This is a genomic window from Ruminococcus sp. AF17-12 (genome assembly GCF_003479245.1).
Classification (GTDB): domain Bacteria; phylum Bacillota; class Clostridia; order Lachnospirales; family Lachnospiraceae; genus Blautia_A; species Blautia_A fusiformis.
This window is the reverse complement of record NZ_QUGY01000011.1, coordinates 1-115,343: the sequence shown is the minus strand read 5'-3', so window position 1 is coordinate 115,343 and position 115,343 is coordinate 1. Positions and strand designations below refer to the sequence as shown.

Annotated in this window: 110 protein-coding genes and 1 pseudogene (1 of these 111 running past the window's edge); 10 read left to right on the top strand and 101 right to left on the bottom strand. The window is 46.7% G+C overall.

Translation table 11 applies throughout. From position 1 onward, the window contains the following. The 7 genes from DWW77_RS12785 to DWW77_RS12755 all read right to left on the bottom strand — a co-directional run. A protein-coding gene (locus DWW77_RS12785; protein WP_118608834.1) for a SpaA isopeptide-forming pilin-related protein crosses the window boundary here: on the bottom strand, window positions 1-870 show its 5' end (the start). The gene continues 2,415 nt to the left of window position 1, outside the view; 870 of the gene's 3,285 nt are visible here — the first part of the coding sequence; its start codon is at window positions 868-870; the stop codon falls past the left edge of the window. Continuing rightward, entirely contained in the window at window positions 867-2,090 is a 1,224-nt protein-coding gene (locus DWW77_RS12780) for a hypothetical protein (protein WP_118608833.1), read from the bottom strand. Before DWW77_RS12780 ends, DWW77_RS12785 begins: the two co-directional genes overlap by 4 nt. Then, on the bottom strand, window positions 2,087-2,671 hold the full coding sequence (locus DWW77_RS12775; protein ID WP_021650527.1) for a hypothetical protein: 585 nt from the start codon (window positions 2,669-2,671) through the stop codon (window positions 2,087-2,089). The genes DWW77_RS12780 and DWW77_RS12775 overlap by 4 nt, the downstream gene beginning before the upstream one ends. After that, the gene (locus tag DWW77_RS12770) at window positions 2,668-3,315 is read right to left on the bottom strand and encodes a TasA family protein (protein WP_015524856.1); all 648 of its coding nucleotides are present in this window, start codon (window positions 3,313-3,315) and stop codon (window positions 2,668-2,670) included. Before DWW77_RS12770 ends, DWW77_RS12775 begins: the two co-directional genes overlap by 4 nt. 2 nt (window positions 3,316-3,317) lie before the next feature. Continuing rightward, a complete protein-coding gene (locus tag DWW77_RS12765; RefSeq protein WP_021650528.1) occupies window positions 3,318-3,797 on the bottom strand; it encodes a signal peptidase I in 480 nt (159 codons plus the stop codon). A 482-nt stretch (window positions 3,798-4,279) separates the two neighbouring features. Next, complete coding sequence (locus tag DWW77_RS12760) at window positions 4,280-5,173, bottom strand: M14 family zinc carboxypeptidase (RefSeq protein ID WP_015524854.1); 894 nt, start codon at window positions 5,171-5,173, stop codon at window positions 4,280-4,282. Between the two features lie 77 nt (window positions 5,174-5,250). Beyond that, window positions 5,251-5,784 (bottom strand): iron transport-associated domain protein, encoded by a 534-nt coding sequence (locus DWW77_RS12755; protein ID WP_021650529.1) that lies wholly within the window; start codon window positions 5,782-5,784, stop codon window positions 5,251-5,253. Between the two features lie 149 nt (window positions 5,785-5,933). On the opposite strand from DWW77_RS12755, the gene DWW77_RS12750 reads away from it, so the two are divergent. Continuing rightward, the gene (locus DWW77_RS12750; RefSeq protein ID WP_021650530.1) at window positions 5,934-6,776 is read left to right on the top strand and encodes an ABC transporter ATP-binding protein; all 843 of its coding nucleotides are present in this window, start codon (window positions 5,934-5,936) and stop codon (window positions 6,774-6,776) included. 54 nt (window positions 6,777-6,830) lie between these two features. Next, on the top strand, window positions 6,831-7,562 hold the full coding sequence (locus DWW77_RS12745; RefSeq protein WP_021650531.1) for an ABC transporter permease: 732 nt from the start codon (window positions 6,831-6,833) through the stop codon (window positions 7,560-7,562). 91 nt (window positions 7,563-7,653) lie between these two features. On the opposite strand, the gene DWW77_RS18115 is transcribed toward DWW77_RS12745, so the two are convergent. The 33 genes from DWW77_RS18115 to DWW77_RS12585 form a co-directional block, all read right to left on the bottom strand. After that, window positions 7,654-10,716, bottom strand: coding sequence for a hypothetical protein (locus DWW77_RS18115; protein ID WP_182431223.1), 3,063 nt, complete (start codon window positions 10,714-10,716; stop codon window positions 7,654-7,656). 112 nt (window positions 10,717-10,828) lie between these two features. Beyond that, the gene (locus tag DWW77_RS12735; protein ID WP_118608832.1) at window positions 10,829-12,079 is read right to left on the bottom strand and encodes a glutamate-5-semialdehyde dehydrogenase; all 1,251 of its coding nucleotides are present in this window, start codon (window positions 12,077-12,079) and stop codon (window positions 10,829-10,831) included. 43 nt (window positions 12,080-12,122) lie between these two features. Continuing rightward, window positions 12,123-12,683, bottom strand: a complete 561-nt coding sequence (locus DWW77_RS12730) for a 5-formyltetrahydrofolate cyclo-ligase (RefSeq protein WP_114002427.1) — start codon at window positions 12,681-12,683, stop codon at window positions 12,123-12,125. Next, on the bottom strand, window positions 12,661-12,885 hold the full coding sequence (locus DWW77_RS12725) for a DUF896 domain-containing protein (RefSeq protein ID WP_502696233.1): 225 nt from the start codon (window positions 12,883-12,885) through the stop codon (window positions 12,661-12,663). The genes DWW77_RS12730 and DWW77_RS12725 overlap by 23 nt, the downstream gene beginning before the upstream one ends. Window positions 12,886-12,898: 13 nt before the next feature. After that, window positions 12,899-13,762 carry a glutamate 5-kinase gene (gene proB / locus DWW77_RS12720; RefSeq protein WP_044960851.1) on the bottom strand — a complete coding sequence of 288 codons (864 nt, stop codon included), beginning with the start codon at window positions 13,760-13,762 and terminating at the stop codon, window positions 12,899-12,901. Between the two features lie 34 nt (window positions 13,763-13,796). Then, on the bottom strand, window positions 13,797-14,846 hold the full coding sequence (locus tag DWW77_RS12715; RefSeq protein WP_278654469.1) for a DUF3048 domain-containing protein: 1,050 nt from the start codon (window positions 14,844-14,846) through the stop codon (window positions 13,797-13,799). 76 nt (window positions 14,847-14,922) lie between these two features. After that, window positions 14,923-15,417, bottom strand: a complete 495-nt coding sequence (gene ybeY, locus DWW77_RS12710; protein WP_118608831.1) for an rRNA maturation RNase YbeY — start codon at window positions 15,415-15,417, stop codon at window positions 14,923-14,925. Then, a complete protein-coding gene (locus DWW77_RS12705) occupies window positions 15,414-16,439 on the bottom strand; it encodes a PhoH family protein (RefSeq protein WP_022426778.1) in 1,026 nt (341 codons plus the stop codon). Before DWW77_RS12705 ends, ybeY begins: the two co-directional genes overlap by 4 nt. Then, window positions 16,432-17,637 (bottom strand): sporulation protein YqfD, encoded by a 1,206-nt coding sequence (locus tag DWW77_RS12700; protein ID WP_118608830.1) that lies wholly within the window; start codon window positions 17,635-17,637, stop codon window positions 16,432-16,434. The genes DWW77_RS12705 and DWW77_RS12700 overlap by 8 nt, the downstream gene beginning before the upstream one ends. Next, window positions 17,637-17,900 carry a YabP/YqfC family sporulation protein gene (locus DWW77_RS12695; protein WP_118608829.1) on the bottom strand — a complete coding sequence of 88 codons (264 nt, stop codon included), beginning with the start codon at window positions 17,898-17,900 and terminating at the stop codon, window positions 17,637-17,639. The genes DWW77_RS12700 and DWW77_RS12695 overlap by 1 nt, the downstream gene beginning before the upstream one ends. Window positions 17,901-17,984: 84 nt before the next feature. Beyond that, complete coding sequence (locus tag DWW77_RS12690; RefSeq protein WP_015524841.1) at window positions 17,985-18,530, bottom strand: DUF2284 domain-containing protein; 546 nt, start codon at window positions 18,528-18,530, stop codon at window positions 17,985-17,987. Continuing rightward, on the bottom strand, window positions 18,527-19,489 hold the full coding sequence (locus DWW77_RS12685; RefSeq protein ID WP_118608828.1) for a tRNA dihydrouridine synthase: 963 nt from the start codon (window positions 19,487-19,489) through the stop codon (window positions 18,527-18,529). The genes DWW77_RS12690 and DWW77_RS12685 overlap by 4 nt, the downstream gene beginning before the upstream one ends. After that, window positions 19,486-20,277, bottom strand: coding sequence for an NYN domain-containing protein (locus DWW77_RS12680; RefSeq protein WP_118368851.1), 792 nt, complete (start codon window positions 20,275-20,277; stop codon window positions 19,486-19,488). Before DWW77_RS12680 ends, DWW77_RS12685 begins: the two co-directional genes overlap by 4 nt. 44 nt (window positions 20,278-20,321) lie before the next feature. Continuing rightward, the gene (locus tag DWW77_RS12675; RefSeq protein WP_330607455.1) at window positions 20,322-21,590 is read right to left on the bottom strand and encodes an L-cysteine desulfidase family protein; all 1,269 of its coding nucleotides are present in this window, start codon (window positions 21,588-21,590) and stop codon (window positions 20,322-20,324) included. 29 nt (window positions 21,591-21,619) lie between these two features. Beyond that, entirely contained in the window at window positions 21,620-22,597 is a 978-nt protein-coding gene (locus DWW77_RS12670; RefSeq protein WP_118608827.1) for an ABC transporter ATP-binding protein, read from the bottom strand. Further along, the gene (locus tag DWW77_RS12665) at window positions 22,594-23,553 is read right to left on the bottom strand and encodes an ABC transporter ATP-binding protein (protein WP_118608826.1); all 960 of its coding nucleotides are present in this window, start codon (window positions 23,551-23,553) and stop codon (window positions 22,594-22,596) included. The genes DWW77_RS12670 and DWW77_RS12665 overlap by 4 nt, the downstream gene beginning before the upstream one ends. Window positions 23,554-23,568: 15 nt before the next feature. Further along, complete coding sequence (locus DWW77_RS12660) at window positions 23,569-24,402, bottom strand: ABC transporter permease (RefSeq protein ID WP_015524834.1); 834 nt, start codon at window positions 24,400-24,402, stop codon at window positions 23,569-23,571. Between the two features lie 13 nt (window positions 24,403-24,415). Beyond that, entirely contained in the window at window positions 24,416-25,366 is a 951-nt protein-coding gene (locus tag DWW77_RS12655) for an ABC transporter permease (RefSeq protein ID WP_180214802.1), read from the bottom strand. 98 nt (window positions 25,367-25,464) lie between these two features. Further along, window positions 25,465-27,036 (bottom strand): ABC transporter substrate-binding protein, encoded by a 1,572-nt coding sequence (locus DWW77_RS12650; protein WP_118608825.1) that lies wholly within the window; start codon window positions 27,034-27,036, stop codon window positions 25,465-25,467. A 222-nt stretch (window positions 27,037-27,258) separates the two neighbouring features. Then, window positions 27,259-27,504: a hypothetical protein gene (locus tag DWW77_RS18555; RefSeq protein WP_330547772.1), complete on the bottom strand. Its 246-nt coding sequence runs from the start codon at window positions 27,502-27,504 to the stop codon at window positions 27,259-27,261. A gap of 17 nt (window positions 27,505-27,521) precedes the next feature. Further along, a complete protein-coding gene (locus DWW77_RS12645) occupies window positions 27,522-28,016 on the bottom strand; it encodes an MATE family efflux transporter (RefSeq protein ID WP_330603397.1) in 495 nt (164 codons plus the stop codon). After that, a complete protein-coding gene (groES, locus tag DWW77_RS12640) occupies window positions 28,016-28,303 on the bottom strand; it encodes a co-chaperone GroES (RefSeq protein ID WP_044960825.1) in 288 nt (95 codons plus the stop codon). Before groES ends, DWW77_RS12645 begins: the two co-directional genes overlap by 1 nt. A gap of 115 nt (window positions 28,304-28,418) precedes the next feature. Further along, window positions 28,419-28,898 (bottom strand): 23S rRNA (pseudouridine(1915)-N(3))-methyltransferase RlmH, encoded by a 480-nt coding sequence (gene rlmH, locus DWW77_RS12635; RefSeq protein WP_021650552.1) that lies wholly within the window; start codon window positions 28,896-28,898, stop codon window positions 28,419-28,421. After that, entirely contained in the window at window positions 28,895-31,642 is a 2,748-nt protein-coding gene (locus DWW77_RS12630) for an FtsK/SpoIIIE family DNA translocase (protein ID WP_118608824.1), read from the bottom strand. The genes rlmH and DWW77_RS12630 overlap by 4 nt, the downstream gene beginning before the upstream one ends. A gap of 23 nt (window positions 31,643-31,665) precedes the next feature. Beyond that, on the bottom strand, window positions 31,666-32,541 hold the full coding sequence (locus DWW77_RS12625; RefSeq protein ID WP_015524826.1) for an undecaprenyl-diphosphate phosphatase: 876 nt from the start codon (window positions 32,539-32,541) through the stop codon (window positions 31,666-31,668). Between the two features lie 180 nt (window positions 32,542-32,721). After that, the gene (gltA, locus tag DWW77_RS12620) at window positions 32,722-34,116 is read right to left on the bottom strand and encodes an NADPH-dependent glutamate synthase (protein WP_021650554.1); all 1,395 of its coding nucleotides are present in this window, start codon (window positions 34,114-34,116) and stop codon (window positions 32,722-32,724) included. After that, window positions 34,116-35,003 (bottom strand): sulfide/dihydroorotate dehydrogenase-like FAD/NAD-binding protein, encoded by an 888-nt coding sequence (locus tag DWW77_RS12615; protein WP_015524825.1) that lies wholly within the window; start codon window positions 35,001-35,003, stop codon window positions 34,116-34,118. The genes gltA and DWW77_RS12615 overlap by 1 nt, the downstream gene beginning before the upstream one ends. 165 nt (window positions 35,004-35,168) lie before the next feature. Next, complete coding sequence (locus tag DWW77_RS12610) at window positions 35,169-35,882, bottom strand: ClpP family protease (protein ID WP_015524824.1); 714 nt, start codon at window positions 35,880-35,882, stop codon at window positions 35,169-35,171. A 68-nt stretch (window positions 35,883-35,950) separates the two neighbouring features. Continuing rightward, the gene (locus DWW77_RS12605) at window positions 35,951-36,694 is read right to left on the bottom strand and encodes a YebC/PmpR family DNA-binding transcriptional regulator (RefSeq protein ID WP_015524823.1); all 744 of its coding nucleotides are present in this window, start codon (window positions 36,692-36,694) and stop codon (window positions 35,951-35,953) included. Between the two features lie 153 nt (window positions 36,695-36,847). Further along, window positions 36,848-37,195 (bottom strand): type II toxin-antitoxin system PemK/MazF family toxin, encoded by a 348-nt coding sequence (locus DWW77_RS12600; protein ID WP_021650556.1) that lies wholly within the window; start codon window positions 37,193-37,195, stop codon window positions 36,848-36,850. Window positions 37,196-37,351: 156 nt separating this feature from the next. Beyond that, on the bottom strand, window positions 37,352-38,521 hold the full coding sequence (gene alr, locus DWW77_RS12595) for an alanine racemase (RefSeq protein WP_110102265.1): 1,170 nt from the start codon (window positions 38,519-38,521) through the stop codon (window positions 37,352-37,354). Beyond that, window positions 38,518-40,035, bottom strand: a complete 1,518-nt coding sequence (locus tag DWW77_RS12590; protein ID WP_114002417.1) for an NAD(P)H-hydrate dehydratase — start codon at window positions 40,033-40,035, stop codon at window positions 38,518-38,520. The genes alr and DWW77_RS12590 overlap by 4 nt, the downstream gene beginning before the upstream one ends. 61 nt (window positions 40,036-40,096) lie before the next feature. Continuing rightward, window positions 40,097-40,747, bottom strand: coding sequence for a redox-sensing transcriptional repressor Rex (locus DWW77_RS12585; protein WP_502685119.1), 651 nt, complete (start codon window positions 40,745-40,747; stop codon window positions 40,097-40,099). Window positions 40,748-40,958: 211 nt separating this feature from the next. On the opposite strand from DWW77_RS12585, the gene abc-f reads away from it, so the two are divergent. After that, the gene (gene abc-f, locus DWW77_RS12580; protein ID WP_022426792.1) at window positions 40,959-42,875 is read left to right on the top strand and encodes a ribosomal protection-like ABC-F family protein; all 1,917 of its coding nucleotides are present in this window, start codon (window positions 40,959-40,961) and stop codon (window positions 42,873-42,875) included. A gap of 30 nt (window positions 42,876-42,905) precedes the next feature. Here abc-f and DWW77_RS12575 read toward each other — a convergent pair whose 3' ends face one another. Next, complete coding sequence (locus DWW77_RS12575; RefSeq protein ID WP_021650560.1) at window positions 42,906-43,772, bottom strand: pyridoxamine kinase; 867 nt, start codon at window positions 43,770-43,772, stop codon at window positions 42,906-42,908. A 92-nt stretch (window positions 43,773-43,864) separates the two neighbouring features. Between DWW77_RS12575 and pdxR the strand changes: the two genes are divergently transcribed. Then, window positions 43,865-45,181, top strand: a complete 1,317-nt coding sequence (gene pdxR, locus DWW77_RS12570) for a MocR-like pyridoxine biosynthesis transcription factor PdxR (protein ID WP_114002416.1) — start codon at window positions 43,865-43,867, stop codon at window positions 45,179-45,181. Here pdxR and DWW77_RS12565 read toward each other — a convergent pair. The 28 genes from DWW77_RS12565 to DWW77_RS12430 all read right to left on the bottom strand — a co-directional run bounded on the left by DWW77_RS12565 (window position 45,178) and on the right by DWW77_RS12430 (window position 75,232). Continuing rightward, complete coding sequence (locus DWW77_RS12565) at window positions 45,178-45,819, bottom strand: precorrin-8X methylmutase (RefSeq protein WP_015524817.1); 642 nt, start codon at window positions 45,817-45,819, stop codon at window positions 45,178-45,180. The two genes, pdxR and DWW77_RS12565, sit on opposite strands and share 4 nt — an antisense overlap. 2 nt (window positions 45,820-45,821) lie before the next feature. After that, the gene (locus DWW77_RS12560) at window positions 45,822-47,342 is read right to left on the bottom strand and encodes a cobyric acid synthase (RefSeq protein ID WP_118608823.1); all 1,521 of its coding nucleotides are present in this window, start codon (window positions 47,340-47,342) and stop codon (window positions 45,822-45,824) included. Further along, window positions 47,327-48,379, bottom strand: coding sequence for a threonine-phosphate decarboxylase CobD (gene cobD, locus DWW77_RS12555; protein WP_118608822.1), 1,053 nt, complete (start codon window positions 48,377-48,379; stop codon window positions 47,327-47,329). The genes DWW77_RS12560 and cobD overlap by 16 nt, the downstream gene beginning before the upstream one ends. 27 nt (window positions 48,380-48,406) lie before the next feature. Further along, window positions 48,407-49,384, bottom strand: coding sequence for an adenosylcobinamide-phosphate synthase CbiB (gene cbiB / locus DWW77_RS12550; RefSeq protein ID WP_118368863.1), 978 nt, complete (start codon window positions 49,382-49,384; stop codon window positions 48,407-48,409). Further along, window positions 49,371-50,774 carry a cobyrinic acid a,c-diamide synthase CobB gene (locus tag DWW77_RS12545; RefSeq protein ID WP_118608821.1) on the bottom strand — a complete coding sequence of 468 codons (1,404 nt, stop codon included), beginning with the start codon at window positions 50,772-50,774 and terminating at the stop codon, window positions 49,371-49,373. The genes cbiB and DWW77_RS12545 overlap by 14 nt, the downstream gene beginning before the upstream one ends. Beyond that, complete coding sequence (gene cobK / locus DWW77_RS12540; protein WP_118608820.1) at window positions 50,775-52,748, bottom strand: precorrin-6A reductase; 1,974 nt, start codon at window positions 52,746-52,748, stop codon at window positions 50,775-50,777. After that, window positions 52,741-53,472, bottom strand: coding sequence for a precorrin-3B C(17)-methyltransferase (gene cobJ / locus DWW77_RS12535; protein WP_021650567.1), 732 nt, complete (start codon window positions 53,470-53,472; stop codon window positions 52,741-52,743). Before cobJ ends, cobK begins: the two co-directional genes overlap by 8 nt. Then, window positions 53,465-54,553 (bottom strand): cobalt-precorrin 5A hydrolase, encoded by a 1,089-nt coding sequence (locus tag DWW77_RS12530; RefSeq protein ID WP_044960833.1) that lies wholly within the window; start codon window positions 54,551-54,553, stop codon window positions 53,465-53,467. The genes cobJ and DWW77_RS12530 overlap by 8 nt, the downstream gene beginning before the upstream one ends. 3 nt (window positions 54,554-54,556) lie before the next feature. After that, a complete protein-coding gene (gene cobM, locus DWW77_RS12525; RefSeq protein ID WP_015524810.1) occupies window positions 54,557-55,315 on the bottom strand; it encodes a precorrin-4 C(11)-methyltransferase in 759 nt (252 codons plus the stop codon). 3 nt (window positions 55,316-55,318) lie between these two features. Then, entirely contained in the window at window positions 55,319-56,020 is a 702-nt protein-coding gene (gene cobI / locus DWW77_RS12520) for a precorrin-2 C(20)-methyltransferase (protein ID WP_021650569.1), read from the bottom strand. A 106-nt stretch (window positions 56,021-56,126) separates the two neighbouring features. Continuing rightward, window positions 56,127-57,344 (bottom strand): cobalt-precorrin-5B (C(1))-methyltransferase CbiD, encoded by a 1,218-nt coding sequence (cbiD, locus tag DWW77_RS12515; protein ID WP_118608819.1) that lies wholly within the window; start codon window positions 57,342-57,344, stop codon window positions 56,127-56,129. Between the two features lie 19 nt (window positions 57,345-57,363). Continuing rightward, window positions 57,364-58,704 carry an MATE family efflux transporter gene (locus DWW77_RS12510; RefSeq protein WP_021651731.1) on the bottom strand — a complete coding sequence of 447 codons (1,341 nt, stop codon included), beginning with the start codon at window positions 58,702-58,704 and terminating at the stop codon, window positions 57,364-57,366. Window positions 58,705-58,893: 189 nt separating this feature from the next. Continuing rightward, complete coding sequence (locus tag DWW77_RS12505; RefSeq protein WP_118608818.1) at window positions 58,894-59,352, bottom strand: hypothetical protein; 459 nt, start codon at window positions 59,350-59,352, stop codon at window positions 58,894-58,896. Between the two features lie 3 nt (window positions 59,353-59,355). Then, window positions 59,356-59,574, bottom strand: a complete 219-nt coding sequence (locus DWW77_RS12500) for a hypothetical protein (RefSeq protein ID WP_118608817.1) — start codon at window positions 59,572-59,574, stop codon at window positions 59,356-59,358. A 15-nt stretch (window positions 59,575-59,589) separates the two neighbouring features. Next, the gene (gloA2, locus tag DWW77_RS12495) at window positions 59,590-59,973 is read right to left on the bottom strand and encodes an SMU1112c/YaeR family gloxylase I-like metalloprotein (RefSeq protein ID WP_118608816.1); all 384 of its coding nucleotides are present in this window, start codon (window positions 59,971-59,973) and stop codon (window positions 59,590-59,592) included. A gap of 190 nt (window positions 59,974-60,163) precedes the next feature. Next, window positions 60,164-62,032: a glutamine--fructose-6-phosphate transaminase (isomerizing) gene (gene glmS / locus DWW77_RS12490; protein ID WP_118608815.1), complete on the bottom strand. Its 1,869-nt coding sequence runs from the start codon at window positions 62,030-62,032 to the stop codon at window positions 60,164-60,166. A gap of 94 nt (window positions 62,033-62,126) precedes the next feature. Beyond that, window positions 62,127-63,512, bottom strand: coding sequence for a phosphoglucosamine mutase (glmM, locus tag DWW77_RS12485; RefSeq protein ID WP_118608814.1), 1,386 nt, complete (start codon window positions 63,510-63,512; stop codon window positions 62,127-62,129). Between the two features lie 27 nt (window positions 63,513-63,539). Next, a complete protein-coding gene (gene wecB / locus DWW77_RS12480) occupies window positions 63,540-64,637 on the bottom strand; it encodes a non-hydrolyzing UDP-N-acetylglucosamine 2-epimerase (RefSeq protein WP_118608813.1) in 1,098 nt (365 codons plus the stop codon). 631 nt (window positions 64,638-65,268) lie between these two features. Continuing rightward, the gene (locus DWW77_RS12475) at window positions 65,269-66,555 is read right to left on the bottom strand and encodes a flippase (protein ID WP_118608812.1); all 1,287 of its coding nucleotides are present in this window, start codon (window positions 66,553-66,555) and stop codon (window positions 65,269-65,271) included. Next, the gene (locus tag DWW77_RS12470) at window positions 66,552-67,790 is read right to left on the bottom strand and encodes a hypothetical protein (protein ID WP_118608811.1); all 1,239 of its coding nucleotides are present in this window, start codon (window positions 67,788-67,790) and stop codon (window positions 66,552-66,554) included. The genes DWW77_RS12475 and DWW77_RS12470 overlap by 4 nt, the downstream gene beginning before the upstream one ends. Further along, window positions 67,787-68,887 carry a glycosyltransferase family protein gene (locus DWW77_RS12465; RefSeq protein WP_118608810.1) on the bottom strand — a complete coding sequence of 367 codons (1,101 nt, stop codon included), beginning with the start codon at window positions 68,885-68,887 and terminating at the stop codon, window positions 67,787-67,789. The genes DWW77_RS12470 and DWW77_RS12465 overlap by 4 nt, the downstream gene beginning before the upstream one ends. A gap of 34 nt (window positions 68,888-68,921) precedes the next feature. Next, a complete protein-coding gene (locus DWW77_RS12460) occupies window positions 68,922-69,809 on the bottom strand; it encodes a glycosyltransferase (protein WP_118608809.1) in 888 nt (295 codons plus the stop codon). A gap of 25 nt (window positions 69,810-69,834) precedes the next feature. After that, window positions 69,835-70,503: a DUF1919 domain-containing protein gene (locus tag DWW77_RS12455; RefSeq protein WP_118608808.1), complete on the bottom strand. Its 669-nt coding sequence runs from the start codon at window positions 70,501-70,503 to the stop codon at window positions 69,835-69,837. A gap of 44 nt (window positions 70,504-70,547) precedes the next feature. Beyond that, complete coding sequence (locus DWW77_RS12450; RefSeq protein ID WP_118608807.1) at window positions 70,548-71,660, bottom strand: glycosyltransferase; 1,113 nt, start codon at window positions 71,658-71,660, stop codon at window positions 70,548-70,550. A 13-nt stretch (window positions 71,661-71,673) separates the two neighbouring features. Continuing rightward, entirely contained in the window at window positions 71,674-72,795 is a 1,122-nt protein-coding gene (locus DWW77_RS12445) for a glycosyltransferase (protein ID WP_118608806.1), read from the bottom strand. Beyond that, window positions 72,795-73,301 (bottom strand): glycosyltransferase, encoded by a 507-nt coding sequence (locus DWW77_RS12440; RefSeq protein ID WP_118608805.1) that lies wholly within the window; start codon window positions 73,299-73,301, stop codon window positions 72,795-72,797. The genes DWW77_RS12445 and DWW77_RS12440 overlap by 1 nt, the downstream gene beginning before the upstream one ends. A gap of 15 nt (window positions 73,302-73,316) precedes the next feature. Continuing rightward, entirely contained in the window at window positions 73,317-73,766 is a 450-nt protein-coding gene (gene pssD / locus DWW77_RS12435) for a PssD/Cps14F family polysaccharide biosynthesis glycosyltransferase (protein WP_118608804.1), read from the bottom strand. A gap of 284 nt (window positions 73,767-74,050) precedes the next feature. Continuing rightward, entirely contained in the window at window positions 74,051-75,232 is a 1,182-nt protein-coding gene (locus tag DWW77_RS12430) for a zinc ribbon domain-containing protein (RefSeq protein ID WP_118608846.1), read from the bottom strand. Window positions 75,233-75,793: 561 nt separating this feature from the next. Here DWW77_RS12430 and DWW77_RS12425 point away from each other — a divergent pair. Further along, a complete protein-coding gene (locus DWW77_RS12425; protein ID WP_118608803.1) occupies window positions 75,794-76,690 on the top strand; it encodes an RluA family pseudouridine synthase in 897 nt (298 codons plus the stop codon). 54 nt (window positions 76,691-76,744) lie between these two features. On the opposite strand, the gene DWW77_RS12420 is transcribed toward DWW77_RS12425, so the two are convergent. The 4 genes from DWW77_RS12420 to DWW77_RS12405 all read right to left on the bottom strand — a co-directional run bounded on the left by DWW77_RS12420 (window position 76,745) and on the right by DWW77_RS12405 (window position 80,441). After that, entirely contained in the window at window positions 76,745-77,509 is a 765-nt protein-coding gene (locus tag DWW77_RS12420; RefSeq protein WP_092069061.1) for a type III pantothenate kinase, read from the bottom strand. 19 nt (window positions 77,510-77,528) lie between these two features. After that, window positions 77,529-78,167 carry an ECF transporter S component gene (locus tag DWW77_RS12415; protein WP_118608802.1) on the bottom strand — a complete coding sequence of 213 codons (639 nt, stop codon included), beginning with the start codon at window positions 78,165-78,167 and terminating at the stop codon, window positions 77,529-77,531. 154 nt (window positions 78,168-78,321) lie between these two features. Then, window positions 78,322-79,527 carry a bifunctional phosphopantothenoylcysteine decarboxylase/phosphopantothenate--cysteine ligase CoaBC gene (gene coaBC / locus DWW77_RS12410; RefSeq protein ID WP_118608801.1) on the bottom strand — a complete coding sequence of 402 codons (1,206 nt, stop codon included), beginning with the start codon at window positions 79,525-79,527 and terminating at the stop codon, window positions 78,322-78,324. Window positions 79,528-79,541: 14 nt separating this feature from the next. Further along, a complete protein-coding gene (locus DWW77_RS12405) occupies window positions 79,542-80,441 on the bottom strand; it encodes a peptidylprolyl isomerase (RefSeq protein ID WP_118608800.1) in 900 nt (299 codons plus the stop codon). A 239-nt stretch (window positions 80,442-80,680) separates the two neighbouring features. On the opposite strand from DWW77_RS12405, the gene DWW77_RS12400 reads away from it, so the two are divergent. Beyond that, complete coding sequence (locus DWW77_RS12400) at window positions 80,681-81,160, top strand: S-ribosylhomocysteine lyase (protein WP_110102220.1); 480 nt, start codon at window positions 80,681-80,683, stop codon at window positions 81,158-81,160. A gap of 191 nt (window positions 81,161-81,351) precedes the next feature. Here the strand turns inward: DWW77_RS12400 and DWW77_RS12395 are convergent, their stop codons facing one another. From DWW77_RS12395 to DWW77_RS12385, 3 genes are all read right to left on the bottom strand, one after another. Next, on the bottom strand, window positions 81,352-81,891 hold the full coding sequence (locus tag DWW77_RS12395; RefSeq protein WP_110102218.1) for an SH3 domain-containing protein: 540 nt from the start codon (window positions 81,889-81,891) through the stop codon (window positions 81,352-81,354). Window positions 81,892-81,982: 91 nt separating this feature from the next. Then, window positions 81,983-82,987 carry an XdhC family protein gene (locus DWW77_RS12390; protein WP_110102216.1) on the bottom strand — a complete coding sequence of 335 codons (1,005 nt, stop codon included), beginning with the start codon at window positions 82,985-82,987 and terminating at the stop codon, window positions 81,983-81,985. A gap of 32 nt (window positions 82,988-83,019) precedes the next feature. Continuing rightward, the gene (locus tag DWW77_RS12385) at window positions 83,020-84,165 is read right to left on the bottom strand and encodes an aminotransferase class V-fold PLP-dependent enzyme (protein WP_110102214.1); all 1,146 of its coding nucleotides are present in this window, start codon (window positions 84,163-84,165) and stop codon (window positions 83,020-83,022) included. An 80-nt stretch (window positions 84,166-84,245) separates the two neighbouring features. On the opposite strand from DWW77_RS12385, the gene DWW77_RS12380 reads away from it, so the two are divergent. Then, entirely contained in the window at window positions 84,246-85,466 is a 1,221-nt protein-coding gene (locus tag DWW77_RS12380) for a dicarboxylate/amino acid:cation symporter (protein ID WP_118608799.1), read from the top strand. A 212-nt stretch (window positions 85,467-85,678) separates the two neighbouring features. Here DWW77_RS12380 and yedF read toward each other — a convergent pair whose 3' ends face one another. The 5 genes from yedF to DWW77_RS12355 form a co-directional block, all read right to left on the bottom strand. Next, window positions 85,679-86,290: a sulfurtransferase-like selenium metabolism protein YedF gene (gene yedF, locus DWW77_RS12375; RefSeq protein WP_015524772.1), complete on the bottom strand. Its 612-nt coding sequence runs from the start codon at window positions 86,288-86,290 to the stop codon at window positions 85,679-85,681. Window positions 86,291-86,406: 116 nt separating this feature from the next. Beyond that, window positions 86,407-86,598 carry a hypothetical protein gene (locus DWW77_RS12370; protein WP_015524771.1) on the bottom strand — a complete coding sequence of 64 codons (192 nt, stop codon included), beginning with the start codon at window positions 86,596-86,598 and terminating at the stop codon, window positions 86,407-86,409. Window positions 86,599-86,600: 2 nt separating this feature from the next. After that, a complete protein-coding gene (locus tag DWW77_RS12365) occupies window positions 86,601-87,245 on the bottom strand; it encodes a GTP pyrophosphokinase (protein WP_015524770.1) in 645 nt (214 codons plus the stop codon). Window positions 87,246-87,369: 124 nt separating this feature from the next. After that, a complete protein-coding gene (locus DWW77_RS12360) occupies window positions 87,370-88,617 on the bottom strand; it encodes a DUF1015 domain-containing protein (RefSeq protein WP_118608798.1) in 1,248 nt (415 codons plus the stop codon). Window positions 88,618-88,747: 130 nt separating this feature from the next. Beyond that, entirely contained in the window at window positions 88,748-90,109 is a 1,362-nt protein-coding gene (locus DWW77_RS12355; protein ID WP_118608797.1) for an MATE family efflux transporter, read from the bottom strand. A gap of 386 nt (window positions 90,110-90,495) precedes the next feature. On the opposite strand from DWW77_RS12355, the gene DWW77_RS12350 reads away from it, so the two are divergent. Both DWW77_RS12350 and DWW77_RS12345 read left to right on the top strand, forming a co-directional pair. Further along, entirely contained in the window at window positions 90,496-90,795 is a 300-nt protein-coding gene (locus tag DWW77_RS12350; RefSeq protein WP_015524766.1) for a BMC domain-containing protein, read from the top strand. Window positions 90,796-90,811: 16 nt separating this feature from the next. Then, window positions 90,812-91,102 (top strand): BMC domain-containing protein, encoded by a 291-nt coding sequence (locus tag DWW77_RS12345; RefSeq protein WP_118608796.1) that lies wholly within the window; start codon window positions 90,812-90,814, stop codon window positions 91,100-91,102. A 582-nt stretch (window positions 91,103-91,684) separates the two neighbouring features. Here DWW77_RS12345 and DWW77_RS12335 read toward each other — a convergent pair. The 14 genes from DWW77_RS12335 to DWW77_RS12270 all read right to left on the bottom strand — a co-directional run bounded on the left by DWW77_RS12335 (window position 91,685) and on the right by DWW77_RS12270 (window position 106,655). Next, window positions 91,685-92,377, bottom strand: a complete 693-nt coding sequence (locus tag DWW77_RS12335; RefSeq protein WP_195273493.1) for a nucleotidyltransferase family protein — start codon at window positions 92,375-92,377, stop codon at window positions 91,685-91,687. Between the two features lie 78 nt (window positions 92,378-92,455). Further along, window positions 92,456-93,148 (bottom strand): selenium cofactor biosynthesis protein YqeC, encoded by a 693-nt coding sequence (gene yqeC, locus DWW77_RS12330; RefSeq protein WP_022426462.1) that lies wholly within the window; start codon window positions 93,146-93,148, stop codon window positions 92,456-92,458. A gap of 54 nt (window positions 93,149-93,202) precedes the next feature. Next, entirely contained in the window at window positions 93,203-94,060 is an 858-nt protein-coding gene (yqeB, locus tag DWW77_RS12325) for a selenium-dependent molybdenum cofactor biosynthesis protein YqeB (RefSeq protein ID WP_118608793.1), read from the bottom strand. Further along, on the bottom strand, window positions 94,038-94,853 hold the full coding sequence (locus DWW77_RS12320; RefSeq protein ID WP_118608792.1) for a DUF975 family protein: 816 nt from the start codon (window positions 94,851-94,853) through the stop codon (window positions 94,038-94,040). The genes yqeB and DWW77_RS12320 overlap by 23 nt, the downstream gene beginning before the upstream one ends. A gap of 3 nt (window positions 94,854-94,856) precedes the next feature. Beyond that, window positions 94,857-95,456 (bottom strand): histidine phosphatase family protein, encoded by a 600-nt coding sequence (locus DWW77_RS12315; protein WP_118608791.1) that lies wholly within the window; start codon window positions 95,454-95,456, stop codon window positions 94,857-94,859. Next, window positions 95,449-95,829 carry a bifunctional adenosylcobinamide kinase/adenosylcobinamide-phosphate guanylyltransferase gene (locus tag DWW77_RS12310; RefSeq protein ID WP_022426466.1) on the bottom strand — a complete coding sequence of 127 codons (381 nt, stop codon included), beginning with the start codon at window positions 95,827-95,829 and terminating at the stop codon, window positions 95,449-95,451. Before DWW77_RS12310 ends, DWW77_RS12315 begins: the two co-directional genes overlap by 8 nt. Before the next feature lie 27 nt (window positions 95,830-95,856). After that, a complete protein-coding gene (locus DWW77_RS12305) occupies window positions 95,857-96,633 on the bottom strand; it encodes an adenosylcobinamide-GDP ribazoletransferase (RefSeq protein WP_118608790.1) in 777 nt (258 codons plus the stop codon). Continuing rightward, complete coding sequence (locus DWW77_RS12300; RefSeq protein ID WP_118608789.1) at window positions 96,630-97,157, bottom strand: bifunctional adenosylcobinamide kinase/adenosylcobinamide-phosphate guanylyltransferase; 528 nt, start codon at window positions 97,155-97,157, stop codon at window positions 96,630-96,632. The genes DWW77_RS12305 and DWW77_RS12300 overlap by 4 nt, the downstream gene beginning before the upstream one ends. Before the next feature lies 1 nt (window position 97,158). Further along, a complete protein-coding gene (cobT, locus tag DWW77_RS12295) occupies window positions 97,159-98,214 on the bottom strand; it encodes a nicotinate-nucleotide--dimethylbenzimidazole phosphoribosyltransferase (RefSeq protein ID WP_443639319.1) in 1,056 nt (351 codons plus the stop codon). Then, window positions 98,211-98,639, bottom strand: coding sequence for a GtrA family protein (locus DWW77_RS12290; protein WP_118608788.1), 429 nt, complete (start codon window positions 98,637-98,639; stop codon window positions 98,211-98,213). The genes cobT and DWW77_RS12290 overlap by 4 nt, the downstream gene beginning before the upstream one ends. After that, complete coding sequence (locus tag DWW77_RS12285) at window positions 98,620-99,567, bottom strand: glycosyltransferase family 2 protein (RefSeq protein ID WP_118608787.1); 948 nt, start codon at window positions 99,565-99,567, stop codon at window positions 98,620-98,622. The genes DWW77_RS12290 and DWW77_RS12285 overlap by 20 nt, the downstream gene beginning before the upstream one ends. Then, window positions 99,564-102,338: a YfhO family protein gene (locus DWW77_RS12280; RefSeq protein WP_118608786.1), complete on the bottom strand. Its 2,775-nt coding sequence runs from the start codon at window positions 102,336-102,338 to the stop codon at window positions 99,564-99,566. Before DWW77_RS12280 ends, DWW77_RS12285 begins: the two co-directional genes overlap by 4 nt. A 113-nt stretch (window positions 102,339-102,451) precedes the next feature. Beyond that, window positions 102,452-105,997 (bottom strand): pyruvate:ferredoxin (flavodoxin) oxidoreductase, encoded by a 3,546-nt coding sequence (gene nifJ / locus DWW77_RS12275; RefSeq protein ID WP_110102189.1) that lies wholly within the window; start codon window positions 105,995-105,997, stop codon window positions 102,452-102,454. Between the two features lie 244 nt (window positions 105,998-106,241). Continuing rightward, window positions 106,242-106,655: an RrF2 family transcriptional regulator gene (locus tag DWW77_RS12270; protein ID WP_015524747.1), complete on the bottom strand. Its 414-nt coding sequence runs from the start codon at window positions 106,653-106,655 to the stop codon at window positions 106,242-106,244. A gap of 341 nt (window positions 106,656-106,996) precedes the next feature. Here DWW77_RS12270 and DWW77_RS12265 point away from each other — a divergent pair, with 341 nt between their 5' ends. Continuing rightward, window positions 106,997-108,637, top strand: a complete 1,641-nt coding sequence (locus DWW77_RS12265) for an ABC-F family ATP-binding cassette domain-containing protein (protein ID WP_118608785.1) — start codon at window positions 106,997-106,999, stop codon at window positions 108,635-108,637. 85 nt (window positions 108,638-108,722) lie between these two features. Here the strand turns inward: DWW77_RS12265 and ybaK are convergent, their stop codons facing one another. From ybaK to DWW77_RS12235, 6 genes and pseudogenes are all read right to left on the bottom strand, one after another. Then, on the bottom strand, window positions 108,723-109,202 hold the full coding sequence (gene ybaK, locus DWW77_RS12260) for a Cys-tRNA(Pro) deacylase (protein WP_022426473.1): 480 nt from the start codon (window positions 109,200-109,202) through the stop codon (window positions 108,723-108,725). Between the two features lie 23 nt (window positions 109,203-109,225). Then, window positions 109,226-110,485, bottom strand: a complete 1,260-nt coding sequence (locus tag DWW77_RS12255) for a DUF4203 domain-containing protein (protein ID WP_059085598.1) — start codon at window positions 110,483-110,485, stop codon at window positions 109,226-109,228. Window positions 110,486-110,534: 49 nt separating this feature from the next. After that, window positions 110,535-111,743 carry a transglutaminase domain-containing protein gene (locus DWW77_RS12250; protein WP_021650408.1) on the bottom strand — a complete coding sequence of 403 codons (1,209 nt, stop codon included), beginning with the start codon at window positions 111,741-111,743 and terminating at the stop codon, window positions 110,535-110,537. Between the two features lie 85 nt (window positions 111,744-111,828). Continuing rightward, window positions 111,829-113,841, bottom strand: coding sequence for a C40 family peptidase (locus DWW77_RS12245; protein WP_118608784.1), 2,013 nt, complete (start codon window positions 113,839-113,841; stop codon window positions 111,829-111,831). A 263-nt stretch (window positions 113,842-114,104) separates the two neighbouring features. Further along, window positions 114,105-114,701 (bottom strand): zinc dependent phospholipase C family protein, encoded by a 597-nt coding sequence (locus DWW77_RS12240; RefSeq protein ID WP_022426477.1) that lies wholly within the window; start codon window positions 114,699-114,701, stop codon window positions 114,105-114,107. 194 nt (window positions 114,702-114,895) lie between these two features. Further along, window positions 114,896-115,343 (bottom strand): annotated as a pseudogene (locus DWW77_RS12235) (IS110 family transposase); the annotation flags it as partial.

The following is a 115,343-nucleotide window of genomic DNA, read 5'->3' as shown; positions in this document are numbered from 1 at the left end:
GGGGTCGTATCCGGTTCCCAGATCCCCCGGTCCTCCGTAACCAAAGTACAAAAGCTTCTGGATCACAGAATTAGTCAGTGCTTTTACTGCCTCATTCTTCAGCGTCATACTGTCCAGTCCATCCTGAGTTGCTTTCAGGCAATACAGAGGTGAAACCTTTTCCTCTCCTGTATCATCAATATAATGTACAGAACGATACGTACATCCCATACGGGTTTTATTTCCGGAACCAAGAAAATCATTGGCAGCTGTCCAGATCTCATCGCAGTAAACCCTGGTCCAGCTGTCCAGATAATACTGGGACGGGGAAAGTGCTGTAGCTGCGATAGCATCCTCTCCTTCTGAGATTACTTCCGCACTGCCAGCTTCCCGGAACTCCCCGGGAAGTGCTGCAGAAAGAGCAATGATCTCTCCGTTTTCGATATCCTGGATCAGTTCCTGATCCTCTTCACTTTCTCCTGTAAGGATTTCCGCGTTTTCTTCCGTGAATACAGTAAATCCCGGATCCTCTGTCTGCTCCGGTATCTCTGTCAGAGCTATATTTTCTCCTTCTTTTGAAACAGCTTCCGGTTCTTCTTCCGGTTCGATCAGCTCATCACTGTCCGCATTTTCAGTAGTATCTTTACCTTCTTCAAAAGCTTCCTCCACCGTTTCCGGTTCAGGCAAGGCTGTCGGAACCGGCATCTCAGCCTCCCCAGGCTGATCTGTTACCGGAATATCCGGGGCCTCCTCTTCTTCCTCCGGTTCTGTCTGTTCCTGCTGCGGATCTGCTGATACCGAACTCATATCTGCTGCAGGACTGGCCGAAACCACAAGAGAAGAAGCTGTGATCATCAATGCCATCCATGCACCGATCATTCTTCTTTTCAATTTTTTCGTCCTCCTTTCCATAGCGTCAGACTGCAGGTAAGCAGCGCCATACCAGCCATCAGTGTAAACAGGATCACAGGAGATTCATCTCCGGTCTTCACTGGTGTTGTCCTTACCGAAGAACTGTTATTTCCGGAAGCTCTTTCTGTGGCTTCTTTCCTGCCATTCCGGCGTGGAACAGGGCTGGTATCTGCCGTCTCCTGATCCTCCTCCACAGAAAAGATCCATTTCACATCTGCAGCTCGAAGAGCATATAAATTATCCAACTCTGCCGGAACCGTAACCTCAAATCTCATGTTTCCTTTTTCTCCGCTGGAAAATTCCCCCAGGGACACGGCCTTATTGAGAGATGCAGCCAGAAGATCCCCGGAATACAGCTTTTTATCATTCATGGTGATCACCAGCTTCAGCTTTTTCAGAAATTCCTGATCCTTTACCGATTTACATTCCGGTGATGTGCGGAAGAAGATCTCTGCTACATGCTCCGTTGTATTACGGATCTCTACAGAATCATGAAAAACATCTCCCGGCATTGCCGTGGAAAATCCGGAAAAAAAGTCTTCCGGAGCCGCGATCAGTTTGTGCGCATTTCCTTCAAACTCCACCTTCAGATCCACCGGACTTTTTTTCTGAACCACAAGACCATCGGTATCGTGGATACATCTTAAGATCTTCTGATTTCCCCAGGGTGACATGGCACGGAAATCCGGTGCAAAATTTGCCGCCTGGACAGCATCCGCCACGATGGTGATCCCCAGCTTCTTATCCTGGTAGGATTCATCCCATTGGGATGGTACAGTCACACCGGTAAAAATATCCACGCTGTCTCCCTGTTCCAGCTTCCTGGTATAATAAAAATACTCTCCCTTCCGGATCCATCTCGGTGACATTCCTGTAAGATTCCTGTCATCCAGACCATCCAACCCTTCCAGATCATCTGTATAAGAGATCTTCACCCTTACCCAGCATGGCTCTGAGTGATTGGTGATCCTGGGGATCTTGGATATCTCATCTCCCGGAAGAACGATCCGGCGATCCTGATATTTCATTTCTCGGCCGTCCTTTTTTTCCAGTTCCCGAAGAGAAATATTGATATCTCCCACTGATATGTGATTGGTCACTGTCACGGAATCTGAAAATCTGGCATAAGCAGCCGTGCACGCCAGGATACTGCCTGCCACAGCAGCACCTGCCAGCAGGGCTTTAAGGTGTTTTTTCAAGCATTCCCCCTCCTTTCTGCCTGAGCAGAAACCGGATCTGAAAAATACCTCCACGCACTTTCATAATCTGAAAATCCTTCTGCCTGTACAGCTTCCTCATAAACATTGATCTCAAAATCCTTAATGCTGTCCCTGTAAGTATCATCGATCTTTTGGGGATCGATCTGAAATCCGGTACACAGAGGAGTTGTTTTTTCACCCTCGGATATTTTTTTCCGGTAGTAATAATAGCCGTCCTGACTGTTATACACCCAGTTTGCCGTATCCAGACCTGTTAATTTCACGCCTCTGCCGATATCGTCATTGGAGTAGGAAAGGGACATCCTCACATAGCAGTCTGCCTGGAACCCTTTCACACTGCCGGAAAAATTTCCGATCCGGATCTCTTTTCTGTAGGATGGACCATTCTCCATAGGCGTAGGTGTAGGATCCGGAAAATCTTCCTCGATCTCCGTTGTCACATACCCTACTGCAGCAGAATTTATCTTTTTTTCAAAATCTGAAAAATACGCCGCAGTCCCTGTTGCGCACAGGAGCCCTGTTGTCAGGAGAAGGAAAACGGGTCTTTTTAATTTATTCATTTCGTGACACCACCGGCCTGTCCTTTATTCTGATTTACATATTTCTGGTAAGCAGCAGTTGCCTGCTCCAGAACCGTAGTCTTGTCATCCCCGGTATTGGTAGCCTGGATCGCATAAGCCCGTACCGGCATATCAATCTGCTGTGTATCCAGCTGACCTTCGATGATATTGGCAAAGGTTACTGTATCAAAAAGAGTTGTTGTCTTTGTTCCCGGCTTCAGGATGTGGTTATATGCATAGGTGTAGACCATATTCTGCCCCACTTCGGTCCGCTCCAGCTGTGTCCAGTCCTTGTTTTTGGTGAAGCTGAACAGCTCTGTTTTTGCAAGCGCATTCCTGGTACCATCCTTGGCTACCGTGATCACATTTCGGACCGGAACAGAAACTTCCAGATAGACAAATGCTTCATTTACTCCTTTATTTGCTACATAGGGGTCCTTCCGGATCACCTGAGTAGGAACCAGATCTGTATTGTCCTCCGGTTTCCAGTTAGGCTCATCCAGGTCGATATCCACTTTTCCTACGGTAAAGCTGTTGGTTGCCGTTTCAAAATCCGTGAGATATGCAGCTGTTCCTCCGGCTGCCAGTGCAGTGATCACAGCAGCAAGTGCGATTCCTTTTACCAGTTTTCTGTTTTTCATCATGATTAAATTCCTCCCTGTATTTTTTTCTTTTTTGGGGTATATGCCAGATCAAAGAGTACTGACAGACATGCCGCTATGCAAACTGCGGCAAAAGGGATCCGGGCTTTCAGAAAATGGATCACGTAGCCCAGATAAGGCAGGTGAAAGACTACCCGCCCGATGATCTGTGACGCCTCTGCGGGAACAGGATCTTCTGTCTTGTTGGCGTCACCTTTTGTGATAAAGATATCCTTTTCTTTTTTAACCACTCTATGGGTGACAACGGTATCTCCGTTATGAAAAGTAATGATATCTCCCTTTTTCGGAGAAAACTCTCCTTCCTTTGTAAAAACCACAGCTCCGGTTGGGATCTCAGGTTCCATGGATCCGGAATAGACCACATAGGGCCGGATCCCGAAAAGTCCAGGAATAAGAAGCACCAATGCCATCACCAGCATCAGTCCCAGAACTGTGTTGCCGATACATCGAAAAAATATTTTCATTCCTGTATTCTGTTCTACATACGATATTTGATGATCACTTCCCTCTGCAGGGAAAGAAACAGTGTTCGGATATCAGGAAAATTCCGGCGGAGACCTGCCCCACATAAATTGAGCCATAAAAAAGTCCTCCCTGTATAGCAGTTAATATGGCAATTCGCAACATGCTCCCATCACTTAAACTCACAGATTTTGAAGTGAGGACAAGCATGATCAAAATAATAATACAGCAAAAATACTGAATGGAAATTATTCGAGCAGATATGCTCAGATGTGCAGTTCCTCTCATTACTTACAGAGGTGAAGGATTCCTGCGACATTTGTTAAAAAAGATTTGTTTCAGATGATGTTATTATAGGGTCCGCAGATCCGGAAGTCAATCAAATTCGTCCGACAGGATTCGACACTGGTTTCTCAGCGGGTATGTCTGTCACCCTATTTTTCATAAGCTGACAGACCCTGCATCCGTGCAACGCCAGATTTTTTTACAGCTGTACCAGAGAGTAAATATATTCCAATGGAAGCAGCATCAGATCACGGATTTCCCGTTCTTCCTCTTCTTTATTTCCGGAATTTACCGGCAATTCGATCCGGAAAGCCGGCTGGCGGATCATTTCTCCGTAATACTGTTCCGGCCTGCCTGTGCTCCTTCGCCCGTTCTGCGCTTCTCGTTCTATTGCAAGCTGCTCCAGCTTTCCCCTGGTACATTTTTTCAGGTGGCGTGCAAGACGGTAGCATCTCTGACCAGTGGAAAAATTCTGATCCCGCCGATAATAAACCACCTTTTTTCCATATCCGCAGAAAACCAGCAGGCCACGTCCTCCGTATTCCTGAAAGATCCGGATCAGTGCACGTGTCTCATTTTCACTGGCAGGCTGCTGATGAATCTTTTTTCTGCTGCAAAAGGTGGTGGGAAAATTCCTTGCAGTATCCATTCCTCTTGCATTCCCCTCGAATTCATCGCAGGGAACATCCTGCATTTTCAGCATCTGACGGAAAATGGGATTTCGCACAGTATTGTAGCCCTTCCGGCAGATCTCATATCCATCCGGATTGACCACCGGTATGATACAAAGCCTGGTCTGATCCAGGAGCTTTTTTACCTCATAAAGCTCGTCCACGGTCCAGTTGCATTCATATATTCTGCAAAGCTCCAGTGCCATCCTGGTAAGCCTGTCCGTCATCTGTCCATCCGTTCCGGAAAAACCGGCCACACAGAAAATACAGGCATCTCCCTGTCCGATCTCCAGCATAGGGATCATCCGGTCATCGTGGCTTTTTCCGATCACCCGAAACTGCGTAAAGCTGCTGTAACGCCTGGCTGCCTCCCACAGTGAATAATAAATTGCTTCGTAGGTTTTATCCTGTACTGTATCCATGATGTTCCCTTCCTTCCGTCTTTATACATGTTCATTATTATGTATATTATGCGAAAGGGCATAAAAAAAGAACCGGTTTAACACCGATTCCTTTTGTTTACAAAATAATTTAGGATACCGCCGCCGATGATGATCACCAGCGCAACTGCAACCACTCTTTTCGCTGCCTCCTGAGGAAGCTGGCCCTTGGAGCCAATGGAAGCCTCATAAAAGGTCAGCGTATAATCGATCTCATGCGGGGCGCCCATGGCCAGTGTATCTGCGATCACTTCCATCTTATCATCCAGGGCAGTTACCGGGACAGTAAAAACAGAATTTCTGCCTTCCTCGCTCTCGTTGAGATATTTTTCCCCATCTACGATCATATAATCATAGTTGGAGCTGCTCCACTGGAGCCGTGCATACATCTTCCCATCCTTTACCAGCATCAATGTGGGGGAAGAAACACTGGCCTTTCCGCTTCCGCCTTCCAGCTCCACCTGTATGGAATATTCTCCGTCCTCCAGATCTGTCTTCACTGCGTTCTCTCCACCTGCAGCCAGAACCTGTATCGGGCATAGCAGCAGCATAGTCAGAAGAAGCAGCATTATTGTTCTCATCCTGTGTTTCATGGTTTTCTCTCCGTTTTTTGTTTTTTCTTCGTATCACTATAGCACAATGCCCCTTTTCTGTAAAGAACATCTCAGAATTGTTGAAATGTCTCTTCTTTTCCAGTATAATAGAGTGAAATTTGCATACAAACGAAAGGAAATGAACAGAGATGATCGAAACAAAAAATCTCACAAAAAAATTCGACAGTTTTACTGCTGTGGATTCTCTGGATCTTCGCATAGAAACCGGCGAATTTTTCGGTCTGCTGGGACCCAACGGTGCCGGAAAGACCACCACGATCAGTCTGCTTTCCACTCTGCTTCTGCCCACAGAGGGCGAAATCCTCATTGATGGGCAGACACTTGGACGCAACCGACCGGATCTGAAGCGCAAGATCAGCGTGATCACGCAGGAATATTCCATGCGCCAGGATATGAACATGGACGAGATCATGGAATATCAGGGCCGTCTTTATTTCATGCCACGAAAAGAGATCAAACGGAAAACTGAAGAGCTTCTGGATTTCTGTGGACTTCTTCCCTTCCGCAAGCGGACTGTAAGGAAGCTTTCCGGTGGTATGAAACGAAAGCTTATGGTATGCCGGGCACTTCTCACAAGTCCGGAGATCCTTCTTCTGGACGAGCCCACTGCAGGCATGGACGCGCTATCCAGACGACAGATGTGGAATCTTCTCCGTCAGCTGAACGGAAAAAATCTGACCATTCTTCTGACAACCCACTATATGGAAGAGGCACAGTCTCTCTGCAACCGGGTAGCACTTATGGATCACGGAAAGCTGGAGGAGATCAATACTCCATCGGGCCTGATCGACGGCCTGGGCAAATACACCGTAGATCAGGAAACACCGGAAGGGGCAAAAAGCCACTACTTCCACAGTCGGGAAGAGGCCATCTCTTTTCTGTCCTCTCTGGATGGACAGTGCACCCTTCGTGAGACAACTCTGGAGGATGTTTTTGTGGAGCGCGCAGGCAGGCATCTGATGCAGCGATAAGCCGGCGTCAGCCACAGTTATCTTATAATTTAACAGAATGGACGATGAATTATCATGGGAATACTTACTATTTTATGGGAAAAATGGGTGGAGTTCCGAAGGGATTTCTATAAGATCACGCTGGCGGCCATGATCGCGCCGCTGATGTATCTGATCGTTTTTGGAATGGGGATCCAGACCTCCTCACACGGAGAGCCTTATCTGAATTTCCTGATCCCGGGTGTGGTTTCACTGACTACAATGAACGGAAGCTTTAATGCTATTGCACAGAATCTGAATGTGCAGCGTCTTTATGAGAAAGCCTTTGACCAGGTTATGATATCTCCGACACCACTGTGGCAGTTTATTGCCGGACAGATCATCGGAGGCAGTCTCCGCGGGCTTTATGCAGGAGGGATCATCCTTCTTCTAACTATGCCGATCGGAACCGGTCTTGTGTTCAACGGATGGTCATTGCTGGTGATGTTCCTCAACGGTGCTGTATTTTCAGCCATCGGTGTTGTGGTTTCTTTCCTTGCCAAAAACCATGCGGATGTACCTCGTTTTTCCAATTATATCATTATGCCAATGGCTTTTTTGTGCAACACCTTCTTCTCTACAGAGAAGATCCCGGGCTTTCTTGGGAATTTTGTAGCTGCTCTTCCACTGTCACAGACCAGTCATCTGATCCGTACCATTGCTTCCGGCGGTGGAGTCAATTACCTCAGTGTCCTGATCCTGACAGTCTATCTAATTGCATTCAGCATTGCAGCTTCCTGGTTTATCTATAAGAAAAAAAATCTGTAAATTTATCCTTACAAAAAAATCACCGGCTTTCCTGTTCTTTCGGAAAACCGGTGATTTTTTTATTTGTTATGCTATTTTGGCTATTGTGCGTTTAGATGTCCTTTTTTCTTCTTCTCACGATCACATATCCACCTGCAAGAAGGGATGCCACTGCCAGTGCAGACATGGTTCCGATCGGTGAGTTATCGGCTGTTGATACTGCATTCTTAGATCTGGTTCCGTTGCCTCCATTGGAGGATGTTGCGGATGCCTCTCCTGTTATGGTTGCGTTCGGATCAGAGCCTGTCTGACCGCCGCCATATGAACCATCTGCTCCCGGAGTTCCGGTAGGTGTCAGTTTTGCAGATCTGAACTGCCATACTGCAGATTCAATGGTGTCTGTTTCAAACCACTGACCACCGGTGTAGATGTACTTTTTAAAGAAAATATATATGTTATATGTGGCTTCTTTATCAATTCCGTTTTTTGAAACGATTTTCCATGAATCATACTGATTCTTCTTACTAGGGTTTGACGACGTACTCCAATAAAGAGGAACCCATTTCACATCACCTTCATTCGGACTTTCATTGGTTGTTCCAGCTCCAATTACCTGGAATTCATGGGCCACATTTGGATAAAATTGAATTGGCTCTTCCAAACCGAATACCTCGCTGTCTTTTGGTTCCGGGATGTATGCATTCGGTGTGTTAGTCGGAGTTGGATCTGCAACTTTCGGTCTGGAATCTTCTTTAAATGCTATTTTCAATGGATTCGTCAAAACACCATTCTTATCTTTGATCTGGATATAAAGATCAATTGGATTGTCAGAGTCTAAATCCTCAAGACCGATATTAAATTTCTTATCAGCAGTAAACGTTGTCTGTTTTCCGGTAGATGTAAGATCTTTCGGAGTGGCGGACGTACCATTACTGTTACGAGAAACCCATTTATAATAACAGGTACCGCTCTTATTCGAAATAAGAATAACATTCGCAGATGTATGGTTAATCCATGAAAAGCCAACCCATCTGACATTTGCCGGACGCTTAGCTTCATCCAATGCAATCTTCTTTGGTGTACTTACAGTTCCATCAGTTCCTTTAATGCTCACATAAACATCAATTGCATTGTTTGCATCCAAATCTTTCAAACTGATCGTGAAATCCTTATTTTCAGAAACATTTTTCCCCTTGCTCATTTTATCAACTGTCGGAGCTTTAGAACCACGTTTTACACATTCATAATAGTACACACCTGCTTTATCAGAACGCATAGTTACAGTAGCAGATGTATGACCTTTCCATTTATAACTTACGTTGGAAATCTTCGCAGGTGTTTTAGCTGTTTCTTTTTTCAAAGTAACAGTTGCAATCTTGGTCACTGCTGTCTTTGATCCATCTTTCGCTACTACCTGCACATAGAGATCAATCGCATCACCTTTCAGGTTTTTCAGATCAATCTTGCATTTTTCATTTGCGGTGATAGCAACCTTGCTGCTCTTGGTGCTAATGGAAGGTTTATCCGCTCCCTTTGCCACCCATTTATAATAGCATGTACCACTCTTATCGGACTGGAGAACTACTTCTGCAGTTGTTGCAGTTTTACTTTCTGCACTGATTTTTTCAACCTTTGGCGCTGCCGGTTTCTGATCGCCTGCCTGTTTTACATTAACAGTCTGTTTCTCAGCTGCACCTACAAATCCGTCTTTTGTCTCTACCCAGACATAGAGATCAATGGACTTATCTGTAATGCCTGAAATATCAAAAGAAGTTTCCTGGTTTGCTTCAATTTCAACGCCAGGTGTAACAGCGGATTTATCAAATTTAGGAGCATCTGCATCTTTCTTAACATATTTATAGAAATATGTACCGGCCTTATCAGATTCGATCTTTACAGAAACTGTATTCTCTTTCTCGCTCTCCTGAGCTGTAACCCTAACAACCGGTATCTTGGAAACAAGCTTGCCTGAGGTGGTATCTACTGCATAACTCTGGTCGCCTTCATAGCTCATCGCATTAACTGCTTTTGCAAATGCAGTTGCATCTAAAGATTCAGGTTTCTGGAAAACTGTATAGTCAACTGCCGGATTCTCTACGGAATATCCAAGGTTCGAATTCTCAAATGCACCGGCAATGATGATGCTTCCAGCATTCTGATCCTGATGTCCTAATACGATATTGGATTTTACGCTCTTCTCTGCATTTGTATTTGTATAGTTCTCGATGATTTTCGGTTCGTCTGCTGCAGCATTCGTTCCCTGTTCCAGGGAAATCGTACCTGTGCTGTAAACAGCTCCGCCTGTAGATACATTATCTTTGATCTCGCCACCTGTAATGATAAGCTTACCACTGTTCTTTATTGCTGCACCGGCTGATGTGGATGAATTATTAGCAAGAGTAACACCTGTAGTCATTACAAATTTTGCATTTGCATCTACAGAAATAATAGAACCTTCTGCCTGTGTTCCATCCGCTTTGGCTCCATCGATAAGCAGTTTACCAATTGTTGTAGTGCCATCTCCATCATTCTTAGTCATGGACAAAATACTACCAGGACTTACTTTAAACATATCACCAGTTACTGTTCCACGGCTGATTGTGGTTTCACTTCCCTGCACACTAAAAATTGCAATATTCTTATTCTCAGGAACCGTAATCGGCTCTGTAAGAGCAAAAGATTCACTGAGCAGGATCTTATAGGAAGAATCATAAAGATTCTCTTTCGTATCATCAATAGAACCTGTAAAATCCGGAGCCCCATTAATCGCATTCTTAAGATCTTCTGCTGTTTTTACAACGACATTTGCTGACTCTGCAGATGTTTCCGTCTGCTCCTGCTGCGCCTCTTCTGCCTGAGCCTGAGCTGCTGCCTGAGCCTCTGCTTCCGCCTGGGCCTGAGCTGCTGCCTGAGCTTCTGCTTCCGCCTGGGCCTGAGCTGCTGCCTGAGCTTCTGCTTCCGCCTGGGCCTGAGCTGCTGCCTGGGCGTCGGCTTCACTCTGTGACTGGTCATCCACAGCCGCTCCGTCATCTGGGGTTTCTGTATTCTCGTCTGCAGTCGATGCTTCTGCCTCTGTTACCGCTCCGGTATCTTCAGCGGCAAACGCTGCGGCAGGTGCCATTCCAACAGTCATGGAACCTGCAAGCAGGACTGCAAAAAGCTGCTTTTTTTTCATTTATAAGTCCTCCTGTTATGAGTTAGTCTGTTTAAATCCAATTACAAAAAAGTATAGCACAACGCTTCAAAAAAGTAAAGCGGACCAAAGAATCCGCTTTACTGTATCTGTCTTACGGACGTACCTGTCCATTACCATAAATGATATACTTGGTGGTGGTCAGTGCAATGAGTCCCATTGGGCCTCTTGCATGGAGCTTCTGGGTGCTGATCCCGATCTCCGCACCGAATCCAAACTCATTTCCATCGGTGAATCTGGTAGAAGCGTTCACATAAACTGCCGCTGCATCTACCTCATCCAGGAATTTCTGGGCATGGGTGTAATCATTGGTAATGATAGCCTCCGAATGCTTTGTATTATATTTATTGATATGTGCAATGGCTTCCTCCACGGAATCCACTACCTTTACAGAAAGGATATAGTCAAGATATTCCGTTCCCCAGTCCTCTTCTGTTGCAGGAACTGCTCCCGGCATCAGAGCCTTTGCTGCTTCATCTGCACGGACCTCCACATGCTTCTCCTTAAGGCGTCCGGCCAGCACCGGCAGAAAATCGTCCTTCACCTTACGGTTTACAAGAAGGGATTCGCATGCATTGCATACGCCCACACGCTGGGTCTTTGCATTGATCACAATATCCGCTGCCATCTGAAGATCTGCAGTCTCGTCCACATAGATATGACAGTTTCCGGTTCCGGTCTCGATGACAGGGATCGTACTCTGGTTTACCACTGCTTTGATCAGTCCTCTTCCGCCACGTGGGATCAGTACATCCACATACCGGTTCAGCTTCATAAATTCCGCAGCCGTTTCTCTGGAGGTATCCTGGATCAGCTGGATAGCATCCTCGATAATGCCGCAGGCCTTCAATGCCTCACGGATACAGTTGACAATGGCAGTATTGGAATGAATTGCGTCGCTTCCACCCTTCAGGATCACGACATTTCCGGTTTTGAAGCAGAGACCGAATGCATCTGAGGTAACATTGGGACGCGCTTCGTAAATGATGCCGATCACACCTAAGGGAACACGTTTCTGTCCGATCAGAAGTCCGTTGGGACGTTTTTTCATACCGGTAACTTCCCCGATGGGATCTTCAAGACCGGTAAGCTGACGAAGTCCGTCTGCCATTCCTTCGATCCTCTCCGGTGTCAGCATCAGACGGTCGATCAGTCCTTCCGGCATCTGATTCATTTTACCGTTTTCCACATCCAGGGCATTGGCCTTCAGGATCTCATCGGTATGAGTGACAAGAGCCTTTGCCACAGCTTCCAGGGTTTTATTTTTGTCATTTGTGGAAAGATTTCGAAGGACTGTCTCCGCATCTTTCGCATTCTGTCCCAGTTTTTCAAGCATTTCATTCATTTCCAAATATTCCTGCCTTTCTTTCTGTCTTTACAGCAATATCTTATTGTGTATCGCGGTATATATTCTCTTCCGTCACAATGACCTGCGGACGGATATCCGTAGGCTCTGTGGGAACCTCCGGAAGGATCTGGAAGGAAAATCCTACTGCAACGCGGCAGACCTCCGGATGTTTTTCCAGAAAACGGTCATAAAAACCGCCGCCATAGCCTACCCGGTTGCAATTTATGTCAAAAGCCACCCCGGGCATGACCATCATGGCTTCTTCCCAGGAAACCGTTTCTCCGTCTTCCTTTGGCTCAGGGATCCCGAAGTAGCCGGATTCCAGCTGACTGAAATCGGTCAGTCTGTAAAATACCATATCCTTTCCGAAAACCTTTGGCACTGCCACTTCCTTGCCGTCTTTCCAGGCTTGCTCGATGATATAGCGTGTGATCACTTCATGGTTATAATCTGCATATGCCATGATCCGTTCTGCATTCCGGTATTCCGGAAGCTGTGTCAGGGCCTCTGTGATCCGGAGACTGTTTTCCCGGATCCAGGCATCGGTATGTTCTTTTCTAGCTTTGAAGATCTTTTTTCTAATTTCCTTTTTTTCTTCCATATTTTTCTCCAAGATTGGTGATGCTGCCATCCTTTTCTTTGATATCGATATTATTCAGACGCGCACGGAGATTTCCTTTCACTGCATCCAGATATTCTCTCCGAAGCTTCGCCTGTTCCACCTTTTCTTCCTCGGTAAGACCTACACTTTTCTGTTTATGTGCCAGTGCGTTGATCCTGTCGATCTTGATATTGTCCATCATAATGTCATTCTCCTTAAAGCAGTTTTTCGATATAATCAATGAGGAAGAATTCTTCCTTCTTGTTTCCTACAAATAATGTTCCGCAGCTCCTGCCTTCCACGATCCTGTGGATGTTGTGGAAGTCGTTTCCGTTAGCAATGACCATATCCGCTCCTGCCGCAGTTGCGATGATCGCAGCGGTAAGCTTGGTTGCCATTCCACCGGTGCCTACATTGCTTCCTGTGGAGGATTTGCCAAGCTTACGCATATTGTCATCCATGTTTTCTACAATGTCGATAAACTGTGCATCCGGATTGGAATTGGGATCGTCTGTAAAAAGACCGTCAATATCGGACATGAGGATCAGAAGATCCGCATCGATCAGTGCAGCAACCACAGAGGAAAGGGTATCGTTGTCTCCGAATTTTACCAGGTTCTGGAATTCATAGGAGGATACCGAGTCGTTCTCATTTACAATGGGGATCACCTTTTCTGCCAGAAGCTGCTGGAAGGTATTCTGGGCATTCCTGCGATTGGTATTGTTGACCATGGTATTCTTGGTCATCAGGATCTGTGCCACCATCTGATTGTATTCCCCGAAAAGCTTCTGATAAATGGTCATCAGCCTGGCCTGTCCCACAGCTGCACAGGCCTGCTTTTTCTCAAGCTCTGCCGGCTTTCCCTTCATACCCAGTGCAGCTGCACCTACCGCAATGGCTCCGGAGGATACCAGCACTACGTCTTTCCCCTGATTGTGAAGGTCGCTGAGCTCTCTGGCCAGGATCTCCAGCTTACGGAAATCCAGTCTTCCTGTTTCTGCGTGGATCAGTGATGATGATCCGATCTTGATAACGATGCGTTTCTTGTCTTTCAGTCGTTCCCTGTAATTTGCGTTCATGTTTTTTGTTTCTCCTGATACCTGTATATTAGTCTTACTGATAAGTAACGGAATCAATCCTGTCATTTTGTACGATCTCCACCCAGGTAGTACCCGGATTCAGGCGGATCTCCTGTTCATTTCCGTCGTAATAATGCGTGATCCCCCATGGAGAATCCTTCTCCCAGCGGATATCAATAGCTTTGCCTCTGGTAATAAACTTGCCCTCTCCGCCGGAAATGGCATCAATATTCAGATAGCCGTTTCCATCGTAGGCCGGGCAGGATGAATACTGAAGGATGATATTGTCGCAGGTAAGCGGTTCATTATCCAACTGATCCACATGTTCCTTGCCAAACTGGAATCTCTTATATTCCTTTGTCTCTTCATCGTATTCATACCACGGATGATTGTCAGTAAAATTATCCAGCTTCACAAGGCTGGCTATGATCCCATCCGGTACAGTCTCTGTACCATCTTCTGCAAAAAGATAATGTCCGGTATATTCTTCTTTATATTCCTGGCTGTATCCCATGGCATCTATGCCTGCCTGAAGGTGACTGGCATCTGTGTAGGCATTGTGAGGTGCCTTCCTGTCTGTTGTGCGGAAAAAAGCCAGCTTGCCGATCTGGATCCCGTTGAGGTTATCGATCACATGCTGCTCCAGATAAGGCAGTGCATAGGCAGCCTGTCCGTAGTGGGCATAGATCGCATTAAATTCGTTGGCATAAAAGAGATAATAGTCACGGCAGCTGCGAACGGAACCGATCCGTTCCAGCTCATCGTAATCTTCGAGAATGCCCATAAGACGGGTAATATTACCTTCCACCGGCGCTTCGTAGACAACACCGGCATGTCCGATACCACTCTGGGGAGCTCCGACACTGTTGTTGCCCATCATCACGGCAACCGGTCTTCTCCGTCCAATGCTCTCCGGAACATTTTCGCCGGTAAGATAGCTCTTTACCTGAGTTTCTTCCTGCTTTTCCTCATTGGGGACAAAGCCTACCAGATCCTGCCCTGCTCCAAAAGCGGGAACAGTCTGGGCAATGCAGATGCATGCAGCTGTGATACCTGCCAGGATACCTGTCTTTTTCATTCTCATATATTACCTCCTTTTCTTAAAGCGGAAGAGTTTTCCGCTTAGCTTTTCCGTGGGACAGCCCGCAGTCATTCCGGAGCTAGCGGTTGATCCCCAGCGCCTTCAGTGCCGCTGCCTGCTTGGCTTCCATGACCTTTGCCTCATCCTCTGTCATATGATCATAGCCCAGAAGATGCAGCATACTGTGTGCCACCAGGAAACAGAATTCCCTTGTCACACTATGTCCGTATTCCTCTGCCTGGGCAAAAACCTTAGGCACGGAGATCATGATATCTCCAAGAAGGAGTTCATCACTGTCCAGATCAAAATAGGACTCATCCTCTTCCACAACGGAATAATCCGCCGGTGTCTCAAAGGGGATCATAGGAAATGACAGCACATCCGTAGGAGCCTGGATATTCCGGAATTCCGTATTTACCCTCTTGATCTCCTCGTTGTCTGTCAGGACAAGATTGACCTGTCCGTCATAGGGACATTTTTCCATTTCAAGAACCTTGTCCGCAACCTGGGATGCAAGGGCAGCATAGTCAATGCCCAGCTCCTGATCTGTCTCATATTCGATATTTATGGTCATCTTCTGTACTCCTTATTTTTTACAGCATACCTGTCATCCTTCCTGGATTTGGCAGGCTTCTGTTTTTTTTCATAATCGTCATAGGCCTGTACGATCTGCTGTACAAGTGGATGACGTACAACATCCTTGCTGGTCAGCTGACAGAATCCGATGTCATCGATCTTCTTCAGCACCTTCATCGCTACATCCAGACCAGACGTGGCATCCCTGGGAAGGTCCTTCTGGGATGCATCTCCTGTGATGATCACCTTGGAACCGAAGCCGATCCTGGTCAGGAACATCTTCATCTGGGCAGGTGTGGTATTCTGCGCCTCATCCAGGATGATGAAGGCATTATCCAGTGTACGTCCTCTCATATAGGCAAGAGGGGCAACCTCGATGAGCCCCTTCTCCATGTTTTTGGCAAAGCTGTCTGCGCCCATGATCTGATACAATGCATCATAAAGAGGACGCAGATAGGGATCGACCTTGCTCTGGAGATCGCCAGGAAGGAATCCCAGCTTCTCGCCTGCCTCAATGGCCGGTCTGGTAAGAATGATCCTGGAAACCTCCTCATTGCGAAAAGCAGTTACTGCCATAGCCATGGCAAGATAGGTTTTGCCGGTTCCGGCAGGTCCCACGCCGAACACGATCATCTTCTTACGGATCTGTTCCACATAGTCCTTCTGTCCGAGAGTCTTGGGCTTGATGGGTCTGCCCTGTATGGTATTACAGATAAAATCCTTGTCGATCTCCTCCATCACGGAGCCGATCTTCTCCATGGCAAGGGAAAGTGCGTAATTCACATTCTGCTGTGTGATGGTATTGCCTCTGCCCGCAAGTGTATTCAGTTCCTCCACGATCGCCCTGGCCTGTGTGGCTCCCTCCTGGCTTCCCAGGATCTTAAGAGAACCGTCACGGAAGATCATTGTTACGTTCAGAGTACGTTCGATCAGCTTCAGATGCTCGTCAAACTGTCCGAAAATATTCGCCTGGCGGTCTGCCGGCACATCCACATATAATTCGATAATGCTGCTAGCCATCCTCTGGTGTCCTTTCTTTTGGCTGCGTCTTTTTTTCTGTGGGGGCTTCTCTTCCGGTCCGTTCAATGACGGTAAGAGTGCCTCTGCTGACGCAGTCCTGGTGATTTATTTCTATTTTAACATTATTTTCAGATATTTGAACCCCTTTTTCTATTAATTTTTCTTCATAGGCATAAAGCCTTTGTATGGCCTGTTTTTTTGCGACATCCTCTGTCAGCTGCTCTTTCTGTACTTCGTACTTTCCAATCGCAGCGATCCACAGGGTAACAGGAGAACGAAAAATCCCGATACTGAAAAGAGGTTCCCGGCTGACGAGGCGTTCCTCATTTTGTTTCAGAGGAGAGGAAAAGTCCAGAAACCAGTTTCCCAGCTGAAAAAAAAGCCTTGTTTTCTTTTTATCGGACCATACCTTTTTCTCTATGTCCAACGGAAAGGTATCGTAATAGGCAATGGTATGTCGGATGTAAATATCCGCATCTGCCTGAACATATGCATAGCGGATGACCTCCTGGCTGTCATCGGTGATGTCCACGATCCCGGAAACCAGTTCCTGGCCTTTTTTTATTTCATCCCCGGCCCTGACAAGAGGAGTTCCCTGCCGTGTGACCATGGAATCGATCACACCGTCCAGAGTTGAAAAAAGACTGCAGGATTTTTCTTCCGGCTCTGCTTTTTCTCCGGCAGTTCCCTCCCGGATCTCAAAACGCAGGCCCGTTCCCGAAAATCCGGCAGACACCCAGGTGATCTCCGGAAATTCTCTTCGCAGGGAAGCTGCAAGTGCACTGCAGCTGATCTTTTTTCTGGATACTCCGAAACAGACCCCCTGCTCTTTCAGAAAGCTCATCAGCTGGGGTGTGGGATTTAAAATATTTCCCCGAATTTCAACGTTCCACACTCTGCCTGACAGAAAAAAAAGGAGGCAGCAAACTGCCAGAAACCCTGCGGGGATCATTTTTCTTCTTTTACAGAAAAGCAGAAAAAACAAAGGTCCTCTTTTTTTCAGGATGTGGATATGTACCCCTGTTTTTCTCCGCAGTGGCGAGAGCTGCAGAAAATCCGCTACCTTCATGGTGAGCTGAAGCTCCGTCTCACCGGTGCGGATGATCCTTTTCAGATCCATTTCCCTGCCTCTGCAAAGGTTCACGAACCGCTGACACTGCTGTCCCTTAACAGAAACCCGCACAAAACCTGGGACCATTACTTATTTCCCTCCTCCAGCGTAATGCTTTCGATCTGCCCGCGGATACATAGTTCAAGGGTTGTGTAGCAGGGGATCACAAGGTTTTTCCCACGGATCACAAGTCTGCCGGAAGGTGTCAGTATCAGGATCTCCTCCCTTGTATAGCTCTGGATATTCCGGTAATTTTCGATCACTGCCCGGCGTTTTCCCGTAAGTATCACCTGCACCTCCCGAAATGCCGGTTCCCCGGGAAACTCCAGAAAAGCTGACATTTTTCTCATTAAAAAAATCCTCCGGCTTTTATCATTAATTTATGCCGGAGGATTTCTTCTTATGTATCTTTCGCTGTATCTGCTTTTTGTCTTTTATCTGCGGATCAGCACCATGGAAAACCAGAGGATGGTATTTCCACCCAGATTATATTCCATAGCTTCCTTTTCTACGATCTCACTGACTACCACGCCATAGCTTTCCAGACATGGATGCATATGCTCCGGAAAACGGCATGGTTTTCCGTCCAGATAGGCACAGCGTTCACAGAAGTCACAGGATTCCGTGGAAAGCGTAAAGGTCTCATAGCCCTCTCCCTCCAGAAAATCACGTACCTTCTCTGTAAGCGCTTCGTGTTCCATTCTTGTGGAAAGCATCTCCTTCATGTTCATGATATCCGATACCTCCGCAACGCTGGAAAAGAAAACTGCTTTCGGATAGCTCCGGATCTTCTTTTCGCATTCTGACAGCTCTCCCACTGCCGGAGGACAGGCCCATGTGCTCCCATAACGTTCACATTCCTGTTTACAGATCGTACGCACACGTGACTGTACTTTAATATCCCCGGTATCCAGCACACGATACTCAAAAATGGGATACTGGGAAATAAACTCATCAAATTTTTCTTTTATACTGTTCATACCTTTAAGATCTCCTGTTCTCCAAAAAGGCTCATAACTGCTGCCTCATAGTCACCAAAATGCTGGGATTTTTTGATCTTTTTCAGATATCTGGCATAATTGGTAAAGCCCGGTGCCATATAACTCCACAATTCCTTCATGCGGAAAAGTACATTTCGTTCTCCCGAAAGATATCCCTGATAATCCCGGTAAAGGCGGTCATGGAACTGCCGCAGCTTTTTCCGGTATTCTTCCCGGTGATCCTCGCCGTCTTCTTTTTGCATAATGGCATCCAGAAGATAGGGCCTTGCGATCAGACCTCTTCCGTACATGACGCTGTCTGCATCCGGAAATTTCTCCCGGATTTCCTGATAAGCCTCCACTGAAAAAATATCCCCATTATATCCCAGGGGAACCTTCAGCTTTTCCCTTGCCTCCTCATACAGTCCATATCTGGGAACTCCCTTATAATGATCCTTCAGAAGGCGTGGATGGATGATCAGCTCCTTCAGCGGATATCTGCCGTAGACCTCAAGAAGCCGTTCCCAGTCTTCCTCATAATCCGTTCCCACTCTCGTTTTTATGGAGATCTCCATCCCGGTCTTTTCGAAGATCTCATCCAGAAAACGTTCCAGCTTATCCGGCTCGCCCAGGAAACCGGCACCCTTTCCCTTGGCTGTGACAGTTCCCGAGGGGCATCCCAGATTGAGATTTACTTCCCTGTGTCCGTATTCATCCCGGAAGATATGCGCTGTTTTCACAAAATCCTCCGCATTGTTGGTCAGGATCTGGGGGATCACCGGAAGATCTCCGTTGGTTTCCGGTGATACCTCTTTGATCTCCTTGCTGCTGAGACGTTTATTAGGCTTGGCAGTGATGAAGGGAGTAAAGTATTTATCCATGGGATAAAAACAGTCATGATATGCATTCCGGTAAACCCAGTTGGTTACGCCCTCCATAGGTGCCAGATAATTCTTCATTGTTTATCCTCCTTCATCCGGAAATAGATCTGCTTTCTCCCTCCGCTTCCTGTGGGGATCCTGCCTGTCTCATAATTTCCCAGAGATTTGATAAAGGGGGTCAGCTTGGAATATCCGTAATTACGCACATCAAAATCCGGAAGTCGTTTCCCAAGCTGGTCGCCCAGCTGTCCGGAGGAAAGCCATCCCTCTTCGTCAGAAAATTTCTCGATGATGGCATTAATGGCCTTGCGTACCCGCTTGAGATCTTTGTTCTTCCTGGAGCCGGAGCTGCTCTGTTTGCTGCTGTTTCCGGATTTTTTAGCTTCTGCTGCAGTAGCCAGATCTTCCTTCTTCTCTTCCTCCTGTTGGTTGCGGTAGAGAAGATCCAGATATTTAAACTGGTTGCATGCGGAAATAAACGGCTTCGGCGTCTTCTCCTCACCCATACCCAGGACCAGCATTCCGGATTCCCGGAGCCTTGCTGCCAGACGGGTGAAATCACTGTCCGAAGAAACAATACAATATCCATCCACATTTCCGGAATACAGAATATCCATGGCATCAATGATCATCGCCGAATCGGTGGCGTTTTTTCCGGTGGTATAGCTGTACTGCTGGATAGGGATGATGGAATCCTCCAGGAGGACATTTTTCCAGGAGGAAAGCCGTGCACTGGTCCAGTCTCCATAGATCCGTTTGTAGGTGGCTATGCCGATGTTTGCCACCTCGTCCACGATGATCTTGATGTATTTGTCTGATACATTATCTGCATCGATCAGTATTGCAATTCTTAATTCGTTGTCCATAAATCCAACCTTTTCTGTTTAATCTGTGCCGTCTCCGATGCGGATCAATGCTCCAGCATGATCTTGAGGATCTCTCTGTCTGTTTCCTTCATACCGTCTTTTCCGATCTGTCCCACACAGCTGATAGTCTCTGCGGTTTCTTCCTGGAGAATTCCTGTATAAGGTGCATAAGACTGCCCGTTCATGGCAAGATGATGCGCCAGGAAGGCTGCATCAAGACTGGCTGCGATCTTGGCTGCACAGGAGATCTTGGCCCCATCACAGATGATTCCCGGAATATTGGCAAGAGTATTCTCAATCGTTTTTTTGATCAAGGAAATATCTCCGCCTACCATATAGGTAATGGCAGCTCCGGCTGCACAGGAGGCCGATACCGCACCGCAGAAGGCAGACAGCTTCCCTATATATTGCTTCTGATAAACTGTGAGGAGATTGGAAAACACCAGAGCCCTGTAGAGGCTGTAATCCGGCAACTCCATCTCTCTTGCATAGACGATCAGCGGAACAGAGCATGCAATTCCCTGATTTCCGCTTCCGGAGTTGATGACAACCGGCATATCACAGCCACCCATACGTGCCTCAGAAGCCGCTGCAGTAAGACTTCTCATTCTGGTGAGCATATCGTGAGAATAATTTTCACGGATCACGCGCCCGATACCCAGGCCGTATTTTCCGGTCATTCCCTCATGAGCAATGGCCATGTTGCTTCTGATCTGCGCATCCAGAAGCTCCTTTACATCGGAAAGCTCTACGGTATCTGCAAATTCCCGAATATCCTCCAGATTTAACAGGCCGCGGTCCGTCTCTTCCTTTTCTTCCACTGCTTTATCTGCATCAAGGAGGATCTCTCCGTTTTTGCTGATCCTGGTCACGTTGATATGGTCGTATTTGATCTCCAGGCTGACGGCATCTTCACCGGCATACATTTCGATGATAATGTGAAGGACTACCGGCGTGTCCAGAAGCTCCACCTTACAGATATCTGCCTCCAGAAGTTCCCGGCAGCGTGCCCTGCCCTTTTCATCGACTTTGGAAAGAACTTCCATATTCAGTGAGGCATCTCCTGCCACCGCCCCAAGGATCACACCTGCAGGAATCCCCTTTAAGCCTCCTGAATTGGGAATGATCACACAACGCACATTTTTGATGATATTTCCGGAACATTTTGCTACGATACGCTCCGGCTCTTTCCCAAGGATCTCTCTTGCTCTTGCCGCACCATAGGCCAGAGCGATCGGTTCTGTGCATCCCATAGCCGGGATCATCTCCTCACGGAGGATCGCCAGATAGTTTTTATATATATTTTTGTCCACTTTTTTATTTACCTTCCCGTATTTTATGATTATTTCTTTTCCTGATATTTATGACATGCTACCATATGTCCCTGCTCCACCTGACGAAGTGCCGGGGTTTCCTGTCTGCAGCGTTCCTCACACCACGGACAGCGGTTATGGAAGCGACAGCCCCCGATAGATCTGGACTGTACCCCAGTATCCGTAACGATCTGATCCAGAGTTTTGACTCTCGGGTCCGGAACCGGAATCGAGGAGATCAGCATTTTTGTATAAGGATGCAGCGGATTGGAATAGAGCTTATCTGCATCTGCGATCTCCATGAGATTTCCAAGATAAAGCACCCCGATCTCATCACAGATCTTCTGGACCACCTGCAGCTGATGGCTGATGAACAGATAGGTCAGCCCGTATTTTTCCTGAAGATCCTGAAGCATCTGAACGATCTGGGCCTGCAGAGAAACATCCAGCGCAGAAATGGGCTCATCGCAGACTACAAATTCCGGCTGTACGGAAAGTGCTCTTGCAATGGAAATCCTCTGACGCTGTCCGCCGGAGAACTCATGAGGATACTTCAGAAGATCCTGCTCTTTGAGACCAACCACGCGGATCAGTTCTTTTGCACGCTCTTTACGTTCTTTCTGCGTGTACATTTTATGGATCGCCATAGGCTCACAGATGATATCCTGCACTGTATGGCTTGGGTCCAGAGAGGAATAGGGATCCTGAAAAACGGACTGCATTTTTTTGCGGTATGGAAGCAGTTCTTTTTCCCCCATGGCTCCGATCTCTGTTCCTTCATAAAAAATCTCACCGCCTGTGGGTTTATGATAACGTAGGATTGCCTTTCCGATGGTAGATTTTCCACTTCCGGATTCTCCTACCAGACCGAAGGTTTTCCCCTTTTCAATCGAAAAGCTTACCTGATCCACAGCCTTCAGTATGCCCGGCTTAAAGGACAGAAGCTTCGGAGATTTCTGTTTAAAATATACTTTCAGATCTTTTACTTCAATTAAGGGCTTGCTCATCTCTTCTCCTCCCTTCTGTGACAGAATATCCTGTGTCCCTCTGAAGCCTCATAATATTTCGGAAGACAGGCTTCACAGGTTTTGTCCGCATATTTACAGCGATTCAGGAAGGGACACAGATCACCGTTTCCGTCCGAAAGATCTCTCTCCAGAAACTGTTCAAAGGTACCTCCCACCCGCGGCATGCTTGCGATCAGTGCCTGTGTATAGGGATGTCCCGGATGAAGAAAGATCTCTTCTACAGTTCCCTCTTCCACCACGTAGCCACCACACATGACAGCTACCCGTTTACAGGTCTGCGCTACAACGCCCAGATCATGGGTGATCAGGATGATGCTCATATTGTTTTTTTTCTGAAGTTCCAGAAGCAGATGAAGGATCTGCGCCTGGATCGTAACATCCAGGGCTGTGGTGGGCTCATCTGCGATCAGAACCTTCGGATCACTGCTCATGGCCATGGCGATCATCACACGCTGGCGCATACCGCCGGAAAGCTCGTGAGGATAGCTGTTCATAGCCTTTTCCGGGTCTGTGATGCCAACGGCTGTGAGAAGCTCCAGCACCCGGGCCTTTGCTTCTTTTTTGTTCATATTGGTATGGCGCCGGATCAGCTCTACCATCTTATTGCCAACAGTGTAAACCGGATTCAGTGCGGAAAGAGAATCCTGAAAGATCATGGCGATCTCACCACCGCGGATCTCACGGAGCTCTGATTCATTTTTCTTCAGGATATCTTCTCCCCGGAACAGGATCTCACCACCCATGATCTTACAGTTGGATGGTCCGAGCCGGAGAATGGATTTGGTGGTCACGCTTTTTCCGCTTCCGGACTCTCCTACGATCCCGAAAAAATCCCCCTCACCGATGGCAAAGCCTGCACCTTTTACTGCCTGTGTCTCTCCAAGGTCTGTAAAGAAAGACACCTTCAGATCTTTTACTTCCAGTAATTTTTCCATATGTAAATGTCCTCCTTACTTGGGCTCGAATACTTTTCTTAATACTTCTCCCAGATAATTGAAGCTGACGACCGTGATCAGGATCAGGATTCCGGGGAAAATAGCCAGATACGGTGCCTGCTGGATATAGCGCTGTGCATTGCTCAGCATACTTCCCCAGGAAGCCGTAGGCGGCTGGATACCCAGGCCGAAAAAGCTCAGTGCAGATTCCATCAGGATGGCATTGGCAATGTTCATGGTTGCAGCCACGATAATGGTAGGCATGATGTTAGGCAGGATATGATGTACAATGGTGGAGAATTTCTTCTGTCCGGAGATCTTTGCATAGATGACATACTCTCTCTCGTTCAGGGAAATGGTCTCGCCACGGACGATCCTGGCAATGTTCATCCAGGTCAGAAAGCCGATGATCAGGACAATGTTCTGAAGTCCCGGTTTCAGGAAGGCATTCATAACGATCATGATCAGGAATGTCGGAAGGCTCATCAGTGCATCCACCAGACGCATCAGCACTGCATCCACCGTTCCTCCCACAAAACCGCTGATGGAACCGATGATCACACCAAGGGCTGTAGAAAGCACCATGGAAAGGAAGCCCACCAGAAGGGATGCTCTTCCTCCGTAAATACAGCGAGCCAGATAATCCCGTCCCATATCATCCGTACCGAAAAGATGCGCCATGGAAGGAGCATTCAGTCTCTCTGTGGCGCTGATGGCATTGGGATCTACCGGATACAAAAAGGCAAAAATGGAGATCAGTGCCAGCAGGATGATCGCTGCTGCACCTGCCACTGCAAGTTTATTTGTCTTAAAACCAAGTTTGATATTTTTCCAGATATTTTCTCTCATGTCCCTTTACCTCCTAACATCCTGCTTTGCGGATCCTCGGATCAAAGACAGCATACAGGATATCTGCCAGAAGATTTCCGAGCACCACGAGAAGCGCGGTAAACATGGTGATTCCCATGATCAGGGGATAATCATACTGCATAACAGCGGTCACTGCCAGCTGACCGATTCCCGGCCATGCAAAAACCTGCTCGGTGATAATGGCACCGGAAACCAGAGACTGCAGGCTCATTCCGAGAACTGTGATCATAGGAAGCATGGCATTTTTCAGTACATGCCGGAAAAGGATTCCAGACTCTTTCATTCCGTAAGCCTTCTGCACCATAACATAATCGGAGGACATTTCCGTAATGGTACTGCTTCTTAAATACCGGATGTACTGTGACGCATTTGCAAAGGTCAGAACTGCGCAGGGCATGACCATATGCAGGATCAGATCTCCTAAGGAACGGTTGCCGTCTGAATGCATACCGATACTTGGCAGGATATGGAGATGCACACTGAAGAGATAGATCAGCATGATACCGAACCAGAACGTAGGAATGGAGATACCTACATAACAGAACATGCTGGTGATCTTATCCAGAACACCATTTTTATTCTTTCCTGAATACAGGCCCAGTACAATGGCAATGAGAAAACCAAGCAGCATGCTGGTCCCCATTAGGATCACGGTTGCGGGAAGCCTCTCCAGCATCTGTGTCAGGACCGGTCGGTTATTCATCAGGGAATTTCCGAAATTCCCGTGAAAGATCCTTCCCAGCCACAGAAAGTACTGCTCATAGACAGGCTTTGTAAGTCCCAGGCTTTCTCTCAGGTTCTGGATATATTCTTCACTCATATTTGGTTCCACATAAGTCAGGACAGGATCTCCGGGCGCTGCTTTTGTCAGTGCAAAGCAGAGAACAGAGACAATAAACAGTGTCAGAATACACTGTATCAGACGGTTTACGATCTTCTTCAAAATGTACCTCCTTTATTTTCCCCGAAAACAGGAAATCGGCTGGCGCAAAAACGCGTCAGCCTCTTTCTGTTTCCGGTATTCATCCGCTATAAAATTATTTATTTCTCCAATGTGTAGATCTTGGAATAATCATAATAAATAGTTTTTAACAGACATTCATCAAAGCCTCCGAAATCTTTACTTACCGCATAGAAACCATTGGAATAAGCGATCGGATAGATATACATGTTATCATTGATCGTATTCTGGATCTCCTTATAAATCTCGCCACGTTTTGTCTCATCTGCAGTGCTGTTGCCCTCTTCCCACAATGCATCCAGATCTGTATCCTTGATCCTGGAATAGTTGGAACGGCTGACGGAAGAACTCATGTCTGCATAAAGGCTCGGCTCTTCTCCCAGAGTGTAGAAGCTCAGTACCAGATCATAATCTGTGCACTCAGGATCCTTTGTCTTATTCTTGAAGGTAGACTCATCTGTAGGAAGAAGATTGATGGTGATTCCTACATTGGCAAGGGCAGACTGTACATACAGAGCCTCACTCTCCATTGTCTTATCTGTGGAGATATACATCAGGTTCAGAGAAAGACTTGTCTTTCCTGCTTCGGAAAGGAGCTCCTGTGCTTTAGCCGGATCATTGTCGTAGGTATTGTCCGGTTTTGTATAGTAGAGTGTATCCGGTGTAAAAATAGAATCTGCAGGCTCTGCATAATCCTCGGAAAGGAAAGCAAACTGACAGAACTCCTCTTTATTCAGTGCGTATGCGATCGCCTGACGTACCTTTACATCCTGAAGATCTTCGTTCAGCTCATTCATGAACATGGCGTTGACACGTCCGGAATTATAGGTATTGATGTTTACGTTATCGTAAGCACTGACGGTATCGTAATCATCTGCGCTGATCAGACGTGCATCCAGATCTCCGCTTGCAAGTGCCGCATTGGCGGAGCTGGAATCCTTTACGATCTTGAAGGTGATGGAATCCAGATTTACATCATCAAAATAGTCATCGAATTTTGTTACTTTATAATACTCTCCGGATTTGTATTCCTCGAACTTAAAAGGACCACTTCCCACCGGTTCATTGTTGAGATCACTTTCTCCGATATTCTCCACGCCGTCATAAATATGCTTCGGAATACAGTAAACCTGGCTCAGTCCACCAAGAAATCCTGCGGAAGATGATCCAAGGGAAATCTTGACTGTAAGGTCATCAACCTTCTCTGCCTCTACTGCCTTGTCATTAACGTATCCGTAAGAAGAATACGGAACATTCTGCTTCTCATCTACCAGCACCTGCATGGTGAATACCACATCATCGGCTGTGATCGGCTGACCGTCATGCCATTTCAGTCCGTCTTTGAGCTTCAGTGTGAATTCGCTGGCATCATCATTGGCTGTTACACTTTCGCAAAGTCCGTTTCCGTAATACATCTCTCCGTTCACGATCTCAAAAAACGGGCTGTACAGTGCCTGCATCATATCGAAGCTTGTCTGATCCACAACATAAAGCGGATTGATGTTCTGCGGATCTGCTGTTTCTGCAATGGTAATATTTCCGCCTTCCGCCTTGGTTCCTTCTGTTTCTGCTGCAAAAGCAGTCATTCCTGACATAACAGTTGTTCCTGCCACTGCAGCTACCAGAAGCGCTGCCAGTACTTTTTTTCTCATTTCCTGTTCCTCCTGTGTTTCAGTGAGTATACCTCTTTTCCCACCAGTTTAATATGATATAAGCAAGATAATACTATACCATATTACCTTTGTCAAGCTGTCCCTGGCTCTTCAGAGATTTTTTTACTGCATTTCGTTAAAGCTTGTATTTATTCTACATACAGATCACACAGGCGTCAAGATAAATTTTCTGTATCTTGCCTCTGATCTATATATATTTCCTTAATTCGTCATATTTTTGATCCAGTGTCCGTAATTGCACTTCAAAAATGCAGGCACGCATTTAAAGATCTGATCTGCATTCAGGCAGCATACCACCACTGCCGGAGATGCCTTGACCACAAATGCCATAAACATGGACAGAGGGATCACGATCCCCCAGGTACTGATCAGGTCCACCTTCATGGAATAAGCGATGCTTCCGCTTCCCCGGATGATACCACCGTTTGTCGGCATCTGATAGGACATTCCTACCATTACTACACTTAAGTCATTACCGAAAGCCCGAAGGCAACCCCTGCAATTTCCACACAGCGCAGTGTAGCAAGCAGGATCTGCGTCACCGCAAAGAAAAAGTAAGTAAACCGGATGATCGCCAGATAGGAAAGACCGGCTTCGATAATCGCCTGATCTGTTGTAAAAAGCCCCAGCAGCTGTGTTGGAAAAAGACTGGCCAGGATAAACAGCACAAGGGCAATAAAAAAGCCTGTGCTCATGGCCCAGGCACCGATCTTCCTTACCGGCTCTGTCTCTTTCTTTCCCCAGTACTGACTTCCGAATATGACAAGTCCGTCTCCCAGCGCCATAAGCAGCTGCTGAAAGACGAACTGTACCTGGTTTACGGTGGTCACACCGGATAATGCAGTTTCGCTAAAGGCTCCAAGCATAATGTTGTCCGCAAGATTGACACTTAAGGTCACTACATTCTGCAGCACCAGCATGGAGCATAATTTCAGAAAATTACGATAAAAACTCTTCATCAGTCTTTTACGATGGCAATGATATCATCTGCGTTGATCACCAGATATTTCTCACCCTCATATTTGATCTCGGTTCCTGTGTATTTTCCGTAGATCACACGGTCGCCCGGCTTTACCTGTACCGGTACTTCTTTACCGTCTACGACCTTACCGCCACCTACTGCGATAACCTCTGCCTGCTGGGTTTTCTCCTTGGAGCTGTCCGGAAGTACGATGCCGGATGCGGTTTTGTCTTCTGTCTCAAAATATTTTACGATAACTCTGTCTGCAACTGGTTTTAATGCCATATTCATTTCCTTCTTTCTGTGATTATTAGCACTCTTGAGCTTCGAGTGCTACTCTTTTTTTATCATACTACATATCCGAAAATTGTCAAGATATTTGCAGATATGTAGTATGATATTATTTATGATAGGGCTCTCCGCTGATGATACGATAGCTGCGGTAGATCTGTTCCAGAAGGATCACACGCATCAGCTGATGAGGAAATGTCATCTTCGAAAAGCTTAAAGCATAGTCTGATCTCTTCAGTACTTCTTTTCCAAGACCGATAGAGCCGCCGATCACAAACTGGATATGGCTGGTCCCACGTATTCCCAGCTCGTTGATCTTCCGTGCGAAGTTCTCAGAGGTCAGCTGTTCGCCTCCGATCTCCAGAGTGATCACAAACGCATCATCCCGGATATATTTAAGAAGACGCTCCCCTTCCTTGTTCCGAATGGCATCTTCTACTGTTTCGCTGGCATTATCCGGTGTTTTTTCGTCGGACACTTCTATGATCTCCAGCTTGCAGTAACGCCCAAGGCGCTTGGAATACTCCGCAATGGCATCCCGCAGATATTTTTCCTTGATCTTCCCTACTGTCAGGATACTTATTTTCATCCGCCGTTCTCCTCCAGATAATTCTCAAATTCTTCTGCTGACATCAAAACCTTCCTTGGCTTGGTTCCTTCCTCCGGACCTACCACTCCTGCGTCACAAAGCTGATCCATGATCCTTGCCGCACGGTTAAATCCGATTTTGAACATACGCTGGAGCATACCGATGGAGGCCTTTTCCTTCTCAATGATAAATTTACCGGCTTCTGTAAAATAGACATCTCTGTCACCGCCGCCGGCTCCTCCCGGGACACCGGCTGTATTGACCTGCTTCTCGATGGAGGTATCATAAACAGCACCCTGGTTTTTGTCAGAAACATATTCTACGACTGCACTGACCTCCTCATCTGAAACAAAAGCACCCTGCAGTCTGGCCGGCTTCTGATACCCCTGAGGATAAAACAGCATATCGCCCTTGCCAAGAAGCTTCTCGGCACCGTTCATATCCAGAATCGTCCTGGAATCCACGCCGGAGGATACGGAAAATGCGATCCTGGACGGCATATTGGCCTTGATCAGACCTGTGATGACATTGACCGATGGCCTCTGGGTAGCAATGATCAGATGGATACCAGCTGCACGTGCCAGCTGGGCCAGACGGCAGATCGCATCCTCAACTTCTCCCGGCGCAACCATCATAAGATCCGCAAGCTCGTCCACGATGATCACGATCTGCGGCATCTTCTCAGGTGCCTTTTCTCCCTCCGGGACCCGCATATTGGCAACCTTTTTGTTATATTCTCCAAGATTACGTACCCCATATTCCGCAAAGGCATTGTAACGGCTGGTCATCTCGGAAACAGCCCAGTTCAGCGCACCGGCCGCTTTCTTCGGATCTGTGACCACCGGAATGAACAGGTGCGGGATCCCGTTATATACACTGAGCTCCACCACCTTCGGATCGATCATGATCAGACGCACCTCATCCGGTGTAGCCTTATAAAGGATGCTGACGATCAGCGTATTGATGCAGACGGATTTTCCGGAGCCGGTTGCTCCGGCGATAAGAAGATGCGGCATCTTGGCAATATCTGCCACTACCGGTTTTCCGGCAATATCCTTACCTGCTGCAAAGGACAACTTGGATTTTGCATTTTTAAACTCCTCTGACTGAAGAAGATCCCTCAGCATGACCGGGCTGTTCTCCTTGTTCGGAACCTCGATCCCCACGGCTGCCTTTCCCGGTATCGGTGCTTCGATGCGGATATCCGGTGTAGCAAGATTCAGCTTGATATCATCGGAAAGACCAACGATCTTGCTGACCTTCACACCCATTTCCGGCTGCAGCTCATAGCGGGTAACGGTAGGTCCGCAGCTCACATTGGTAACGGTTACATTGACGCCGAAATTATGCAGGGTTTCCTGAAGCTTCTGTGCTGTTTTGCGCAGATGTGCATCGGAATCTCCCTGAGATCTGCCATCTCCGCGCTTCAGAAGCTTCAGCGGCGGATACTGATATGGTTTCTTCTCCGGAGCTTCTCCCTGGCTGATCTCATGCTGGATATTTCTGATCCCATGCTCGATCTCTGTCTGAGATGACTTCGGGTTTCTGGAGGGCTGATGGGATGCCTTCTGTTCAGCTTCCGGCTGAGGATCCTCCTTTATCTCAGCGGGAACGGCTGCCTTTCCTGTTTCCCGGGAAGCTTTTGCTGCTGTCTCAGTTTTTGACGGCAGGATCTGCTGCATCTCGGGAATATCTACATCCTCATAGCCGGCATAAGCATCCTCCTCTTCGGCTTCCTGCATTTCTCTTTCGAAATCCGGCTCCTCCGACTCTTCCCGGGCCGGCTGGGACTGTGAACGGTGGATCTGGAATTCCAGCGGCTGAGCATGCTCCTCCGGTTTCTCATCAAGCCCTGGATCCTCTTCTGTCAGATCTGTATCTGCCGGAAGTACAGCCTTTTGTTCATCAAGGAAAGAAGGAAGATTAAATTCTCCTTCCCGGTTCGCCTTCACCGCAGCCTGTCTTTCTTTCTGCGATCTTCTTGTTTTTTTCTTTTGTTTTTTTGAGATATTTTCCGGATCTTTCTCTGTAAGGGCAAGTTCTTCTTCCTCCAGCTCTTCTTCCAGCCGGCGGATCTTCTCCGCTCTTTTTTCCGCACGGATCTTTCTGCGAAGCTCCTTCTGCTTTTCTCTGTCCGGCTGTCCCTCAAGATAAGCTTCTCTGCCCTCTCTTGCTGCATCTGTAAAAAAGTCCAGGATCTTATTCATAAATCCGAAGAAGGATCTCTGTGTTATGATGATGAGAGACACAAGAAGCACCAGAACGATGATCACAGTTCCGCCCACAACGCCAAAAGCGGATGCTGTGGAAATACATACTGCACCACCGAATACTCCACCACCGGTACGGTATTCCGAACTCAGTGAATAATAATCCGAAAACGTGGTACTTGGCGTATAGCCCTCTGTGATCAGCTGAAGAAAGCCGCAGAGGAACACAAAAAATACCACGCCCGCCAGTACCTTTTTGTAGGCAAGACGGTTGGTATTGTTCACGATCAGGAACGTAACTCCGGCAAAAAGCAGGATCGGGAAAATATATGCACAAAGTCCCATGATGCCAAAGCATACGGCACTGATGGCATTTCCTACGATCCCTCCCATACCAAATGCACTGATCATCAGGATCAGGCAGGCCGCAAACATCACAAGGATCAGGATCTCTGTCTGAAAGCGATTACCGACAGGCTGCTGCTTCGCCGCAGGTTTTCTTTTTCTTTTTTTTGTCGTTTTTGAAGCTGCCATTGTCAGACTCCTCCCAGTTGATATCAAATATAATTCGCTGCCAGAATAAGGATTCCGGCTGCAAAAGAATAAAATGCAAAATAACGCAGTCTGACCTGATTCGAAAGCTTAAGCATAAAACGGATCACCAGATAGCCTGTGATCCCGGCCACGATCATTCCAAGAACATAAGTAAATCCCTGGCCAACAGTCATATGAACAGAAGTGAACTCTCCCATCTCCACAAAAAAAGCTCCCACCACAGCCGGAATGCTCATCAGCAGCGAATATTTCACTGCAAACTTCCGTCCGAGGCCGCAGAAAAGTCCTGCGCTCATGGTAAGGCCAAGCCTGGAAAGGCCCGGAAACACAGAAAGGCCCTGGCAGATACCCATCCACATAGCATCTCCGAAGCTGGTTTCTTTTGTTCCCTTGCTGCCATTGACATTACTGTAGTCCACAACAAGGAGGATCACACCTGTAAGAAGGATTCCGATCCCGGAAAACATGTGTGAGGATGCGCTTCGCACAACAAGTCGTTTGCACTGATATCCGATCAGGACTGTAGGAATAGTGGATACCATGATCAGGGCAGTAAGCTTCCGGTAAGTTCCGCTTATGATCTTTGCGTAGGTAAGCTCTTTCCCAGTCCTACGGTTATAGAGAAAAATATTGGCATTTCCGATCAGATCCAGTATCATTCCGATCAGCTCGATCCCAATCTTCTTGATATCCTTCAGAAAAACAAGGATCAGAGCTATCATAGTTCCCAGATGGAGCATCACTTCAAAAAGCACACCGGAGCCTCTGGTACCGCCCAAAAGATCCTGCACTCCACAGAGATGTCCGAAGCTGCTCACCGGCAGAAATTCGGTGATTCCCTGAATGATTCCCAATATAATCGCATGTATCACTGACATAATGATATTTCCTTTTCTTAAATTTTTTCCAACACATTATAGCATAACTGAGTAAAACTTACAATCTTCACTTGGCAAAAGTTTCAAACAAATGTTCTTTTTTTGATCTGCAAGAAAAAAAATCCTCCGGCTGCATCAGAAAACACAGTCGGAGGATCTGTTTATAAACAGACTTTCTGCTTATTTATTTTTCAGATATTCGTCGATACCTTTTGCACCAGCTTTACCTGCACCCATGGCAAGGATTACGGTAGCTGCACCTGTAACGGCATCACCACCGGCATATACGCCGTCCTTGGATGTCTTACCGGTTTCTTCCTCGGCAACGATACATCTTCTCTTGTTGATGTCAAGGCCCTTGGTTGTGGAAGAGATCAGCGGGTTCGGTGAAGTACCAAGAGACATGATGACAGTATCTACATCCATATCATACTCGGAACCAGGAATCTCTACCGGACGTCTTCTTCCGGATGCATCCGGCTCACCAAGCTCCATCTTGACAACCTTCATACCGTTTACGTGGCCGTTCTCATCAACGAGGATCTCCTTCGGATTTGTAAGAAGATCAAAGATGATGCCCTCTTCCTTAGCGTGATGAACTTCCTCTGCTCGTGCAGGAAGCTCTGCCTCACTTCTTCTGTATACGATATGTACCTCAGCGCCAAGTCTCAGCGCTGTTCTTGCAGCATCCATGGCAACGTTACCACCGCCGACAACTGCAACCTTTTTGCCTGCTGCGATCGGTGTATCATAGGAATCATCGAATGCTTTCATGAGGTTGCTTCTTGTCAGGTACTCGTTTGCAGAGAATACACCGCTTGCATTCTCACCCGGGATCCCCATGAACATCGGAAGTCCTGCACCGGAACCGATGAATACAGCCTCAAATCCCTCATCCTCGATCAGCTGATCGATGGTAGTGGATTTACCGATGACAACGTTTGTCTCGAATTTAACGCCAAGCTCTTTGACCTTCTCGATCTCTTTCTTAACAACCTTCTGCTTCGGAAGACGGAACTCTGGAATACCGTAAACAAGAACACCGCCAAGCTCATGAAGAGCCTCGAATACAGTTACATCGTATCCTGCCTTTGCAAGGTCACCTGCACAGGTAAGTCCGGATGGACCGGAACCGATCACTGCAACCTTATGTCCGTTCTTAACCTCTGCTCCTGCAGGTTTGATATCATGCTCCAGAGCATAGTCTGCAACGAATCTCTCCAGCTTACCGATAGAAACAGCCTCGCCCTTCTTACCGCGGATACACTGTCCCTCACACTGGGATTCCTGCGGACATACACGACCACAGATAGCTGGAAGTGCGGAAGATAAACCGATCACCTTGTAAGCCTCTTCCATGTTGCCTTCTTTGATGTGCTCGATAAATCCCGGAATATTGATGGATACCGGACATCCCTCTACACATTTCGGTTTCTTACAGCCAAGGCATCTCTGTGCCTCTTCCATTGCTTCTTCCTGATTATATCCAAGACATACTTCCTCGAAGTTTGTCGCACGTACCTTCGGATCCTGCTCTCTTACAGGAACTTTTTTTAACATTTTTGCATCTGCCATTAGTTGTCACCTCCGCAATGTCCGCATCCACCGTGGTGGGTATCGCCTTCCTGAAGCTTCAGTAATGCACGGCCCTCCTGGGTCTTATACATCTGGCTTCTCTTCATAGCCTGATCGAAATCAACGAGATGTCCGTCGAACTCCGGTCCGTCTACGCAGGCAAATTTGATCTCATCACCGACCTGGAGACGACAAGCGCCGCACATACCGGTTCCGTCAACCATGATCGGGTTCATGCTGACAATTGTGTGGATACCAAGCTTCTTGGTAAGAAGACAGACAAATTTCATCATGATCATCGGTCCGATCGCTACACAGACGTCATAATGCTTGCCCTCGTTTGTCACAAGATCCTCAAGAGTCTTTGTTACCATACCGGAACGGCCATAGGAACCGTCATCTGTTGTAACATAAAGATTGGAAACAGCGCCAAGCTCTTTCTCAAGGATAACCATATCCTTAGTCTTGGAACCAAGGATAACATCCGCTGTGATGCCGTGCTCATGGAGCCATTTAACCTGCGGATAAACAGGTGCGGTACCGACACCACCGGCTACGAATACCATTTTTTTCTTCTTAAGTTCTTCGATATCCTCATGGACGAACTCAGACGGACATCCCAGAGGTCCTACGAAATCACGGAATGAATCTCCCGCCTTCAGTGCGGACATCTTAATGGTAGATGCTCCGATCTCCTGGAATACGATGGTAACTGTACCGGCCTCGCGATCGTAATCGCAGATGGTAAGCGGGATCCTCTCTCCCTTTTCGTCAAGTTTCACAATGATAAATTGTCCTGGCAGACAGTGGCTTGCCACACGTGGTGCATGCACAACCATAAGATGGATCTTAGCTGCCAGCGTTTCAGCTTTTAAAACCTTATACATGGTCTTCCTCCTCGCGCAAATTATAAACCTTTATTAATAATACGCTAAAAATCAGCATATGACAAGAGTAGATTTACAATTTCTGTCAAATTTCTTTACCACAGCACAGCGCAACCATGTTAGTCTTATACAACTAACATCATCAAAAGCCACATACAAAACTGGTTATTTCTGTGTTTTTTTCCTTTCAATAAGGGTATACAATCGGTCCAGTGCCTCCCGGATCCCTCCTACTTCATCGATGAGTCCTTCCTTTACCGCTTCCTCACCCTCCAGCATAGTCCCCACATCTTTTACAAGCTGGGAGGTATCCAGCATCAGCTCCTCCATCCGTTCTGCCGTGATATGTGAATGTCCGGATACAAAGGCAATGATCCGGTCCTGGATCTTTTCCATATTGCGGTAGGACTGCGCCACGCCGATGAACATTCCGTTCTGGCGTACCGGATGGACCACCATGGTAGCACTTGGCACGATAAAGGAATAATCTGCTGATACCGCCATGGGTACACCTATGGAATGTCCCCCGCCCAGCACCAGGGAAACCGTAGGGATACTTAGAGACGCGATCATCTCCGCAATGGCAAGCCCTGCCTCCACATCTCCTCCTACCGTATTTAAAAGGATCAGAAGCCCCTCGATCTCCTCATCGTCCTCAATGAGAGCCAGCTTTGGCAGTACATGCTCATACTTGGTTGTTTTGCTGTGAGACGGCGCGGATTCATGACCTTCGATTTCCCCGATCACCGTCAGAAGCTCCACTTTATGCTTCCGGGAATTTCCATCGAGCACTGCCTGCCCTGTTTCCCGGATCTGTTCGTTCTGGCTCGCTTCCCGGTCCAGTTCCTTCTGTTTTCTCTCTTCGCTCTGTTTTTCCATAAAAAAATACCTCCGGAATCTGAAATTCTGGAGGTATTATATGCAAAATATTACTTTCTATTCAGAGATCATTCGTCCCAGTTTGTCCATACGTCAGTAACGTCGTCGTCATCATCAAGAAGATCCAGTGTTCTGTGAAGATCTTTGATAGCCTGATCATCCGTCAGCTCCACATAGGTCTGCGGGATCATGGCGATCTGTGCTTCTACAAGCGGGATCCCGGCTTTCTCAAGAGCCTCACGTACAGCACTGAAATCGTCCGGTGCTGTGATGATCTCAAAGCTGTCCTCTTCCTCGTTGAAGTCCTCAGCACCTGCATCCAGAGCTGTCATCATCAGCTCGTCCGCATCCATCTCGCCGCACTCATCCTCAAGCTCTTCCTTGTCGATGATGATCTGGCCCTTCTGGTCGAACATAAAGGATACGCATCCCTGTGTTCCGATGCTTCCATTACCCTTGGTAAACGCGTTACGTACATTACCTGCAGTACGGTTCTTGTTATCTGTAAGAGTCTCTACGATAATAGCAACACCGTTCGGACCATATCCCTCATATACAGCCTTCTCGTAGCTGTCTGCAGAATCCGCACCTGCTGCCTTCTTGATTCCACGATCGATCGTATCATTCGGCATGTTGTTCGCTTTTGCTTTTGCGATGACATCACGAAGCTTGCTGTTGTTTGCAGGATCCGGGCCGCCGGCCTTTACTGCCATAACGATCTCACGGCCGATGACTGTGAAGATCTTACCCTTCTTGGCATCATTTTTCTCTTTCTTATGTTTGATGTTGGCAAATTTTGAATGTCCTGACATGGTATCTTCCTCTCCTTGTTACCGTATATTTTCTTTCGTGCCCTGCTCATTTTGGGTACCGTTTTACATAATTGCAACTCGGTTTAATATAGCACTTATGAAAGATTTCGTCAAGAATCAGAAAACAAACCGGTCAAAATTCCTCATGTTCCCCTAAAAAGTCAGTTCCAGACTGATCTCAAGCGCATGATTCACCTTATCAAGCATAGCACTGTCCAGATGACACACCTTATCCTTCAGACGCCGCTTGTCGATGGTGCGGAGCTGTTCCAGAAGGATCACGGAATCCTTTTCGATCCCGTAGGCGGATGCATCGATCTCAATATGTGTCGGCAGCTTTGCCTTATTCATTTTTGATGTAATTGCCGCACAGATCACTGTGGGACTGTGACGGTTGCCCACATCGTTCTGGATGATCAGCACCGGACGGATGCCGCCCTGTTCACTGCCCACTACAGGTCTTAAGTCCGCGTAAAAAATATCCCCTCTTTTTATAACCACACAATTCACACTCCGATTCTGGTCCGGCTTATTTGCAAGCCGTATTCCTTTTTACAGATAAGTATTTCCACAATTTCTTTGTGTATACCATGCGTGGTACTTTTTTACCGGCCTTATGTCTGACCCGGCGTTTTCCGGATCCGGGTATTTACGGATCTACTGGAAAAAGCTCTCCTCTTCTCCGCATTCCTTACCGTCTTTGATATAAACCCGCGGAACACGTTTACTGATCCCGCAGACAAATTCATAGGAAAATCTTCCGGAAAGATCTCCCAGTGTCTCCACACTGATAAATTCCTCTCCATCTCTTCCCATCAGGGTGACCTCGTCCCCGGCCTTCACCTCCGGGATATCTGTGACATCAACCATAAACTGATCCATGCAGACACGTCCGAGGATCGGAGCTTTTTTGCCCCGGATCAGGACCCAGCCCTTATTGGAAAGCTGTCTCGGATAGCCATCTGCATAACCTACGGGGATCGTTGCCATTCTGGTAAAGCGTTCTGTAACAAACGTTCCTCCATAGCTTACCGCTGTTCCACGTTCCACATTTTTCACATAGGATACATGACTTTTCAGCTCCATTGCAGGTGTCAGCTTCACAATATCACGTTCTACCTCCTCTGACGGATAAATACCGTAAATGGTGATACCGGCACGAACGACATTGAGATTTGCTTCCGGAACACGGATGATACCTGCACTGTTGGAGCAGTGACGTACCGGAATATGAACACCTCTTTTTTCCAGAAGCTCTGCAAAACGGAGATAACGGTCCAGCTGCACCAGTGCAGGAGAACGGTCGGTCTCATCCGCCCTGGCAAAATGGGTAAACATTCCCTCGATCACCAGATTCGGGATTTTTGAGATTTTTTCGATCTTTATCGCATTTTCCGGAATATCCGCATATCCGATCCTTGTCATTCCCGTATCCAGAGCCAGATGAATATGTACATTTTTTCCAATGCGTGCACCTGCTTTTGCATATTCTGCTGCTGTATTAAGATCCGATATGGTGATCCGGATATCATTGGCTGCAAGCTCTTCATAATATTCCTCAAATACAAGGCCAAGGATCAGGACAGGCTTGGTGATCCCTGCATGCCGAAGCTCCAGTGCCTCCTCTGCAGTAGCTGTTGCAAATCCCCAGATATAGTCATAGTCCTGGATCAGACGGGCAATAGCTCTGGCACCATGACCATAACCGTCTGCCTTGATCACAGCGATGATCTTTGTCCCTTCTTTGACATTTTTATGCATTTCCTCAAAATTGTGGGCAATGGCATCCAGTGATACCAGTGCTTTTACTCTCTCGTATTTTTTCATAATCCCGACTCCTCTTCACCTATAGCTAATGCCTTGGGCAGATATTCTATGATATCTCCTGCCAGCATACTGCGCTTTCCTTTTTCAGCGGCTGCAAGATCACCGCAAAGTCCGTGAAGATAAACACCTAACGCGGCCTTTAAAACCATGGGAGGCTGTTCCTCCGTTTTCAGATACATACATAACACTGCTGCCAGGATCCCGGAAAGCACATCTCCGCTTCCTGCAGTTGCCATTCCGGAATTACCGGAAAGATTCAGATACATCTGGCCTTTTTCATCTGCGATCACCGTACATGCATCCTTCAATACGCACACAGAGCCTGTTTCCGCAGCACATTTCAGTGCAGTATCTGCGATCTCATGCTGGATCTCCTGGATCGTTCTGCCACTGAGCCGGCTCATTTCTCCGATATGCGGTGTCAGGACTACATGCTCTCCCAGATACTGATACCACTGTGGATGTGCAGCCAGAAGGTTCAGGCCGTCCGCATCCAGGATCAGCGGCTTTTTCTCCCGGGCAGCCGCCGTGAGAAACCACTGTTCTCTCTCACGGCTGGCCACTGATGTTCCAAGTCCCGGTCCGATCACGATCACATCACACCAGGATAGAAGCTGTTCATTGGATTCCTGATCAAAGCGGCTGCAGACCATAGCCTCCGGAAGGAGTATCTGCAGTGGGATCCTGTTGGCTTCCACAGTCTGGATCTTTACCATTCCCGCACCGGCACGAAGTGCTGCACTGGCGCTTAAATAAGCGGCTCCGCACATTCCCTCACTTCCGGTCACAAAGAGCACTTTTCCGAAGGTACCCTTGTTTCCGCCGGGATCACGTTCCGGAAACAGCTTCAGATCTTTATTTTCCAGACAGGCGGCAGATGCAGTCACAGCTTCCTGCTCATAGATCCCGATATCGGCGGTAACGATCCTTCCTGCATACAGTCTTCCCGGATAAAAGCAAAGACCTCTTTTCCGGTAAGCAAATGTGACAGTCAGATCGGCGCTGAAGGCAATTCCCATTTCCAGGCCAGTATCTCCGTTCACTCCTGACGGGATGTCAACTGCGATCTTTTTGGCCCTCGCACTGTTCATCTCATGGATGATATCAGCATAATGCCCCTCGATCGGACGCGTCAGGCCCACCCCAAACACGGCATCTACTATAGTAGTATATTCACTCCACTGCGGGTTATTCACCTCCGGGACACGATAACCGGAAGCGATCTTATACTGAAGAGCTGTCTCTCTGGTCATTTTATCTTTGTTTCCGACCATATAAAACTCTACCCGGATCCCTTTCAGATGGAACAATCTGGCAACAGCGATACCGTCACCGCCATTATTTCCGCTTCCGCAGACTACCAGGATCCTTTCGTCCTTCTGGAGATACTTTTCTGTTTCCTCTACCACCTTCAGTGCCGCCCGCTCCATCAGAACCTCGGAGGGAACTCCGATCTCACGGATCGTTGTGGAGTCCAGATCCTTCATTTCTTTGCAGGTAACAAGCTTCTTCATTCTGTCTTCTGCCTCCCCTCTGTCATAGAGAAAGCTGCCGTTTCCGGCAGCTTAACAATTCTTACTTATCCACATGTTCCTGCCTGTATTTGCTGAGATTATAAGACAGTGTCATCAGACTCTCGGAAAGATGAACGTTCTCTACGATCACATCATCCGGTGTCTCAAGATCGAGATGTGCAAAATTCCAGATTGCCTTGATCCCGTTCTCCACCAGGATATCTGCCATTTCCTTGGCTTTATTCTTGGGAAGTGTCAGAATCGCGATCTCCACATTATTCTCTCTCAGGAAAAACGGAAGCTCACTGAGCATCTGGATCTCAAGTCCACGGACTGCGATGCCCTCAAGCACAGGATTTACGTCAAAGATACCAACCAGCCTGAACCCGCGCTTCTCAAAATCCACATAATTGGCAAGTGCCTGTCCCAGATTACCGGCACCCAGGATGATCATCGGATGAACGGTATCCAGTCCCAGGATCTTACCGATCTCTGTATAAAGATAGTGTACATTATAGCCATACCCCTGCTGCCCAAAACCGCCAAAATTATTAAGATCCTGACGGATCTGAGAAGCTGTGGTATGCATCTTTTTACTTAATTCATTGGAAGAAATACGTTCTACATTATCTTCCATCAGCTCTCCTAAGTAGCGGTAATAGCGTGGCAGACGCTTAATCACCGCTTTCGAGATTTGTTTTGTCTCCACGATAGTTTTCCTCCTTACCTTACACTAGGTTAATTATAACGAATTGACATTTTCCTGTCAATTAAAGTTGTCTATTCTGTACAAATTTCTTTATATTTTTTCTAATAATTGATTTTTTCTTTGAAATCCCGGCAGTTTCCGTTATAATAGGTGGAGGATTTTTCCCTGTTCAGACATAAACAGGGGTGATTCTTTATACAGGAGGACAGTTTTTATGATTTTATCATGTCAGAATATATGCAAGGCCTTTGGCGAAAAAGTAATTTTAAACGATGCATCCTTTCACATTGAAGACCGTGAAAAGGCTGCTCTGATCGGATGCAACGGTGCAGGAAAGACCACACTGCTGCGTATCATCATGCAGGAGCTTTCTGCTGATTCCGGTACCGTGGTGCTTGCCCGGGATAAAAATATCGGCTATCTTGCCCAGTACCAGGATATCCACGGACATCATACCATCTACGAGGAGCTTCTTACCACCAAGCAGCACATCATCGATATGGAACGCCGTATCCGCAATATGGAACAGGAAATGAACACGGTGACCGGTGATGAGCTGAACCGTCTGATGGAAACCTATACCCGCCTGACCCATCAGTTTGAGCTGGAGAACGGATACGCTTACAAAAGTGAGCTGACCGGTGTCTTAAAGGGTCTCGGCTTCACGGAGGAAGATTATGACAAGCAGATCGAAACTCTTTCCGGCGGTCAGAAAACCCGCGTGGCGCTGGGCAAGATGCTTCTTTCCAAGCCGGATATCCTGCTTCTGGATGAGCCAACCAATCACCTGGATATGGAAAGCATCTCCTGGCTGGAAACTTATCTTCTGAATTATCCGGGAGCTGTTTTTATCGTCTCCCATGACCGTTATTTTCTGGATAAGGTGGTCACCAAGGTCATTGAGATCGAAGCCGGACAGACCCGCGTATACAGCGGCAACTACTCTGCCTATGCTCTCAAGAAGGCTCAGCTTCGTGACGCACAGTACAAGGCATACTTAAATCAGCAGCGGGATATCAAGCATCAGGAAGCCGTTATCGCCAAGCTGAAATCCTTTAACCGTGAAAAATCCATCAAGCGTGCGGAAAGCCGTGAAAAAATGCTGGACCGTGTACAGAGGATCGAAAAGCCTCTTGAGCTCCAGGACCGGATGCGTATCTCGCTGGAACCACGGGTGTTAAGCGGAAACGATGTGCTCCACGTGGAAGCGCTTTCCAAGGCCTTTCCGGGACAGACCCTGTTCTCCGATATCTCCTTTGATATCAAACGCGGCGAGCGTGTGGCACTGATCGGAAACAACGGAACCGGAAAGACCACCATGCTGAAGATCATCAACGGTCTTATTGAGGCAGATGCCGGCAAATTTTCCCTTGGTTCCAAGGTGCAGATCGGTTATTACGATCAGGAACATCATGTTCTGCATATGGACAAGACAATTTTCCAGGAGATCTCCGATACTTATCCGACTCTCACAGAGACCGAGATCCGAAATATGCTTGCTGCATTTCTCTTTACCGGAGATGATGTTTTCAAGGAGATCTCCGCACTTTCCGGTGGAGAAAGAGGCCGTGTTTCCCTTGCAAAGCTGATGCTTTCCGAAGCCAACTTCCTAATCCTTGACGAGCCTACCAACCATCTGGATATTGCCTCCAAGGAGATCCTGGAGGAAGCACTGGTCAGCTACACCGGTACAGTCCTTTATGTATCCCATGACCGTTACTTTATCAATCAGACTGCGACCAGGATCATGGAGCTGACAAACCAGGCAGTGGTAAATTACATCGGTGATTATGATTACTATCTGGAAAAGAAGGAGGAGCTGACCAGTACCTATGCACCGGGAAGCACTTCTCCGGAGGCACCTGCCGAAGAAAAATCGGTTTCCGAGAACAAGCTTTCCTGGCAGCAGATGAAGGAAGAACAGGCAAAGAAACGAAAACGGGAAGCCGAGCTGAAAAAAGTCGAAGCCCGTATCGAAGAGCTGGAAACAAGAGACAGCGAGATCGACGAAACCATGGTCCTTCCGGATGTCTGCACCAATGTAGCGGAATGTACAAAGCTGAGCCGCGAAAAAGCAGCCATCGCTGAAGAACTGGAAGAGCTTTATGAAAAATGGGAAGAGCTGGCCTGACGGTCAGCTCTTTTTTATCCCCTTATGTTTTTATGGAAGCAGCATGCCGAGATGCTGTTCAAAGCATACACCATCGTTACGGTCTGTTCCTTCCTCCACCGCATCCCGGATCGATGCCGAGATAAAATCCACGGCCAGCTCTGCACAGGTTTTCATGGAATATCTTTTTACCAGCCCTGCACTGAGCACGGATGCAAAAAGATCTCCTGTCCCGGAATAGCTTCCGCCGGATTTCTCTGCAAATACCCAGGAGCTGTTTCCGTTTTCCAGGACAAGATTCCCCATTTTCAGAGGCTGCCCCTCCTCCCTGTGATCCACTCCAGTGATCACAACGGCAGGAAGTGAAAATTTCCGGGCAAGTCCGCACCCGATCTCCCGGATTTCTTCCATCCGCCGGGCCTCTGATACCTTTTGCAGTTTATTCCAGATCTCCTCCATTTTTTCTTTTCCGTAGAGAAGAAGGAGGGCTTCCGTAAGGTTCGGTGTGATCACATAGGAACGACGTGTCAGTTCGCAGAACCGGCTGCGGAGTTCTTCTGTATAGATCGGATAAACCGCGCCGTCATCCCCCATCACCGGATCTGTAAGGATCAAAGTATCCTTTCCTGCAAACGCATCCATAAATTTCAGGATCCTGTCTGCCTGCTTATCATCAGAAAGAAATCCTGTATAGATCCCATCCGGGAAAAATCCTCTTTTTTTCCACTGCTCCATATATGGTTCCATATGCTCTGTGAAATCCTCACAGAAATAACTTTCATAACCGGTCTGGTTGCTTAAAACAGCGGTGGGAAGTGGACACGCCTGGACTCCCATCACCGAGATCACCGGGATCGCTGCTGTCAGTGAACATTTCCCCAGCCCGGAAAGATCATTGATCACTGCTATTTTTTTCATGGTAATTCTCCAGTCTTGAGTTTTTTTCTGTAATATTATAGAATGAACTGTCAGGTTTACGCAATCATTTTTGGAAGGAAATCATCATACTTATGTTAAATATATCCGCTGAACACAAAAAAGAACACCTTTATCTGGAGGTTTATCACTATTACCGGAAGCTGATTCTGGAAGGCCGTCTCCTTCCCGGAAGCAAAATGCCCTCCCTCCGCAAATGCGCCCAGGAGCTGAAGCTGAGCCGTACCACCATCGAAAATGCCTATCTTCTGCTTGCAGCAGACGGATATATCATCGCCAGGGCACAAAGCGGCTATTATGTCACCGGCATTGCTTCCAAGCAGCATCTGCTTACCCCCGAAAAACAGGATAAGGATATCACGCCCTGCCTTTATGATTTTGCCTCTTCCGGTGTTGACCGGGAAAGCTTCCGTTTTGATCTGTGGCAGCGTTACATCAAAAGCGCCCTCCGCCAGGGCGACCGTATGCTTTCTTATGGCGAACCCCAGGGCGAAAGCGATTTCCGGGAGGTTCTCGCAGACTATATCCGGGAACGCAGAAATGTGATCTGCTCCCCGGATGACATTGTAGTAGGGGCCGGTCTCCAGCCCCTTCTCCAGATCCTCTGTCCTCTGATCCATGAACGGAAAACCGTTTCGTTCCCCACACCGTCCTTCACCACATGCAGCACCATCTTTCAGGATTACGGCTTTGATGTCCATTACCGGGACAAAAGCTGCGATGTGATCTATGTTTCTCCTGCTCACATGACGAAATGGGGCGAGATCATGCCGGTAAAACGACGCCTGGAGCTGATCCGTCATGCGGAGATCAATGACCATCTGATCATTGAGGATGATTTCGAAAACGAATTTGTTTATTTCCAGAAGCCGACGCCTTCACTTTTCGGTCTTGCAGGTGGTGAAAACGTTGTCTATATCGGTTCCTTTTCCAGGCTGCTGCTGCCCTCCATCCGTGTCAGCTTCATGGTACTGCCACGCTCTCTCCGGGAAAAATATACAAAAAAAGCAGCCTTTTATAATCAGACTGCTTCCAAGGCAGAACAGATCGCGCTCTGCCAGTTTATCCGCGACGGGCATCTGGCTTCTCAGACTAGAAAGCTCCGCCGCCTTTATTCCCAGAAGCTGAAGGCTCTTTCCCAGGCTGTCCGGGAAACCTTCGGCCAGGACTGCCAGATCCAAACAGGAGCCGCAGGAACCAGCCTTGCCCTTACTCTTCCCTGTTCTCTCACAGGCAGTGAACTGACAGACAGAGCCCGGAACCGTGGTCTGGGACTGGAGGTTCTCAGAGAAAACGGAGCCGAGGTCACCCTGGTCCTCTCCTGCTCCTCCATTCCATCCAAGGATTTTCTGCCTGCCTGTCAGCTTCTGAAGGAGGTTACCGGCTCCTAATCTCTCCGGTTATCGATCATGTAGAGCAGGGCATTTACAATGCACGCAGCGATGTTGCTTCCACCCTTGCGTCCTTTTGCCACAATATAAGGCACATCTGCGTGCATGATCAGCTCCTTGGACTGCACAACATTCACAAAGCCTACCGGCACACCGATGATCAGCTCAGGAGAAAGCTTTCCGTTCTCAATAAGCTCATAAAGACGTACCAGTGCGGTAGGTGCGTTCCCAATGGCAAAGATCAGCTTTTTATCCATCTCTGCGGCCTTGTCCATGCTGGCTGTGGCTCTGGTAGTCCCGTTCTTTTTTGCAAGGGCAGCCACATCCTCATCGGACATGAAGCAGTAAGCCTCACCGCCGTAGCGGGCAAGTGCACGCTTGTTGATCCCGGCCTTTGCCATCTGGGTATCTGTGACGATACAGGCACCGTTGCGGATGGCGTCCATGGCCATCTCCACTGCCCCCTCCGAGAAGCAGAGATTTTTTGCATAATCAAAATCTGCGCTTGTGTGGATGCAGCGTTTTACGATCAGCTCTGTTCCCGGAATCAGGGGAGTATCCCCCAGCTCTTCTGTGATGATCTCAAAGCTTCTTTTTTCGATCTCCATGGGTTTTACATTTTCAAGCTCAACTTTCATTTCTATTCTTCCTCCGTAATCCCGTTTTCCAGTATCTCATAGATTTTTTTCATATCCAGATGCTTCCGCAGCTCTGCAGCCAGGATATCATACTGCTGTTCCTTAAATGCCGCAAAATCCACGCCTGTCATATTTTCCACATCAATACCTTTTTTCTCGCCGATCACGCGGATGATCGCCTCTGCAGATGTTTCCTTATCGAAAACGCCATGGATATAGGTTCCGCACACATTTCCCGCAAAAGCACCCTCTTCTTTTTTCTTACCGCTGACGCTGTCTGTGATCTTCGTGGCTGTTCCTGCATTGTCCTTCAGGATGCTTTCGCCCATATGGATCTCATAGCCCTCGATCTCCGCACCGGAAAGAGGAGCAAACACACCGGACAGCTGACCGAAATGCCCCTGCACCCTGGTCCTGGTTTTCTTTTCGGCAAATACCGTTTCCATGGGAAGAAGTCCCATTCCTTTCATGGAACCGCCATTTTCAACTCCATGAGGGTCGCTTAAGGTTTCACCCAGCATCTGATAGCCACCGCAGACACCAAAGATCAGCTTGCCTCTGGAGGCTTCCTTGAGAACTGCTGCTTCCATTCCGCTTTCCCGCATCCAGATCAGATCGCCCATGGTGTTCTTGGTTCCAGGAAGGATGATCATGTCCGGAGAGTGAAGATCTCTCGGGTGTTTTACATAGCGGAGAGAAACTCCGGGAATGCTCTCAAAAGGATTAAAATCCGTAAAGTTAGAGATCCTTGGTGTACGGACCACTGCGATATCAATGACACCGGCTTCCTGCTTCCGGTCAAAACGTTCCGTCAGGCTGTCCTCATCCTCCACCTGGATATCCAGATAAGGCGCCACACCCACCACCGGGATCCCGCTTCTTTCCTCAAGCATGACAACACCAGGGTCCAGAATAGTCTTATCTCCGCGGAATTTGTTGATGATCAGCCCCTTTACCATAGCCTTCTCATCGTCCTCCAGAAGCTCTACCGTACCGATCAGCTGGGCAAAAACACCTCCACGGTCAATATCTCCCACAAGAAGGACCGGTGCCTTGGCCATCTTTGCCATACCCATATTTACAATATCCTCATCCTTGAGATTGATCTCGGCAGGACTTCCCGCACCTTCGATGACAATGATATCGTTTTCCGCTGCAAGAGCGTTGTACGCCTTCATCACATCCGGAACCAGGGTCTTCTTATATTTGAAATAATCCCTGGCACTCATGGTTCCAAGAACCTCTCCGTTTACGATCACCTGGGAGCCTACATCATTGGTAGGCTTCAGAAGAATGGGATTCATCAGGACAGACGGCCGGATCCCGGCTGCCTCTGCCTGCATGACCTGAGCCCGTCCCATCTCAAGACCATCCTCTGTGATAAAGGAATTCAGTGCCATATTTTGTGATTTAAAAGGAGCCACACGATATCCATCCTGCTTAAAGATCCTGCAAAGTCCCGCAGCCAGCAGGCTTTTTCCGGCATTGGACATGGTTCCCTGTACCATTATTGCTTTTGCCATAATATACCTCCCTCAAGTACTTCGATCAGTTTTACATTTTCTTCATGGCGCTTTACCGCGATCCGGTAATACCCCCTTGTAAGACCCGGATAATTGCTGCAGTCACGGATCAGGATCCGCTTGCGCAGACAGAAGTCAAAGAGCTCCTCCGGTCCTTTAAAGAAAATATAATTTGCTTCCGACGGAAATACTTTATACCCAATGCGGACCAGCTCATCCTTCAGCCACTGTGCCTCCCGAAAAACAAGCTGTCTTCCCTCCTCTACATATTCCGTCTCTGTAAGTGCCTGGATCCCGGCTGCCTGGGCCATGGTGGAAACATTCCATGGCTGAACGCAGAGCTCCATCCTTTCCATCAGCTTTCTGTCAGAACAGAGGCCATAGCCCAGCCGCACACCGGCCATGGCATATCTTTTTGTAAATGCTTTCAGGATAAAAAGATTATTGAACCCGGAAAGAGAATGCTTCAGAGAATACTCTTCCGGTTCCTTTACAAAATCAAGGAAACACTCATCTACCACCAGCAGGATATCCAGCTTTCTGCATTTTTCCAGGATCCTTTTCAGAAGCCTGTGGGGGATCAGCATGCCGGTAGGATTGTTGGGGTTACATAAGAAAGCCATATCCAGTCCCTTATGGAGGATATCCAGATATGCTTCACTGAGCACAAAACCGTCATTTTCCGTCAGCATGTAATATTCCAGCTCACAGCCAGTGCTGGCCAGAGCCTGTCCGTATTCCGCAAAAGTAGGCGCCGGGATCAGAGCCCGCTTTGGCTTTACTGCATGACAAAGCGTAAAGATCACTTCTGCTGCTCCGTTACCGCATATTACCTCTTCCGCTTTTACCCCTTCCGATTCTGCGATCCTTTCCCTGAGAACGCCGCATCCCACCTGGGGATATTGTGCAATATGATCCAGACTGTGGATAATGGCCTGCTTCACACTTTCCGGTGTTCCCAAAGGATTCAGATTTGCCGAAAAATCCAGGCAGTCTTTATGTTTATATACGTCTCCTCCATGTATGTGTTTTGTCATTGGTCATTCTCCTGTCTGTATTTATTGTTACCTTAATAACCCGAACCGGATCCCCGCACTGAGCAGTCCAAATACAACCACTCCCAGTATGGATGCCGCGTACATCAGCCGGTTAGCTCTTTTGATATCCTCCGGCTCCACCGGACGGATCGGATCCCCGATCGTGGGTTTTTCATATAATTTCCCGAAATAATATGCATTTCCCGCAAGCTGTACATCCAGCGCTCCGGCCATGGCAGCCTCTGTCTGAGCAGAGTTGGGGCTTGCATGATTTCTCCGGTCACGTTTGTAGATCTTTGCCGCATTTTTTGTATCCATTCCTGTAAAAACAGTTCCTGCCACCATCAGCCATCCGGAGATCCTGGCAGGGATATAATTGGCCACATCATCCAGCTTTGCCGCAATACGGCCGAAATAAAGATATTTGTCATTTTTATATCCAAGCATGGAATCCATGGTATTGATACCCTTATACAAAAACATCAGCGGCACCCCGCCGATAGCCATATAAAGCATGGGAGCAATCACGCCGTCGGATGCATTTTCCGCAACGGTTTCCACAGCAGCCTTTGTCACGCCGGTTTCCGTAAGCTCTCTGGTATCACGGCCTACGATCATGGACACCGCATAGCGTGCCTCGTCCAGAGTTCCGTTTTTCAGCCGGTCATAAACCTTCATACTCTCATCCTTCAGGGAACGGGTGGCAAGAAGCTGATAGCACCAAAAAACCTCCAGCACAAATCCGGCCACCGGCAGATACCGGTAAAGATAATAAAGCACCAGAAGCGGCACCCCGCCGCTGAACAGACAGACAAGCACTACGATCAGAAAGCCTCCCGTCAGCTCACCACCGTGATTTTTCGGAAAAATCTTCCGGATCGCCTTTTCCAGCACTGCGATCAGATTGCCGATGACACAGATCGGATGATAAAGCCATCTGGGATCTCCGATCAGAAGATCCAGCACAAATCCTATGACCAGTGCAGGAAGACTATATTTCAGCATCTTTTTTCAGCCTCCGTTCTTTCTTATATTCCAGTGCGTTCTTCAGAAAGCGTGCCGGAACCCTGGGATTTCCGTAATAATAAAGATGCGGAAATCCTGCCATCAGCCTGCCTCGGTCATGGATACAATCCCATCCTCTTTTAGATGCCGGCTTTGCCGCATGAAAATCCTCTCCGCAATCTGTGGAATCAAAATAATGGAATTCATGAGCCGGGATCTCACCAAGTCCGGAATCCTGTTTTTCCGTAAGGGTGATATAGCCGAACCGATTCAGCTTCGGTGTGCGGTAAGCCTTTCCAGGGATCACCCCGCAGACTCTGCGCTGCTTTCCTTCCATATCCTCCATCTCCTGATGAAGATACATGAATCCGCCGCACTCTGCCAGACAGGGCATTCCGTCACGGATGGCTTCCCGGATCCGGGTGCACATTTCCTGATTCTCTTCCAGCGCTTCTCCGTTTAATTCTGGATAACCGCCGCTTAAAAGAAGCCCGTCCAGATCCTCCGGAAGCTCTCTGTCATGAATGGGTGAAAAACGTACCAGCTCCGCTCCCATCTGCTCCAGAAGATTTAAATTATCCGCATAGAAAAAGCAGAAGGCTTCATCATCCGCCACACCGATCCGCACCTTTTCCTCTGTACGGTATCCGAAGGCAGTATCCTTCTGTATCAGCATTTCCGTCTCCGGTGCCGCAAGCTCCGGTGCTTCCCCTGCAAGCTCCAGGATCCCATCGATATCCAGGGTTTTCTCCAGTACCTCGGAAAGCTTCTGTAGACGGCTTTTCAGCTCCGGGATCTCCTCCGGAAGCACCAGCCCCAGATGACGGCTTTCGATCACACAGTCCTCCACCTTCGGAACATATCCCAGCACCTTTACGGAAAGCTCCTCTTCCAGAAGCTTCTTCATCCTGGGATACAGCATGGGAGACATCTGGTTAAAGATCACGCCGCAGATATGACTGTCCTTTTTGTATTCCAGAAAGCCCTTTACATAGGCAGCCAGGGAAACACTCATGCCACGGCTGTTTACGATCAGGATCGCCGGTGTATCTGTGGTGGAGGCCAGATCATAGGCGCTGGCTCTGGAGGTGATCCCTCCTACACCGTCATAATACCCCATGACTCCCTCCATCACTGCGATCTCACAGTCCGATGCGTTCTTTGCCAGAAGATACCGGGTTCTGTCTCCATCTGTAAAAAACGTATCCAGGTTTCGGGATCTTGTACCGATCACACGGCTGTGGAACATAGGATCTATGTAATCCGGGCCGCATTTAAAAGAAGCCACCTTAAGGCCACGGTTCACCAGCGCCTGAAGCAGCCCGCAGGTGATCAGGGTTTTTCCGCTTCCGCTGGCACCTGCCGCAAGAAGTATTCTCGGGATCTTCACCTAAATCTCCTCCCCTCTTCCGCTGCAGGAAATGATATAGATCGGATTCTCACCCATCATCATATGATACCTTCCGATAGATTTTGATCTTGCCGCAGACAGCTGTACGATATCCACATCCGTTAGGCTGAAATCTCGTATGGCATTCATGGCTTCCGTCACCGTCTCCAGGGTGATGCAGTTGATCACGATCCGTACTTTTGGATTTTTGTCCAGAAGAAGCCGGATGATCTCGTTCATGTTTCCGGAGGACCCGCCGATAAAGGCATGTGTCGGAACAGGCAGTTCCACCATTGCTTCCGGCGCAGTACCAGACACGATCTCCAGATTGTCTGTGGCAAATTTCCGCCTGTTCTCCTTCAGAAGAGCAAGGGCATCTTCCTTTTTCTCGATGGCATAGACCTGCCCCTTCCAGGCACGAAGCGCCATCTCAACAGAAACCGAGCCTGTGCCCGCTCCCACATCATAGCAGACAGAATCCTCCTGAAGACGAAGCTTGGACAGAGAAACCGTACGCACCTCTTCCTTTGTCATAGGCGCCTTCCCACGAAGAAATTCCTCATCACAGATCCCGTGAACTGCGGGCAAAGGTAGTGCCTTTTCATTGCACGCAGTTACCACGCTTAACGCATCTCCCCGGTATTCTGTAAGCTCTGCCGCACTGGCATGAAAGATCTTTTCATTTTCGTAGGAAAGATTTTCTCCCACATAGAGGGTCACATCACCCATTCCATACGCAACCAGACGAGAAGCCAGACGAGCTACCCCATCCTCTGTTCCCAGAATGGAAAAAACCTTGGGGTTATGCCGGATCAGGGCGATCAGATTGCAGTCTCTTCCATGAGCGCTGACGATTCTGGCATCATCCCAGGAAAGACCGATCTTCGCCATAAAATAGACAACGGAAGAAATCCCGCAGATCACCTGGACATCACCATCCAGAAGGTCCATCAGCTTCCTTGCGCCGCTGTAGAAGCCCACATCGCCGGAAAGGGCAATGGCTACGGTACGGTACTGTGGATGTGTCTTGATATACTCCACGATCTTATCACTGCGGTACTCATGGAGAACCATCTGCCCCGGCCTCTGTACGGCATCTGTCATACGCTTTGCACCGATCAGAAGCTCCGCCTCATCAAAGGCCTTCTTTCCTTCCAGGGTCAGTGTTTTTTCCGCACCCATGCCGATGCCTACAAGAGAAACCCTCTGTGACAGGGTAAGGCCGAACAGCTTTGCCAGAAATACCCTTGCTTCCGGCAGGGACAGCCCCTCCTCCTGCAATGGTCTTCCGATGATCACAGGTGTGACGCCGCAACGCTGACAAGCCTCCATCTTTTCCGGGAATCCACCTGCCAGACCGGTATCCTTGGTGACCAGATAGCTGCACTGAAACTGTCGAAGCATGGCTTCGTTGATCTCTGTAGAAAATGGCCCCTGCATACCGATGAGATGCTTTCCCTCGATCCCCAGCTCCGCGCAGGAGCTGATCACGGAAGGGATGGACAGCACCCGGGCAAAAAGCCTCTCCTGGTAATCCGGGATCACTGTAAATTTAGACAGCTCCTTGCTTCCTGTGGTAAGAAAAATGTTCCCCTCTGTACCGGAAAGAAGCTCTGCCGCCTTCTCCGTGCTTTCCACATAGATGGCTTCCCTGTTCTTCTCCCCCTCCGGACGAAGGACACGCTGATAGCGGATGCTTCCGTTCTCACAGGCAGTCCGGATATTTTTTGTCACCTCTGCTGCATAGGGATGAGTGGCGTCCAGAACGATCTCCGGCGCTTCCCTTTGGAAAAGCTCCTCCATATCTTCGGTTTTCAGCCTTCCAGCGCTGACATGGAGAAATTCATTTTCCTTCAGAAGGGAGCCGCCATATTCCGTGGCTGCACAGGCATAGACCGGAACATGATTTTCCGCAAGGAACTCACAGAGCGCATAGCCCTCGGTGGTCCCTGCAAAAACAATGGCTTTATACATTCTTATATCCCCTTGGTGTTACCATCTTGCCGTTTACATTCTTAGTCTGTGAATTTCCCACAAATACGGTAGTAAACATATCCACTTCTGTATCACGGAGCTCCTTCAGTGTCATGACCTGTGCAGTCTCGCCGTCACGTGCGATCTGGGCAACCGTGCCGCAGACAGTATCCGGAGACTTGTATTTCATCATCAGATCACAGGCCTTCTGAAGATAATCCTTACGTTTTCTGCTGGACGGATTGTAAAGGCATACCACAAAATCCGCCTGTGCTGCTGCCAGAAGCCTTGCCTCGATCTTCTCCCACGGAGTCAGAAGATCACTTAAGCTGATCAGGCAGAAGTCATGGATCAGCGGTGCACCCAGCACTGCGGCGCCGCCTGTGGCTGCTGTCACACCCGGGATAATGGTCAGCTCCACATCCGGATAGTTTTCTCCCACCTCATACATCAGACCTGCCATGCCATAGACACCGGCGTCACCACTGCAGATCATGGAAACGGTTTTTCCTTTTTTTGCCTCGTCAAAAGCAAGTACACAGCGGTCTACCTCTTTTTTCATCGGTGTGGTCATGAACTCTTTGCCTGCAAAATACTCCTTTACAAGATCCACATACACCGTGTAACCGATGATCACATCACTTTCATTTAATGCACGGATCGCTCTTCCAGTCATCTGGTCATACGCACCCGGGCCAATTCCTACAACATAAATCTTACTCAAAACGTATCCTCCGATTTCCGGCTGCAAGGGCGGTGGTCACACCGTCCCGGCCTGTTTTTTTTCTGATCAGTGTACCCTGTCCGCAACCCAGAACCGCGCTTCTCTCACAGACATTCTCTACACCTGTTATCTTTTTTACAAATTGTGACGGGGTAAATTCACCCTGCACTGCCTTCAGCTCTTCCTCTGTAAAGGTCAGAAACGGAAGCTGCCAGGCTTCTGCCAGAGAAAGAAGTCCCACCTCTTCCTTCTTCAGATCGATACTGGCAATAGCACTCAGCGCTTCTCTGTAAACATCCGATTCTCTCAGACATTCCTCTGCCGCCTTCCGGATGGAGGCTGCATCCTTTCCCCTGCGGCAGCCCATTCCCAGAACTGCAGCGGGCGGCACCACATGGACTGTATTTTTAAAGGGCAGGCAGCCTCTGTGGATCGTCACCGCAATACCTGTTTCCGGTGCCTCACCGGCTATCTCACCCTTCTCCGGATCCGCTGCAGCTGAGGGCCTTCCGTCCTTCCCGCAAAGCACCAGACCCTCCGGCAGCTCCCCGTCCCATGGAAACTCACTGTAAAAGCCAACGCTCTTTCCTGCAAGAAGGGCCGCAGAAGCCTCCTTTGCAGCCTTCATATGAAAAATAGCACAGCCATTCTTTTTTGCAAAAACATCCACTGCAAAACGGCTGTGAAGATCTGTGGCTGTTGTCACAACCGGCACCGCCTTAAGATATCCGGCACAGCGAAGAGCCAGCTCATTGGCTCCGCCCAGATGTCCGGAAAGAAGCGCAATGACAAATTTTCCGCATTCATCGATCACCAGCACAGCCGGATCCGTCTTTTTTCCGGCAATGTAAGGTGCGATACTGCGCACTGCGATCCCGCAGGCGCCAATAAAGATCACGCCCTCTTTTCCTGCCTGGAACTGTTCCCCTGCCCACTGGGAGGTGGAAACAGAGATCGGATCCGGAAGGTACCGGCTCTTTTTTGCAAGGGTGACACTCTCACCTTCTTTTTCCAGAGCCCTCTGAAGCCTTTCCCCTGTCTCCAGCCCTGTCATACTGAAGCAAATGATGGAAATGTTCATATTTTATTTCGTAGCCTCACGGAACTCTGTAGTAAAGCCCGGATCATACAGCTTGGATCTGTCATAGCTTGCAGCATTGACCGCATCACCTACCAGCATAAGAGCTGTTTTTGTGATCTTGTTCTCTTTTGCTGTCTGGGCCAGAGTACCCACTGTACAGATAAACTTCTTCTCATCGGGCCAGGTTGCCTTGTAGACGATGGCAGCCGGTGTATCCTCACGGTATCCGCCCTCCACCAGTCTGCGGCTCAGCTCTTCCAGCATACCTGTACTGAGGAAAATAACCATAGTCGCATTATGAGCGGCAAAGGACTGAATGCTCTCTTTTGCCGGCACCGGTGTCCTTCCTTCCATTCTTGTGATGATCACACTCTGGGAAATATCCGGAAGTGTATACTCCAGGTTCAGTGCAGATGCAGCTCCGCAGAAGGCACTGACACCCGGGCAGGAATCATAGGGGATTCCCTTTTCATCCAGGATATCCATCTGCTCACGGATCGCACCATAGATACATGGATCGCCGGTGTGGAGACGAACGGTCATCTTACCTTCAGCCTCTGCTCTCTCCATAACAGAGATCACTTCCTCAAGGGTCATCTTTGCACTGTTATGGATGGTGCACACATCCTTGGAATACTCCAGAAGCTGGGGATTTACAAGAGATCCCGCATAGATGATCACATCTGCCTCTTCCAGATACTGTTTACCTCTTACTGTGATAAGATCCGGTGCTCCCGGACCTGCTCCTACAAAATGTACCATAATTTATTCCTCTCTTCTGTCTTTGTTTTCTTTGATAATGATCAGGGAATAATATCCTGCATCCTCAGGGATCTCCTCCACGGTCCGGTAGATCTTTTCATCCGGCATTCCGCAGTTTTCGATCATCATGGCCTCTGCCCCCTGAGAAAGAAGCTCCGCCTTCACATCCTTCATTTTCTTTCCGGCCTTCATAAGGACCTTGGTACCAGAAAGCTTCAGCGCATCCTCGATCTGATAGGAAGCCGGGATCACGTGAAGAGGCTCTGCCTTCTCCACAAGTCCGGTGTTCAGACGGGCGGAAACTGCACAGAAGGATGTGATGCCACAGACGATCTCCGTCTCATAGCCCTGAGCCACAAGTCTGTGATGGATATAGAGATATGTGGAATACACGGTAGGATCTCCCAGTGTGAGAAATACCACATCTTTCCCCTGGTCCAGGACAGTCTTGACTTTTTCTGCTCCTGCATCGTGATAGCTCTTCAGCACCTCAGGATCCTTGGACATTGGAAAAGGAACTGCAAGAAGCTCCTTCTTTCCAAGCTCCGGATAAGCTCCCTCCACGATCTTAAACGCTACCGTATCCTCCGGAACCTGTCCCGGAAGTGCGATCACCTCTGCCTCCTTTACAAGACGAAGTGCTTTTAAGGTAAGAAGCTCCGGATCTCCCGGTCCTACACCTACACCATATAATTTACCTGCCATATTTCTTTCCTCCTAACTATATTTTCCAGACAGGATAAAACCTGTCTGTTATTTATATCAAATTTTGTCCTGCTCTTTAAAGCTTCCATCCGGACCGGGGGGCCTGTCATGAAAGATCATCCACCCGGACTGCCTGCTCCTGTATCTTATGGATCAGCTCTTCAGCATCCCGAGTCTGCCCCAGCAGTCCGTATACATTGGAAAACACCACAGCACCCAGAAGGATCTGCTCATAGGATCTGTGGTCCAGATAAAACTGGATCTTCTCCATGACCACAGCCATAGTCTCTTTCAGGATACCATAGCTGTCAAGAACAGCCAGCGCCTCATCCGTAGTCCCCGCCTCCAGGATCTCTCTGGCACATTCCAGAGAGCCCCCTGCACGGATGGCACTTGCACAGAGAACCTCCATCCTTCCGTCAGCACAGTGGGAATGGGTATTCATGATCCCGGCGGCAACCTTTACAAACTTACCGATATGAGCCACAAAAAGAATGCCCTTTACGCCCATATCAATGGCCATGTCAATGGTCTCCCCTACATAATTGCTGCACTTGATATTGTTCTCAAAGGGAATGGACATATGCTCCCTGAGATAATCCGCACCGTAATTCCCCGGTGTCACCAGGATATAGTTTTCTCCCTGGCAGAAATGCTGCTTCATCTCCACATGGATGCTTTCGATCAGAGCCTTCTCACTCATAGGCTCTACGATCCCGCTGGTTCCAAGTATGGAGATCCCGCCAAGAATGCCAAGACGGGGATTAAAGGTTTTCTTCGCGATCTCCTCCCCCTGGGGGACGGATACGGTAAGCTTCAGACCGCCCTCGTAGTCATATTCCTGGGCCGCCTCTTCGGCTTCCCGCAGGATCATGGCTCTGGGAACCGGATTGATGGCCGCCTCGCCCACGTTCTGGGAAAGTCCCGGCTTGGTGACACGCCCCACCCCGATCCCACCGTCCAGGATGATCTGAGGCCGGGATTTCTCTGTTTTCTGCTGCTGCCCGGCCTGTTCTGCCGCTGAGATAGAAAACTTCTCCGCTTTTACATAGACCAGGATCCCGTTGGTGGTATCCGGATCATCCCCTGCATCCTTCTGTACCGCACAGGAGACATAGGTTTCGCCCCGGGTAATATCGTGAAGCTGTAATGTAAGGGTGATCCCCTTTGGGGTATCAAGCTCTACCTCAGAAAGAGTCTCTCCCGAAAGCAGCATCCGGACTGCACCCCTGGCTGCCCCGGCTGCACAGGAGCCTGTTGTGTAGCCATAACGGAGGCGCTTGTTGTTTTTTATGACATACTGGTCTTCCAGTCCATTCTTCATATATACGATGCCCTCCTTTTCAGATTACCTTGTGCTCCAGCCATTTGCGGCTGTGGAAACGCCAGGTAAAAATGATCCCACGAACAGTCCAGTCTGCAAACATTCCGATCCAGACACCCATAGGCCCGAAGCCCAGGACACGGATCAGGAAAACACAGAGACAGAACCTGCACGCCCACATGGTACAGCAGGAGGTGATCATGGAGAACTTCACATCACCGGCTGCACGAAGACCATACCCCGGCACGAACGCCATTGTCCATACCACAGGCTTTACGATGGTGATCCATGTGATCATGTGGATGCACATTTCCGCACTGGTACTCTCCATTCCGCCAAGGATCGTCACCGGTCTGACCAAAATATACACGATCAGACAGCTTACGATAATAACTGCCTCTGCAATGACACAGAGTTTTTTTATGTAATAGACCGCCTCATCCTTGCGGCCGGCACCAAGACACTGGCCTACGATGGTCATCAGGCCCACACCTACTCCGATGGCCGCGATACCATTCAGGTTCTCAAGGATATTGGTCATTGCCTGCGCTGCGATGGCTGCTGTTCCCAGTGTGGAAACTGTAGACTGGATGGCAAGCTTTCCAAGCTGAAACATACTGTTCTCAATTCCCGAAGGAATCCCAAGTCCCAGGATACGTCCGATCATGCTCCAGTCCGGACGGATCTTCAGGTAATCTTTCACAACGACAGGCTGACGATCCTTACGCAGCTGCCAGAGAACAACCACTGCACAGAAAATACGGGAAACCAGTGTGGAGATCGCCGCTCCTGCAACACCAAGGTGGAAAACCCAGATCAGAACCGCGTTTCCGCCAATGTTCATGATATTGGAGATCATGGAGATGGCCATAGGCCCCTTGGTATTCTCCTGGGCACGAAAGATCGAAGCCGCAGAATCATAAGCCGCAATAAAGGGGAATGACAGTGCCGTGAAAAAGAAATAGGTTTCCGATGCACGCATAACATCCGCATCCACCGCACCGAAGATCAGCCTCAAAAGCGGCTTCTGGAAGATCAGACAGACTGCAGACACCACTACAGAGATCGCTGTGATGATAAAAAGCACCTGCCTGGCAGACATATTCGCCTTCTCATAATTCCTCTGTCCGATATACTGGGCGCAGACAATGGCGCCTCCCGCTGCCAGCGCCGAAAAAGCCTGGATCAGAAGCACATTGATGGAATCCACCAACGATACCGCAGAAAGAGCCGCAGATCCCACATTGCTGACCATCATGGTATCTGCGGTTCCCATTATCGAATTCAAAATCTGTTCCAGCACTACCGGCACCAGAAGATTACGGATCATCCGGTTGGTAAACATATGCTGCTGTTCCATCGTTACATCCTCCGCCTCACTTATTTATGACCTGACAAAGCAGAAAAAAACGTCTGTATTTTATCAATCACACTTTCTCTGACATTATACCCTTTTCCCGCTCTTTTTCCAATATATTTTCTGTGTTTTTTGTACAAACTGCAAAATGCCGCAGGCGTGAAACCTGCGGCAGTCTTTCTTTTGTCTTTTTTACAGTGTTGGAGCATTCCTCCAACGCTTCATCGCTCTGTACCTCCGTTGCCTTTCAGCTCCAACACTGATCTTATCTGTCGGTGCTGTACCCGGAAAATACACACCCTTTTTGTACGGAAGATATGAAGTAACAGAGGACCTGGACAGGCCAAGAGCATTTGCAGTTGAAAGGACAGCAGCTTTGTGATCCTGTGTTTTTCTGAAATCATCAAAGGTCTCCTGCACCTTCTCCGCCACATCCGATGCATACACACCGGCCGTGATAAGCAGCTTCCGAACCTTGATCGGATTCAGCCCCAGCTCATCTGCAATGGCCTGCAAAGACATTCCCGCTTCATAAAGCATAACAGCCGGATCCATCAGTTCCTTAAGGATCTTCCCGGCATCATACTCCGGCTTTGATTTCCTGCGGCCACCGCCAGACCTTCTTGGTTTATACGCTCTTTTCTCACCCATAGATCACAAAACCAGCGCATACATTTTGAAGGTCATCTCGCCGCCATCTGTTAGAACATACAGTTCCTTCTTATCAATACTGTTATGCAGCATTTCATCAGACGGATGGATACCCTTCTTCCAATGTGGAAACGATAGATTACCCTGCTCCTGATCGATCAGCTCCCAGTACAGAGATTTTATGTTGTCAAAATCATCTTTTACTGCCTTACGAAATATCATTTGCTCCATTTCCTCTTACTCATGCAACTCCAGCGGCAGTCCGTCCGGGTCATGAAAAAATGTCATCTTCTTGCCGGTAAAATCATCCACACGGATCGGCTCACATTCGATTCCGACCTCCGCCAACTCTTTCACCGTCTGCTCCACACTCTCCACACAGAAAGCAAGATGACGCAGACCACAAGCCTCCGGACAACTCACCCGCTTCGGTGGATTTGGTTCTGCAAAAATCTCCAGCTCCGTATGCTCATCCACACGTAGATCCAGCTTCCAGTCCTTACGCTCTGAACGATAGTTTTCTCTGATGATGGAAAAGCCAAGCTTGTTTACGTAGAAGTCTTTGGCGGATTCGTAGTTGGATACGATGATGGCGATGTGGTGTATTTTTGATAGGTTCATTTTTAGGTACTCCTTTTTAGTTTATCTTATTTTCGTTATAAACTATATAGCGATTTTTAAAATATACCGTGTGTGCTTTAGCCCTGAAGGAGCACATGTATCACACACGGCATTATTTTTATTTCAGCCTTTCACTTGCATTTTAGTATATCACAAATCTGCAAATAAACCAGCCTTATACACGTATTTTTTACTCCACTGTAACACTCTTTGCAAGATTTCTCGGCTTATCGACATCCAGACCCTTTGCAACAGAAACATAATATCCCAGAAGCTGCAGAGGAATCACTGCCAGACTGCCCACGAAATGCTCATCTACCTTCGGCACATACACAGTGAAGTTCACCTGATCCTCGATCTCGTATTTGCCATATGTAGTCAGCCCCATCAGGTAAGATCCGCGGCTCTTGCACTCTAACATATTGCTTACAGTCTTCTCATACAGTCCGCTCTGAGTCAATACACCAATGACCAACGTTCCCTGCTCGATCAGACTGATCGTGCCATGTTTCAGCTCACCTGCTGCGTATGCCTCTGAATGGATATAGCTGATTTCCTTCAACTTCAAACTGCCCTCCAGGCAAACCGCATAGTCAATACCACGGCCCACAAAGAATACATCATGGGCATTGGCATACTTTGCAGCAAACCACTGGATACGTTCTTTATCTTCCAGGACCTTCTGCATTTTTTCCGGAATAGTCTGCAGCTCAGAGATATAGTAACCATACTGCTCGTCTGTGATCTTTTCTCTGACTTTTGCAAACTGAACAGCCAGGCAGTACATAGCTGCAAGCTGTGCGCTGTATGCCTTGGTCGTAGCAACAGAGATCTCCGGACCAGCAAGTGTGTAGAACACCTTATCTGCTTCACGGGCAATACTGCTGCCAACCACATTGACGATTGCCATCGTGGCGATACCCTTTTCCTTTGCAAGCCGCAGTGCTGCCAGTGTATCTGCTGTTTCACCAGACTGGCTGACAACGATCACCAGAGCTTTCTGGTCAACCGGCATTTTACGATAGCGGAACTCTGACGCAAGCTCCACACGTACCGGGATATCTGCCATATCTTCCAGTACATATTGAGCAGCCATACCAACATGCCATGCAGAACCGCAGGCAACAATATAAATCTGCTCAAAGCTCTTAATCTCGTCCTCATTGATTTCCACACTGGACAGGTCGATCACACCATTCCTGATCACAGAATTAAGGGTATCCTGGACAGCCTTCGGCTGCTCGTGGATTTCTTTCATCATGAAATGCTCAAAGCCGCCCTTTTCAGCCGCCTCCGCATCCCACTTGATTTCTGTAGTCTGCTTCTCGATCTCGTCACCGTTCAGATCATAAAAATGAGCTTCGCCCGGTGTCAGCTTTGCAAACTCAAGATTCCCGATATAATATACATTTCTCGTATATTTCAGGATTGCCGGGACATCGGAAGCCACATAGGTCTCTCCATCTGCAATACCAATGATCATCGGACTGTCCTTACGCGCCACCCAGATCTCGCCCGGATAATCACGGAACATCAGCTCAAGAGCATAAGAACCGCGGACACGGACCATTGTCTTCGCAATGGCATCGATAGGACCAAGGTTGTACTTTTTATAATAGTAATCAACCAGCTTAACAACCACCTCTGTATCAGTCTGACTATAAAAAGTGTAGCCGTGCTTCAGCAGCTTCTCTTTTAATTCTGTGTAATTCTCAATGATACCGTTATGTACACCAACGACCTCAGACTCCACAGCACCGGAACCTGATTTACTGCAGTTACCAGAAACATGAGGATGTGCATTGATCTGGCTGGGTTCACCATGGGTAGCCCAGCGTGTATGTCCAATACCACAGGCTCCTTTTAACGCTTTACCTGCATCTGTTTTCTCGACCAGATTCGTCAGGCGGCCCTTTGCCTTCACGACCTCTGCCAGAGCCTCTCCATCACGGACAGCCAGTCCAGCTGAGTCATATCCTCTATATTCCAGTTTCGACAGACCGTCCAGCAGGATCGGTGCTGCCGGCTGTTTTCCTGTAAAACCAACGATTCCACACATAGGTTTATCCCTCCCGTTATTTAAATCTCTCGTCTATTATACTTCCCTATTATGCAAAACGGCTCTGGATGATTGTCCAGAGTCGTCATTGACCTTATGCCTTATATCCCTTTTCACAAATTACGTTGACCACTTCATCAACATACTTCTGGCAGGTATCATGGTCAGGTGCTTCAACCATAACACGCACGACCGGCTCCGTTCCGGACTCACGGACAAGAATACGGCCAGTATCACCCAGTGCTTCTGCAACCCTGGACACCGCTTCCTGTACAGCAGGATCATTCTGTGCAGCCTTCTTATCGGTCACACGGATATTTTCCAACACCTGCGGATAGATCTTCAACGGTGCTGTCAGCTCACTCATCAGCTTCTTCTTCGCCAGCATGACTTCCATCATCTTCAGACTGGTCAGGATACCATCGCCGGTGCTGGCATACTTGGAGAAAATAATATGCCCGCTCTGCTCACCACCGATACGGCAGTCATTCTTCACCATATACTCGTAAACATACTTATCACCGACAGCAGTCTTGGCATAGCCAATACCCCGCTCATCAAACGCCTTATACAAACCAAAGTTTGACATGACCGTAGTTACAACTGTATTATTCAGCAGCTTACCACGTTCTTTCATATAACAGCCGTAAATATACAGGATATGATCACCGGTAATGACATTACCCTTCTCATCCACGCACAGGCAACGGTCTGCATCACCATCGTAGGCAAATCCAACATCCAGACCTTTCTCCACAACAAGCTTCTGCAGTCCCTCGATATGGGTAGATCCAGCATTGTTATTGATATTGGTACCGTTTGGCTGGTTATTGATAACATAGGTATCTGCACCAAGAGCATCAAAAACAGACTTTGCAATATTCCATGAGCTGCCATTCGCACAGTCCAGACCAACCTTGACACCTCTGAAAGAATAGATACCTAAGGAAATCAGATAACCCATGTAACGATTTCGACCTGCCACATAATCCACCGTACAGCCAACATGATCACGGCTTGCAAACGGCAGCTCCGGCCAATCCTTGTCGAACACATGGAGCTTACCATCAAGGTAATCCTCTATCAACAGCAAAGTTTCTTCCGGCATCTTCTCACCATAACAATTGATCAGCTTGATACCGTTGTCATAATATGGATTGTGGCTTGCAGAAATCATAATGCCACAGTCAAAATCATCCACACGGGCAATGTAAGCCACGGATGGAGTGGTGGTAACATGCAGAAGATAAGCGTCTGCACCAGAAGCCGTCAGACCAGCAACCAGGCTGTACTCGAACATATAAGAACTGCGACGAGTATCCTTACCGATCACGATACGAGCAGGGTTGGTATCACCGTTTCGCTCACGCAGAGCATTATAATACCAACCTAAGAAACGACCAACCTTATACGCATGGTCTGATGTTAATGTAATTCCAGCTTCACCACGGAAGCCGTCTGTTCCAAAATATTTTGACATTTTGAATTCTATCTCCAACAGAACAATTTAAAATTTCTCTTCCAAAACATCTGCGATTCTTTCACAAGCATGACCATCTCCATACGGATTACTTGCTTTACTCATCGCATCATATTCCTCTCTATCAGAAAGCAGCCGGCTAAACTCATTGTATATCGTTTTTTCTTCTGTGCCAACCAGCTTTAACGTACCCGCCGCAATGCCTTCTGGACGTTCCGTAGTGTCACGCATAACTAAGACTGGCTTACCAAGAGATGGAGCCTCTTCCTGAATTCCACCAGAATCAGTCAAAATCAAATAACTTCTACTCAGGAAATTATGGAAATCAAGAACATCAAGCGGCTCAATGATATGAATACGGTCATCATTGCCCAAATACTCATTGGCAATTTCACGAACAACCGGATTCATATGAATAGGATAGATTGCTTTAACATCTGGATGTTCATCCATAACACGACGAATTGCCTTAAACATATGCCGCATTGGCTCACCGAGATTCTCACGGCGATGTGCGGTAATCATAATAAGGCGACTACCATCTGCCCACTCCAATTCTGGATGTGTATAACTTTCTCTGACGGTTGTTTTCAACGCATCGATTGCAGTATTGCCCGTAACATAGATACTTAACGGATCTTTACCTTCTTTCAAAAGATTTTTCTTAGAAAGTTCTGTCGGAGCAAAGTTAAATTTGCTAATAATTGAAACTGCCTGACGATTAAATTCTTCAGGATAAGGGCTATTAATATTATAAGTGCGCAAACCAGCTTCTACATGACCAACTGGAATCTGCAAATAGAAGCAAGCCAAGGCTGTTACGAACGTAGTAGATGTATCGCCATGAACCAGCACAACATCTGGCTTTTCTTTTTCCAAAACATCTTTAATGCGATTCAAAATATTAGTTGTCACATCAAATAGAGTCTGCTTGTCTTTCATAATAGACAAATCATAGTCTGGAGTAACATCAAATGCTTCCAAAACCATATCAAGCATTTGACGATGTTGTCCTGTCACGCACACTACCGTTTGCAGTTCTTTTCGCTTTTTTAGTTCATTGACAAGCGGACACATTTTAATAGCTTCCGGTCTAGTACCGAAAACAAGCATAACTTTTTTCATAATCCAATTTCCTTTCTATTCATAATATTTATCACATTTTTTAAGCCAAAAGCCCAAAAGAAGTGTTGTAATTAAAATAGCCAAAATATTTACACCTGTGCAATTAGTTAGGTGCATCATAGTCATAGGTCCAAGAACAAAAAACCGATGTACTAAATATCCCTCATAAGAATACTTATCTGATAGTTTGACGATAAAATCTACAATCTTCGATGGAGTTCTTCTTTCTAACATACATTTAAGAATACATCTCAACACAACAAAAATTGCTATTCCCAAAAAGGCATGCGAATAACCTCAAAACACTTAAAACAATACATTACTACTTTCATTCAATCTTATTCACACAATATAAGTTAAAACAATTTGAATTGTATTAAAGATTACAACTAGCACTAATATAACTTTAATCAGTAGTTTCTCCCATAAAATTCAACATTATCGGTAACATTCTTCCCTCCATATAGAAAACCTAAACTAACAGAAAATCTGAACGCCGACATTAAACCACCAACATAATCCGTTTCCTAAGTATTGTTGAATATGACAAGTTACAATACAACAAAATGCAATTAACCTAATGTAACTAATCGGTCAGTCGACCAAATTATTCCTGTTTTTATAGTCGTTGTCAATTTGATTCATACTTCTGCGTATTCTCTTTCTCCAATTTAGTAACTTCTTTTTTTAGCATAATACACAAAACCATCTCTGATAATAATGGAGCCATGCAAGCTCCGTCACCCTTCAACAAATATACTAATAAAAAATTAAGTACAACCGTTACCACAACTCCAATTTGAAAACATCTACTGTACTCCCTGTCATGCCCACTCGCCAAAAGTGTTTGTATTCCGGTAAAATTATTATATATTGCCATGACCATCCACAGTAATAGCGGAATCATCCAGTAAAACTTTGCTGCATACTCCACTCCAAAAGCAATAGTCACTAAGAATTTTGAAACAACAGAACAGCAAACTGCAACCAAAAGGAAAAGCGGTACAAAAATCTGCTTCATCCTATTCACAAATAACTTCCCTCGCTTAAATGATTCGTTGAATCTCTGACTTGAAATTGGATAAAGTACTTGTGTGATAGGAGTCCATGCTAAAATAAGTATATTTGGAATTTTTTGGATCGCCGAATAAATTCCAACCTCCTCATTTGTTGCAAATAGGCCCAAAAGTGTAATTCCTATCGCTCCAAATACTTTAGAACTCAGCTGTGTTGTAAATACATACCAGCCACTCTTTAATTCGCTTGCAATCTCATTCAAATTAACTTCAACTAAACGTATATTAAAGGTTTTACAAGCAAATATCATTCCAAGCATGCCACTAATAACAGGAGAAATAGCATATAATAAGCAATATAAATATAAATCGTTAATAGATTTGACAAATACAAAAGTCATGATAACTGTAATAGTTCTGGAAATCATGCTGACAATTGTTATGTACTTCATCTGTTGCATACCTTGAAAAAGCCAATTCAGTTGGATACAATTTCCAAATAGCGTAATCATTAAAATCATTAAACAAAAACACTGTGACAACTGATTTCTATTTAGGAAAATATACCCAACAGTTATACCAAAGCATACCATTAGTAGAATACACCTAGAAAAGAAAACCGTTGAAAATGTTTTACTTAGTGAATCACTATTTTTATCCGATAAAGCCACTTTCCGTGTGGCAGACATTGCAAATCCATATTCAACAACAACTTGATAGTATCCAATAACGTTAATGGCAATAGAGAAAATTCCGTATTGCTTCGCTCCCAAGATTCTTGTTATATACGGTAGCGTAAGTAGAGGAACAACTGTATTAAAGATCTGCAAGAGATATAGCCATGCTCCATTTTTCACCGATTTTCTTTTTAATATTTTTTTTATCATCTCTATTCCGTTCATATCGCTTTTTCTTTCTCAATCTTTAATATGTTATTGTGAACAGCACAAGTGAATGCCAAGACGATTGGCACCATAAATATTCTCTGAATTCCAAACGAATTCAACGGTATAGAAACAATTACAATATAAAAAAATTCACCTAGCAAATACAATGAATATTTATACTCCTTTACTCGATTACATTTAATTACAACATAAATCATATATATAAGAAGTACACCATATAGAAAAAGTGAAAAAAGGCCAAATTGCAAGAAACATTCAAATATTCCCAAATCATCAAGATACATTTGTGTATCCAAATTTCCAAACATAAGGATCTTGCCATTTGCATTCATGGATGTTAGTATACCCAATCCTGTTTTCCATTTTCCATTGAACAAAAGAGAGCTATAATATGCAAATTCATACTGTCTATATCCAATTGAACTATCAGAGATTGTGATATTCATTTTATTCAATATAGTATCCGCGAATCCCATATTAACTGCAATCACAAAAATTGCAAGTAATAATAACTGGACAATCAATTTTTTTGACGAAGAGCGTTTTTCTAGAAAAAACATTGATATAACACAAGCTATCGTTCCTAAAATTAGCGACCTTGTCTGTGACACAAACACTAAATATGCAGCAACAAACATCAAAGCTACCACATATCTTTTTTTCTTATATTTTTTATATAAATAGTACAATGCGGGAATTAGCACTCCGATTAATGCTGTTGCATCAATACGCAATTTACCACCTCTCCCCCAAGAGATACCGTACTCATATAACAAACTATTAAAAATCGTAATTCCAAGATAGTTTTTGCATAGCCAGGTAATTGTTCTTAGACTCAATGAAGCAATAATAATTCCTACCGTTTTTTTTAAGTATTTATCGAAATTTTTGTCTTTAATAATTTCATAATACAATGGTATTGCAAAAAATATCCATAAATACTGTCTTCCCGCATAAAAGGTCTCATAATTAGAATACGCATATAACTTTTTGCCTTTCATTAACTCGAAAGTAACAATACAAATTGTGCCTAGTATGTAAACCCACAAAAATCTGTCTGAATACGTTTTCTTTATTCTATGAGTTATAATATATAAAAGCACCAACATCACAATTGCTATTGTAAGTATGGTTCTCCATGTATCCAATACCCCACCCAATATTAATGGGATTCCTACGCCTAAAGCAATTATCACCTCAATCAGTGATTCATATAATCTTATCTTCATTCTCTCACATTGCCTCTTCGCTTTAAGGTTTTAATAATAGTATCCACTCTGCACTTCCAGCTATTCTCCCTTAAAAAAGTCTCTCTATCATCATTACTGTATTTCACATCATTGCTTTTTTTCAAGTTTAGAATTTGCTTTATAAATTCATCATATCCAGTATAAAAGTAAACAAATGGTTCAAATCGTTCTATTTCTTCATATCTACAAGTTAAAATGTTTTTATTGAAATTAATGTATTCATATAATTTCACTGGATCAACTGCTTCAATAATCTCATTTATCAGAAAAGGCATAATTAGGCAGTCCGCATCTTTTATATTTTCCAACAGCTTTTCATGTTCAATTGTACCATGGTAGTGAATTCGCTCATGTTTTGGAATTTGCACTCCGGCCAACGGCCCAAACAACTCATATTGTATATCTGCACATTCCTCCAAACTTCTAAGTATATAATCAAAATTAAACCATGTACTTATTGTTCCAAAATACGCAAACGTATACAATTTATGTTTCTTTTCCGAAACGGTTTTTGCCTGATCCAGAATAGCACCATTATATCCGTTTCGTACCAAATTTATCTTTTCCTCAATCTCATTACCATACCTACTCTTTAAGATATCTATGAGGTGATTACTCGATACTAAAACAAGATTTGCCTTTTTTATCAAATTTTCTTCTTGTCGTATTATTATTTCCATTTGACGTTCATCATTAACAAATGCTGGATGATTGTCCATGCAATCATAAATAACAATTCCTTTATAGTCATTTGGAATTGTATCCACTTGATTTGGAAAAGTTAAGTAGAGTATATTAGCTTCTGTTTTCTTGATTTTCTTTTTTACAACATTACATTTGATAGCCGCATTTACCTTTGACAAAAAAACGTATCTATCACCACGAGGAATTACATAAATTGGATTCAAATTCACATCCACATTTTCTCTTTTTTGTAGACCGGTTCTACCATATCTATGCTGATACATAACATGCACATTAAATTGGGTGTTCAAAAGTTCTGCAATAAAATGTGGTCTTTGCTTTATCCAATTCCAGTCAACATTCATTACATAAACTAATTCGTTTTTATTCATATTTTTTCCTCATCTGCTTTTTGTTTTCATGAACTTAATACATTCCTATAATAATTCTAATTACATATGACCTTAGTGCTTCACTATTTCCTATATTCTTTGTTGCATTTTTCAAGAGCCACAGCCGATGTTTTCGATATTCAGATATACGTTGCAAAAAAATTTTATCATTTACAGGAATATCAGGAACATTTCTAAGCATCTCTCTTGCAACGCTTGACATTGAATTTACCTTACTATTTTCCCAATTCCAAATTGTTGTCTTTATCTGTTCAAAAACAGATTTATTATTTTTTGCTACGACATTATTTGCATGCACTCGGTATCCAAAATGCGGATTTACATCCCAATATATTTTTCCCAAATATTTCGCATACAACATGAGAACTACATCATGCATCGGAACACAAGTTAATTTAAAACTTTTTATGTAATTACGCAAACTGTCAGTAAATATCATTGAACACCCTTGCGTACATCCAGAGATAAATAGATTTTGTACATCCATATTCGGAATTCCAGAAACCCTGTTCTTTTTAATTACGACGTCTTTTTCATCTATGATGCGACAATTACATGCATATAGTTGTATACTACCTTTGAGCTTTTCAATTCCTTTTTCAATTTTATCCTTATCCCAAACATCATCTTGATCACAAAAAGCATAATAGTCTGCTTTTACTTCCGATTTCATTAAAAGCTGCCAAAAACTCATTGCCGGACCAGCATTTTTTTCTTTATACAACACAATGTTAATTTTATTTTTCCACTTATCAATAATGTCAAAAGTATCGTCTTTGCTTCCATCATCTCTAATATAAAGCGTCAAATGATTTACAACGGTTTGCTCTGCAATACTTTTCAGTTGTTTATCCAAATACTTATGACCATTATATGTTGACATTAATACTGCTATTTTCATGATTTCTCCATTACAAACAGCTGAATCATAAATTGTTCAGCACTTTTGTGATATCTATATACTTATTCTTTCCAAATGGCTCATAAGAAGCCATTATAAACTCATGCTTGGGAAACTGGCGAATAACTGTGTACCCCTCATTTTCATTAGTCCAGTGCTTACAAGTAAAAAATACTTTATTTTTAAAAGGTAACTTCATAAACTTGTTCACTTCTGTCTCTGTGCAACCATTTTGATCGTTAAACTTCACTAGTAACTTATTCCAATTAATTCTTTTTACACGCCGTTCCCATTTTTCTCTTACTTCTTGTTCACTGTGATAATGCAAGAAAAAAATCTCGATTGAGTTTTTTCCATTAGACAAGACACCAACAGGATAGGAACCAAATCTTTTATCTTCTGAAATCTGAGGTATATCTTTCCATCGAGATTTTGTCGGACTGATAAAAGTCAATTTCCCATTGACATAGCCCTTTAAGTCAGACAAAAACTCTATATAATCCTTGGCTATAAAAAACATCCCAACTGTAGGAGATTCTTTTGGCAAATTATAACTTTCATAAATCATACCACCCCAACAGTTATTCGAGATAATTGTAAAATTCGTAGACTTAAGCTGTTTTTTTCTATAATTTGCCAAGCCAAGTCGCCAGTATTTTAATATCTTCAGCCTTAATCCTTCATATGTAGGCATAATAATTCTCCTTAATAAACTATAGGCGATTTAATGGATATACTTTATTCTCGATTTTTTTTCTTTCGCAATTCGCAATCATAAATATTTTCAACCAATTTTACAGATTCTCGAATATCATAATGTGCAATTTGTTTCGCATGTTGTAAACGATATTGCTTTCTCTGTTCATCTGTCCTCTGCATCATTGAGAAAATGGTATCCGCCCATGTCTGTGGATCATCCTCTATTGATTTCCAGATAATATCCCCAAAATCTACCTCTTGTGTTACTTTATCCGATACAATACAAGGTAATCCAGAAATCTGTGCTTCGAGAAGCACAACAGGTAACCCTTCAAACCTAGAGGGTAAAGCAAAGATATCCATAGCATAATATAAACTTTCCGGATTCTCAGTTGCTCCCCAAAAGATAATACGATCTGCGCAGACTGTATGCTGCGCCTGATTTCTTATCTCTTCCAAATCTGGTCCATTTCCCACCAAAAGCAGTATCGCTTTATCATCTTTATACGACAGTCTTTCAAAGGCGCGAATCAAATAATTTTGATTTTTCTGATTGTTAAATTTACCTATATGTCCAATTACTAAATTATCGCCTACACCTAGTTTTTTTCTAATCGATACTCTAGTTTCTGAATTCAAAACAAATGCATCCGTCTCAAAAGCATTCGGAATAATCTTAAACACTCCATCACCGTACATCCACTTTCCTGCAAGTTCACCACATGCCAAATAACAATTTGACACCACTTTCAAAAACGGTTTTAGTGTCTGATGTAACAGCGGATGTGAGCAAATTGTATTATGACTATGTGAAACTCGAACAGGAACTCCTACTAACATAGCAATTAGAAGTTCTGCGACAATTAATGTACTGCTACCATGTACATGAACAATGTCTGGTTTCTTTTTTTTTAGAAAAGAATAAATTGTCCTGTAATACGCATATGCATTCTTATGTTTTTGAGGCAACTTACATAATTCTATATTATTCTCTTGGCACATTTTTTCATAGCCGATATCATAAGGCTCTCCGGCAGCAATCGATACCTGAAATTTATTTTTATCCAGATTCGTAGCATAATTTATTACTTGGGATGTCACACCATTTCTATCAAAGTATGAAGTTATCATTACTATTTTAGCTTTTCTCATAAACAATCTCTTTTCAAATATTTTCTAACTTTAGCAACTCGGTAGAGAAATCAATCGGATGTTCTTTCAAATACTTAACAGTCTTTTCCATTTGAGAAGGATTGTTATACAAGTACTCAATTTTATCTGCTAGGGCTTCCGCACTTAGTTCCGCAACATATCCATTGATACCATCCTGAATCTGTTCAGCCAGAGGACGAATATTTGAAACCACAATTGGCAAGCCTACAACCCGTGCTTCAAGAATAGTAAGTCCATACCCTTCATGCCGAGATGGTTGAACATATAAATTGCAGTGTTTCATATATGGATATGGATTGTCTTTGCGACCAAGGAACACAAATTGATCTTCTAAACAATATTTTTTTACTAACTCTTTCAGTTTTTCTTCGTCTCTACCACTACCAATAGCATACCATGCAAAATTAATTTTCTTATTTTTCAAAATGCTTGCTGCTTCTATGGCAATATCATAACCTTTTTGCTCCGTCAAACGACCAACGGTCACAATATTAAAATTCTCCTTAAATGGTATCAACTCGTCTTGTTCAGACTTCCGCTTGATTTCTTCAATATCAATAACATTATAAAATACCTCTGTCTTGTCTTTATAATGCGGATACTCTCTGCAAAATACATCAACAACTGCCTGGGACACACCGTAGACCTTGTCATACTTACATAAATATTTCTGGACACTTTTCATCCAATATATTTTTTCATCATGAAGCCATGTTGCCTTTTTCTTTGCTCGTATTTTTGTCGCCAAGAAAGCCGTCACAAATGAACCATATCCGTAGAAATCAATAGCAATGTCATAAGTCTTTTCAAAGACATTTGTCACACAATTCGAAACAAAATCGTAATATGGAATAAATGAATTAATCGATAATTTTTTCAACACCTTTGCTGGAAAAGCATACATTGAGACAAGTGATTTTGCAAAAGAACTATCAAAAGTCAGCTGAACAATCCTAACATTCTTTTTTAGACGGTAAGCATATTCATTGTCCGAATCAAGCAATACAAGTGTTATATTATAATGCGCTTCGGGAAGTGCATTAATTAATTCTATCAAAGCCACTTCAGATCCGCCGCCACCAAGTGACTTTGCCATTATCAATAAGTCTTTCATCAGTTTTCCCCACAAAACAATTCGTCTACCATTTTTTCAAATTCTTCATTAAACTTCTCATTATTGCTACTCATACCATGCCCCATATCAGCAACAATCTGGTCATAGTTCGTTATGATGTCTCCCAATGATTCAATATCTTCTACTGGGATAATCGTTCCCATTTTCTGGGCCACATTTCTTGCAAATTCAACCTGATGGTCATTTACATGCTCATTGAACTGGTGCTGCCGCGGCACAACAATGGGAGTTTTACCAATCTGCAGCGGCATAATAAAACTTGCCGGACCTCCGTGGGTGATCACAATGCGGGCCTCCGCCACATTCTTTACCATCTGCTGGTATGGAATCAGCTTACTCCACTGACAATATTTCGGTTTATATGTACTAAAACCCGTCTGGATAATTACATCATCCTGAATTATTCCGTCTTTTTTTAGTTCATCTATTTTTTGAATCAACCGATTAAACGGCTGCTCATGTGTTCCTACTGTCACAAAAATCATTATCTCGTCCCCTACTTAGAATATGCTACCAAGGTTAATCGCCTTTGGATAAACTTTTTTCTGTTCCTCCCATTGCACAACAAACTTATCCACAATGGGATAAACCATTTTTCCCGTCATTGTAGGCTTATCAATTCGATCAAAAACCTCAATATAAACCAACTTTGCACCCATCATCTTTCCAATGTAGAAGAACGGAACCGCAACTGCTGCACCGCAGGAAACAATCAAATCCGGCTTTTCTTTATGCAACACAGTCCACGCAATTTTTGTATTTTTGACAAGAGCCCTCAGGCTTCTGTTTGTTGGGTAATAGCAGGGATACATTTTTTCGCCTTCAAGAAGACTTCTTGCATCCTTCTTATCAAAAGTAACCCAGAAGTGTTCCTTATCCTTCCAAAACGGTTTTAGCATATAAAGGTGCGTCAGGTGTCCTCCTGATGACCCAACTAAACATACTTTCATGTTTTCTAAACTCCTTCATCCTCAAATTATCCATCTATATATTCCTAAGGATGGAATCTTTCATCCTCAATTCCCTATGTATCTGTATTTACTAAGTGTCACCTTATTCATTCAACTCTTATCACTTATAACTTCGAATACACCCCACACCCAAAGGGCACAGATCTTCGGCGACGCCTGCGTTGGGCCGCCTGGCGGTATTCAACCGGAAAGGAGGCGTCACTGGCGCTTCCTCTCTTGCTGATCACTCAGCATTTATATATAAGAGGCATTTCTGCCGCTTATTAACTTGGTTTGTTGTTTTTCCGGAAGCTTTCCTGGCATTTACGGCCCAGGTTTCGGGCGCCGTTCAGGAAGCGGTTGACCTGATGGCCGTTCTGGCAGATGAATATGCTGCCCTGTTTTTTTCCGGTGGCTCCGCAGATGGAACATTGCTTTTCTGTTCCGTCGGCGCGTAGCTCAAGTACCAGGATCCCTTCTGCCCAGGCTTTGTATTTCAGATAATTCCGGATGCGGATACTTAAATGAAGGGGCGAATAATTGCCGCTTCTGTACATGGATATCCTGGAAAAATCTTCATCATACTCCGGCAGTACCAGTATCCAGGTGTGATTTTCTTTGCAGAAATCCATGATCTCCTTGCTGACCTGATGTGCATAATGTTCATTCAGGTGCTTGAGATGCATGTAATATTTCCTGTTTGGCTGACTGACGTTGTCTTTATCGGTAAATGCCCTGGATGCTTCTACTTTTTTCAGCAAAGCTTTGCAATGATGTCGGTATGCATTTCCACCTCTGCAGTTTTTCACAGCCAGCTGCCTGGATTCTTCATCCAGAACTGTGCATACTGCAAAGCTGTCCGTATTGGTAAAGCGGACGCTGCATACTCTGGCGCCTTCCTGCATTCGTTCCTTTGCTGTCCGGGCATCGGAGTTCTCCTGCTTGACAGGTACATGGAACATGAGCCATTTTTCCTCATGGACCAGTGTTGGTGAAAGGATCGCTGCTTCCTTTGGGAAGGGGCGTCCTGTAAGTCCGCAGAGTACCCAGATCCATTTCTTTCCGTTCCAGAGCTTCAGCACTACGGAGGTGTCTGTCAGGTCTCTGTACATTCCCTTGAAAAAGGTGATATTGGCATCGATCTTTTCGGGGAAGCTTTCTGCGCTTGCTGCGGTCTTTACTGCCATTGCAGCTTTGTTCATGGCAGATCTCCGAAAATAAACGGGGAGCTTTCCGCCTGGCGGGATGTACTTTGGTTCTCTTCCGTCTCTTCCGGGAACGGTGAGTTTTTCCAGATATCCCTGGATGGTTAGCAGATTTTCGGCCCAGAGCTCTTCGCTTTCTTTCAGGAGCTCATAGTAAAAGGCTACGGCTTCCCGATACAGGGCTTCGGTTGTTTCAATCATCTGCTTTTCCGGACAAAAGAGCCGCATTTTCCATGTTTTGATACTGTATCCTGTTTTCATGGCATCTCTTTCTGCTGTCAGGTATCGCTTAATATCTTCATTAGTCACAGACCAAAAAAGATATATTTTACAGCCATATGTAAGAATACCATTGATATTTTCCTTTGTCAAGGCGTGCCAAAGACATGAAGCATGCTAATAATGTCGTTTTTTAAGCATCATATGCAGCAGTTTTCTATCAAAAAGTAAATAAACAGTCTGATAATCATCGAAATCTAACATTAGTGGTCACTAAAAGTGGTCACTTTTTTCTTGCGTAAATCCGCGTAAAATCAATACTTTTCAAGCTTTTTTCCTTTTTCTTTCCAATTATTAGTGGTCAAAATCGTGGTCAGCTGTGCCGGAAAAGCCAGCATTTAACAGTGTTTCAGGCTTCTTTTCGCTAATGAAGATAATAAGCGACACAAATCCCATAATCCACGAGCTGTCCAAGGATATTTTCTCTTGTACCAGCTCTTTTTTTATGCCTATTCGACATTTCCCTCCCCAAATGCTATACTATACCCGCAGGCCACCTGATCTGGCTTTTGGCCTGCTAAATTTCAGAAAAGGATTTTTTCTATGGAGAGAATTATTACCTATACGATCTTAACCGGGGAGTCCGGGGAAAATATTCTTGGGTTTCTTCGGAAAAAGGGTTTTTCCAAACATATATTGACTACTATGAAGCGGGCGGAGCAGGCGATCCTGCTGAACGGGCAGCCGGCTTTTGGCAGAACGGTCCTGAGGGAGGGGGATGTTCTTCGGATCCTTGTTCCGGAGGAAGCCGGGGAGGGATCGGAGTCTTCTATCCTTCCGGTACCGCTGCCTCTTGATATCCTGTATGAGGATGAGGATATCCTTGTGCTAAACAAGCCTGCTGATATGCCTGTGCATCCCTCTGCCGGGAACTACGAGAATACGCTTGCCAACGGTGTTGCCTGGTATTATAAGCAGCAGGGGAAGGCTTTTGTCTACCGTTGCATCAACCGGCTGGACAGGGATACCACCGGGGTGCTGGTGCTTGCCAAGAACCCTCTGAGCGGGGCTCTTCTCTCTGCCCAGATGAAGCAGCGTCAGATCCGACGTACCTATCTTGCACTTACTGACGGGATCCCACCGGAAAGGGGTACGATCTCCGCCCCTGTTGCCAGAATGGATGCTTCTGTGATCACAAGGGAGGTTAATTTTGAGCGTGGGGAGGCTGCCGTGACTCATTATGAACGTCTTGCAGTCAGCAACGGATATGCTCTTGTGGAGCTGCATCTGGATACGGGGCGGACTCATCAGATCCGGGTGCATATGAAATATATCGGCTGTCCGCTGCCGGGGGATTTTCTGTATCATCCGGTTTTTGACCGGATCGGACGCCAGGCCCTGCATTCCTTCCAGCTGGAATTTGCTCACCCCATCACCGAGGAGCCTATGTGTTTCCTGGCACCTGTGCCTGAGGATTTCCGCAGAGCATTTCTACAATAAAAAAATCAGCTGTCCGGTAGGTGTTTCCTGCACCGGCAGCTGATTTTTTTGTTTTTATTTATTTTTTTTGTAGATCACAAGGAGTCCTTTGAGCAGAAGGTCCTCATCCAGAATGATTTCTTTCTTACAATGAGAAATGATCTTTTTTGCAAGACCGCCTGTTGCGATCACGGTTGTTTTCTCACCAAGCTCTTCTTCCACCCGGTCTATGATCCCGTCGATGGCTGCTGCGTTGCTGTAGAGCACGCCGCTTTTCATGCATTCGATGGTATTGCGCCCGATCACATGCTTCGGGGCATCGATGCTGATCCCGCTGAGCTGGGATGCTCTGGCTGTCAGTGCATCCAGGGATATTCCGATGCCAGGAAGGATCATTCCGCCAATGTATTGCTTTTTGCTGTTGACAACCGAAACTGTAGTGGCGGTTCCCATATCGATCACAATAAACGGAACCGGATATTCATTTAATCCTGCCACAGCGTCTGCCACAAGATCCGCGCCCAGCTGTCCGGGGTTGTCCATCATGATGTTCAGACCTGTTTTTACTCCTGGTCCCAGGACCATGACTTCTTTTTTGAGGATCTTTTCTGCTGCCAGCCTGGCAATGTTGGTGATCTGCGGGACTACAGATGAAATGATACAGCCTTCTATGTCTGCCTTTTTGATGTGGTAGATTTCCAGTAAGGTTTTCAGGTCTACGGCATATTCCAGTTCTGTTTTTGTTCTTACGGTAGCAAGTCTCTCGATGAAGTATGTTTTTTGATCATCGATGCAGCCCACGACTATGTTGGTATTTCCAATATCAATTGCTAATATCATAATTTTATTTTCCCCGTCTTTATGCTTTTGTCTTCTTACAACTGATCTGTGCAGATGGGATCAGATGTGCCTTGGAAAGTGCAGCTCCCACTGCTCCTGTGATCACTGTGGAGGAAATCATTTCGCATACTGCGTTGATCCCTACCATAAGACAGCAGCCGATGATGATGTTATGACCGCCCATCAGATTTTTTACATAATCGGTATTTCCGAACAGTCCTACAAGTGCTGCCATGAAGAACAGTGTATTCAGGAATGCGGAAAAGAATCCGGTTACTGCACATGCCACATAGGTATTGCTGACCTTTCGCATGCCTTTAAAAATATATCCGAGGCAGATACCGTCCAGAAGACGTGGGATGAAGCGCTGGATAAAGGCAAATACCGGATTGATACCGAAAAGCACAACTCCCATTGCACTGGAGCCGCCTACTCCGATGCACTGGAGAAAGCTGGTCAGGCCGAAGATCGCACCTGCCACGGCTCCTCCTACAGGTCCAAGGACGACTGCACTGATGGCTACCGGGATCACGTTAAAGGAAATGGCCAGTGGCCCGATGTTCAGATATCCCAGTGGTGTGTAGGCCATCAGCAGAAGGATCGCTGCCATCAGGCCGAGTAATGTAAGCTGCGCTGTTGTAAATCTGTTGTTTTTCATTTCTTCTCCTCCTTGTTACCGTTCCGCTCTGTGAATATTTCCGGAAATACAGCATTTCCCGGCGTTTTCTGCGGATACAATACGGTGATGGAAAGCGGTGATCTTTTTGTTCCGCTTTTCGTTGTTAAAACCGGCTCTCTGACCGGCTCTGTAGCTATGCTTCTGCCTTTGTGGTAAGCAGAAGGATCTTATCCAGGATCTTTAACGCTGCATCCTCCTTGCTCATAAGCGGGAGTGACACTTCTTCGTCCTGTGTGATCAGAGTCAGGACATTGGTATCTCCCTGGAATCCGGCGCCTTCTACCTTCAGGTTGTTGGCTGCCACCATATCCAGGTTTTTCTTCTCAAGCTTGGCTCTGGAATTGCGGAGCATGTCTCTGGTCTCCATGGAAAATCCGCAGAGGAACTGGCCCTGCTTTTTGTGCTGGCCCAGATATTTCAGAATGTCGTCTGTCCTCTCGAGCTCTATGGAAGCCTGATCGTCTTTTTTCTTAACCTTGTCTTCGCTGACCTGCTTCGGACGGTAGTCTGCCACTGCGGCAGCCTTGATGATGATGTCCTGTTCATCACTTAAGCCGGTGACTGCCTCGAACATATCTCTGGCAGATGTCACAGGTACGACCTTCACAAAAAGGGGCGGCTCAATGGCAGTAGGTCCGCTTACCAGCGTAACCTCCGCTCCTCTGAGCATGGCCATTTTTGCAATGGCGTATCCCATCTTTCCGGATGAATGGTTGGTGAGACAGCGGACCGGGTCGATGGCCTCCTGGGTAGGTCCGGCCGTTACCAGGAGCTTTTTGCCGGCAAGGTCTTTCTGGAAGGCGGCTTCCTTCAGGATATATTCCAGAAGGGTTTCCGGCTCCGGCATTTTTCCGGCTCCGGTGTCTCCGCATGCCAGGTAGCCGCTGGCCGGTGTGATCACCTCATATCCGTAGTTTTTCAGCTTCCGGATATTGTCCTGTACCACGGGATTCTCATACATGGCAGTATTCATGGCCGGTGAAAGAATTTTCTGACATCTGCAGGCCATTACCGTAGTGGTGAGCATATCATCCGCAAGGCCATTAGCCAGCTTTCCGATCACGTTTGCACTGGCTGGTGCGATCATCACAACATCTGCCTTCTTGGCAATGGATACGTGCTCTACCTGGAACTGAAAGTTCCGGTCAAAGGTATCCACCAGGCATTTATTCCCGGTCAGTGTTTCAAATGTGATCGGATTGATAAAGTTCGTTGCATTCTCTGTCATCAGTACATGAACATCTGCATGAAGCTTATGTAATGCACTTGCCAGATATGCGATCTTGTACGCAGCAATACTTCCTGTGATGCCAAGAAGCACTGTTTTCCCTTTCAGCATCCTTCTCCCTCCTGTCAGTCAACCATACGGATACTCTCGATCACCGGCTGCTGATCCTTTGCAATAGTTCCGTTGCCGTCTGTCGGTTTGGCATCCTTGCAGATCTGATCTACAATGTCCATCCCGGAGGTCACGTGTCCGAATGCAGCATAGTCGCCATCCAGATGTGTGGAATCGGACTGTACGATAAAGAACTGAGAGCTTGCGCTGTCCGGATCTGTGCTGCGGGCCATGGAAATGGTTCCTCTTACATGAGAAATATCGTTTTTCACTCCATTGCTGGAAAATTCGCCCTTGATGGTATCCTCTGCTCCGCCGGTTCCGTCTCCGTTTGGATCTCCGCCCTGGATCATAAATCCGTCAATGATCCGGTGGAAGGTCAGACCGTCATAAAAATTGTCCTGTACCAGCTTTACAAAATTTGTGACTGTGATGGGTGCGGTGTCTGCATCCAGCTCTACATCGATCTCGCCATAATCCTTTACGGTGATGGCAGCATGATGGGTTCCTGTCAGCTGCTGGCTGGTATCGATCACAGTTGTTCCTGCCATTTGTGCATCCTCGGAACCATCGGAAAATTCTCCGTCTGCGCTGTCTGTATCCTCTGTACTGTCTGCGGAGTTGTCTGCAGAAGCTTCGGTTTCATGTGAGGTGTCCTCTGCATCACCGGAAGTCTCCTGATCATCGGCGCTTTCTTCATGGTCTGAAAAGCCTGCCGCCTCAGCCTCCTCTTCGGATACTGCATTGGCTGCTGTCTCTTCATCTACGCCTGTCTGTCCTTCTGAGGTTTCTTCCTCCAGAGATTCTTCCTTCTGGTCTGCTTTGTCAGAAGTACTGTCTGTGCTTCCGCACCCGGAAAGCATTCCTGCGGTAAGAGCTGTCGCAAATAATACGGCTAAAACCTTACGTTTCATATTTATAAGTCCTCCTTATCAGATCCCGAAAACGCCTGTTCCGGCATTTTCAGGTGAGCTTTTCACTCTCCCCCTGTAAGCTTTTCTCAGTTTAACATCATCTTTTCATAAAGTCAACTTTGCACGGAACCAGGTGCAGGATTCCCTTTGTTTTGCCTTGTATCTCTTCCGGTTCTCTGCTAAAATCATGTATGGAGCTTATTATGGGCTCCGTACATATAAGAAAGTGAGGAATCAACATGGAAAAGATCACAAGTTTTACCATTGACCATATCAAGCTTCAGCCTGGCGTATACGTTTCACGTAAGGATCCGGTTGGAGATCAGGTGATCACTACCTTCGATATCCGTATGACTTCTCCCAATGAGGAGCCTGTTATGAACACAGCCGAGCTTCACACCATGGAGCATCTGGCAGCTACCTTCCTGCGGAACCATAAGGAGTTTGGCCCGAAGGTCATTTACTGGGGTCCTATGGGCTGCCGTACCGGAAATTATCTTCTTCTTAACGGGGATTATGAATCCAGAGATATCGTTCCGCTGATGATCGAGATGTTTGAATTTATCCGCGATTTTGAGGGTGAGATCCCGGGAGCTTCTCCCAAGGACTGCGGAAATTATCTGGATATGAACCTTGGCATGGCAAAATATCTGGCAAAGAAATTCCTGAACGAGGTTCTCTACGATATCAAACCGGACCGTCTTGTTTATCCAGAATGATCTGCGGGTACGATCCGCTGGTATGATCCTTGTGTTCTGAACGGACTATATGCCGAAACAAAAAAACAGGCTGCCTGTATCGATGTATTTCATCGGATACAGCTGCCTGTTTTTTATTATATCAAGGAGATATCTGCAATTGAAGCAGGATCAGGATTTCCCTGATCTGGTCAAAGCCTGTAGTCTGTGCTCTACTGTGCTGCTTCTGCGGTAGTATCTTCTGCGGTAGTATCTGCCGCCACTGCTCCTACCGGCGGTGTTGTGCTGACATAGTCACCGGATGCGTAGCAGGTCTGTCCATTATAATCCACACGGATCCATCCATTGTCACAGACACCGGTACACTTCAGGGATTCTCCGGAAAGGACACCTGCCACAAACTCTGCCTCTGCATTGGCGTCAGAACGTAAATTCACACCCTCCACTGCATAGTAGGTGGCATCCTGAGCCTGTACGTTGATGCCGCTTGGGGTCTGCTCCGTAGCTGCTGTCTGTGCTGAGGGATCTGCTGCCCCGGCTGTGGTGGAATCTGCCGCTGCTGCTCCGTCTGCTGTGGAATCTGCTGCTGCCTCCGGTGTAGGTGTTGCAGTTGCCTTCGGCTTCTCTGTGGGCTCCGGCGTCGGTGTGGAATCTACTACTGTTACCACTGCATCGGTTCCTTCCTCATATCCACAGCCCTGTGCAAGGAAAGCCGCGCCTATTATCAAAGCCATAATACATTTTTTCTTCATTTTATCTGATTCCTCCTTATACGCCGGTAAAAAATTCTCTGCGTCCAATATACACGATTCTGCAATATTATGCAAGTCCTGGCCGGTTCTTTCACATATTTACCGGCTCAAAAAGCACCCGGACAGTTCCGCCGCAGATCATCCCCAGATCTCCTGCCCCCTGTCCCAGCTCGTAAACCTTTGTTTCCGTATTTCGGATATTTACTGCGTGTTTTCCGGCTTCAAACTCCACTTTCCCGCCGCCGATGCTTCCTGCCGTGCTTCCGTCCCGGAATACGAACATCTTGCTCCCGGTTCCTCTTGGTGAGGAGCCCTTCTTCTCGATGATCGTAACCATGGTTCCCGGTGTCCTGCGGCGTACTGCTGCCTCCACCTCCTCATCACAGTAGGTGCGGAAATGCCGGTTCTTTTCCTGCACGATCTCTGCCATGATGCTCACGGCGATCTCCGCCGGCATCTGTCCTCCGATGGGAAGTCCGATGGGGGCATGGATCTGATCCAGCTGTTCCTCCGTAAAGCCCTCTTTCAGGAGCTTTTCCCTGGTGATCCGCACCTTTGTCCTGCTTCCGATCATTCCGAAATATGCAAAGGGTCTCTTAAGGATCGCTCTTGCACAGGCGGAATCTCCCAGATGGCCTCGTGTCACCACTACATAGTAGGCATTTTCATAGGGAGGGATCCTGTCGGACAGGGTATCAAACTCTCCAAAGATCCTCTCATCTGCCATGGGAAATCTTTCATCCGTCACAAATTCCTCCCGATCATCCATGACTGTTACATGAAAGCCCAGCATCCTGCCGATCTCTGCTACCGGAAGAGAAACATGGCCGCCACCCAGTATGATCAGCCTGGGATTCTTCTCGTAGGTTTCCACAAATATCTCCCGGTCTCCGTTTTTCACAACGCCGGTTTCCACAGCTGCTTCCACGGAAGCTTTCAGGAATTCTTCTGCTTCTTTATTTCTTTCTGCTCTCTTCGGATAAAAAAAGCTGCTTTCTTCCAAAAGATATTTCAGCCCGGCATCCTCTCCGTTCAGGAGGATTCCTGTTTTTACACGCCCTCTTTTTTCTACCACATCATATATTGTCTGATACATTCTCTGTGTCCTTTCTGTCCGTCTTTCGCTGTTTATTCCGCGGCAAGCTCCTTTACCGCCCCGGCAGCAGTGTCCACCTCTTCTTCCGTATTAAAATAAGAAAAGCTAAAGCGGACAGCTCCTGTTTTTTCGGTTCCCAGTGCTTTGTGCATCAGCGGTGCACAGTGGCCGCCGGCTCTTACACTGATCCCGTACTCTTCATCAAGGATCATGGCCACCTCTGCCGAATCCATCTCTGCAATATTCAGAGTCACCACAGGGGAGCGTTCTTCCCTGGAAAAATCTCCGTACAGGGTAACTCCCGGAATTTCCTTTACCTGGTCATAAAAACGCCACATCAGCTGCTGCTCTCTTTTTCGGATCTGTTCTGTTCCAATTTCGGTAATCCAGCTGATGGCTGCGCCAAGACCTGCGATCCCGTGGCTGTTCAGGGTGCCTGCCTCCAGTGTCTCCGGCATATCCTGCGGATGCTCTCTCTGAAAGGTGAGGACGCCGCTTCCGCCTACCTTCAGAGGCTCCACAGATACCCCCGGCCGAACGCAGATGGCGCCTGTGCCCTGGGGTCCCATAAGGCCCTTATGTCCGGAAAAGCAAAGAATATCTATATGATCTTTTTTCATGGAAATCGGAAATACTCCTGCTGTCTGGGCAGCATCCACAATAAAAAGCTTCTGGTGCTTCTGTGCGATCGCACCGATGGCATGGATATCATTGAGATTTCCTGTCAGATTGGAAGCGTGGGTACAGACGATCACCTTCGTCTCCGGACGGATGGCTGCTTCAAGCTCCGTAAGGGAGATCCGTCCCTTGCGGTCTGCCGGCAGGATCGTAAGCTTCATGCCTTTTTTTTCCAGGCGGTACAGCGGACGGAGCACACTGTTGTGATCCATCTCCGTACAGATCGCATGGATAGTTCCCTCCTCTGGATGAAGTGTTCCCTGCAGGGCGATATTGAGCGCTTCCGTGTCATTGGATGTAAAGGCCACACATTCCGGTCCCCATACGTCAAACATCTCCGCGATCTGGCATCTTGTATTGAAAATAAGCCTTGAGGCTGCCATTGCTTCGCTGCTGCTGCCCCTTCCGCTGTTTCCTGCATGCTGCATGGCTTCCACCACAGCACGTAGCACACAGTCCGGCTTATGAAAGCTTGTAGCCGCGTTATCCAGATAAATCATTTCATCCTCCTTGTGATTTTTATCAAATACCTTTATAATAAACTCTGGCTTTATTTTATACTATCCGAGGAGGTTTTCCAATGAAAAAAACATCTTTTTTCAACAGTCTGCCATTTAAGCTGCTGGTCGCTGTGATCCTGGGGATCATAGCCGGGCTTATCCTGAACCGGTACAGCACCAACGGAATCTCTATGGCAGTTCTTAATATCACAGTTACTATCAAGTACATTCTGGGCCAGCTCATTACCTTCTGCGTGCCGCTGATCGTGCTGGGATTTATCGCTCCGTCCATTACCAGGCTTGGCAAAAATGCTTCGCTGATGCTGGGTGTTGCGGTTGTCCTCGCTTACGGCTCCTCTGTTGGCGCAGCGCTTTTTTCCACAGCCTCTGGCTTTCTCATCATTCCACATCTGTCCATCCATTCCTATGCTGCAGGACTGAAGCGGCTGCCGGAGGTGATCTTTGAGCTGGAGATCCCGCAGATCATGTCCGTTATGAGTGCTCTTGTTTTTGCAATGATGCTGGGACTTGCCGCCACCTGGACAAAGGCGAAGCTGATCACTGGGCTCCTGGATGAATTTCAGAAAATCGTTCTTTCTCTGGTGGCTCGGATCATCATCCCCATTCTTCCGTTATTTATCGGCACTACCTTCTGCGGCCTTGCCTACGAGGGAACCATTACCAGACAGCTGCCTGTTTTTCTGAAGATCATCGTACTGGTCCTGGCCGGACATTTTATCTGGATGGCGCTTCTTTACATCCTTGCAGGAATCTATTCCGGAGAAAATCCTCTGGAGGTTGTCCGCCATTATGGTCCTGCCTATCTGACTGCCGTAGGGACCATGTCATCTGCAGCCACACTGGCCGTTGCACTGCAGTGTGCCTCCAAGGCAAAACCACTCCGTAAGGATCTGGTCAGCTTCGGGATCCCTCTGTTTGCAAACATCCATCTCTGTGGCTCCGTCCTGACAGAGGTTTTCTTCTGTATGGCGATTTCGAAGATCCTGTACGGCTCCGTTCCCACGCCGGGTACCATGGTTCTGTTCTGCCTTCTTCTGGGTATCTTTGCCATCGGAGCTCCCGGTGTTCCCGGAGGAACCGTCATGGCATCCCTTGGCATCATCACCGGAATACTGAAATTCGACAGCTCCGGCACTGCACTGATGCTTACCATCTTTGCACTGCAGGACAGCTTCGGTACCGCATGCAACGTGACCGGCGACGGTGCACTGACACTGATGCTTACCGGCTATGCAAAGCGTCATCATATTGAGGAGCAGCAGCTTGATGTGGAATTTTAAGTTCGGAGCTAAGTCAGACGGATATTTGCGATCCGATCCGCTTCGCTGCTTGCTCATAACCGGATATCAAGCGAATATCAACCAGATATCAAAAATGCCGCAGGCTTCAAAATGGCTCTGCGGCATTTCTGTGTATTTCTATTTGTTTCTGTCTGTTTCTGTAAGTTTCTATTGTTTCTATATGCTTTTGTTGTTTCTATATGTTTTTCTGTTTACGGGCGGATCACTTTTCCTGCTTTTGTGAGCTTTTCCGCTATGGTATACATATTTGTTACGGTTCCCACTGCCGGTTCCTTCAGTCCGTAGAAGTTCACGCAGGTTCCGCAGGTCAGGATCTCTGTTCCCTGCTCCTGTAAGGTCTTAAGGTCTTCGATACATGGTGAATCCTGTGCGGTAAGTCTGGCTCCGCCATTATAAAACAGCATAACTGACGGCGGTGTCTCCAGCTGTGTCAGCGCATACACAAATCCCTTGATCAGGATCCCGCCAAGCTCCGGATCTCCATCTCCCATCTTATCGGAAGTGATGGCAACGGTATAATCTCCCTGCGGAACAGCCGGTGTGCAGACGATCTCAGGCTCTGCCTGACTTCTTGCAGCAGGATCAGATTTTACTGTCATATTGATCTCGTAACCACCTTCTGTTTTTCTGGATACGAAGCTGCATCCGGTACTTCCGGCAAGTCTGCTCAAATTGTTTACTGCTGTTTCATTATCTACCAGGATCAAGATCTCGTCTCCCTGCTCTGCCTTGTCAAGGATCTTCTTGGTCATCACAACCGGGATCGGACACTGTTTCCCCATTGCATCTACTGTGTGCTTCATACGTACTTCTCCTGTATTCTGTGATTTTTTTATAATTGCTGTTTTATTATTGCTGTTTTATTATAATTACTGTTTTATCATTATTGCTTTTTCGCAGTTCTCTTTTCTTTGATCTTTTATTTCTGCTCCAGCTCATGGGCCTGTTTGAAGATCTCACAGGCGCCTGTGTTTACACATCTTTCATGTGCGCAGTCCATAAAGGTCAGCTTCCTGCTGCTGTCCTCCTGCCGTGTATACTCACAGCAGACGGTTTCGCCCCCGTTCATGGTACGGCAGAAACCGGATATAAATTCCTCTTCGATCTCCATTCCTATCCCTCCGTCGGATTCTCAGTAATCTGGGCAGGTGTGATCTCCTCCAGCATTCCTGTTTCATTGTAGGCTTCAAACTGTTCCTCGATCTTTCCAAGGATATCTGCATACTGACAGAAGGCCTCCGCAAGCTCATCCCTATGTTCCGGAAGCTTCTTGTAACAGACACGGTGCTCCATGCTTGCCCAGAGATCCATGGTCATCGTCCTCAGCTGGATCTCCACCGGAAAATACTCCATGGTATCCAGATAGTATACCGGAACTGCGATGATCACGTGAAAGCTGCGGTACCCATTAGGCTTTGGATTCTGTATGTAATCCTTCTCCCTGATAAAGATCAGCTCACTCTGCCGCTTCAGCGCATTTACGAGATTATATATATCATCAATAAAGTAGCAGATTACACGGATTCCGGCGATATCCCGGAGATGATCCTTGGCGTTCTGCACACTGTCCGAATGTCCCAGCTTCTCCAGCTTCTTTTCGATGCTCTTCTTGGATTTGATCCGTTCCTGGATATTGTGGATCGGAGATACGGAAGACTTCTGATACAGGCTTCCGTTGAGCACTTCAAGCTTGGCGCGCATGATCTGACATGCGTTCTGGTATGGCTGGATGCAATCGTAATACTGTTCGTTTGTCATGAAAAACCCTCTTTCGCGTTTGCTCAGAATATACTTGTATCTTACCGGACAAATGTGAGCAATCTGTAGTGATTTCCTAAGATTTTCCTGACCATTTTATAAAAAATCCATAAAGCCTCCGGCATCAGTCTGAAAGCTTATGGATAAAAAGACCACTGCGGAGCTTCGGTTCAAACCAAGTGCTCTTTGGCGGCATAAGCTTACCCTCGTCTGCGATCGTCATCAGCTCCTCCATGGATGTAGGATACATGGCAAAGGCAGCTCCTCCTGTCTCATCTGCAGCTGCTGCCAGATCCTTCAGCCGGTGGTTTCCTCCCATAAAGCGGATCCTCTCATCGGTACGCGGGTCACTGATCCCCAGAACCGGCCCCAGGACCTTATCCTGAAGAATAGATACATCCAGCTGCCCTACGCTGTCTTTACCCGCATAGATATCCGGATATGCCTTCAGATGGAACCATTCTCCGTCTACATACAGCCCGAAGCAGTGTTTCTCCACCGGTTTACATGGAAATCCCGGCATTGCCATCAGCTCAAAATTAAATTTCATGCTTCCGATAAAGGCTTTGGGTTCCATACCCTTGATATCCTTTACGATCCTGTGATACGGAAGGATGGTCAGCTGGTCATACGGAAATACCACCGACAGGAAAAAGTTAAATTCTTCTTTTCCTGTGTAGTCCGGATGCTCCGCTCTTCTCTTCTGTCCAACCTTTACTGCGGAGGCTGCTCTGTGGTGGCCATCTGCAATATAGATAGAGGAAATCCCGCCAAAAAGACTATGTATAGTCCGGATCTTTTCTTCCTCATCTACAACCCATACACGATGTGTGATCTCATCATCGGAAGTAAAATCATACACAGGAGCATGTGCATTTTTCCATTCTTCCATAAGAGTAAGAAGCTCTGCCGGATATCTGCACGCCAGAAAAATAGGGCCTGTGTTGGCATCACAGACATCCACATGACGGATGCGGTCCTGCTCCTTATCCTCTCTTGTAAGCTCATGCTTTTTGATCACACCATTCATGTAATCATCAATGGAGCTGACACCTACGATCCCGGTCTGGGATCTTCCCTTACGGATCAGTTCATACAGATAATAGTTCGGTTTCTCATCCTGGATCAGGATCCCTTCTTTCTGGAAACGATCCAGATTTTCCCTTGCCTTCTGATAAACCATCGGATCATAAAGATCAGTTTCTGGATCCAGATCCATCTCTGCACGGTCTATATGGAGAAAAGATTCCGGATTTTTTTCCCCGATCTCTCGCGCTTCCTCTCTGCTGACTACGTCATAGGGAAGTGCAGCCACCTTTTCTGCTTTTTCCGAAGCAGGTCTTACTGCCCGAAATGCCTGAAATAAAGCCATTATGTTTTCCTCTCATTCCTGTCCGGCTATACGCCGGCCCTTCTTAAGATTTCTGCTTAGTTTGCAGAAAAATCATCCTGTCCATTCTAACACATATCAAAATTTCCCGCAAACCTTTATCCGGCCCGTCTTATGCCTTACGTTTGTTCAGCTCCGGCAGTACTGTCGCCAGCATGGTGAAAAAGCATGCACAGCCGCCTACAAGGTTGGAAACCGGTTCCGCCCAGAACACGCCGTCTGTTCCCAGGCCATTCACATGAGGCAGCAGGACCGTCAGCGGCACTACGATCACTACCTTTCGAAACAGGGAGAAAAAGGTGGCCTTTTTTGCCTTTCCCAGTGCCACGAACACGCTTTGTCCGGTAAACTGCAATGCCATAAAGCAGAAGCCGAAAAAGTAAATATGAAGGGAGGGAACTCCCTTTTCCAGAAGCCCGGGATCGCTGTTAAAGATCCGGATAAAAAATTCCGGAAGTAGCTTCAGGATTCCCCAGCCTGCCAGGGTATAGATCACACAGACAGCTGTAATAAATTTAATTGCTTTTTTGACTCTGTCGTATGCTTTTTCTCCATAATTGAAGCTCATGACCGGAGAAGCACCTGTAGTAAGCCCATGGACCGGCATGGTGAAAATGTCACGGACAGAATTTAAAACTGTCATGACACCAACGTAGATATCACCACCCCAGGTCTGGAGTGTGGCATTGCATACCACCTGCACAAGACTGTTTGTAAATGCCATAAAAAAACCGGACATACCCAGGCTTACGATACTGCCCACTCTTTTCCAGGAGATCCTCATGGCGTTTTTTTTCAGGTTCAGGATCGCCTTTTTTCCTGTAAGGAAGCGTAAGACCCAGATGGCGGAACAGAACTGGGAAATGATAGTAGCCAAAGCCGCTCCCCGGACTCCCATGTGCATTCCAAAGATAAACAGGGGATCCAGAAGAATGTTCAGTACAGCACCGATCAGTATCGTGAGCATCCCTGTGTTTCCAAAGCCCTGGCTGTTGATAAACGGGTTCATTCCCAAAGTAATCATCACAAACAGGGTTCCCAGAAGATAGATCCTTATGTAGTCTGCCGCATAGGAAAAGGTTACATCACTGGCGCCAAAGGCATAGAGGATCGGTCTGTAAAAGATAAGGCCAATGGCTGTCAGGATCACTCCTGTGCCGATCAGCATCACAAAGGTGTTTCCCATGAGCATTTCTGCTTCTTCCCGGTTTCCTCTTCCCCTTTCCATGGAGCAAAGCGGTGCTCCTCCATTTCCAAAAAGATAGGTAAATGCGGTGATCAGGGTGATAATAGGAAAACACAGTCCCACTCCTGTCAGTGCAGTGGCTCCGATCTCAGGAATCCTTCCGATATAGATCCGGTCTACAATGTTGTAAAGGAGGTTCAGGATCTGTGCAATGATCATCGGCACAGCCACCTCCATAATGTTACGATAGACATTTCCTGTTGAAAAGTCTGTCTGATGTGTCTGCATTTCTTTACACCTTCCTGCTTTTTTACTATTGTAAATAATACTATATCTGATATGCAAAGTAAATATTTCCCTGTAAGGCTGCTGTGGAAATATCAGACGTTACTGTTTGTTCACTGTAATATCCCGCAAGGTGTTTTTTGTGAGCAAAGATCACAGAAAACCCGAGACATACCGCGCGAACTTATGCGATCAGCATAAATTCTGTACATCGCGAAGCATGTTGCTGAAAACGGAATGGACAGTAACTATCTGATTATCCGTGTATTTATTTCTTGCTATTTTTGTCTAAAAAAGTTATAATAAAGCCATAAAAACGGTAATGATTCCACGTAAAATCGGTCAAAAAACCACATCACTGGGAATCTGTTCCGCATGGAGGTATTTTTATGGATAATAATTATAAGGGCATGGCTGTAGGTGTTTTTGAGCTTGATAACCTGGTTGCCTGTTTTGTTGCTCTTGATGCTGCTTCCAAAGCAGCCAATGTCAGGATCCAAAGTGTTGAGCGTAACCGTCTGAAGAGTGGCGCCTGTGTCAAGATGCGTGGTTCTGTTTCTGACGTTAATGCAGCTATGGAGGTTGCGCTGGAGGCAGCCAAACCTCTTGGTAAGGTTGTTTCTCATACTGTGATCGCTTCTCCTTCTGAGGATACTGAGATTGCACTGAAGATGACGATCAATAAATAAAGGGGGCGACGGATTTATGAATTATGGTGCTTTTGGTTTAGTTGAGGTTGTTGGCAGCAGTAATGCAATCCTGGTGATCGACCAGATGCTGAAGACTTCTGATGTTTCTTTTCTTACCTGGCAGACAAAGTGTGGTGGACATGCCACTGTTTTTCTGACCGGTGATGTTTCTGCCGTTACAGCTGCCATTGACAGTGTAAAGGGAAACCCGCCTTGTGAGATCGTAGCTTCAGCAGTGATCTCCAATCCTTCCGGTGAGACGGTTCGTCTGGCTGAGGAAGAAGCGGCTAAGAATCATTTTATTTGAGCTTTGTCTACCTTATAATTATAAATTATAACGAACGTACGCAGGGAACCGCCCTGGCGTAGCGGGAAGGGCTTCGTCGTCCGCTGACTTCTAAGGTGCTGCGGCTTCTGCTAAAACCATTCCAAAAAGTTCTGAACTCGCGTCCAGACGCTCAGACAGCAGAACTTTTTGGAATAACGCAGAAACCACAGCACCTAAGAATCAGCAGGACTCCTGCAGAACATCCCGCCACGCCAGGGCGGTTCCCTGCTGGCTTTTGTATGCGTGAAAATTGCCTCAGACACGGTGCTTTCACACATCAGCCGGTGCTTTCATCATCGATGCTCTGCTTCTACAAACTTCACACTTTCACTCTAGCCTATCTCCCCTTTCGCACGTCAGCCGGCGAGGTAGCGTCTGGTTTGGGCTGGCTCTGCAGGAGGGGTGCGCTTCTTAGGCGGTGGGAATCTGCGTTGCTGGAAAAAATCCAGCTGTTTGAGCGACGCAGGAGCGAGTTCTGGATTTTTTTCAGCGGTTTTAGCAGATTTCCACCGCCTTAGAAGCCAGCCCCCGACGAAGCCCCAGCCCAAACCAGACGGTACCTCACCGGCGTCCGTCCGCAAAATCCACATCCACCATCTCCCTTCCATCTTCCACCTTCATCACAGCCACATCCCCCCGATGTGCCACAACCACCCTCTTCCCTCCGACATCACCGGAAAGTTCCATCAGCTCCCCATAATACTTCTTCGAAAAAACACAGGGATTCCCGGTCTTCCCATCATGCTCCACACAGGCGATCCCCTTCCCATCTCTCAAAAACACATCCACCAGTCCAAAAACCGTCTCCCACCGCAACCACGGCTGATCTGCCACCGTAAACAAACAAGCATCCATCTCCCGGTTGACCCGCAGCCCGATCTTCAGTGAGGAAGATATCCCCTCATCCGGATGCAGATTATAAAGAAAACGCGCGCCAAGCTTCTCTGCTTCCTGCGCGATCTCCTCATACTGTGTGACAACTGTGATCTCACACCTGTGCCCCTGTTCCTCCAGTGCTGCTTTCACTTTTTTCAGTTCCAGGAGGATATGCCTGTACATCGGCATTCCGTCTATCCCGTACAGCAGCTTATTGCTTCCAAACCGCCGGCTGTTTCCTGCTGCCAGCATGATCAGTCCCAGTTTCATATCACCGCTCCACTTCCTTTCGATTCTAGTACAGCGAATATTAAGTAACCGCCATATTGACTTGCCTGATTTTTCATCTGCTGCGTTGTCGTCAATCGTCGTAGCCACCGCTACGCCTCATTCCTCCGCCTTGCAGATGAAGAAATCATCCTGCGTCAATATAGCAGAAACTTAATTTTCGCTGTACTAGCTGTTTACACTTCTCTGCAGGCTTCCGCAGATCACCATGATCCCAGACTCCTGACCTTGTGCCATAAGCTTCTCCGCCACACAAGGATCCTCCAGAGTATCTGCCTTGTTCAGATATGCAAGAAATCTTCGCCCGTCCACGCCTTTTTGCAATCCGTCTTCAGACCGGATGATCTTCCACACATCCATCCATGTCACAGGCTCATCTGTACGCTTTCCCAGAAATCCCGCCACATCATCCGGACGGTGTGCCGTATCACAGATCCTTTTGCCGATGCAGTCAAAACCGATCACTCCTACTACCATATCTGCAAAAGAAGGGATCACCGGCTCATGAACAGCCGGCACTTTAAGGGGTCGGCGCCTGGATCCGTCAGCTTCCACAAGAAGAAGATCACAAAAGCCGGGCAGCTTTTCCAGGATCTCCTTTTCGGGGCCGGAAATCTTTGGCTGCCCGGCCTTGTGATGAGCCGCGATGACGTATCCGTATTGTTCTATAAGCCGGCATGCTCCCGGAATGTCCTCTGCCTCCGCAAAAGGACGTTCCGGTTCCCATGCCATATGCGTGGTTGTGGTCACGATCACACGTTTTCCCTGTCCGGAAAATATTTCTGCCAGTCCAAGGATCAGACTGGTTTTTCCGCCGCCTCCTGTGAATGCCACAGTAAGCGCTTTTTCATTTTTCTTCATGACACACTCCATTTATCTTCTAACTTCTTTCAGGGACACCAGGCTCTGTATCGGTCACAGATTCTCATTCCTCACAGCTTTCTCTGTTCCCGGAAGCACTCCGCAGGAAAGCAGCACCTCCAGTACTCCCCCTGCGATACACCTCGCCTTGTCTGAGATCGTAAAACAGTTTTTCTTCTGTTCTGCCCTTGGGTCGATGTCCGCGATCTTCATTCCCTCAAAAACAAGGTAGCCGTCCCGGATCAGCCCCCGGATCACGCCGGAAATGGTAGCCTTCACCGGCGTATCACCTACCATGGCGATCACCTGGTCTTTTTCAACAAGATCTGCGATCTGACAGATGTTTTTCATGTTACCGGCTGCCGGTGAATGGATCACACGTTCCTTTCCGATCCCTGCGATCAGTCCCGGCACACCGGTATTCGGCAGAGCACTGCCTTTTTTTATGATCCTTCCCAGGTTATGGCCACGCATGGTCTCGATCACGTAATCCACATCCTCCCCTGCGGTAAAGCCCGGGCCAAGTCCCACAGTCAGTGGTGCCATATCCCTGCTGGTCCCAAGATTCTTTTTTGCAAGGATGGCATCGATCACTGCCTCCGGCTCCAGTTCGCGGATATGTTTTCCATGGGTATCTGTCAGAAGGGGGATCTCTCCCTGTGCCCAGCATTTCCTGCACTGGGTCCGGATATCGTTCTCCGTGATCCTCCTGCACACAACGCCTTCTACCTCTGCAGTTCCGTCATAAACAGCTTCACAGAAAGCCACATGACGGCGGATGGCACTTGGACGGTCACATTCCAGGATCAGGACCTGATAGCCACTCTGATGAAGCTTGTGGATCACTCCTGTGGCCAGATCTCCGCCACCTCTCACAAGGATCATTTTATCAGTAAATGCCGCTGTTTTCATCTTCATACACCTGCTGTCCGTTTCTCGGCATTCCTGCCGCAAGAGTATCATAAAGCTCCGCATAGGTTGCATCCTTATACGGGGATACATAAAAGAGTCCCGCGATCCCGGCCGTAATTGCCGAAAGGACAGACCAGGGAATAAAGGAAAGATCCAGGATAAAGGTATCCATCTTCTGTCCGTTCATCATCTCACGGCTTTTTGCAAACACTTCCTTTGTGCTCATATCCGGATATTCCGCAAGAAGATAAGGGATCATCTTATATTCGTAGGATTTTACCACTCCGGGAATAATAAAAAGCAGCGTCCACAATACAAGATACAGGTCCCGTAAAAACATGGTTTTTACGATATTACCGTAATTCCCGGAACGAAATACACTGAGGAGCTTTCCGGGCCCGGGTACAGAATAAAGGTTCTCAATGTAAAAATCTCTTCCGCCTACCTCCAAAACATTTCCCACAAAGAAATGAAAAAGAATTCCGATCAGAGCCACAGCTACCACGGCACTGGCACTCAGAAGTGCAAAAAGCACTGCCAGTGGGGAGCGAAATACATGGCTGACATAAGAAGTAACACCATTGATATCCGTACCCAAACGATACGTTGTAACACCGTAGTCCGGACTTACCACATTTCCGGCACGGCCAGTGGCCGCACCGCTTCCGCCGGTTGCCATCACAATAGCCAGCACCAGACTTACCAGTACTGCTGACCAGTAATTTTTTTTGAATGCCTGTTTTCCGCGCCATTTCAAGTCACTGCGTTTCCAGCTGATCTTCTGCTCATTCATAACTTAACCCTCCATATATGCTTCACGGACACAGAGCTCTCTTCGTCCCTTCTGCCACAGCGCAGGCTCCAGCTCTGCCAGATAACCGCCGCCGTTTTTTACATGCCATTCATAAAAAGCCCTGGGTCTGTCCGCATATTCTTCCATAATGTTCATGATCGTACCGCCATGTATCACAAGAGCCGCTGTCTTTATGTTGTTACGGATACACTGTGTGACAGCCTTCTGAAATCCTGTAAGGCTCCGGCACTTAAACGCTTCTCGACTTTCTCCTCCCGGAAAAGGAAGCGTTCCATTGCTGTCGATCCACCTCTGATAATCCTGATTTCCGGAAAGCTCTTTATAATTTTTATTCTCAAACTCTCCAAAATCACACTCGGAAAGCTCTTCGATAATATGAAAGCTTTTTCCTGGAAAAAGGATCCCCGCAGTTTCCACACAGCGGCAGAGCGGACTTACATAAAGGGCCTCCGGCATGGGATAGGTCAGCTTTTCCAGAAATTCCCTTCCCTCCGTACTCAGCGGTTCATCCGTTGTTCCGATATAACGCTGAAGCTTATTTCCGGGTGTCTGTCCGTGTCGTATCAGATATAATCTAATCATCCTTCAGCACCGTCCCAATCCCGCATACCACTCTTGTGACCCTTCTGCTTTTCGCAGCCAGTGCAGTGCACACCCGGCCAACAGCTTCTCGGTACTGCCGTTCAAAAGCATCCGCCGGAACGATCCCGTAGCCTACCTCCTCACTGACAAGGATCACATCCGGATCCTGCTGTGCCAGCTTTTCTGCCAGGCCGGTGAGATCTTCTCCTGCCTTCAGAGCTTTTCTTATGTATTCCTGAAATCCCAGAACACCCGCTGCCTTCAGAAGCTCCTCTTCTGTGATCTCTCCTCCGAATTTCCAGTCCACATCCGGGAACTGTGCTTTTGCATAGGCAGCTTTTCCCTGATATGCGCCTCCGATTATCATTTCCATAATATTTTTACCTCATCCAAATCTTCATTACAGATTAAACGTGCCACCAAAAGCAAGCACCAGTGCCATCACGACCTCGCAGATGCAAAGGAAAAATCCGGAAAGATCACCTGTGGTCCCTCCAAAATATTTCAAAGCCATATAGTGATACCACCAAAATACCAGAAGTGCGCTGACAGCTGCCAGAACACCCAGGACCGGATCTACCCATATCATCAGCGCTGCAAGGATCACAAACATCGTGATAAGAACATTTCGCACTGCGATCTCTGACGCATTTCTGGAAAATTCTGCCACAGTCCCGTCTGTCCTTGCCTTGGGAAATGTGATCACACCGATCCCGGAAAGACATCTGGACATCATAAAGCCCAGGCTCATGATACAGATCCCGTTATAATTTCCAAGGAGCTGATCCCAGGCTCCCAGCCAGAGGATAAAATATACACAGGCTGTGATAATGGCAAATGCACCTGCATGGGAATCCTTCAGGATCTCCAGCCTCCTTGTGCGTTCCTGCCAGGAGCTTAATGCATCCGATGTGTCCAGAAGCCCGTCTACATGAATGCCGCCGGTAATAAATACCGGGATCACAGTAAGGATCACAGCGAGAAAAAATGGCTCCAGAGCTGCATGCACTCCGAGGATCCCTCCTGCAAGCCAGGTCAGGATGCCGATGGCAGTACCCACAAAGGGGAAAAAGCACATCATAAATTTTATGTTTTCCTTCTTCCAGTCCACCATGGGCATGGGGATCTTTGAAAACATGGCAAAGGCTGCCTTAAAACTGTTCCATAAACTTTTCATGCTTCCTTTCCTCCTTTATGCCATACAGGGATCCCGTATACGACTTCCACAACCTCTTCTGCCAGCTCTGCCAGCTTCTGGTTGATCTGTCCCAGTTCTTTTTTATACTGTTCTGATTCTTCCTCGTAGAGGATTCCGTCTGAAAAGATCTCGTTGGTAACGATCACCACATGCTTTGCCTGGGAAAGAAGATTTTTCACTCCTTCTGTGATCTTTTCTGCCACCTCCGGGTGGAAGCCGCCTTCCCGGAACATCTCATTTGCAACCAGATTGGACATGCACTCCAGAAGGACCACGCAGTCCTTCGGGATGAGTAGCTCATCCAGCTCTGTATATCTTTCAATTGTCTCGAAGCCTTTTCCTGCACGCATGTGCCGGTGTCTGCGGATGCGCCTGTGGCTTTCTTCGTCAAAAGCCTGCATGGTGGCGATATAGATCCTTCTGGCTTCGCCAAAGGAAAGTACGGTTTCTTCCGCAAAAGCAGATTTTCCGCTTCCGCTGCCTCCTGTTACAACAACCAGCATATTATTTCAGCTCCTCGTACTGTTCTACATTGATATCACCAAAGGTACTCATGGAATTATATACTGCACAGGACAGATCCATCATCGGAAACAGTGCCACAGCTCCGGTTCCCTCGCCCAGGCACATGCCTGCGTGGATGATCGCTTCCTTGCCAAGCTCCTTCAGGATCAGCTGTGCTGCAGGCTCTTTGGATACATGAGACGCAAGGATATGATCACTTACCTGCGGGCAGATCTTTATTGCGATCAGTGCAGATACGCAGGAAATAAATCCGTCCATGACAACCGGCATTCCAAGTGCTGCTCCTCCAATGAATACTCCTACCATTCCTGCAATATCCAGTCCACCTACCTTTGCCAGGACGTCAATGGCATCTGAACGATCCGGATTATTCAGGGCGATCGCCTTTTTGATCGCATTGATCTTCCGGACAAGCCCTTCACTGGTCAATCCGGCACCACGTCCGGTCATATCTTCCACCGGTTTTCCGAGAAGCACAGCTGCTACCGCACTGCTGGTGGTGGTATTTCCGATGCCCATCTCGCCGGTTGCAAGAACCTGATAGCCTTTTTCCTTCAGCTCCTCTGCCATGGCAATTCCGGCTTCGATGCCACGGATCGCCTGATCTCTGGTCATCGCCGGCTCTCTGGTCATATTTCTGGTCCCATAAGCAACCTTAAGATCTGTACGGACCTTTGTATCTGTGACCATTCCCACATCTACAGGAAAAAGCTCTGCTCCACACTGACGGCACATCACACAGCAGGTAGTAGTCCCTTCCAGAAAATTCTCAGCCACAACAGCCGTCACTTCCTGTCCGGTCTGGGTCACACCCTCTTCTACAACTCCGTTATCCGCGCACATGGCAACCACTGCTTTTTTCTCCACACGTACCTCCGGTGTACCTGTGATACCGGCGATCTGTGTCAGCATATTCTCCAGCTCTCCCAGAGAATGCAGGGGCTTTGCAATACTGTCCCATCTCTTTCTCGCCCCCTCCATAGCCTTTTCATCCAGAGGGCGGACTTTCTTCACTGCCTCATCCAAAGTTATCATTTGCTACCTCCAATCCTTTTACCTGTGGTAAAAATAATAAATTTACTAAAGATATAATTCAACGCCAGCACGATAAATTGTGTGCAGAATTTTGCAAACATATCCCGGAATCCCAGGATCTCCGCCAGAAGCCATACGCCACCTACCTCAATGACCATGGTCAACAGACGGGCACTTATAAATTTCAGAAAGGGCGGTATATGATCCCTCCATGTTTCACAGCGGTCATGAAATACAAATCTGGAATTCACAACATAGGCAAACAGGATCGCCAGGATGATCGATATGATGTTGGCACTCATCAGCGGAATTCCCATTGCCCTCATGATATAAAAGCTTAACAGATTTACGAGAGTCGTACAACCACCCCAGAAAATATAACGGATCACATCATTTTCATAGAATTTAAGGATCCACTTTTTCATTGGTATCTCCTCCTCGTATGATCTTTGATACGATATATCTTGGACGACGTTTTACTTCCTCATAGATCCTGGCGATATAATATCCGATGATTCCAAGGCTCATCATCACAGCACTTCCAATAAAGAGCATCACGATCAGAAGTGTGGTATAGCCTTCCACCGCATGCCAGGAAAAATACCGGACCAGAGAATAAACCAGAAGGAGCAGGGAGCACCCAAAGCAGCCCACAGCACCGGCTGTTACAAACTGCAGCGGAAGTGTTGTAAATGCCACGATATTCCGAAACGCATAGCTGATCAGCGTTCCTGCAGACCATTTGGATTCTCCGGCCTCACGCTCCTGCACCTCAAAAGGTACGGAGATGCTTTTGAAGCCTATCCAGGATGATGCCGCCCGGAAAAACATGCTGCGCTCAGGCATGGCGAGAACACTCTCCACCGCTTTCCTGTCCAGCAGCTTGAAATCGGAAGCGTTTTCCATATCAAAGCCGGTGGCACGGGACATGATCCGATAGAAAAATCCGGCACTTTTTCTGTGAAAAAGAGTTTCTTTTCCCCGGTTTTTCTTGATGCCCTCCACAACCTCGTAGCCCTGCTCCCAGAGCCGATACATTTCCAAAAGGATTTCCGGCGGATGCTGCAGGTCACAGTCCATCACAGCCACCGCATCTCCGCATGCCTGTGCAAGGCCGGCCACAATTGCTGCTTCTTTCCCGAAATTTCTGGAAAAATGCACACCTGTCACATTTTTATCTTCTCCTGATACTTTTTCTATCGCTGCCCAGGTCCCGTCAGAGGAACCGTCATCTACTAGGACCAGTTCATAACGGATCCCGGCCTGCCCCAGGAGCTCTCTGAGAGTCCGGCAGGTTTTCTCCACCATCGGTTCCTCATTACAGGCAGGCAAAACTACCGATAATCGGCTCATTTCTCCTGTTTTCCCCTTTCTTTTTGTTTTCCTTGGCGCTGGTAAGATATCACGATCCCGGCAAACAGGATCAGGCCGATCACCGTCAGTATCATTCCGGGCACAATATACGGTGTACAATATCTGAGTGCGATCGTATGCCTGCCTTTTTTTAATTCCAGCCCCATATACATACTGTTTGCCTGCACAAGTTCTGTTTTTTCTCCATCTACATAGGCGGTAAAGCCTGCGCTGTATGGAATGGAAAATACCAGGATCTTATCGGAAGTGGTTGTGATATCTCCACGAATGCAATTTGTCTCCGTTTTAATATTCTGAAGACTTTCTTTTCCAAGCTCCTCTGTCTGTTCTTCAACAGAAGCCATGGGCTGACATACCACATACAGATCATCAAAGGTATATTCTCCCGGCATGGAGAATGTCAGTGTCATAGTTCCCGCAGAATAGTTTTTATATCCCATATTCAGAAGAAAATTATGTCTTCCGCTATAGCCGTTGTATTTATCTGTAAAAATCCGGATAGTCTTGTCCACGGAGCCCAACGAAACATCCACTGCTGATTCCTTGCTTTCTTTCCAGTAGCGCCAGTTATTGTCTTCATAACGCACGGTATTCTTCTCATATTCTGTCATGGAATCCCATTTTTTATCACTGACCACTGCACGTGGAGAATAGGCATTAAAATCCAGATTTTTTGCCACAAGATAAACCTCAGCCTCCGGCTCTCCCTGATATCCGATCTGTACGGTTGCTCCTTCTTTGGCCACAATGATCTTTCCGTCTTTGATCTTACAGCCTTTTCCTGCTTCCAGTGTAAAATCTGCTTTCTTATCATCAAAGGTGAGGTCTGTCTCAGGAAGACTGCTGTCCTCAAGGACTGCCCCCTGCAGGAGCGCCTGCTGCTTTTCGGTCACAGAAAGCTTTTCATAGTTTTCTCTGGGGATCCAGGAATCATAGGTATAACCAAGAGGAAGGGAATCCTCGTTTTCGTAGATCCTGTATTTTTTTGTGACTTCTGCTTCACTGTCATAGCCGTATGGCAGATACCCATATCCGCTTTTTTTGATGGCAAAATATTTCACCGAGGCAAGACGATCCAGGATACTCCGTCCGTCCAGGCTGCTGTAATGATAATCCCAGGGGGTATTCAGATACATCTCATCAAAGAAACGGCTGATATTTCCATTGGCCACACTGAAATAATAGGAAGTACTGTTGGTTCCCATATACATGGCAGTGTTTACATAAGAGCCCGTTTTGTACTGGTCATATCTGGTAACCGATGAATCGTCCATTGACCGGATCGCTTTGTCCGGTCCGGACTGAAGCTTCTCCAGCGCCTGATCCTTTTCCTCAAATTCTGACAGATAATCTTTTTCGTAAGAATACTGGTATGAAACATTCAGAAGGATACTTGTCACAAGCACGGCCACGATCATTCCACAGAGATATTTTCCCTGTGTAAATACGTTTCCGTAGGAAACCACTGTAAACACAGCCAGGACCAGCATCATCAGTGCCATGATATTGCGTTCCGTGCGGGCGGATTCTGAAAACAGTGCCAGCACGCAATATATCAGCAGCATTACAAATATCCGTCGTTTTTCCCTGATGCCCAGCGTAAACAGTTCCGGATATGCCTGTACCAGGATATATGCGATCAGCATTCCATACGCCCAGATCCATCGGTTGGACACGTATGAAAATCCATTCAGTACATGACCTGCAAAGGGGATCAGTAAAAACAGATTCAGAAGCACAAAGCCCAGCTTCAGTCCCGTATATTTTTTCTTTTTGGAAAAGATCACAAACACGCCTGCCATTGCGACTGCGGAATATCCAGCAACTCCCCACTGGATCATATTTTCGCCGATCAGGCAGCCGAGATATTTTTCGTAGTAAATGCGGTCATATAACAGCGGCACATAATTCTGCGCCTGAAAGCGCTCTGTTCCAAACAGAGTCATGACCACAGGTAAAAAGATCAGTGCAGCGATCATAAGTGCGACCAGATAAAAGCCAGCAAATTTCAGGAACCACTGAAATACATCTTTTACTGAACGCTTGCGGAATATTCCAAAATACCGGAAAGCTGCATACAGCACCATAAAGATACTGATCATATAAAAGAAATAAAAATTAGACATTGCCGCTACAGCCGTCGCACAGATAAAAAGGTATGGCTTTTCTTTTTTGTAAATCTTTTCAATTCCCATAAGGACCAGCGGCAGATAGATCATGGGATTGGAAAAATATGGGTGCTTCATGGACGCATAAATGGTCCATCCTGCAAAAATATAAACAAGGCTTCCAAGAAATGTGGCCTGTTTGGGATTCTTGCGGTAAAAGCAGTAAATGCTGAATGTGATACCCGCCAGATAAATGCGGAGAAAGATCAGAAGCTCATATAAGATCTCTGTGTCTTTTTCCGGTACAAAAACGGACAGTAAGGTCAGCGGATCACCGATCACATAATAATGAAGTGTTGTAAGGATATCGGAACCGTATCCGATATGCATATCCCACATAGGAAGGGAAAGCTTATGCTCCGTCACCAGCGTCTGCAGAACATTCCGCAGATATTTTCCATAATAGGCCAATGCATTGATGTGCTGCGGAACACCGTCATGACTCCAGATCAGGGATTTTCCATTGAAATAAAAACAACTGTAAATAAACAGCGAGATCGCCGCAAAAACAATCGTATACAGAATATAAAAATCTGCTTTTTTCTCTTTCCGGGATTTCTCCTTCGAAAAAATTCTCTTCATATATGTCTCTCCTGTATATGAAAAAAGGCCTGCGGTGCGCTAAACACCGCAGGCCTGTCACCTAATGCTTAATCAGCAAGCACACTGTATAAACAGTAACTATTGATCAATAATTAGTCTTCTTTCTTATCTGCTCCGTAAAGAGTGATAAGTTTCTGCAGATACTCATATCTAGCCTGAGCCTCAGACTCGTTCTTAGCAAACAGTCTTGCAGCTTTCTCAGGATTCTGACGCTGCAGAGAATTGTAACGAACCTCACCGTTCAGGAAGTCCATATAGTTCTCCATATCCGGTGTCTTGGAATCAAGGCTGAACTTGTTCTCAGCAGCCGGGTTGAATCTGAAGTTGTGCCAGTATCCGCACTTAACTGCCAGCTCTTCCTCTGTCTGAGCTTTGCTCATACCTTTCTTGATACCATGGTTGATACATGGAGCGTAAGCGATGATCAGGGATGGTCCCGGATATGCCTCTGCCTCTGCGATTGCTTTTACAGTCTGGTTGAAGTCAGCACCCATGGAAATCTGTGCTACATATACATAGCCATAGCTCATTGCGATAGATGCCATATCTTTCTTCTTAGTCTCTTTTCCGCCTGCTGCGAACTGAGCGATCGCACCTGTCGGTGTAGATTTGGAAGACTGTCCGCCTGTGTTGGAGTAAACCTCTGTATCGAATACCATAACGTTGATGTCACGTCCGCTTGCAAGAACGTGGTCAACACCACCGAATCCGATATCGTAAGCCCATCCGTCACCACCGAAGATCCACTGGGATTTCTTGGAGAGGAAGTCTTTCTGTGCAAGGATCTCGTTAGCCTTGTCACATCCGCAAGCCTCAAGAGCTGCAACGAGTTTCTCTGTAGCTGCACCATTTGTTGCGCCTACAGCATAAGTATCCAGCCATTCCTGACCAGCTGCCTTAACATCCTCATTTGTTCCGTTAGCTACAAGGTCTTCGATCTTCTCTTTCAGACCGCCACGGATCGCACGCTGTGCAAGAAGCATACCATAACCGAACTCTGCGTTATCCTCGAACAGAGAGTTTGACCATGCAGGTCCCTGTCCCTTAGCGTTTGTTGTGTATGGTGTAGATGGTGAAGAGTTACCCCAGATAGAAGAACATCCTGTAGCATTTGCAATGTACATTCTGTCACCAAAGAGCTGTGTGATCAGCTTAGCGTATGGTGTCTCACCACAACCTGCACAAGCGCCGGAGAACTCAAGGAGCGGCTGTTTGAACTGGCTGCCTTTTACAGTTGTCTCTTTATATTTAGCGATAACGTCTTCCTTCTGAGGAAGTGTTACACCGTAATCGAAGAATTTCTGCTCTTCTGTGTTAGCTTCAAGCGGAGCCATCTCAAGAGCTTTGTTGCCTTTCTTTCCTGGGCAGACATTTGCGCAGGAGCCACATCCTGTACAGTCAAGAGCGGATACAGTCATTGTGAATGTATAGTCTTTCATTCCTGTAAGAGGAAGTGTCTTGATTCCCTCTGGAGCGTTAGCTGTCTCATCTGCTGTCATAGCAACCGGACGGATTGCAGCATGCGGGCAGACATATGCACAGCGGTTACACTGGATACAGTTGTCCGGAACCCATACAGGAACGTTAACTGCGATACCACGTTTCTCATATGCAGCTGTTCCGGATGGTGTTGTACCATCTACATAATCCTTGAATGCAGATACCGGGAGGCTGTTACCTTCCTGAGCATTGATCTTGCACTGGATGTTGTTTACGAAGTCCTGAGCATCCTGAGCACCGTGGGATGCGTGAGACATGAAGAGTCCCTCGTCCTCAGCGTTCTTCCAGCTCTCCGGAACCTGAACCTCTACGACCTGTTTAGCACCGGCATCGATAGCTGCCCAGTTCTTCTTAACAACGTCATCACCTTTACGTCCGTAAGTAGCTTTAGCAGCAGCTTTCATAAGCTCGATAGCCTGCTCCTCAGGAATGATTCCTGTAAGTTTGAAGAATGCGGACTGAAGAATTGTGTTGATACGTGTTGGTCCCATGCCAGTCTCAATACCAATCTTAACACCATCGATGGTGTAGAATTTGATATTGTGGTTAGCGATGAAAGCTTTAACCTGTCCTGGAAGATGTTTCTCAAGTCCTTCCATATCCCAAGCACAGTTCAGAAGGAATGTACCTCCGTCAACAAGCTCCTGTACCATGTTATATTTGTTAACATAGGACGGATTATGACATGCAACGAAGTTTGCTTTGTGGATCAGGTATGTGGATTTGATCGGTTTCTTACCGAAACGAAGGTGAGACATTGTAACACCGCCGGACTTCTTGGAGTCATAATCGAAGTAAGCCTGAGCGTACATGTCTGTGTTATCACCGATGATCTTGATGGAGTTCTTGTTAGCACCTACAGTACCATCAGCTCCAAGTCCCCAGAACTTGCAGTTTGTTGTTCCCTCTGGTGTTGTAACAAGTGGTGCGCCTGTCTCAAGAGAAAGGTTTGTAACATCATCAACGATACCGATTGTGAATTTCTCTTTCTCAGTGTTCTCATATACTGCTACGATCTGTGCAGGTGTTGTATCTTTGGAACCAAGTCCGTAACGTCCTGTAAAGATCTTAACATCGCTGAACTTGCTGTCGCGAAGAGCTGCAACAACATCAAGATACAGAGGCTCGCCAAGAGCTCCTGGCTCTTTTGTTCTGTCAAGAACAGAGATCTGCTTAACTGTATCCGGGATTGCATCGATAAGAGCCTGTGCACAGAATGGTCTGTAAAGACGAACTTTAACAACACCGACTTTCTTGCCAGCTGCCATAAGGTAATCGATTGTCTCCTCGATGGTATCGTTTACGGAACCCATAGCTACGATGATGTGCTCAGCGTCAGCAGCTCCGTAGTAGTTGAACAGTTTGTAGTCTGTTCCGATCTTCTCGTTAACTTTGTCCATGTACTCCTGAACAACTGCCGGAAGAGCGTCATAATATGGATTACATGCCTCTCTTGCCTGGAAGAAGATATCCGGGTTCTGAGCGGAACCTCTCTGACATGGATGGTTCGGGTTCAGAGCACGGTTACGGAACTCTGCGATTGCGTCCATATCTGCCATATCTTTCAGATCTTCATAGTCCCATGTCTCGATCTTCTGGATCTCATGAGATGTACGGAATCCGTCGAAGAAGTTGATGAACGGAACTTTTCCTTTGATTGCTGCAAGATGAGCAACCGGTGTAAGGTCCATAACCTCCTGTACAGAAGACTCACAAAGCATTGCACATCCAGTCTGACGACAGGCCATAACGTCGGAATGGTCACCGAAAATACAAAGTGCGTGGGAAGCAAGTGCACGGGCAGATACGTTGATAACTCCCGGAAGCTGCTCACCAGCGATCTTGTAAAGGTTCGGGATCATAAGCAGAAGACCCTGGGAAGCTGTGTAAGTTGTAGTCAGGGCACCTGCTGCCAGAGAACCGTGAACGGCACCTGCTGCACCTGCCTCAGACTGCATCTCTGTAACCTGTACTTCCTGTCCAAAGATGTTCTTTCTTCCCTGAGTTGCCCACTCGTCTGTAGCCTCAGCCATTACAGATGAAGGGGTAATCGGGTAAATAGCAGCTACATCAGAAAAAGCATATGATGCATGAGCGGCTGCATGGTTACCATCCATGGTTTTCATCTTTCTTGCCATTGTTTTTTCCTCCTTAAAGGTTTGTTAAAAAATATATTATTTAGGCTTATGAAGGCCTAAAATTCCATTGGTTATTATATCATAGATTCCCAGTTATGTCCATTTTCTTTCATTGTTTTTTGTATATTATCCTGTACAAACGCCGTTATCTTTTTCACAAATAAAAAAGAGCTGTTCGGAATTTTTCCTCTCCAAACTGCTCTCCTTATCATCTCATACGCTTATCCCAACTCACATCCGGGAATCACTTCTCCTCTTTTCCGAAAAGATCCTTCATGGATTTCCGACGGAGCATTGTCCACAGCTGATCCTGGATCTCCTGAAGCTCATCATGTGCATGGCAGGGAACTCCGTCCTGTCCGTTCCTTGGACACTGATATGTGCCGTTCAGGCACTCAATGATGGACATATCCGGATCGATCGCACTGTATATCTCATATAATGACAGTTCTTCCGGATCTCTCTTCAGCGCGTAACCGCCATGAACTCCGCGGTATCCTTCCACGAGCCCTGCATTCTGAAGCTTCTTCAGTATCTTGTATGCAAAGGGTGCTGTGATCGATTCCCTCTCACAGATCTCGCTGACGCTCAAACGCGGCTCCCACATCAATGCGCGGATAACCCGCATCGCATAATCGCTTTCTCTGGTGATAAACATTTTTAACCTCTCTTCTGTTCAACTAAGCTGCTGATTTATGATAGTTTCCGCATTCCATCCGATCTGCCACGTTCCTGGGTGTTTCTGATGTGCCAGAGAGCCGGATATCCATATCCCCGGAATACTTCATTACCACATACGACAGTATAACCCATTTTTTTATATAATAAAAGGTTATTATTTTCCTGTGATTCATAGTAATCCCCTGTTTTTCCTTTATTTAGCCGAAAAAAGGAAAATACAGCTTGCAAATTTTTCAGTTTACGGTACAATAGGAAACGATTGTAATGCTTTCGTATGTAATTGAAACGATATTTATTTAATGAAAAAAGAGGTATGATATGATTTCAGCAAATAACATCACACTGCGCGTTGGAAAAAAAGCGCTGTTTGAAGACGTTAACATCAAATTTACAGAGGGTAACTGTTATGGATTGATCGGCGCCAACGGCGCAGGAAAATCTACATTCCTCAAAATCCTTTCCGGTCAGCTTGAGCCTACCAAGGGCGACATTGTGATCACCCCCGGTCAGAGACTTTCTTTCCTACAGCAGGATCACTTCAAATATGATGCTTATCCGGTTCTGGATACTGTCATCATGGGTAATGAAAGACTCTATCAGATCATGAAAGAGAAAGAAGCCATTTACGCAAAGGAAGATTTCACAGACGAAGATGGCATCCGTGCCAGCGAGCTTGAGGGTGAGTTTGCAGAGATGAACGGATGGGAAGCAGAGTCCGATGCTGCTACTCTTCTCAACGGTCTCGGAGTCGACACTGAGTTCCACTATACACAGATGGCAGACCTTACCGGTAGTATGAAGGTCAAGGTTCTTCTTGCACAGGCTCTTTTCGGAAATCCTGATATCCTTCTTCTTGATGAGCCGACCAACCACCTGGATCTTCCTGCTATCGAATGGCTGGAGGAGTTCCTGATCAATTTTGACAATACGGTTATCGTAGTATCCCATGACCGTTATTTCCTGAACAAGGTCTGCACACATACTGCTGATATCGATTATGGCAAGATCCAGCTTTATGCCGGAAACTATGACTTCTGGTTTGAATCCAGCCAGCTTCTGATCAAGCAGATGAAAGAGGCCAACAAAAAGAAAGAGGAGAAGATCAAAGAGCTCCAGGAGTTCATCTCCCGTTTCAGCGCCAATGCTTCCAAATCCAAGCAGGCGACTTCCAGAAAGCGTGCCCTGGAAAAGATCCAGCTGGATGACATGCGTCCTTCCAGCCGTAAATATCCATACATCGACTTCCGCCCGAACCGTGAGATCGGAAACGAGGTCCTCATGGTGGAAAATCTGTCCAAGACCATTGATGGAGCAAAGGTTCTGGACGACATTTCCTTCACTCTTGGTCGTGAAGATAAGGTTGCCTTTGTGGGCGCCAACGAGCAGGCCATCACAACCTTCTTCAAGATCCTTACAGGTGAAATGGAGCCGGATGAAGGAAATTACAAATGGGGCGTTACCACTTCCCAGGCATATTTCCCGAAGGATAACACACAGGAATTCGATAACGACCTTACTATCACCGACTGGCTGACACAGTACTCCGAGATCAAGGACGCAACCTACGTCCGTGGATTCCTTGGCCGTATGCTTTTCCCTGGTGAGGATGGTGTAAAACGTGTCCGTGTTCTTTCCGGTGGTGAAAAAGTTCGCTGTCTTCTTTCCAAGATGATGATCTCCGGTGCCAATATCCTGATCCTGGATGAGCCAACCAACCATCTGGATATGGAGTCTATCACAGCACTGAACAACGGACTGATCAAATTCCCGGGAGTGATCCTTTTCACCTCACACGATCACCAGTTTGTACAGACAACTGCAAACCGCATCATGGAGATCCTTCCTAACGGCAAGCTGGTAGACAAGATCACCACTTACGACGAGTATCTTGCCAGCGACGAAATGGCCAAGAAGCGTCACGTATTCCAGGTTAACGAAGAGGACGCACAGGATAACTAAATCCCATGCTTCTGTAACAAAAAATCTCCCCTGCTTCCGCCTTTACAGGCAGTCAGGGGAGTTTTTTTATCTGTTTTATATGCGCTTACTCCATGGTGATCGGAGCAAGCTTGCCCTGTGTTACATCCAGAAGATCTTTAAGCGGTACCTTCAGGGTAAGGCCTACTCTTCCACCACTTACATAGATCTCATCAAAGTTTTCGGCAGACTGGTCAAACACCACCGGATAATTTTTTTTCATTCCAAGAGGGCTGCAGCCTCCGCGGATATAGCCCGTGATCTTTGTAAGATCCTTTACATGGATCATATCTACTGTTTTTTCGCCTACAGACTTTGCGGCTGCCTTACGGTCCACCTCTTTCTCGATCGGAACTACAAACACATAGTAGCCACCGCTTTTCCCTTCCATGACCAGGGTCTTAAAGGACTGATCATGAGGGGCTCCTGTGATGTCTGCACAGTGGATCCCATCTATGAACTCTCCACAGTCATATGCGATTGCTTCATATTTTACTTTTTTTCGATCCAGCATTCTCATCGCGTTTGTTTTGGCTTCTTTTCCCATTTCTGTCACTCCTCGGATTTTTCTCAGTTGTCTTTCCACTCATCAAGCTCATCCAGATCCTCATCATTCATCAGATCCGGGTCATTCCTGTAATTTCCATATTCTTCCTGCTCATCAAAATCCGCCATATTTTCAATATCCATCCGGCGTCTTTTCTGCTGCAGTTTTTCAAAATCTTCATAGCTGTCCCTGTTTTCCGACTCATCAAAACGATCATAGTCTTCATGATCCTCCGGATCTGCATAGCGGGATCTGCTTCCCGTTCCTGCATTCCTTCGTTCCCTGGTGCTGCTGCTCTGGCTGTATCTGCGGCCTCTTCTGTCATCCGAAGCATAATTTCTGTCGGAGGTTCTGTTTCTGCCGGAGGTTCCGGAAGTGCTTCTTCTTTCAGTGGAACTGCCTTTGCTGTTTCTTTCGCTTCCGGATCTTTTTCGGCTGTCTGCATAATTTCTTTCTCGTCTGTCAGAGTTGCGTCCTTCTCTGTCAGATGGTCTGCGGGAACGTCTTTCACCCCGGCTTTCCCGGTCATCGTTTGCCCGGTTTTCGTATGTATATCTGTGATCGTCCCTGTTACGGTCAGAGGTGTATTCACGACTGTTTCCTCTACGGTCCCTTCCTGCCGGCTTCCTGGTCTCCTCCGGCAGAGTTCCATCGTCGTCATCCTCTTCTTCGTCATCTTCCTCATCGTATCGGTCTTTGTTGATGGCGAACTGGATCAGCATACCAAGGATCGCAATTCCCGCTGCCATACCGACGCCATATGGAAACTGCGCCAGCCCTGCGATCTTTGCAATGGATAATCCTGCCAGAACACCACCCAGTATACTGGTTCCGACAATGATCACTCCTTTCGCATAACGCATAGCAAGTACTCCCAGTCCCACACCGATAAGGATGCACAGGAAAAAAGAAAAAGAACTGGTCGGATGGACCAGATAGATACTCAATGTTATTCCGATACCAAATCCCAGTACAAAGATTCCTGCCCTGTAGATCAGAAACGAAACAACAGCCAGTACGATCCCCAGTCCCGCCATGGCACCTGCGATCACCATTTTATCCTGAACACCGGACATATAGGTTACACCAAAGCCGGCGCCTGCTCCGATGATAAATCCAAAGATCATCATCCAGAACCGGAGGATACGATATCCCAGGATACAGTTCAAAAGCCCGAAAACGCAGAGCACTCCATATACGATCACCATCAGCTGGCTGATCTGTTCCATACCTCCTGCTCTCTGCAGTATGTCAAATCCTCTTGACAACATATCCATATTCATAACTTACTCCTCTCTTTCCAAAACCTCCGGAAATCTTCCCGAAGATGTTTCAGAAAATAAAATATATGGTATAAAAATTATCCATCACTCCATAATGATACTCCACCTGACCAAGTCCGTGAAGTTTCATATAATACTGTGCCACATTCTGTACCACGCCATCATCCAGCAGTTCCTGACAGGCTTCGGAAAAAGCTTCCTGACTGCCAAACTTGAAACGCACTACAGCCGCACCATTATCCAGTCTCATCTTACAATAATCATATATGTCCTGCCAGCTGTAATCTTCAAAGTACCCCTGGTTCAGCACATAAAAATCCAGATCCTTCGCAGTACATGCCGGAACTGTCAGTTCTTCCGATGGTGTATAGGTTTTTTCATATTCTTCCGGGAAAGGGCAGAGATAATCGTAAATGATCGTCTTATGTTCTTCCAGCTGTGCGGCATCTCCATTTAAAAAATCCGGCTGATCCCCATTGGTAGCATCTACATAATAATACTCCTGGCCTATTTTTACAATATCCCATGCATGACCCTCTGTACTTCCTTTTGTGCTTCCGTCCACATAAATACAGGGAATATCCAGCCTTTCCAGAAGATACTGGACAGCTCCTGCATATCCGGCACAGACTGCGGATTTTTTCCAGAAAACACCTGCTATGCTCTGATCATCCTCCCCGGTCTGATACTGGGTATGGTCAATAACATACGTATAAACAATGCGTACCTTCTCGTAGTCACCGGCATCCTCCGGGATCAGGGCTCTGACCTCCTGAAAGCTCTGCTCCATGGCCGTCTGTATCTCATCGATCTCGCTGTCTGTATAAGTATAGCCCGGAGTAAAAACGCAGTAATCACTGTCTGAATACGTAGTTTTGTAGATTTTTTCACGATTGTGGACCCAGAATATCTCCGGGTGGTCTTTCAATACTGCATGATAGCTTCTGTCAATACTGTCATCATCGGAGATCGTCAGATAAAACTCCTTTTCCCGGGCACGGATTCCTTTCAGCAGCTCCCGATATACTCTCTGCTCTTCTTCCGTAAGCTGTTTGAAATAATATTCCTGATGCCCTTCTTCGCTCTGGGCAACCTCCATCTGACGCAATTCCTCTACTTCCTTTGGTTCGCCTGAAATAATGCTCTTTGCTATGGAGCGGATCTGACCCAGTGCCCCTGCCGAAGTGCTAAAGGGCTGAAGGATCACTGCAGCTGTAAGCACTGCGGCTGCCATGGGGCAGAAATTTCTTTTTTTCATAATATCATGTCCTATGTCTGAAGCAGCGATTGTAAGAAAGGGCAGCCTCCCGTGGGAGACTGCCCTTATCTTCAATCGCTGTCCCTTAGTTTTCCATTTCCAGTGTTTCTACATCATCATCAAATGTATCCACTGCATCGTCCATGGTCTCCTGATCCAGAGTCAGCGTCTCAACTTCATCTTCTTCCTCATCCTCCTGCAAAGCCTTATTCTTAAAATCTGCAAGAAGGTCACTGGAAACAGTATCACCGGATGCCAGTGCATCCTTCAGTGCATCAGATCTAACCACATCCGTGAGGAGCTTTTCTGCACTCTCCTCTGTCAGAACATCATTCTCTGTAGCTGTGGTCTTATTTTCCTCCGCTGTTGTATCCTGATAGAAGGATGGCTTTCTGATATAACGGAAGCTTGCACTGTATGCCTCACCAACCGTTACACCATTCTTGCTTGAGGAACAATGTACTGCGATCCAGTCGCCGGAATCCGTCTTTCCGCACAGGATACCAACGTGGTTGTTGCTTCCTGCTTCCGGTCCTCTCTGGAATACCAGATCTCCTGGCTGTGCATCTGCTTCGCTGACAACACCGGCCTTCTCCCACTGGTCAGAGGTTCCGTCTCCAACTGCTGCCTGCATTCCCTGATCCTTATATCCATTGATCACTGCCCAGGTAACAAAGCCGCTGCAGTCCAGACCATATGCACGGAGCGTACCGGAGCTTCTGCTACCGTCTGCTGATACCTTCTCAACGGAGCCCCAGCTTGGATCTTCTCCAATCACCGTAGATTTGCCGCCCCAGAAATATCCGACCTTGCCAACCAGTGAATACGCTGCGGTGATAACATCTACACGATCCTCAGAAACATTGTCTCCCACGCTTTCACGGACAAAGCCTTTGGATGCGGTAACTACCGCACAGAGAAGCTTACAGTCTGTTTCCACATATTTCTTAAGGACGCTTCTGTCTTCCTTTGCAATATTGTTCTTCTTGATGTAGTAGTTGATCTTACGATTTCCGTAGGATATCTTGGTAATATCCTGCTTGTCCCTGACGATGGGGTTCATCTCCGCAAAGATCCTTGCCAGATCATCCTTGCAGGATGCATCCAATGTAAATGACGTTGCTCCTGCTTTGCTCTTTTCGTAAATATAAACAGCAAGGATATCCTGCCAGTTTCTTACCAGAAGTGTATTCTCCGTATCGGTAAGCTTGTTCTTCTCTTTATATTCTCTTTCGATCTCTTCCATTACAGAAGCAAAATCATCAGAGAAGGACAGATGATAATTGCTCTTAAGACTATCCAGATAAAAATCCTTGCCCGCATGGAGATTGGATACCATATTTGTCACATAAACAGGATCTCCGATCTGTGTTGCTGTGGCGTTATTTCCATCTGTGATCTCTGTATTCTTGTTATCTTCCGTGCTGCTATCATCTTTTTTGTTGCCTTTTTTGTTATCACTGTCGTTCTTGTCGACAGCTGCAAGCTTGGCTTCTGCCTCAGTCAGGATCTTATAATTCGTAACCTTGGCCTTTTCTGTATTAGACAGTGCCTCATAAGCTGCACGTACGCTATCTATCTCCGCTTTATCTGCTGCTGTGATCGTTCTGCCTGCCAGTGCTTTGATCTTCCGGATCACCGCTTGTACCTTTGCAGAGTCATCCCTGGCCGGTGTTTCCGTCGGTGCAGGTGTTGCGGTTGGCTCCGGCGTTGCCGTTGGTGCAGGTGTCGCTGTCGGTTCCGGTGTTGCCGTTGGTGCAGGTGTCGCTGTCGGCTCCGGTGTTCCCGTCGGCGCAGGTGTTGCAGTTGGCTCCGGTGTTTCCGTCGGCGCAGGTGTCGGTGTATCTGTTGGCTCCGGCGCTGTAGTTGGTTCCGGGTCAGGTGCAGCAGTTATTTCCGGTTCCGGTGCAGCTGTCGGCTCCGGTTCTGTCGGAACTTCTGGTTCCGGTTCACTTACCTCACTCCCGTCTCCTGAAACACCTTCCTCAGCAACAACATTATCTGCTTCCTCGGCGGCTTTTACTCCGGTTGGAATTGCCAGTACCATAGCTGATAACATCGTGATGCAAAAAAACTTATTCAGGTACTTGTTCTTCATATTTATTAAGATGCTCCCTTCTTTCCTTGAACATCCCTTTACTTCCCCTATAATAAAGGTCTGCCTTAAACCGTTTGATAACTTAAAGTTTAATTCAATTTATTTTAGCATACGAAAATCGTGAAATCAACTGTTCTGGTAGGATATCTCCTTCAATTCATCTATTTTTCACTTTTTATTCACATTTTTGTAAGATTTTTTAGAGTTTACCATAACGTAAAAAAGCCACAGTGCTCTCACACACTGCGGCTTTTTATATACTGTCAGACAGTCACTGCCGGCTGTCCGCCCATATGAAACTGTTTTCTGACACAGAGCTGAAAAATTCCCTGTACAACCTGATAGCACACCCGAAGGATAAAACGGATGTCATCGGCAATGCACCGCGGGCTTTCCAGATAATATGCATGACGCTCACGGATATATTCCACAAGTTCCTCAAAGCTTTCAAACTGCTTCGCTTCTTCCAGCTGGCTGTCTGCTGCGCCGCTGAGGATGCATTCTCTCAGGCGGTTTTTCAGCTCAGCTTCATAAGAATTATGTGCTGCAAGATTTCCTTTGTATGTTTTGTTATGAGGAAAAGTAAAATAATCAGCCATATAATGCATGACCTCACCGAATCTTCTCCAGTATACTCTGGCATTCTCTTCCTCCGGGTTCTTCTCGACAAGCGCCCTCATCTTATTCTGGAGGTGATCGAATGTTCCGAAAAACTCATGTCTGGTGGTGAGAAACGATGGTTTCAGATCAGGCATGATATTACCCAGGCAAAACGCTTTTCTGTGCTGCTGGAGACTGTACACCTCAGACATCTGGTCAGCCAGGTATCTGCCTAACAGTATATGTGATTTTTTACGCAATTTTTTCCCTCTTCCTTCTTTCCTGATCCAGATCCTGACCGGTCAACAGTAATTTGGTTCCGCCCGGTCCTCTTCTGGGATCCATAAATCATCCGTTTACCGGAACCAACTTTACTATAGCACTGTTTTTTCAAATAATCAAATAAAGATTATGTAAATTTTAATCCAGATCAAAAAGCTGCCGCTGCTTCAGATCAATAGATGCCCAGACGGTACTTGTCTTCGGTTCTCCGTAAAGATAAACCGTGCTGGAAACCAAGCAGCATATATAATTCACTTTTTGTTCCAATCCCTCCATCAAGTCCAACACTGTTGTGCGCAGCTTCAACCAGGGTCTTTGCCCTATCTTCAGTAACTCCTCTGCCACGCATCTTTTTATCATGCCAGATCTTTCGGATCCCATTTACTCCAAGCGCGATCACATCTTTTGGCAATGGTGCTTTTTCAAGCACTGCCAGGCCGCTTATTGCATCAAATCGTGTGTATAATCCCAGATATTCCGGGAAATGTATTGCAAGCCATCTCTGGATCCTGTTTGCAGATATGTTGTGCTGCTTCCTGATCCTGTCACGGCTGTATACCCGGTCTCTTATTTCGGCATAAATGCCTTCTGGCATGTATGGGATTGAATATCTCCCATCC

Excerpts from the sequence above, each read along its gene's own strand:
- DWW77_RS12775 (WP_021650527.1), bottom strand. The coding sequence starts at position 2,671 with ATGAATAAATTAAAAAGACCCGTTTTCCTTCTCCTGACAACAGGGCTC.
- DWW77_RS12770 (WP_015524856.1), bottom strand. The coding sequence starts at position 3,315 with ATGATGAAAAACAGAAAACTGGTAAAAGGAATCGCACTTGCTGCTGTG.
- DWW77_RS12765 (WP_021650528.1), bottom strand. The coding sequence starts at position 3,797 with ATGAAAATATTTTTTCGATGTATCGGCAACACAGTTCTGGGACTGATG.
- DWW77_RS12760 (WP_015524854.1), bottom strand. The coding sequence starts at position 5,173 with ATGGATACAGTACAGGATAAAACCTACGAAGCAATTTATTATTCACTG.
- DWW77_RS12755 (WP_021650529.1), bottom strand. The coding sequence starts at position 5,784 with ATGAAACACAGGATGAGAACAATAATGCTGCTTCTTCTGACTATGCTG.
- DWW77_RS12750 (WP_021650530.1), top strand. The coding sequence starts at position 5,934 with ATGATCGAAACAAAAAATCTCACAAAAAAATTCGACAGTTTTACTGCT.
- DWW77_RS12745 (WP_021650531.1), top strand. The coding sequence starts at position 6,831 with ATGGGAATACTTACTATTTTATGGGAAAAATGGGTGGAGTTCCGAAGG.
- DWW77_RS18115 (WP_182431223.1), bottom strand. The coding sequence starts at position 10,716 with ATGAAAAAAAAGCAGCTTTTTGCAGTCCTGCTTGCAGGTTCCATGACT.
- DWW77_RS12735 (WP_118608832.1), bottom strand. The coding sequence starts at position 12,079 with ATGAATGAAATGCTTGAAAAACTGGGACAGAATGCGAAAGATGCGGAG.
- DWW77_RS12730 (WP_114002427.1), bottom strand. The coding sequence starts at position 12,683 with ATGGAAGAAAAAAAGGAAATTAGAAAAAAGATCTTCAAAGCTAGAAAA.
- DWW77_RS12725 (WP_502696233.1), bottom strand. The coding sequence starts at position 12,885 with ATGATGGACAATATCAAGATCGACAGGATCAACGCACTGGCACATAAA.
- proB (WP_044960851.1), bottom strand. The coding sequence starts at position 13,762 with ATGAACGCAAATTACAGGGAACGACTGAAAGACAAGAAACGCATCGTT.
- DWW77_RS12715 (WP_278654469.1), bottom strand. The coding sequence starts at position 14,846 with ATGAGAATGAAAAAGACAGGTATCCTGGCAGGTATCACAGCTGCATGC.
- ybeY (WP_118608831.1), bottom strand. The coding sequence starts at position 15,417 with ATGACCATAAATATCGAATATGAGACAGATCAGGAGCTGGGCATTGAC.
- DWW77_RS12705 (WP_022426778.1), bottom strand. The coding sequence starts at position 16,439 with ATGGCTAGCAGCATTATCGAATTATATGTGGATGTGCCGGCAGACCGC.
- DWW77_RS12700 (WP_118608830.1), bottom strand. The coding sequence starts at position 17,637 with ATGGTCCCAGGTTTTGTGCGGGTTTCTGTTAAGGGACAGCAGTGTCAG.
- DWW77_RS12695 (WP_118608829.1), bottom strand. The coding sequence starts at position 17,900 with ATGAGAAAAATGTCAGCTTTTCTGGAGTTTCCCGGGGAACCGGCATTT.
- DWW77_RS12690 (WP_015524841.1), bottom strand. The coding sequence starts at position 18,530 with ATGAACAGTATAAAAGAAAAATTTGATGAGTTTATTTCCCAGTATCCC.
- DWW77_RS12685 (WP_118608828.1), bottom strand. The coding sequence starts at position 19,489 with ATGAAGAATTATCTGGCACCTATGGAGGGCGTAACCAACTGGGTTTAC.
- DWW77_RS12680 (WP_118368851.1), bottom strand. The coding sequence starts at position 20,277 with ATGGACAACGAATTAAGAATTGCAATACTGATCGATGCAGATAATGTA.
- DWW77_RS12670 (WP_118608827.1), bottom strand. The coding sequence starts at position 22,597 with ATGAGCAAGCCCTTAATTGAAGTAAAAGATCTGAAAGTATATTTTAAA.
- DWW77_RS12665 (WP_118608826.1), bottom strand. The coding sequence starts at position 23,553 with ATGGAAAAATTACTGGAAGTAAAAGATCTGAAGGTGTCTTTCTTTACA.
- DWW77_RS12660 (WP_015524834.1), bottom strand. The coding sequence starts at position 24,402 with ATGAGAGAAAATATCTGGAAAAATATCAAACTTGGTTTTAAGACAAAT.
- DWW77_RS12650 (WP_118608825.1), bottom strand. The coding sequence starts at position 27,036 with ATGAGAAAAAAAGTACTGGCAGCGCTTCTGGTAGCTGCAGTGGCAGGA.
- DWW77_RS18555 (WP_330547772.1), bottom strand. The coding sequence starts at position 27,504 with ATGTCCTATCAGATGCCGACAAACGGTGGTATCATCCGGGGAAGCGGA.
- DWW77_RS12645 (WP_330603397.1), bottom strand. The coding sequence starts at position 28,016 with ATGAAGAGTTTTTATCGTAATTTTCTGAAATTATGCTCCATGCTGGTG.
- groES (WP_044960825.1), bottom strand. The coding sequence starts at position 28,303 with ATGGCATTAAAACCAGTTGCAGACAGAGTTATCGTAAAATATTTTGAG.
- rlmH (WP_021650552.1), bottom strand. The coding sequence starts at position 28,898 with ATGAAAATAAGTATCCTGACAGTAGGGAAGATCAAGGAAAAATATCTG.
- DWW77_RS12630 (WP_118608824.1), bottom strand. The coding sequence starts at position 31,642 with ATGGCAGCTTCAAAAACGACAAAAAAAAGAAAAAGAAAACCTGCGGCG.
- DWW77_RS12625 (WP_015524826.1), bottom strand. The coding sequence starts at position 32,541 with ATGTCAGTGATACATGCGATTATATTGGGAATCATTCAGGGAATCACC.
- gltA (WP_021650554.1), bottom strand. The coding sequence starts at position 34,116 with ATGGCAGATGCAAAAATGTTAAAAAAAGTTCCTGTAAGAGAGCAGGAT.
- DWW77_RS12615 (WP_015524825.1), bottom strand. The coding sequence starts at position 35,003 with ATGTATAAGGTTTTAAAAGCTGAAACGCTGGCAGCTAAGATCCATCTT.
- DWW77_RS12610 (WP_015524824.1), bottom strand. The coding sequence starts at position 35,882 with ATGGAAAAACAGAGCGAAGAGAGAAAACAGAAGGAACTGGACCGGGAA.
- DWW77_RS12605 (WP_015524823.1), bottom strand. The coding sequence starts at position 36,694 with ATGTCAGGACATTCAAAATTTGCCAACATCAAACATAAGAAAGAGAAA.
- alr (WP_110102265.1), bottom strand. The coding sequence starts at position 38,521 with ATGAAAAAATACGAGAGAGTAAAAGCACTGGTATCACTGGATGCCATT.
- DWW77_RS12590 (WP_114002417.1), bottom strand. The coding sequence starts at position 40,035 with ATGAAGAAGCTTGTTACCTGCAAAGAAATGAAGGATCTGGACTCCACA.
- abc-f (WP_022426792.1), top strand. The coding sequence starts at position 40,959 with ATGATTTTATCATGTCAGAATATATGCAAGGCCTTTGGCGAAAAAGTA.
- DWW77_RS12575 (WP_021650560.1), bottom strand. The coding sequence starts at position 43,772 with ATGAAAAAAATAGCAGTGATCAATGATCTTTCCGGGCTGGGGAAATGT.
- pdxR (WP_114002416.1), top strand. The coding sequence starts at position 43,865 with ATGTTAAATATATCCGCTGAACACAAAAAAGAACACCTTTATCTGGAG.
- DWW77_RS12565 (WP_015524817.1), bottom strand. The coding sequence starts at position 45,819 with ATGAAAGTTGAGCTTGAAAATGTAAAACCCATGGAGATCGAAAAAAGA.
- DWW77_RS12560 (WP_118608823.1), bottom strand. The coding sequence starts at position 47,342 with ATGGCAAAAGCAATAATGGTACAGGGAACCATGTCCAATGCCGGAAAA.
- cobD (WP_118608822.1), bottom strand. The coding sequence starts at position 48,379 with ATGACAAAACACATACATGGAGGAGACGTATATAAACATAAAGACTGC.
- cbiB (WP_118368863.1), bottom strand. The coding sequence starts at position 49,384 with ATGCTGAAATATAGTCTTCCTGCACTGGTCATAGGATTTGTGCTGGAT.
- cobK (WP_118608820.1), bottom strand. The coding sequence starts at position 52,748 with ATGTATAAAGCCATTGTTTTTGCAGGGACCACCGAGGGCTATGCGCTC.
- DWW77_RS12530 (WP_044960833.1), bottom strand. The coding sequence starts at position 54,553 with ATGAACATTTCCATCATTTGCTTCAGTATGACAGGGCTGGAGACAGGG.
- cobM (WP_015524810.1), bottom strand. The coding sequence starts at position 55,315 with ATGGTACATTTTGTAGGAGCAGGTCCGGGAGCACCGGATCTTATCACA.
- cobI (WP_021650569.1), bottom strand. The coding sequence starts at position 56,020 with ATGGCAGGTAAATTATATGGTGTAGGTGTAGGACCGGGAGATCCGGAG.
- cbiD (WP_118608819.1), bottom strand. The coding sequence starts at position 57,344 with ATGAAGAATGGACTGGAAGACCAGTATGTCATAAAAAACAACAAGCGC.
- DWW77_RS12510 (WP_021651731.1), bottom strand. The coding sequence starts at position 58,704 with ATGGAACAGCAGCATATGTTTACCAACCGGATGATCCGTAATCTTCTG.
- DWW77_RS12505 (WP_118608818.1), bottom strand. The coding sequence starts at position 59,352 with ATGGGTGAGAAAAGAGCGTATAAACCAAGAAGGTCTGGCGGTGGCCGC.
- DWW77_RS12500 (WP_118608817.1), bottom strand. The coding sequence starts at position 59,574 with ATGATATTTCGTAAGGCAGTAAAAGATGATTTTGACAACATAAAATCT.
- gloA2 (WP_118608816.1), bottom strand. The coding sequence starts at position 59,973 with ATGAACCTATCAAAAATACACCACATCGCCATCATCGTATCCAACTAC.
- glmS (WP_118608815.1), bottom strand. The coding sequence starts at position 62,032 with ATGTGTGGAATCGTTGGTTTTACAGGAAAACAGCCGGCAGCACCGATC.
- glmM (WP_118608814.1), bottom strand. The coding sequence starts at position 63,512 with ATGTCAAAATATTTTGGAACAGACGGCTTCCGTGGTGAAGCTGGAATT.
- wecB (WP_118608813.1), bottom strand. The coding sequence starts at position 64,637 with ATGAAAAAAGTTATGCTTGTTTTCGGTACTAGACCGGAAGCTATTAAA.
- DWW77_RS12475 (WP_118608812.1), bottom strand. The coding sequence starts at position 66,555 with ATGAACGGAATAGAGATGATAAAAAAAATATTAAAAAGAAAATCGGTG.
- DWW77_RS12470 (WP_118608811.1), bottom strand. The coding sequence starts at position 67,790 with ATGAAGATAAGATTATATGAATCACTGATTGAGGTGATAATTGCTTTA.
- DWW77_RS12465 (WP_118608810.1), bottom strand. The coding sequence starts at position 68,887 with ATGAATAAAAACGAATTAGTTTATGTAATGAATGTTGACTGGAATTGG.
- DWW77_RS12460 (WP_118608809.1), bottom strand. The coding sequence starts at position 69,809 with ATGAAAATAGCAGTATTAATGTCAACATATAATGGTCATAAGTATTTG.
- DWW77_RS12455 (WP_118608808.1), bottom strand. The coding sequence starts at position 70,503 with ATGCCTACATATGAAGGATTAAGGCTGAAGATATTAAAATACTGGCGA.
- DWW77_RS12450 (WP_118608807.1), bottom strand. The coding sequence starts at position 71,660 with ATGAGAAAAGCTAAAATAGTAATGATAACTTCATACTTTGATAGAAAT.
- DWW77_RS12445 (WP_118608806.1), bottom strand. The coding sequence starts at position 72,795 with ATGAAAGACTTATTGATAATGGCAAAGTCACTTGGTGGCGGCGGATCT.
- DWW77_RS12440 (WP_118608805.1), bottom strand. The coding sequence starts at position 73,301 with ATGATTTTTGTGACAGTAGGAACACATGAGCAGCCGTTTAATCGGTTG.
- pssD (WP_118608804.1), bottom strand. The coding sequence starts at position 73,766 with ATGAAAGTATGTTTAGTTGGGTCATCAGGAGGACACCTGACGCACCTT.
- DWW77_RS12430 (WP_118608846.1), bottom strand. The coding sequence starts at position 75,232 with ATGAAAACAGGATACAGTATCAAAACATGGAAAATGCGGCTCTTTTGT.
- DWW77_RS12425 (WP_118608803.1), top strand. The coding sequence starts at position 75,794 with ATGGAGAGAATTATTACCTATACGATCTTAACCGGGGAGTCCGGGGAA.
- DWW77_RS12420 (WP_092069061.1), bottom strand. The coding sequence starts at position 77,509 with ATGATATTAGCAATTGATATTGGAAATACCAACATAGTCGTGGGCTGC.
- DWW77_RS12415 (WP_118608802.1), bottom strand. The coding sequence starts at position 78,167 with ATGAAAAACAACAGATTTACAACAGCGCAGCTTACATTACTCGGCCTG.
- coaBC (WP_118608801.1), bottom strand. The coding sequence starts at position 79,527 with ATGCTGAAAGGGAAAACAGTGCTTCTTGGCATCACAGGAAGTATTGCT.
- DWW77_RS12405 (WP_118608800.1), bottom strand. The coding sequence starts at position 80,441 with ATGAAACGTAAGGTTTTAGCCGTATTATTTGCGACAGCTCTTACCGCA.
- DWW77_RS12400 (WP_110102220.1), top strand. The coding sequence starts at position 80,681 with ATGGAAAAGATCACAAGTTTTACCATTGACCATATCAAGCTTCAGCCT.
- DWW77_RS12395 (WP_110102218.1), bottom strand. The coding sequence starts at position 81,891 with ATGAAGAAAAAATGTATTATGGCTTTGATAATAGGCGCGGCTTTCCTT.
- DWW77_RS12390 (WP_110102216.1), bottom strand. The coding sequence starts at position 82,987 with ATGTATCAGACAATATATGATGTGGTAGAAAAAAGAGGGCGTGTAAAA.
- DWW77_RS12385 (WP_110102214.1), bottom strand. The coding sequence starts at position 84,165 with ATGATTTATCTGGATAACGCGGCTACAAGCTTTCATAAGCCGGACTGT.
- DWW77_RS12380 (WP_118608799.1), top strand. The coding sequence starts at position 84,246 with ATGAAAAAAACATCTTTTTTCAACAGTCTGCCATTTAAGCTGCTGGTC.
- yedF (WP_015524772.1), bottom strand. The coding sequence starts at position 86,290 with ATGAAGCACACAGTAGATGCAATGGGGAAACAGTGTCCGATCCCGGTT.
- DWW77_RS12370 (WP_015524771.1), bottom strand. The coding sequence starts at position 86,598 with ATGGAGATCGAAGAGGAATTTATATCCGGTTTCTGCCGTACCATGAAC.
- DWW77_RS12365 (WP_015524770.1), bottom strand. The coding sequence starts at position 87,245 with ATGACAAACGAACAGTATTACGATTGCATCCAGCCATACCAGAACGCA.
- DWW77_RS12360 (WP_118608798.1), bottom strand. The coding sequence starts at position 88,617 with ATGGCTTTATTTCAGGCATTTCGGGCAGTAAGACCTGCTTCGGAAAAA.
- DWW77_RS12355 (WP_118608797.1), bottom strand. The coding sequence starts at position 90,109 with ATGCAGACACATCAGACAGACTTTTCAACAGGAAATGTCTATCGTAAC.
- DWW77_RS12350 (WP_015524766.1), top strand. The coding sequence starts at position 90,496 with ATGGATAATAATTATAAGGGCATGGCTGTAGGTGTTTTTGAGCTTGAT.
- DWW77_RS12345 (WP_118608796.1), top strand. The coding sequence starts at position 90,812 with ATGAATTATGGTGCTTTTGGTTTAGTTGAGGTTGTTGGCAGCAGTAAT.
- yqeC (WP_022426462.1), bottom strand. The coding sequence starts at position 93,148 with ATGAAGAAAAATGAAAAAGCGCTTACTGTGGCATTCACAGGAGGCGGC.
- yqeB (WP_118608793.1), bottom strand. The coding sequence starts at position 94,060 with ATGAAAACAGCGGCATTTACTGATAAAATGATCCTTGTGAGAGGTGGC.
- DWW77_RS12320 (WP_118608792.1), bottom strand. The coding sequence starts at position 94,853 with ATGAATGAGCAGAAGATCAGCTGGAAACGCAGTGACTTGAAATGGCGC.
- DWW77_RS12315 (WP_118608791.1), bottom strand. The coding sequence starts at position 95,456 with ATGATTAGATTATATCTGATACGACACGGACAGACACCCGGAAATAAG.
- DWW77_RS12310 (WP_022426466.1), bottom strand. The coding sequence starts at position 95,829 with ATGGAAATGATAATCGGAGGCGCATATCAGGGAAAAGCTGCCTATGCA.
- DWW77_RS12305 (WP_118608790.1), bottom strand. The coding sequence starts at position 96,633 with ATGAAAAGTTTATGGAACAGTTTTAAGGCAGCCTTTGCCATGTTTTCA.
- DWW77_RS12300 (WP_118608789.1), bottom strand. The coding sequence starts at position 97,157 with ATGCTGGTTGTTGTAACAGGAGGCAGCGGAAGCGGAAAATCTGCTTTT.
- cobT (WP_443639319.1), bottom strand. The coding sequence starts at position 98,214 with ATGATAACTTTGGATGAGGCAGTGAAGAAAGTCCGCCCTCTGGATGAA.
- DWW77_RS12290 (WP_118608788.1), bottom strand. The coding sequence starts at position 98,639 with ATGAAAAAGTGGATCCTTAAATTCTATGAAAATGATGTGATCCGTTAT.
- DWW77_RS12285 (WP_118608787.1), bottom strand. The coding sequence starts at position 99,567 with ATGAGCCGATTATCGGTAGTTTTGCCTGCCTGTAATGAGGAACCGATG.
- DWW77_RS12280 (WP_118608786.1), bottom strand. The coding sequence starts at position 102,338 with ATGAAGAGAATTTTTTCGAAGGAGAAATCCCGGAAAGAGAAAAAAGCA.
- nifJ (WP_110102189.1), bottom strand. The coding sequence starts at position 105,997 with ATGGCAAGAAAGATGAAAACCATGGATGGTAACCATGCAGCCGCTCAT.
- DWW77_RS12270 (WP_015524747.1), bottom strand. The coding sequence starts at position 106,655 with ATGTTTATCACCAGAGAAAGCGATTATGCGATGCGGGTTATCCGCGCA.
- DWW77_RS12265 (WP_118608785.1), top strand. The coding sequence starts at position 106,997 with ATGATTTCAGCAAATAACATCACACTGCGCGTTGGAAAAAAAGCGCTG.
- ybaK (WP_022426473.1), bottom strand. The coding sequence starts at position 109,202 with ATGGGAAAAGAAGCCAAAACAAACGCGATGAGAATGCTGGATCGAAAA.
- DWW77_RS12255 (WP_059085598.1), bottom strand. The coding sequence starts at position 110,485 with ATGAATATGGATATGTTGTCAAGAGGATTTGACATACTGCAGAGAGCA.
- DWW77_RS12250 (WP_021650408.1), bottom strand. The coding sequence starts at position 111,743 with ATGAAAAAAAGAAATTTCTGCCCCATGGCAGCCGCAGTGCTTACAGCT.
- DWW77_RS12245 (WP_118608784.1), bottom strand. The coding sequence starts at position 113,841 with ATGAAGAACAAGTACCTGAATAAGTTTTTTTGCATCACGATGTTATCA.